Below are 114,548 nucleotides of genomic sequence, written 5' to 3' on the forward strand. Positions count from 1 at the left end.
CGCCCACCGATATCTACACTGCTTTTGTCGTCGGCAGCGACTGTTGTTTATAAGCGCCCGGTTATACCCCTACTTATATGTGGAGACGGCCGCGCCGGCTAGCCGTCGCGCCCTGCTCGGGTGGCTGTCTACTTACTTGGGTGAGTACAGCCAGGGGTGCTCGAGGTCGTAGAACGCCGGCGGGCCGGAGGAGAGGCTGTTCATCTCGTCCATTTCCGCCTGCAGCTCCGGCGGCACTTCCTTGCGCTCGCCTTCGCGGGCCTCGGCCTCGCTGGTGAAGTACATCGCCATCGTGTAGTCGCCACCGTCGTACATGGCGACCTCACTGCCGAGGATCTCGGGCCGGAACGCGGCCCACTCGTCGCGGTGCTGACCCATCAGTTCCCGCGCCCGCTCCGGGTTGCTGCCGGCACCCTGCATCACCTGGACGAACCCGGCGCCGTCCGGGTCGCCGTGCGTGTCGAGGACCACGTCCTCCGTGTCGTGGAAGGTGGCTCCGTCGCTGAGCAGCGACGAGAACTCGTGCCACCATTTGTCCTGCTCCGGCTTGTCGCTGTTCCGCCGCGCGGCGTCCGCGGAGTCGAAACGAGCCAGCGCGATGAACTTGCCGTCCGCGGTGACACCGGCCGTGGTCCCCAGCCAGCCGGATGCCTCGGGCGCCAGTTCTTCCATCCACCGATCCATCGCCGTGTGAGCCTGCTCGGCGTCGGTGACCTGCCCCTGAATGACCTGAACGAACATCTGAGAACCTCCCCGTCTCGTGGATCGTTCACTGGCGCTCTCGACGTTACGCCCGGCCTGTACCGGCGTCGACGGCGTCATTCGTGACGATTCGCTGACGCCTCGTGGCGCGCGCCCGGGCGAGCATCAACAGACTCGCGAGGACACCGGTCGCGCCGAGCGTGGTCAGCCGTACGTCGGCATTCGACAGCCCGAAGACGAGCCAGCACGAGAGCTCGCCGAGGACCAGCGCCCAGGTGCCTGACGAGATCCCGGTCGGGCGAGCCGTCCGGTACGCCGTCCACAGCGAAGGCGTCACCTGGACGATCGAGGCGGCGGCGAGCAGCGTCCCCAGCCCGATGCGCCCGCCGACGATCGCGCCGACCGCGAGCAGTCCCGCCCAGCCCGCGATCCAGCCGACGGCGCGTGGGTTCAGCGCGCCACGGCGTACCAGCATCACCGAGAGAGTTCCGGCGAGCGTTGCTGCTGCGGTCGAGGGAAGGCTCGCGGTCCAGTAGCCCGAGGCCAGGAAGTATCCGAACCAGGCCGCGTTGTTGATGCTCGTCAGTGTCGCCCAGGACCAGGAGACGCCGGCCGTGTCACCGGTCCGGCGCAGCTTGAGGATCTGCGGAAGGTACTGCGGGATGCCGAAGCAGGCTGCGGCGATGGGTAGGAGGTCGAGCATGGCGCAAGATTACTGCCGAAACGCCGACGGATTCGTGCGACTTTGTGCTGCCTGAGGGCTGCTGGAGATAAGATCCTTGCTGTGGATGCCATTGATCGCAATATCCTTGCTGTGCTCCAGGAGGACGGCCGGCTGACCGTCACCGAGCTCGCGCAGCGGGTGGGGCTGAGTGCTGCGCCGTGTCATCGGCGGTTGCGGGAGCTCGAGCGGGCCGGGGTGATCCGTGGGTACCGCGCGGTCGTCGACGGGGCCGCGGTCGGGCACGGGTTCGAGGTGCTGCTCGCGATCACGATGGACCGGGAGGAATCGGTCGCCGGCTTCGAGGCCGGGCTCGCCGAGATCGCCGAGGTGGTGCAGGCCGAGAGGCTGTTCGGGGAGCCGGACTACTTCGTCAGAGTCGTCACCGCGGACATCGCCGCGTTCCAGAAACTCCGCGACGAGCGGCTGGCGCGACTGCCCGGTGTGCAGCGGCTGACATCCACGATCGTGATGAAGAAAGTCGTGGACAACCGGGCGCTGCCGACGTGAACGATGTGGAAACGGCCTCGCTCAAACCTGACTTATCCACAGATTCGAGCGAGTTTCGGGCGCTTTCGGTGGAGAAATGCCACCCGACCTGGGGATAACTCACCAGAATCGGTGTGCACAACTGGGGATACGCGTGTGGATAACTCCAGCGACGGGTGGGGTGTTGTGGGGACGAATACCCACCCGAATCGGGCAGTAGCCCTCCCCAGTCCTGGTGAAAAGTCTCCCCAAACCGGTTTGGGGCGGTCGCGATCACCGACCTGTGCGTGAACTGGGGAGCCGTACTGCCCGTTTCGGGAGGGCAGGGCTCCCCAAACTGGTTTGGGGAGGAGCGCTGTGGCAAGAGGGGGGGCCGGTTTGGGCAGCCGACGGTGTTCGCGGGTGTCGGCCGGGGCGCGGTGTTGGTCGACGGGAAGGTTGGGTAACTATCGTCACTGAGCGACGATTTCTTTCCCCGCGGGGTTTGGTGCGATCAGCTGGTTGAGGTCTGTGGAGGAGGTTGGTCAGACCCACTGGGTGGAGACGACGAAGCCGACGGCGATCAGGCCCATGCCGATCAGGAGGTTCCAGTTGTTCAGGTCCTTCATCACCGGGATGTCCTGGCCGGCCACGTAGAAGACGACCAGCCAGGCGAGGCCGAGCAGCCAGCACGCCAGCATCAGCGGCGCGACCCACACGCGGCTGGTGGTACGTGGCTTCTTCGGGGTCTTCTCGGCCTTGACCTTCTCGGTCTTCTTCTTGTTGCGACTGCTCGACTCGGGCACGACTGAACTCCTTGTAAGGACGGACGCATAAGCTGACCGCGAGGACCTGGTACGGGTCCGGTCCGGGTTAGCGTAGTGCAGAGAGCAATGTGGAGATCACGGGTGCGTAGGTTGAGGCGGATTTCGCTGTGGCGTGCGGGTGCGCCGCTGGCGCTGCTGTGCGCCGGTCTGCTGTTCGCGACCAGCGCGACGAACGCCCGCGGTACCGACCTCCGGCCCAGCCGTAACACTACGCTCGCGGGCCTTGTGGAGGAACAGAGCCGGCGCAGCGCCAGCCTGGTCCGGCAGCACGCGGCGCTCACCCAGGACATCGAGAAACTGCAGGCGCAGCAGGGGTCGATCGACCCGGCGCTGGCCAAGCAGCTCAAGGACCTGTCCGACGCGGTCGGCACCACGCCGGTCACCGGGCCGGGGCTGACCGTGACGCTGAAGGACGCGCCGTCCGAGGTCGTCAGGGACAACCCGGACGTCGACGCCGACTGGCTGGTGATCCACCAGCAGGACATCCAGGCGGTGGTGAACGCGCTCTGGGCCGGCGGCGCGGACGCGATCTCGATCCAGAACCACCGGGTCATCTCCACCACCGGGATCAAGTGCGTGGGCAACTCCGTCGTACTGCACGGCGTCCCGTACCTCCCGCCGTACAAGATCACCGCGATCGGGGACCGGCGGAAGTTGCAGCAGGCGCTCGACGACTCGCAGTACATCGAGAACCTGCAGGACTACGTGGTGAAGTTCCAGCTCGGGTACGACGTGAAGAACGAGTCGTCGATCTCGATGCCGGCGTACGAGGGCACCCTGGACCTGCAGAGCGCGACTGTTCCGGGCTTCGAACGGACTCCCTCGGTGAGTCCTACCGTCAGCGGGCGATAATGGTCCGCATGCCGCGGATCCTTGTCGTCGACAACTACGACTCCTTCGTCTACAACCTGGTGCAGTACCTGCAGCAACTGCAGGCCGACACCACGGTGCTGCGCAACGACGAGGTCACCCCCGACCAGGCCGGTGAGTACGACGGGGTGCTGCTCTCCCCCGGTCCGGGTACGCCGGAAGAGGCCGGCGCCTGCGTCGACATCGTGAAGGAGAAGGGCCGCGACGTCCCGATCTTCGGCGTCTGCCTCGGCCTGCAGGCGATCGGCGTCGCGTACGGCGGGGTTGTCGGCCGCGCGGACGAGCTGCTGCACGGGAAGACCAGCCAGGTGTTCCACGAGGGCGCCGGCGTACTGTCCGGGCTCCCGTCGCCGTTCACCGCGACCCGGTACCATTCGCTGGCGATTGCGCAGGACAGCGTGCCGGACGAGCTCCGGGTGACCGCGCGGACCGAGGCCGGCGTGATCATGGCGGCCCGGCACCGCGACTACCCGGTCGAGGGCGTGCAGTTCCACCCGGAGTCGGTGCTGACCGAGGGCGGCCACCGGATGCTTGCGAACTGGCTGCAGATCTGCGGCGATCCCGACGCCGTCGCCCGCTCCGTCGGCCTGGCCCCGGTCGTCGGCTAGTCCGTAGAACTGAAGAACCCCCGGAGCAGCAGCCGCTCCGGGGGTTCTGTGGTCTCAGCCGCCAGGGATCGTGATGGCCGGTGTCGTCGGTGTCGACGGCGGTGGCGTGTCGGTCGGCGTGCTCGACGGCGGGCTGGTGGGCTGCAGCTTGTTCACCGTCAGCGTGATCAGCGTGCCCTTCGGCGCCTTGGTGTTGGCCTTGATCGACTGATCGAGGACGGTGCCCTCGGCCTGGTTCTGATCGTTGCCGAACGTCTGCCCGACCCGGAAGCCGGCCTGCTCCAGCGTCAGCTTCGCGTCGTCGAACGTCTGGGTGACGACATTCGGTACGTCGATGTTGGTCTTGCCGCTGGAGATCGTGAGGGTGAACTCGGTGCCGGCTGCGTAGGAGCCGTTCGGGTCCGGGCTGACCGCGAGTACGGTGCCCTTCTTCTCCTCGCTGTCCTGCTCGATCGACTTGTCCTTGACCTTGAACTGGCCCTTCGCGTCCTCGAGCGCGCTGCGCGCCTTCGACTCCGTCATCCCGATCACGTTGGGCACCGGGAAGGCCGACTGTCCGGCGGACACGACGACGTTCACCGTCGAGCCCTGCTGCGCGTCCGTGCCGCCGTCCGGCGTCTGCCGGATGATCAGGCCCTTGCCGACCGTGTCGCTCTTCTCGGAGGTGGACTGGACCTTCAGGCCCTTGTCGGCGAGCAGTTGGGTCGCGGTGGCCAGCGACTTGAGCGTGACGTCGGGGACCTGGACCGTGGCGGGCGGGGTCGCGGACGTCCCACCGCCACCGGCGTTGTTGTCCTTGTTCAGGTTCGAGAACAGCGCGTACGCGCCGACCGCGACCGCGACGATCGCGAGGCCGAGCAGGAAGTAGGCCAGGCCGCGGTTGCGGCGTGACCGCCCGTCCTGCTCCTCGTCCAGGTCGTCGCCGCCCGGGGGCAGCAGGTCGTTCGCCGAGGTCTGGTGGTACTGCTGGGTCGCGGCCGCCGCCACCGCGGTCGGCGCCATCGACCGGGTCTCGGCGACCGCCGCCATCGGCGCGGTCACCTGCTGCCCGGCCAGCACGCGGTGGATGTCGGCGCGCATCTCGGACGCGCTCTGGTACCGCTCCTCGCGGCTCTTCGCCAGCGCCTTCAGGACGACCGCGTCGACCTCCGGCGGGATGTCCGGGTCGAACGAGGACGGCGGCAGCGGCTGCTCCCGGACATGCTGGTACGCCACCGAGACCGGCGACTCACCGACGAAGGGCGGGCGGCCGGTGAGCAGTTCGTACAGCAGGCAGCCGGTCGAGTACAGGTCGGAGCGGGCGTCCACGGTCTCGCCGCGGGCCTGCTCCGGGGACAGGTACTGCGCGGTGCCGATCACGGCCGCGGTCTGGGTCATCGTGGAGGACGTGTCGGCGACCGCGCGGGCGATGCCGAAGTCCATCACCTTGACCTGGCCCTGCGGGGTCAGCATCACGTTTCCGGGCTTGATGTCGCGGTGCACGATGCCGGCCCGGTGGCTGTAGTCGAGCGCCTCGAGGACACCGGAGGTGATCTCCAGCGCGCGCTCCGGCATGATCTTGCGGCCTTCGCGGATCAGGTCCCGCAGCGTCTTGCCGGTCACCAGCTCCATCACGATGTACGGAATGGTGACGCCGGAGCCGTTCGGGTCCGGCTCCTCGCCGGTGTCGTAGACCGACACGATGGTCGGGTGGTTCAGCGACGCGGCCGACTGGGCCTCGCGCCGGAACCGCGCCTGGAAGGTGGCGTCACTCGCGAGGTCGACGCGCAGCCGTTTGATCGCGACGCTCCGGCCGAGCCGGTTGTCGAGACCCCGGCGGACCTCCGCCATGCCGCCGCGGCCGAGCGGTTCGCCTTCTTCGTACCGGCCGCCGACGAGACGTGCCTGCGATGTCATGACTCAGCCTTCCAACCTGTCTGCACTAGACCCAAAACACTCAACTTGCCCACGGTAGCGGCCGCCACACGTGGATCCCCGTTGGAAAGACGCGCTGTCATCGCATCATTCCGTATGGTGCTCATCGGCTGTTCATTGGCCCAGCACCGCCTCCATGACCTTCTTGGCGATCGGGGCCGCCAAGGTGCCGCCGGCCACGTCGGTGCGCGGGACGTTCGCATCCTCGATCAGCACCGCCACGGCCACCTTCGGGTCGTCGGCCGGCGCGAACGCGGTGAACCACGCGAACGGCGGGCGCTCCTTCGTGGTCTGCGCCGTACCCGTCTTGCCGGCTACCTGGACGCCGGAGATCCGTCCCGGCTTGCCGGTGCCGTTGTTGACGACGTCGACCATCATCGCGGTCAGCTGCGCCGCGACCTGCGGGGTGACCGCCTGGTGCAGCGACTCCGGCTTGGTCTCCGACACCGTCTTCAGGTCCGGGGTCTTCACGTTCTGGACCAGGTACGGCTTCATCACCTCGCCCTTGTTCGCGATCCCGGCCGCCACCATCGCCATCTGCAGCGGCGTGGCGCGGACGTCGAACTGGCCGATCGCGGACTGCGCGGTCTGCGGCTCGTTCGGGTCGCCGGGGAACTGGCTGGTGGCCACGCCCGGCAGCTCGGTCAGCGGCTTCGAGCCGAAGCCGAACTTCGCGGCCTGCTCGTTCAGCGCGTTCGCGCCGAGTGCCATGCCGACGGTGCCGAACGCGGTGTTGCAGGAGTAGCGCAGCGCGATCGTCAGCGTCGCGCTGTTGCTGCCGCCGCAGTTCTTGCCGTCCTCGTTCACCAGCGGGACCGTGGTCTGCGGGAGCGGCAGCTCGGCCGGCGAGTTCACCTTGCTCTCCGGCGTGAACTTGCCGCTGGACAGCGCGGCCGCCGCGGTGACCAGCTTGAAGGTCGACCCCGGCGGGTACAGCTCCTGCACCGCGCGGTTCGACAGCGGCTTGTTCTTGTCGGCGTTCAGGCTCTTCCAGGTCGCGCCGACCTTGTCGATGTCGTGCACGGCGAGCTGGTTCGGGTCGTACGACGGCCGGCTGGCCATCGCCAGGATCCGTCCGGTCTTCGGCTCGATCGCGACCACCGCACCGGTCTTCCCGGCCAGGCCGTCGTACGCCGCCTGCTGGGCCGCCGCGTTCAGCGTCAGGGTCACGCTGCCGCCCTGCTGCGGCCGGTTGCTGATCACGTCGATGATCCGGCGGAACGCCATCGACGGATCCGAACCGTTCAGCTCGGCGTTCATCGTCAGCTCGACGCCGCCGCGGCCGTACAGGTACGAGTAGAACCCGGTCACCGGCGCGTACACCTGGCCGTTGGCGTACGTCCGCTGGTACTTGAACCGGTCGTTGGACGGCTTGCTCTGCGCGACCGGCGTGCTGCCGATCAGGATCGGGCCGCGGTTCACCGAGAACTGCGAGTCGCGGACCCGGTTGTTGTCGTTGCGGCCGTTGATCTCGTTCGCCCGGAAGGCCTGCAGGTACGTCGAGTTCGCCATCAGCGCGAGCATCAGGACCATCGCCGCCATGGCCAGTCGCCGGATCGCCGAGTTCATGCCTTCTGCACCGCCATCGCGATCGTTTCGTCGGAAACCGGAGCGGCCGGGGTCTGCGGCCGCCGGGCCTGGTCACTGATCCGCAGCAGCAGCGCGATGATCGCCCAGTTGGCGACCAGCGACGTACCGCCCAGGGCCATGAACGGGGTGGCCAGACCGGTCAGCGGGATCAGCCCGGTGACACCGCCGACGATCACGAACACCTGCAGCGCGAACGACATCGCCAGACCGGTCGCGATCAGCTTGCCGAAGATGTCCCGGCAGCCGAGCGCGGTCCGCAGGCCGCGCTCGATGATGAGGGTGTAGATCAGGATGATCGCGATCAGCCCGGTCAGGCCGAGCTCCTCGGCCATCGAGGAGATGATCATGTCGCTGTTCGCGTACAGCGTGGCTTCCGGGTGGCCCTGGCCGAGGCCGCGGCCGAGGATGCCGCCCCAGGCCTGACCCATCAGCCCGAGCTTCACCTGGCCGCCGTCGATCGCCCACGGGTCCAGCCAGTCGGTGACGCGGCGGTGCACATGACCGAACGCCATGTAGGCGAAGTACGCCCCGCCCGCGAACAGCAGGCCACCGATGATCAGCCAGCCGGCCCGCTCGGTGGACACGTAGAGCAGGAACAGGAACAGGCCGAAGAACAACAGCGACGAGCCCAGGTCGCTCTCGAAGACCAGCACGCCCAGACTGGCGAGCCAGGCGATCAGGATCGGCCCGAGGTCGCGGGCACGCGGCAGGTCGAGGCCGAGGAACCGGCGTCCGGCGAGTGTCAGTACGTCGCGCTTCACCACCAGGTAGCCGGCGAAGAAGATCACCAGACACACCTTGGCGAACTCGCCGGGCTGGAACGACATCCCGGCGACGCGGATCCAGATCGGCGCGCCGTTGACGTTCGCGCCCAGGCCGGGAACCAGCGGCAGCACGAGCAGCACCAGACCGGCCAGGCCGAGGCTGTAGGTGAACGCCTGCAGCCGGCGGTGGTCGCGGACCACGATGATCACCGCGAGGAACCCCACGACGCCGACCGCGGTCCAGGTGATCTGCTGCGGCGCGAACGGAACCCCCTTGGTCCGGCCGATCGCTGTCAGCCCGAGGTCGACGCGGTGGATCATCGCGACGCCCAGCCCGTTCAGCAGGACGGCGCACGGGAGGATGACCGGGTCCGCGTAGGGCGCCCGGAACCGCAGCGCGAGATGCGCGATCAGGGCGAGGAGAGCGATGCCGGCGGCGTAGAACCCGGTGCTGGCCGGGACCTGGTTCTGGACGGTGACGCCGATGTTCACGTACGCCGCGACCGAGACACCGACCGCGATCACGAGCAGCAGCAACTCCACCCCGCGCCGGGTACGCGGAATGATCTGGATGACGGACGTCGACGCGATGCTCATCGGACCCCGTCGCAGTCGTCGGGGTCGACCGGTGTGCTCGGCGACGCCGTACCGGTCGGGGCCGTCGACGCAGGCGGCAAGGAAACCGGCGGCTTCGAAACGGGCGCTGTCGTGACCGGCGGTTTGGAGACCGGCGGTTTGGAGACGGGCGTCGATGGTTTGGGTGTCGGGGTCGGCTTGGCGGCGCAGGCGGTGGCGGTGTGCTGCAGCTCGGCGACGATCGAGCGGGCGCCGGCCAGGTTGTCCGCCTGGATGTTGCCCTCGACCTGCTCCCGGCTGTACGTCGGCAACTTGTCGACCTGCAGCGTCTGCCGCTCGAACACCGTCGACAGGGACAACCCGGGGAGATCCGCCTCGACGCCCTTGAAGATCGCCACGTAGTCGCCGTCCGTGCCGACGTAGTACTGCTTCTGGGTCCAGCTGTACGCGAACCAGCCGCCGCCGCCGATCAGGCCGAGAACGACGACCAGTACGGCGATCCGCCGCAGCCACGCGAACCGCCTCGGCGGCCGCGGCGCGTACCGCAGCTCCTCCGGGTCGAGCCCGCCGCCGTGACCACCGCCGCCGTGACCGTCACCGCCGCCTGCACGGACCACGACCGTCGGCTCGCCGCGCCCGGTGCTGCCTTGCGCCAGCTCGGCGGCGGCACCGACCAGCTGCGGCTGCACGCCACTCGCGGGCTCGGTCTCGACGACGTCCGCGACGAGGACGGTGACGTTGTCGTTCGAGCCCGCCTCGAGCGCGTGCGTGATCAGGTCCACGACGACCGAGTCCGGCGTACCGGAGGCCATCGAGGCCGCGATCACCTCGTCGCTCACGTAGTCGGGCAGGCCGTCGCTGCACAGCATCAGCCGGTCGCCGGCCTGGACGTCGAGCATCTCCAGGTCCGGGTCGGAGTCCGGGCGGCCGTCGAGGACGCGCAGGATCAGGTTCCGGTGCGGGTGGGTAAAGGCCTCCTCCTGGGAGATCCGGCCCTCGTCGACCAGCGACTGCACGAAGGTGTGGTCGTGGCTCAGCTGGTGCAGCTGACCGTCCCGCAGCCGGTACGCGCGGGAGTCGCCCAGGTGCGCGAGGCCGAGCCGCTTGCCGTCGAACATCAGCGCGGTGACCGTCGAGCCCATGCCCTCGCGCTCGGGGTCCTCCTCGACCAGCTCGGACAGCCGCTCGTTGGCCCGGTGCACCGCACCGGCCAGCGCCTCGATCATGTCGTCGCCGCTGATCTCCGCGGTGTCCAGTCGCCGGATCACCTGGACCGCCGCCGCGCTGGCCACCTCACCGGCTGCCGCACCGCCCATCCCGTCGGCGAGCAGCAGCAGGTGTGGACCGGCGTACGCCGAGTCCTCGTTGTTGCGGCGTACCCGTCCGACGTCGGAGAGGGTTGCGTAGTCGAGCGACAGGGTCATCGAGGCAGGCCTACTTCGCGATGTTCAGCGTCGTCCGGCCGATCCGGATCGAACCGCCGATCTCGGCCGGGACCGGGCGGGTGACCCGCTGGCCGTCAAGGTACGTGCCGTTGGTGGAGCCGAGATCCTCGACCCACCACTGGCCCTCGGACTGGAAGACCCGGGCGTGCCGGGTGGAGGAGTAGTCGTCGTCGAGCCGGATCTGGCAGTCCGAGCCGCGGCCGATGATCACCGGCTCCTCGGCCAGCGACGCACCGACCCCGGCCTGCGGGCCGTCCGCGATCGTCACCGACCCGGGCAGGCCCTTGCGCTTCTTGGCCGGCTTCGCGGGCTTCGGCGTACGGGAGTTCTGCGGGACGGCGGCAGCCGCGGCCCGGCTGTCCACCTTCGCGCCGAACAGGTCGGACCTGATCACGGACAGCACCGCGAGGACGAACATCCACAACAGGGCCAGGAACCCCAGTTTGATCAGGGTCAGGGTCAGTTCCGACATGGAAGGTCAGTCACCACCCGCTGCTCGGCGGCTGGGCCATCGGCTCGTCCGCGAGACGCAGCGTCATGGTGGTGTTGCCGATCCGGACCGTCGAGCCGTCCACCAGCTCGGCCTCGGTGGTCCGGCGGCCGTTCACCAGCGTGCCGTTGGTGGATCCGAGGTCGACCATCACCACGCGGATACCGCCCGGGCCTTCCGGCATCAGGCGGATCTCGGCGTGCCGGCGGGAGACGCCCGGGTCGTTGATCTGGATGTCCGCGTCGGTGCCGCGGCCGAGCACTACGCCGGGCGGGTTCACCGGGCGGCGGCGGCCGTTCACCTCGAGCATCACCTGCGGGTGCCCACGGCGCGCCTGCGGCGGCTGTGCTGGCGGCTGCGGTTGCTGGTACTGCGGGACAACCGGCGGCGGGTTCGGCGGCACGTAGGGCTCCTGCTGGTAGGGCTGGGGCTCGGGCTGCTGGTACGGCTCCGGGCGCCGCTGGGGCGTCCCGAGCGTCTCGCTGACCACCCGGAACTTACCTGTCGGCAGCTCATCCTGCTGGACCAGCTCGATGTCGATCGGTCCGGAGAACGTGTACCGCTGGATGTCGGCGTGGTCCCGCAGCTCGTTGGCGAGCTCGTGGTTCAGGGTCCGGCCGTACGCGTTCAGCCGCTCGAAGTCGTCCGGTCCGAGTTCGATCGTGAAGTGGTTCGGCACCAGCCGGCGGTCCCGGGAGAGGATCCGCGCGGTGTTGTCGATCTCACGCTTGAGGGCGGCGGCCAGTTCGATCGGCTCCACGTCACCCTTGAAAGCGCGCGCGAAGACACCGCTCACAATGCCTTCCAGGCGTCGCTCGAAGCGCTGTAGCGGTCGCACGCCTCCTCCTCCACGGTCGGTACGCCATCAGTTGTCCCACCGGTCAGGCGGACACACCGGGTACGACGATCGATCGTATCGGGAGGTTCGACCGAACCCGCAATGTGAAGCACCGGCAGAACCCGTGCTACTGTTCCTTCTCGTCGCCAAGAGCTGTATCAGGCGGCTGCGCGCGGGTGGCGGAATAGGCAGACGCGCACGGTTCAGGTCCGTGTGCCCGAAAGGGCGTGGGGGTTCAACTCCCCCCTCGCGCACAACGAAGTCCCGGTCGAATCGACCGGGACTTTTGCGTTACCCAGGAAACTTTTCGTCCTTTCGGATGATCCTGTCCGCAGACCACGAATACGGAGCACCGTCTCGGCTACCGGATCGCTGACGACGGAATCCACGTCATCGCCTGCCGCTACCACTACGGCCCCTGACAGGTCCTCACCTGGGGCCGGTCAGCCGATCAGTTGATGGGGTGGGTCAGCCGTCAGGGTGACGCGGGAGGGTGGGGGGTCGTGGCAGGGTTCCTCGCATGGAGCAAGCGTTGGAGCTCGAGGGGCTGAGCAAGCTTTTCGGTGATCAGCGGGCGGTGGACGAGCTCAGCCTGACGGTACCGGCCGGGTCGTTCTTCGGGGTGCTGGGGCCGAACGGGGCCGGGAAGACGACGTCGTTGTCGATGGCGGTCGGGCTGTTGCGTCCGGACGGCGGTACGGCGCGGATCTTCGGGGTGGACGTCTGGCGGGAGCCGGCGCAGGCTAAGGCGCTCGTCGGGGTGCTGCCGGACGGGCTCGGGATGCCGGAGCGGCTCACGGGGCGCGAGGTGCTGACGTACCTCGGTCTGTTGCGTGGACTGCCCGAGGACGAGGTCGCGCGGCGGGCAGCCGAGTTGCTGGAGGTGCTCGAGCTCGATCACGAGGACGACAAGCAGGTGATCGGCTACTCGACCGGGATGCGGAAGAAGCTCGGGCTCGCGGTCGCGCTGCTGCACGCGCCGCGGTTGCTGGTGCTGGACGAGCCGTTCGAGGCGGTCGACCCGGTGTCGGCAGCCACCATCCGGACCATCCTGCACCGGTTCATCGCCGGCGGTGGTTCGGTGGTGATGTCGAGCCACGTGATGGCGCTGGTCGAGCAGTTGTGTGATCGCGTGGCGGTGGTCGCGGACGGGAAGGTCGTTGCCGCGGGCACCGTGGCGGAGGTGCAGGCCGGCGGCAGTCTGGAGGACGCGTTCGTGTCGCTGGTGGGTGCGTCGAACCGTGGCGCGGAGGGGCTGACGTGGCTCTCGCACTGACGTACGGGACGTCGCGCACGCTGGTCCGGATGCGGCTGGCCGCGTTCCGGCATGCGCTCGAGGACCAGTTCCGGCGGTCGTGGATCGTCACGGGTGGCTTCGTCGGCCTGGCTCTCGCGGGCGGGACGCTCTGGGTCGCGGCGCGGGGCGATCACGACGTACTGGTCGTCGTACTCGCGGTTTGGATGCTGGGCTGGGTGGTCGGGCCGCTGTTCGCGGGTGGTGGCGACGAGACGCTGAAGCCCGAGTACTTCACGATGATGCCGCTGTCGCCGCGCACGCTCTCCACCGGTCTGCTGCTGGCTGCACTCGCTGGCGTGGCACCTGTCATCAGCCTGATCGCATTGCTCAGCCTGGTCGTTGTGAGCGGGGGCGTCACCGCAGCGCTCGTCGCGGTGCCCGCACTGTTGCTGCAGCTGATCTGCTTCATCCTGGCGTCCCGGCTCGCTGTCGCGGTGTACGGCGTACTGCTGCAGGTGCGCGCCGGTGCGGTGATCGCAGCGTTGGTCAACGCGTTCATCCTGGCCTTCACCGCACAGGGGTGGGCGTTGATCGTCGCGTTCGTGTCCACCGACGTACAGGGCACTGTCGCGAAGGCGGCGCGCATTGCCCCGTCCGGTTGGGGTCTGGTGGCTGTGGAGGCTGCTGGACGTGGCGACTGGCTCAAAGTGCTTGCTGCGCTCGCAGGGCTTGTGGTGCTCGCTGGAGTGATGCTCTTGGCCTGGAGTGCTTTGTTGGTGCGGCGCACCACGGGTAGTCGGACCGGTGGGACGGTCAGACGGCAATTGTCTGCGAGGAGCGGGACGGGTGCTGCGGCGGCCAAGGAGCTCCGGTCGTGGACACGCGACCTGCTCTACGGTCACCGAGCTGTGTTCGCCGTCGCCTACGGGCTGTTCTTCTGCATGATGCCGTTGGCGATCGGGGTGAAGTCGATGCTGCCCTGGGCCGGTCCGGCCGCTGTGGTGATGGCGGGCTCGATGGCCGCCAACCTGTACGGCGCGGACGGTACGGCGTTCTGGACCACGCTGATGACGCCCGGTTCGAGCCGGGCGGACGTGCGGGCGCGGCAGCGGGCGTTCCTGCTCGTCTTCGGTCCGTCGACGCTCCTGATCACCCTGCTGCTCACCTGGTGGTCCGGCGACACCAAGGCCTGGCCGCTGGTGCTGAGCGTGCTGCCTGCGCTGCTCGGTGGTGCAGCGGGTCTGGTAGTGGCCTGCTCGGTGTACGCCGCCGTACCGACGACCGATGCGCACAAGCGGTCCGGTAACCCGCTCAACTCGGGTGAGAACGAGGGCGAGACGATGGGCATCGTCTACGTGATGCTCGTGCTGGTCGCGACGACCTGTGCCCCGGCGCTGATCATGGCGCTCTACACGGGCTGGTGGGGCGTGCCGGTCGGAGTCCTGTCCGGCGTACTGGCCTGGTGGTACTTCGGGCGCGTGGCGGCCCGGCGTCTCGACGTAAAGGGTCCTGAGCTGCTCACTCTGCTCAGGCACGGGCGATCGCCCGCGGAGCAGGCCAAGAAGACCGCGGGGTTCGATGCGCTTCCCAAGTGGCGGCGTACGCTGGCCGGCTTCTGCCTCGGGTTCGGGGCGATCCCGTTGTTCCCGCAGGCCGTCGTACCGGCGATCTTCAAGCTCACCGGCAATCACGACACCAAGTCATGGTTCCTGGCCCTCTACCAGGACGGCCCGTGGCAGTGGGTCGTGATCGTGCTGATGGCCGCGTTGGGGTTGTCGATGTATGCCTTCGGCGGGCTTACCTACTACCGCGCGAGGAAGCGCGCTCCGGATGGGTCGGTCGCGGTAGTCGCAGGGTAGGCGAGCCGCGATGTCTCGCGGCCCGGGCGCTGGGCGCGACGGTGCGGTGGTTGCGCAGCATCCAGATCGCCACGGCGGCCGCGGCGATCAGGCCGGCGACGCCGGCGTAGTCGGTCAAGCTCATCATTGCGTCTCTTCTCCAGGGCGGTGGTGCTGGGCGGCTGGCGAGTTCCGCTGGCTTCTGACCGGAAGTGACGGACTCTCAGCGCCCGCGTGATGACACAGATGAGTCAAGGCTCATCAGTGCCAATAGGAAAGCGCTCGCTTCCGGATCGTGAACCCTGGTTAGGTGGTGACCGGAGGTGGGGCCGATGCCGGACGGTCCGTTGCTGGACGAACGGGAAGAGCACGCCTACCGGCTGCTCGTCGGACTGTCGGCTGCCAAGTCTGGTGACCTGGCCGAGGTCGCCAGGTTGCCGCAGCCGGAGGCCGACGAAGTGCTGCAGCGGTTGCAGGCCAAGGGCCTGGTGACGGCGCAGCCGGCCGACGATCCGGTGTTCCGGCCGGTGCCGCCGGACGTCGCCTTCGGTACGACGCTGTTGCGCCGCCAGGAGTCGCTCGAGGCGGCCCGCAAGACGGTGAGCGCGCTGAGCGAGGAGTTCCGGGCCAGCGTGAGTCGCCGCGACGCGCACCACCTGGTCGAGGTGATCGTCGGCGCCACCACACTCCGCGAACGGCTGCGCGACCTGCAGAACTCGGCCCGCGAGGAGATCCTCTGGTTCTGCCGCGCGAACCCGCTCGCGATGCAGGGCGCCGAGAACACCGAGGAGTACGGCGCTTTGTCCCGCGGCGTCCGGTACCGCGCGATCTACGAGCGTGCACTGATCGAGACACCCGGTGAGCTGGACTCGATCGCTGAAGGTGTCAGCTGGGGCGAGGAGGCGCGGGTGGTGCCGACGCTGCCGGTCCGGATCGCGATCGTGGACCGGTCGACGGCGATCTGCCCCTTGGTCCGTGACGACGAGCAGAGCATCGGAGAGCCGTCCGCGGCAATCATCAGCCGCGGCCAGCTCCTGGACGCGTTGCTGGCGCTCTTCGAGAGCTACTGGGAGTTGGGGACACCAGTGCGCCTACAGGCCGAGCAGAAACACGAAGACGAGGGCCTCGACGACTCCGAGCGGCTCCTGCTCTCCCTGCTCGTAGGCGGCGTACCGGACAAGTCGATCGCCAACCAGCTAGGCATCAGCCGCCGCACAGTCCAACGCCGCCTCGACCGCCTGATGGCGCTAGCCGGCGTAGACACCCGAACCGGCCTGGCCTACCAAGCCGCAAAACGCGACTGGCTCTAACCCGTTGCGTCCGAAGAACTCGAGGGACCTCCCTCCAGTTCTTCGGACGCAATGAGTGGGGCTACTTGACGCCGTACGCGCGGATGACCGTCTGGGTGATCTTTGCGCCGTTCGGGCCTGTGGCCTGCACCTTCAGGGACACCGTGTCGTGGGCGTTCGGGACCACGGCCAGGTAGTGGCCGGCGGCACCGAGTACTACGAGGCGCTGCCAGGTGGTGCCCTCGTCGAAGGACGCCCACGCCTGCAGGGACGACGCCCGGGGTGACTCGAATCCGACCACGTGCGTCCGGGCACTCACCCGGCCGGTCAGGTCGACCGGGACCTTGTAGTCGACCTGCTGCAGCGCAAGCGGTGTCGCCTTGTCGTCCGCCTGCTTGGCCGAGTGGAACTCCCAGGAGGTCTGCGTACGCGTCCCCCAGTTCCACTCGCCTTCCGTGTCGATGCGCTCGGCGGACAGGTCGAGCTTGTACGCCGCGTTATCGCTGGAGGTGATCACGTCCTCCCACGCGTCCGGAAGCTCGGCCACGACCTGACCGTCGCGGGACAGGGTCGCCGACGACTTCGTGGTCTCACCGACCGTGTAGTGCCCAGCCGCGTCCACGAACGACGGGATGCGCAGCGAGAGCCGGTCACCGGTGCGCGTGGACTGGATGCCGGGCGCAGCCGCGGGACGTACGACCGGACCGAACCACGTCTCGTCCGACTGACCGGCCCGGTAGCTGCGCGGTACGGACGTCAGACCGCCGGCCAGCGGGTTCATGGTGTCCCACGTGTAGAGGTGGTGCACCCGGTGCTGCCAGAGCGAGTCACCCGACGTCACCCACTCCTCCCGCACCTTCGGCGTCTCGACGAACCGCTGGGAGTCGTTCCACGCGTACTCCTGCCACGGACGCCACCCGAAGCGCTGCTCCTTGGCCCAGTTGAACCCGCCGTTGTCGGCGTACCGCGTGGTGATGCGGGCGCTGTTCGCCGGCGTCACCTTGTAGACGATCTGCGCCGGGATGAACCCGGTCGAGACCTGCTGTACGTCGTACAGGTACGGGCTGGACGTGGTGAGCGTGAGGTCGATCGTCGCGTGGCCTTGCCGCGCCCGTGCGAGCAGCTTCTGACCGTCCTTGAAGGTCGTCACCATGGCCGGGATCGGCTCGCGGTCGCCGACCGGACTCCAGACCGTCCAAGCGGACCAGTCGGCCGGCCGGACCAGGATCACCGCAGCGGCGCCGGCCTTGGCGGCCGCCGCGATCTGGTCCTGCTCGCTGCCGTTGCCCCAGCCGTCCTCGCTGGAGTCCAGCACTGCGAGCGCACCTCGTACGCCCTTCAACGTCGAGTCCGCGTACACCAGCGGGAAGCGCTTCTTTCCTTCGTACGACGGCGACTGGTGCAGCAGGTTGATGTCGAGCGGACCGGGGACTCCGGGGATCGATGCCTGCACCAGCGGCGCGACCAGCTGCCAGCGGGACGAGAACTCGAAGGTGCCGTCCTTGACCGGCTTGGTCGGTGTCACGTTGACCTGCTTGACCGTGCTGAAGTGCATGACCCCGTGGCTGATCGAACGCCCGTTGGCGTACTCACGGTGTACGTAATAGCTCAGCACCGCCTGCTGCTCCGACGGCTTCGGCGTCTCGATCTTGATCGGGACCGCCTTCCGCGCGTCGATGACGATCTCGGTGTCCTTGCTGACCACGATGTTCGGGTCGGTGTACAGACTCACCTGCTCGTCCTGCGGGTCGTAGTTCTCCACCAGCGAGTGCAGGAGGTAGGTGCCCTCCTCGACCTCGGCGGTGTACGTCGCACCGTTCGGGATCCACGCCAGTACGTCGGAGCGCGAGTTGTCGCCGAACAGCGAGATCACCGGGACACCGGTGGGCTGACCGTCCAGCCCGACCGCCCGGAGCGTTACCTTGTGCTTCGGACCGGACCGGAGCGCGCCGACCGCGGTGTGGGTGACGACACCGTCGGGGCCGGTGGCAACGATCCAGCCGCTGTACTGGCCGCGACCGAGCTTGGCCGGGTCCAGCGTGAGCGGTACGTCGGCGGTGCCGTTCGCCGGGACCGTGACGGTCGCCGGCAGACCGAAACCGTCGGTCTCCGGCTGCTTGTCGTCGAGGTTCGTGACCTGGATGGACAGGTTCAGCGTGACCGCGCTGCCCGAGTCGTTGCGGTAGGTGATAGTTCGCGTGCCCGCCTCCGCGGTCTGTACGCCGAAGTCCGCAACACCGCTGGCGGTCACCTTCTGCGCGACGGCCCGGGTCAGGTCGACCCGACCGGCGCCCTGGGCGTATACGGTCTGGTCCGGCTGGGTCTTCGCGGTGCTGACCAGCGCGTTCTTCAGCTGGTCCGCCTTCCAATCCGGGTGCTGCTGCGCGAGCAGGACCGCCGCGCCGGCGACATGCGGCGTCGCCATCGACGTACCGGACGCGGCTGTGTACAAGTTGTCCACAGGCTGGCCCATGGCCGTGCCGGCCGCCCGGGCGGCGATGATGTCCACACCCGGAGCGGTGATCTCCGGCTTCAGGCCCGCGTCACCGAGCCGCGGTCCACGACTGGAGAAGTCGGCGAGCTTGTCCGCACGGTCCACGGCTCCGACCGTCAGCGCGGACGCCGCGGCGCCCGGCGTACCGACCGTCTCGTCCTGGCCCTCGTTGCCGGCCGCAACGACGAACAGGGTGCCGGTCTGCGCGGTGATGTCGTTGACCGCCTGGCTGAGCGGGTCGGTGCCGTCGGTGGCCTCGCCGCCGAGGCTCATGTTGACGACCTTCGCGCCCTCGGACGCGGCCCATTCCATCCCGGCGATGATCCAGGAGTCGTAGCCGTACCCGTCGTCGCCGAGCACCTTTCCGACCAGCAGGTCGGCCTTCGGCGCGACGCCCTTCCGGGTGCCGCCCGCGCCCGCGCCGGTCCCGGCGATGGTCGCGGCGACGTGCGTGCCGTGACCGAAGTGGTCCTCGGTGCCGCTCGGGCTGCCGGAGAAGTCCTGGCTCTCCTTGACCTTGCCGTCCAGATCCGGGTGCGTCGCGTCGACGCCGGTGTCCAGTACGGCGACCTCGACGCCGGAACCCTCGTACCCGGCCTTCCAGGCGTCCGGTGCGCCGATCTGCGGGACGCTCTTGTCGAGCACCGGACGGACCTTGCCGTCCAGCCAGATCTTCGTGACACCGTTGTTCAGCGAGCGGGTGCCGATGCCGGGCTTCAGGGATTTCCACAGCTCCGGCAGCTGGTCCTTCGACGCGGTCAGCGCGCGACCGCCGATCGACGGGAGTTGCCGCGTCGTCGTCGTACCGGCGAGGTTCTGTGCGGCCCGGACGCCGGGGGTGTCCTTGACGATGAGCGGGAGGCTCGTGGCCTCGCCGTACCCGTCGGCGATCAGTTCGTCGACATCGAACAGGTCCACGTCCAGGACACCGCTCGACACGTACGGTACGGCGTCGCTCGGCAGCACGCGGAGGCCGCCGTCGGCCTCGATCGTGTGGAACGAGACGCCTTCGCGGCCGGCCGCCGGGCGGACCGTGGCGGCCTTCTTGCCGGAGCCGGCGTCGGTCAGTTCGACGACGTCACCGGTGATCAGGGTGACGGAGGACGTCTTGATCGCTGTGGATCCCGTGGGAGGGGCGGCGGCGGACGGGATCACCGTCGCCGCGCCGAGAGCAAGCACCGCCGCTGTGGTGAGCGCGGCAGCGCGTCGGGGGGAGGACATAGGCGGAATTCTCCTTCGAGAGGTTTGGGGCAGGCACACCTCTTCTTAGGTCTGAGTTTGCAATCACGTCACAGCAATCCGCCCTGTCCATCACTGCCGTCCCTGCGACATGGCGCAACCACGCCAGGCCCGGCACCATCTGAGACATGAGCGCCAAGGCGGTACGCAGGTGGGGATGGGTCGGGACGTTCCTGATCGGAGGCGGGCTGTATCTCGCGGTCCTGGCCGTGCTGACCGACACCGGGAACCCGAATCTGTTCCCGACGATGATCCTGCTCGGCGCGCTCGTCGTACCGCTGACGTTCGTGACGTTCGCGGCCGGCCGGTCCGGGCGCTGGCTGATCGACGGGCCGACGCTCGGCGGCTGCCTGCTGTTCGGCGGCGTGGTCGGCGTCGTCGTCGCGGGCCTCCTCGAGTACGACGCGATGCGCCGGCTCGGGACGCTGCCGATGGTCGGGGTGGGGCTGATCGAGGAGGCGGCCAAGCTCGTCGTACCGGCGATCCTCGTGGTGTTCTTCGGGCACCGGTACCGGACGTCGATCGGCGGCGGGATCGTCATCGGGGTCGCGGTCGGCACCGGGTTCGCCGTCCTGGAGACGATGGGCTACGCGTTCGTCGCGCTGCTGCAGTCCAACGGGAACATCGGCGCGGCCGAGCAGACGCTGTTCATCCGCGGGCTGCTCTCTCCGGCCGGTCACGCGGCCTGGACCGGCCTGGCCTGCTGGGGCCTGTGGCGGTTCGTGCTCGCGCCGACCGGCAAGCACTTCGCCGGCTTCCTCGGCATGTACGCGCTGGCCGTCGCGCTGCACTCCACCTGGGACGGTCTCGGCGGCCGCATCACGTACGCCGTCGTCGGCGCGATCTCGATCGGCCTCCTGCTCTACGGCCTCAGGCGCGCGCAGCGGACGGACGCAGTCGCCGTACCGGCCTGATCAGGCCCTGGTCCAGGTTGGGCCGTCCGCGGTGTCGGTGACCTGAACGCCCAGCTCGGTCAGCTCAGCACGCAGGGCGTCGGCGCGGGCCCAGTCCCGAGCGGACCGAGCAGCCTCGCGGTCCGCGACCAACTGCTCGACCGCGGCCTCGTCCAGCTCCGGTAGATCAGTCGCCTGCTCGAGGTCAGCCGGGGTGAGCTCGCCGAACGGCAGCCCGAGTACGGCGGCGCTCGCAGCCACGATCGCCCGCAGACCCGGCTCGGACAGCGCCTGATCACGCAGCGAGTCCTGCAGCAACGCGAGGACGCGCGGTGTGTTGAGGTCCGAGCTGATCGCGTCGTCGAGCTGGTCGATCACCGCGGCGGCCGCGGCGTCGTCGCCGGCTGCCGCGCGCGCCTCGTCCGCTGTCGTCACGGACGGCAGCTCGCCGAGTGACGACGTACGGCGGACCAACCGGCGCAGTGTGGACTGGGCGCTGTCGAGTCCCGCGAGGGTGAACTCGAGCTGGGCGCGGTAGTGACCGCCCAGCAGGAACAGCCGGTACGCGAGCGGATGGAATCCCTGCTCGGCCAGGTCGCTGACGGTCAGGATGTGACCGGCCGACTTCGAGATCTTCGCCGAGCCGAGCTGCAGGAACTCGTTGTGCAGCCAGTACTTGACCCACGGCTGCCCGTCGCCGAGGTACGCCTCGCTCTGGGCGATCTCGTTGACGTGGTGCAACTGCCTGTGGTCCACGCCGCCGGTGTGGATGTCGAAATGCTCACCGAGCAGCAGCATGCTCATCACCGAGCACTCCAGATGCCAACCGGGCGCGCCCCAACCCCACGGCGAGTTCCACCGCATCGCCCGCAGCTGCCCCGGAGCCTCCGCGCGCCACAACGCGAAATCGGTCTTCGCCCTCCGGCCGGGAACCTCCTCCACGCGGGCGCCCTCGAGCTGACCGCTCACGTCGATCAGGCCGAGCTGCCCGTACGTCGGATCCTTCGACGTGTCGAAGTACAGCCCGGACTCGATCTCGTAGGTGAAGCCGCGCTCCACCAGGCGCTCCGCGAACGCGATCATCTGCTCGACGTACTGCGTGGCGCGCGGATAGTGGTGTGCGGGCAGGATGTTCAACGCGGCCAGGTCGGCGAAGAACGCCTCGGTGTACATCGCCGCGATCTCCTCGACCGACCGGCGTTCCCGGGCGGCCGCGACCTCGAGCTTGTCCTCGCCGAGCTCGGCCTCCGCGACTGCGTGGCCGACGTCGGTGATGTTGATGACGTGCTCGACCTGCAGCCCCTTCCAGAGCAGCGCCCGGCGCAGGGTGTCCGCGAACGTGTAGGCGCGCAGGTTGCCGATGTGCGCGTAGCTGTAGACCGTCGGCCCACAGCTGTACAGCCGCACGATGCCGTCTACGCCCGGAGTGAAGTCCTCGACGCGGCGTCCGAGGGAATTGAAGAGCCGCAAAGTCACCCGCTGGATGCTACCGGTCGGAGAGTGAGATGGCGCACGTGAGCCATGGACAACGCGTGCTGGAGTGAGTACGGTCCGTAAACGGCGTCCGCACCACGCCGACCTCGACGGTGAGGTGCCGCCCGCCAGTGGCGCCTCGCTGGTGTGTGGGCGAGCAGGCTGCGGCTGTGCGTCTCGGCCTGATGGGGGCCCATTCACCCAGGTGGGGTGGTGAACGGCACTCACTCGTTCATCGCCCCACCGGTTCAACTCTTCACCTGCAGTTTGTTAGGTGGCCCTCGAAGCTGGGCAGACTGACCTGCGTTCGGTCCCCAACCGCCCCTGGGAGTAGCCGTGTCCCGTTTCATGCGTCCGGCGCTGCTCGTCACCGCCGTACTTGCCCTCCTCGGCTTCGGCATCACGCCGTCGAATGCCGCCACCTCGATCACGGTCGCGACCGCGATCGGCCGCCAGGACAACTCCACGGCGTCCGTCACCGGGTACGTGGTCGGTCAGCCGACCGCCACCAGCACCGTTGTCCGCAGCAACTTCCCGAACGACTACGCGCTGGCGCTCGCCGACTCGGCGTCCCAGACCAGTACGTCGTCGATGCTCTACGTTCAGATCCCGACCGCGTTCCGCGCGTCGTACGGACTGCAGAGCAACCCGAGCCTGCTCGGACAGCAGATCACCGTCACCGGCACGCTGGCGGCGTACTTCTCGCACCCCGGACTGAAGAACGCGACCGCGTTCACCGGCGGTGGCGGCTCCGACCCGGGCCCGGATCCGGGTGACTACTACGCCGGCGCCGAGGGCAAGACCGGAGCGGCGCTGAAGTCCGCGCTGCACACGATCATCTCGAGCCAGACCAAGCTCACCTACGACCAGGTCTGGGACGCGCTGAAGGTCACCGACCAGGACCCGAACAACAGCAGCAACGTCATCGAGATCTACTCCGGCCGCTCGATCAGCAAGACCCTCAACGGCGGCAACGCCGACGACTGGAACCGCGAGCACGTCTGGGCCAAGTCCCACGGCGACTTCGGGACCGCGACCGGCCCGGGTACCGACATCCACCACCTCCGCCCGGAGGACGTGACGGTGAACTCGGCCCGCGGCAACCTCGACTTCGACAACGGCGGTACGTCGGTGGCCCAGTGCACCGGCTGTACGGCGGACTCGGACTCGTTCGCGCCGCGTGCGGCTGTCCGGGGTGACGTCGCCCGGATGATCTTCTACATGGCCGTGCGGTACGAGGGCGACGACGGGTTCGCGAACCTCGAGCTGAACGACTCGGTCAGCAACGGCACCGCGCCGTACATCGGCAAGGTCTCGGTGCTGAAGGCCTGGGCCGCCGCCGACCCGCCGGACGCGTTCGAGAAGAACCGCAACGAGGTCATCTACAGCCAGTTCCAGCACAACCGGAACCCGTTCATCGACCACCCGGAGTGGGTCAGCTCGATCTGGCCGTAAGGGTCAGCGGTTCTGCTGCACGTCGTGCTTGGTGCCGAGGGCGGGCCGGTGGTCTACGGTCCGCCCTCCGGTCGTCGTGAGCTGCGCCTGGGACCTGCCCGGCGCGGCGATGCCGGACAGCGCAGTGGACGTGCCGAGCCGGGTCTGGACCCAATCCTGGAAGCCTGGATCGGTGACGTGGATCTGGTGCCCGGAGCGGGTCAGCAGGCCGCGTGAGATCAGCGTCTTGGACGCGTTGTCGAGGTCCCAGCGATCCGCGGTCGCGGTCCGGGACGGGATCGGTACGCCGTGGGACCCGTGCGCGGCGGTCTTCGCGAGCAACGCCATCTCATGGTTCGAGCAGTTCGACCAGGCGGCGGCGTACAGCGCCCGGGATCGCGTGTTCAGCCGGGCGGCCGCGGTCACGGCGATCTCGGTGGTGATGGTGTTCTCGCCGGGCTGAACGAGCTCGAGAGCCGCGCCGGCCAGCGTCCGCAACCTGCTCGGATGACCCTTTGCGTCCTGCACCAGTTTGTCCACAGCACTCGGCTCGCAGCGGTAACCCGACTTCGCCAGCGGCTCGACGAGTGCCTTGCGCATCTCGTCGGCGTTCAGCGGCATCAGTTCGCGGACGTCGAGCTTCAGCTCGGTCTCCGTCCCGGAGCGGCCACCTGATGCCGACAGCAGCCGGGACTCCATCTGGTTGCCGCCCGCCGCGATCAGGAACGCCGGCAGCCGGTTCTCGTGCAGGGTGGCCGACAGCCCGGTCAGGGCGACCAGATCGCGGGCCGACGCGGCGTCCAAGTTGTCGACCAGCAGCACGATCGGCTCGCGGCGCGGCCCGGCCATCTTGCCGAGATGTTCACCGAGCTCGCTCAAGGTGCGGCCGACCGAGTCCTTCGTGACGCCTTCCCAGGCCCGGTGGACGCCGATCTTCGGTCCGGGCGAGAGGCCGGCCCGGAGCTGCGCGGTGCTCATCGAGTTCTTGGTCCGGACGGCCATCCGGTTCAGGATCTCTTTCAGCTCCTTCACCTGGTCGGCCGGGTACCGCTTCTTGAAGGTGTCCAGCTCGTCCTGGACGGCGCGGATGATCCTGGCCTCCACCGACTCACGCCGGGAGGCGCTGAAGCGGATCGCGATCCACCCCTCCTGGTCGGCCTGGGCCTTGGTCCGGGTCAGCTCCTGGCTTGTGCCGATGCCGGGCGGCCCGGTGAACAGCACCGTGGTTCCGATCGGATCTCGCTGTTCCAGCGAGATCGGCCGGCCGTTCTTGTCCAAGCGGTCGATCTGCTCGACGAGCTGATCGGCCGCACCGAACACCTTGGTGACCGCAGCCCGGTCCCCGGCCAGGTGCACCGGTTCCAGGTTGGCCGCGGGCCGGCCGGTCTCGGGTCCGCGGACCGGCCCGGGTGTCTGATCGAGGTGTGTGTTGAGCCAGTCCCGGAATCCTTTGTCGGGGATCGTCACGAGCTGGCCGTCGTGCTCGCGGAGCATTCCGCGCGCGACCAGTTCCTGGCGCGCCTTGTCGACCTGCTGCCACTCGTCCGACAGGTCCGGACGGGTCTGCGGCGGCATGTACAGACCGTTCGTTCCCTGCGCCGCGACGGCGGCGAGGAGATCCTTCTGGGCGTGCGTGGTCTCCGGCTGGTTCCACCGGCTCTGGTAGCTGTGTTCGGAGTCCGTCCAGACCCTGGTGGTCGCTGCTTCCGCGGTCGCCGCCGTGATCCCGTGCTCCGGGTCCCGCATCGCGACAGCGGCCAGGGCGAACTTCCGCAACTGGCTCGGGTTGCCGTTGGCGGCGCGGACCAGTACGTCGATGCCGTCGTCGTCGTACGGGATCTGCTCCCGGTCGAGCGGTTCGGTCAGGGACAGCGCCAGGTCCGCGTCGGACAGCGGCTCGAGCTCGCGGACACTGAACTGGTTGGTGATCGTGGTCGCGATGCCGGACATCCGGCGGGACGCGTGCATCAGCGAACTCGTCGACTTCGTGCCGCCGGCGATCACCAGCCAGACGGGGCGATCCATTTCCTCGAGGTGGATCGCCAGGTCGTTGACGCCCGCCTGGTCGAGCTCCGACGCCGCATCGATCTTGTCGATCAGCAGCAGGATCGGCTCGTTCTCGTGGCCGGCGATCCGGCCGAGCTCGTCGGCGAAGTCGTTCAGCGTGGTGCCGAGCTTGCTGTGCGCGCTGGTGTCCTTCTCGTGCTTACCGACGAACTCGAGCGGGACGGGGCCGCCACCGACCCGGAACTCGAACCCCAGCCGGGTGTTGCGGCCGCTGTCGGTCAGGTCCCGGACCGTCTTGCTGAGGTCGCGTACCCGGCGCCGGCCGAACTCGTCCCGCAGGTCGTCGAGCTTGTTCCGGAAGGCGGTGGTCAGGTGGTGCTCGAGCGGGATGTCCTCGGACGCGGTCACCCTGATGGTGGTCCAGCCGTGGATCTCGGCCAGATCCTCCGCCCGGTTCAGCTCGGTGGTCTTGCCCATGCCGGGCGGACCCTGGAACAGGATCGCCTTGCTCTCCGGCAGCTCGCCGGTCAACGAGAGCGGTGCCCCGAGCTGGTCCCGGCGCGCGATGAACTTCGCCGGGTGCCCGTCCGCTCCGAAGACCTGGCTCATTGGAACAGCGTGCGGACCGTAGCGGTACCCGACACGGTCGGTGAGTTACCTACCGGTTAACACTCGCCTCCTGGAAGTTGAATCACGGGCTCGCGGCAACCGGTCTACCCCTACCGACCCGATCGCGCAGACCTGAGCCGAAATCCTTGGAAGCGCCCTGTGCCGCTGTCACGCTCGGTGCATGAGAATCGGACGAGTGCTCGGTGCACTGCTCGCGGCACCGTTGGTGCTGGCCGTCTTCCCGGTCGGGGCGCAGGCCGCTCCCGACCCCGACCTCAAGATCGACTCGATCACGCTGAACAAGACCAGCGTCGCCGTCAGCGGCCTCAACACCGCACCGGTCACGGTGACGGTGACGGGCACGTACGGCGCCGACGCCAAGACGCCGGTGAACGTGATCCTCGAGCGCACCGGCGGCTCCGGCCAGGAGCGGACGCTGTTCTCCACGAACCTGCCGCGGCTCGCGAACGGCACCTGGAGCGGGCCACTGCAGGTCCCGTCGACGGCGAACGGCACGTTCAAGGTGACCGGCGTACTGACCGGCCCGTTCTTCCCGGGCAGCGGCAGCATGACGGACCCGACGCCGTACGCCGGTCCGTCGCTCGCGGTCACCGGGACGCACCAGCCGAAGATCACCGCGTCGGTGTCCCCGAAGGTGGTGCCGTTCGGCTCCGGCTTCTCGATCAAGTGGGCGGTCACCGACGCGCAGACCGGCAAGCCGTACGGCAGCAAGGTCCGCGTCGTCCTCGGGACCGACAACATCTGCGCCGAGTACTCCGGCCCGGGCTACACGCACCTCACCGGCACCAACGGCGTGGTGACCAAGGCGTACACGGCCAACGACGCCGAATGGGTGAACTGCCTGCTGCTGCCCGGTAACCCGGCGTCTGTCGGCGGGCAGGGACTCGTCGTGGCGCGGCCCGGCGTCGTGTCCGCGTCACCGTCGAAGACCAGCGCACCGGTCGGCACGATCGTCCCGGTCAACGGATCGGTGATGGGCGCGCCGTCCGCCTGCAAGGTGCAGTTGCAGCGGCTGTACGGCGCCTCGCAGTGGCGGACCGTCGGCACCGGCGCGATCCGTTCCAGCGGACGGTTCACGCTGAACGCACAGCCGGCGTACAAGGGCTTGATCCCGTACCGCGTGTACTTCCCGAAGTGCTACAACTTCCAGGCCGGCGTCAGCAGGGCCTTCTCCATCCGCGGAACCTGACCTGTTGGGCGGGGTGAGTTAGGCTGGCCTAACTTATCCCGCCCGAGAGGACCGTGGTCGCGTGACCAGCCCCGCACCCCGCCGTAACCGCGTCTGCAAGCGCGCCGTCGTCCTGCGGACCGAGCGGATCACTCCGCACATGATCCGCGTCGTCCTGACGTCCGACGACTTCGCCGACAACGGCTTCACCGACCACTACGTGAAGCTGCTGTTCTGCAAGGACGGCGTCGAGTACCCCGAGCCGCTGGACCTGGGCGTGGTGCGGGAGACGTACCCGGCCGAGCACTGGCCGACCATGCGGACCTACACCGTCCGGAACTGGGACGAGGCGACGCGGGAGCTGACCATCGACTTCGTCCACCACGGCGACGAGGGTGTCGCGGGTCCGTGGGCGGCGTCGGCGCAGTCGGGTGACGTGGTGTGGTTCAACGGCCCGGGCGGTGCGTACGCGCCGGACGAGGCGGCCGACTGGCACCTGCTCGTGGGTGACGAGAGCGCCCTGCCGGCCATCGGTGCCGCGGTCGAGCAGCTGCCGCCGGGTGCTCGTGCGACCGTTCTGCTCGAGGTGGCGGACGAGACCGAGGAGCAGAAGTTCGGCGGCGCGGGCGACGCTGATGTGCGGTGGTTCCATCGTGCGACCGCCGACGGTGAGCGTGGCGACGGGCTGGTCGCGGCCGTCGAGGCCCTCGACTTCCCGGAAGGTACGCCGCACGTGTTCGTGCACGGCGAGGCCGGGTTCGTGTTCCGGATCCGCAAGAACCTGTTCCAGGACCGCGGACTCAGCCGGGACCGCGTCTCGCTGTCCGGCTACTGGCGGCTCGGCAAGAACGAGGACGGCTGGCAGGCGGAGAAGGCCGAGACCTCCCGCCAGCAGTCTTCCTAGACCTCAACTGCCCCGGCGCGCGGTGAGTACGTCGATCAAGGTGGTGGCCTGGTTCGTCGGGAGGACCCAGTCCTCGCCGTTCGCCTGCAGAATCACGGCCGGGCCCTGGCTCGCGACCGCATGGGTCACGGCGATCGGGAACCGCAGCCGCTCCGCGCCGGAGAGCGAGAACTCGTAGGTGCCGGTGATCGCGGTCAGCGGATAGGTGCGGAGCTGGTGGTCGGCGCGCGGGATCGGGTGCGCCTGGACAGTGACCGAATCCGCGCCGACGAGAACGGCGGCGAGCGGGATGCCACGGAGCCGGAAGACCAGCTCGTACGGCGTACCCGCCAACTCGGGGACGAACGGGACCAGCAGCGCGCGGTCGGCCGCGCGCGCCAGAGCCAGCCCGCCGACGATCCCGAGGATCAGGCCGGGCAACGCGAGGATCGCCGGCCACCAGACCCCGACCGCCAACGGGAACAGGGTCACCATCAGACCGGTCAGACCACCGAACAATCCGGCGACCCCGAGCCACCATCGCGGCTGGTACCGATGCCGCCGCCGCAGCACGAACCCGACCCCCAGCATCACGACCGGCACAACAAGCCCGATCCACGCCGCCGCCGTACCCGTCGACGCAATCACCGCGACGACCACCAGCAGCACCACCGGGATCCCCAGATAGATAACCGCCACGATCCGCCGCACCCGCCGAAGCCTGCTCTCCACGCCAAGACCCAACCACATCCCGCCCGAACCACCTACTCGCGGCCCAGATCGCCTCAGCTACGAAAATCCAGGCGGAGCGGCCTCGAATCACCTACTGTGCCGAGGGTGATCGAGATTCCCGCGAAGCTCGTCCGGAACCACAGTGAGAAGGCGTCCGACTGGTTGGCGGGGCTGCCCGGGGCGGTCGAACGGTACGTCGACGAGTGGCAGCTGACCGTGTCCGGCGACCCGTTGAGCGGCGAGGCGTCGCTCATCCTCCCCGTCGTACGGCGGGACGGGACCGCGGCGATGCTCAAGCTGCAGAGCGTCAACGAGGAGTCCGAGAGCGAGGCGCTCGCGCTGCGGACGTGGAGCCACGACGATGTCGTCGAGGTGTTCGAGGACGATCCGGAGACGTCGACGCTGCTGCTCGAACGCCTCGAGCCGCGGACCCTCGACGACCTGCCGGACGACGTCGAGGCGACCCGGATCCTCGCCGAGCTCCTGAACCACCTGAGCGCCGTACCCGCCCCGCCCGGCATCCGCCATCTCTCGGACATCGCCGCCGGGATGATCGAGGACGCACCGCGGCTGATCCCTCGCCTTTCCGATGCGGCAGACCAGCAACTGGTACGGCGGTTCGTCGCGCAGGTCACCGAGCTGCTGCCGGAACCCGGTGACCGCCTGCTGCACTGGGACCTGCACTACTACAACGTGATGGCTGCGCAGCGGCAGCCGTGGCTGGTGATCGACCCGAAGCCGCTCGCAGGTGACCCGGCGTTCGAGCTGTTCCCGGTGCTGTGGAACCGGTGGGAGGACCTGGTCGCGACCGGCGACGTGGCGCAGGCGATCCGGGACCGGTTCGACCTGATGCTCGAGGTCACCGGGATCGACCGCGACCGGGGACTGGCCTGGACAGCGGGGCGGATCCTGCAGAACGTGCTGTGGTTCACCGCCGACGGCGACACCCGGATCGAGGCGGAACTGAAGGCGGTCTCGGATGCCCTGTTCGTGTGATTACATAATTACGTGACTACTCCGACGCTGTACGAGTGGGCCGGCGGGCACGAGGCGCTGCGCCGGCTGACCGACGTGTTCTACGACCAGGTGCTCGAGGACCCGATCCTCGCACCGGTCTTCGCGCACATGAGCGAGAACCACCGCGAGCACGTGGCGATCTGGCTCGGCGAGGTGTTCCGCGGCCACAGCCGCTACACCGACGAGCTCGGTGGCTACCCGGCGATGCTGTCGCACCACCTGAACCTCGGGCTGACCGAGGAGCAGCGGTCGCGCTGGGCCGCCCTGATCGCGAGCAGCGCCGACCCGGCCGGGCTCCCGAAGGATCCGGAGTTCCGCTCGGCGTTCGTCGCGTACGTCGAATGGGGCACCCGGATCGCGCTCGCGAACTCCCAGCCCGGCGCGACCCCACCGCCGAAGGCCCCCGTCCCGCACTGGGGCTGGGGCGAGGCCCCGCCGTACCAGCCCTGACAGGCGTCGGGGGTCTCGTCGTTGGGTAGAGTCCCGGTTCACGTTGTGTCTGCCAGCGGGGATGCGAGGGTTTACCTGTGACCGCTCAGCTCGAGTACCCCGACATCCAGGAATCCGACGCCTTGCTGTCCGTCCAGAACCTGTGGAAAGTGTTCGGGCCGAAGGCCCAGCGGATTCCGCGCCGGCCGGAGCTGGCGGCGCTCGACCGGGCGGACCTGTACGCGAGGACCGGCTGTACGGCGGCCGTTCGCGACCTGAGCTTCGACGTCGCACCTGGTGAGGTGTTCGTCGTGATGGGGCTGTCCGGTTCGGGCAAGTCCACGCTGGTCCGGTGCCTGACCCGGCTGATCGAGCCGACCGCCGGGCGGCTGGTCTTCGAGGGCGAGGACCTGCGCGCAGCCGACGAGAAGCGGCTGCGCGCACTGCGGCGGAGCAAGTTCTCGATGGTGTTCCAGCACTTCGGGCTGCTCCCGCACCGCAAGGTGATCGACAACGTCTCGTACGGCCTGGAGATCCGCGGCGAGAGCAAGCCGGACCGGCGGCGTCGTGCGCAGGAGGTCATCGACCTGGTCGGCCTGTCCGGCAACGAGCACATGTACCCCGAGCAGCTGTCCGGAGGCATGCAGCAGCGGGTCGGCCTGGCGCGGGCGCTCGCGAACGATCCCGACGTACTGCTGTTCGACGAGCCGTTCTCCGCGCTCGACCCGCTGATCCGGCGCGAGATGCAGACCGAGGTCGTCCGGCTGCACCGCGAGGTCGGCAAGACGATGGTGTTCGTCACCCACGACCTGTCCGAGGCCTTGAAGCTGGGCGACCGGATCCTGTTGATGCGCGACGGCGCCGCGGTCCAGCTCGGCACCGGCGACGAGTTGGTCGGGGCGCCGGCCGACGACTACGTGCGCGAGTTCGTCCGCGACGTACCGCGGGCCGACGTACTCACGCTGCGCTGGATCGTTCGTGACCCGCGTCCGGACGAGCCGCTCGACGGCCCGGAGCTCGGGCCCGATGTACTGGTCCGGGAGGCGACGCGGCTCGTGCTCGAGTCCGATCGCCCGGTGAAGGTCGTGGACGGCGGCACGCTGCTCGGGGTGATCTGCGACGAGGAGATTCTCGCCGTCGTGGCGCCGCCGAACGACAAGACCGCCTGATGGCTGCCATCACGAGCGACATCGAGGTCGAGGTACGCCGGCCGCGGCGCAGTGTGATCGTCGGCGTGCTGCTCGTCGTCTGGGTCGCGGCGTACTTCGTCCTGCGCGGCATCGACACGCTCGTCCTCGGCGGGCAGGAGACCACCCCGCTGCATCGCTGGCTGACCGATCACCGCGACGACGTCGGCCAGGGCAACGTGTTCTTCGACGCGATCCGGATCGTCGTCGACCACTTCGTCGTACTGCTGCAGAACGTCATCTCGCAGCCGTCGTACGACCGGCCGGTCCCGGTGATCGGGTGGCTCGGGGTGGTCGCGATCTCGGCGTACTGCGCGTGGGCGTTCGGCAACTGGACGGTCGCCGTACTGACTGCGTTGGGCCTCGGGTTCGTCGGGCTGCAGGGGTTGTGGCAGGAGAGCATGGACACGCTCGCGCTGACCATCGCCGCGGTGCTGCTGTCGTTGCTGGTCGCGATTCCGCTCGGGATCTGGGCCGGGTTGTCGGACCGTGCGTTCAAGGTCGCCACGCTGGTGCTCGACCTGATGCAGACGCTGCCGACGTTCGTGTACCTCGCGCCGCTGACGCTGTTCTTCGCGATCGGGCCGGCCGCGGCGACGATCGCCACCTTGATCTACGCGGCGCCGCCCGCGGTCCGGCTGACCGCGCACGCGATCCGCTCGGTGCCGCCGGAGAGCGTCGAGGCGGCGCGCTCGCTCGGCTCGACCCGTGGTCAGACCTTGCTGACGGTTCTGCTGCCGATGTCGCGGTCGACCGTTGTCGTCGGCATCAACCAGACCATCATGGCGGCGCTTTCGATGGTGACCGTGGCCGCGCTGATCGACGCACCGGGCCTCGGCCAGACCGTGCTGAAGGCGCTGCAGACACTCGATGTCGGCGTCGCGTTCAACGCCGGGCTGGCGATCGTGGTAATCGCGATCGTCCTCGACCGGGTGACGACGGCGGCGGGCGACCGGCCCTGGCGTACGGCGAGTGTGCGGCGGAAGGTCCTACTCGGCGCGGGCGCCGTCGCGGTGCTTGTCGCGGTCTGGTTCTCCCGCACCTACGTATGGGCGGCCGAGTTCCCGTCGGACGTCAACGTGGGCTCGCGGATCGCGATCGTCGCGTCCGATGTGACTGTATGGGTGCAGGACGTCTTCGGCGGGTTCACGTACGGCGTCCGGGACGCGGTCACCATCGGTCTCCTCAACCCGCTCGAAGCGCTCCTGACCGGGTCGCCGTGGTGGCTCGTGACCGTGGTCGTCGTCGCGCTGGCCTTTCTGCTCGGTGGCTGGCGAGGTGCCGTGCCGGCGGCGGTGTGCCTCGTGTTGCTGGTGGCGACGGGCGTGTGGCAGGACAGCATGGTCACGCTGGCGTCGACGCTGCTCGCGACGGTCGTGGTCGTGGCCGTCGGGCTCGCGCTTGGCGTGTGGGCCGGGCGGAATCATCGGGTCGACACCTGGATCCGGCCGGTGCTGGACGCGGGCCAGACGATGCCGCCGTTCGTGTACCTGGTGCCGTTCCTGGCGTTGTTCGGGACCAGCCGGTTCACCGCGATCGCGGCCGCGGTGGTGTTCGCCGTACCGGTGACCACCAAGATCGTTGCGGACGGCATCAAGGCGGTGCCGGTCGCGACCGTCGAGGCGGCGAACTCGGTCGGGTCGAGCTCCTGGCAGGTGATCAGCAAGGTGCAGCTGCCGGTGGCCCGGCGGGCGATCACACTTGCGGTCAACCAGGGCCTGATCTACGTGCTCTCGATGGTCGTGGTCGGTGGGCTGGTCGGCGCGGGCGCCCTCGGGTACGACGTGGCGGCGGGCTTCGCGCAGAGCGAGTTGTACGGCAAGGGGCTGGCCGCGGGGCTGGCGATCGTCCTGCTGGGCGTGATGCTCGACCGGATCACGCAGGCGGCGGCCCGCCGTACCCAGAACTTCCAAGGCGCTACTCAATTCAAAAGCAGGGGAGACAAGCGGTGAAGAAACTCCGGTACGCCGGTGTGCTGACGGCGGTCGCGCTCGCGCTGGCCGGGTGCGGTGGGGAGAAGGTCGGCGCGGACAAGCCGGCCGCCGGGGGAAAGGACTGCGGCACGTTCAACCTGACCGTGAGCCCGTGGGTCGGGTACGAGGCGAACGCCGCCGTGGTGGCGTACGTCGCGACCAAGGACCTCGGCTGCACGGTGGTGAAGAAGAACCTCAAGGAAGAGATCGCCTGGCAGGGCTTCGCCACCGGCGAGGTGGACGTGAACCTGGAGAACTGGGGCCACGAGGACCTGAAGAAGAAGTACATCACCACCGACAAGGTCGCGGTCGAAGCCGGCTCCACCGGGGTCAAAGGCGTGATCGGCTGGTACGTGCCGCCGTGGATGGCCGCCAAGTACCCGGACATCACGGACTGGAAGAACCTCGACAAGTACGCCGCCCTGTTCAAGACGTCGGAGTCCGGCGGCAAGGGACAGCTGCTCGACGGCGACCCGTCGTACGTGACGTACGACGAGGCGCTGGTGACGAACCTGTCGCTGAACTACAAGGTGGTGCAGAGCGGCAGCGAGACCGCGCTGATCCAGGCGTTCCGGGACGCGGAGAAGAACAAGAAGCCGCTGCTCGCGTACTTCTACGAGCCGCAGTGGTTCTTCAACGAGGTCAAGCTGGTGAAGATCAACCTGCCGACATACAAGACGGGCTGCGACGCGGTTCCGGCGAAGGTCGCCTGCGACTACCCGCCGTACGACCTCGACAAGATCGTCTCGAAGAAGTTCGCCGACTCCGGCAGCCCGGCGTACGACCTGGTCAAGAACTTCCAGTGGACCAACGAAGACCAGAACGCCGTCGCCCGGATGATCGCCGTCGACAAACTGACCCCCGACCAGGCCGCCGAAAAATGGGTCAAAACCAATCAGCCCAAGGTCAACACCTGGCTCGGCAAGTAATTCGGTCTACGTCGAAGCGTTCGGCTGGTGGGAGCGGGGCGCCGGTTTGGTGGCGTAAGGCTGCTGCTTCGGTGAGTAGGGCTAGGGCGCGGGCGGGGTTCTCGGTCGCGCCGGCCAGGCCTTCGAGGGCGAGGGCGATCGCGCGCTGGTCGCCGATCTCCTGGGCGAGCCGGAGGCCGCGCTCGTGCAGGGTACGGGCCGTTGCGTAGTCGCCGCGTTGTTCGGCGATGAAGCCGAGCTGGTTGCTGATGAACGCGATACCGGGGGTGCCGCCGACCTGGGTCAGCCAGTCGAGCCACTTGGTGAAGTGCCGCTCGGCGTCGTCGAGGCGGCCCTGGCGGCGGGCGGTGAGGCCGAGACCGACCTCGGCGTACTCCTCGGCCGACTTGTTGGACTGCTCGATCGCCAGCAGCCGGGCCCGCTCGTGCAGTTCGTCGGCTCGCGCGTAGTCGCCGGTCAGCAGCGCGATCCGGCCCAGGCCCGCGGTGCGGAACGAGACCTCTGCCCACAGCCCGAGATCCTCCGCGTGCCGGATCGCCTCCTCCAGGTACGCCGTAGCGGTCGGGTAGTCACCGCTGATCTCGGCGGCCACGATCAGCGTGTACGTCGCCTGCAGCCGGCCCCAGTCGTCGTCGAGCGCGTCGAACAGCTCGAGGCTACGCAGGCTGTCCCGGCGCATCGCGCCCAGATCCGCGCGCACGATGTTCAGCTGCGCGCGCGTGCTCAGCGCCGCCGCGAGACCCCAGCGGTCGCCGCGCTCGGTGAACGCCTCGATCGCCCGGTCGATCCGCGTGAACAGCACCTCCGCGTCGCCGTACGCCCAGCGGGTCATCGTCAGGAACCAGAGCGCGTGCGGGTCGTCGCCGACGGCTCGCAGCGCTTCCTCACCGGCTTCTGCAGCATCGGTGCCCTGGGCGTCGGTCGCCGCCATGCCCGCCAGCCAGACCATGGCCTGCGCACGGAGCGCTGGCTCCTGGTCGGGCAAGGCGAGAGCGGCGGTGAGGGTACGACGTGCTTCGCCGAGCCGGCCGCGCAAGTACCGGTACCACGCGAGCGCCGTCGCGAGCTCGAGTGACGGCGGAGCGGCCCGGAAGTTCGCTGCCTCCTGGTCGAGCCGCCGAAGCCACTCCCGCTGGCCAGGCCCGTGCAGGTCGGCCTGGCGTGCGAGCGCGAGGTAGTAGGCCGCGTGCCGACCACGGACGGCTGTCTCCTCGCCGGCCTCGCTCAGCCGTTCCAGACTGTAGGCAGCGACAGACTCAAGCAATCGGTACCGACCGCCGCTAGCGACCACCAGCGACTTGTCGACCAGTGCCAGCAGGAGGTGCTCGGGCAGATCGCTCACTTCGGCCGCCGCCTCCAGTGAGAACGTGTCGGCCTGGACCGCGAGTCTCCGGAGCATCTGGCGCTCCTCCTCGTCCAGCAGGTCCCAGCTCCAGTCGATGGTGGCTCGCAGCGTGCGCTGGCGTTCCGGACCACCCTTGCCGCCGGTCAGCAACCGGAAGCGGTCGCCCAGCCGCTCGGCGAGTCCTTGGACGCCCAGTGCGCGCACACGGGTCGCGGCCAGCTCCAGCGCGAGCGGAATGCCGTCGAGCCGTGCGCAGATCGCGGTCACGTCGTCGGTGACACCGGCCCGGGCCCGGAACAGCTCTCTAGCGGCTGCTGCTGTCAGGGGCGGTACGTCGAGCACTCGCTCACCAGTCAGGCCGAGAGGCTCGCGGCTGGTCGCGAGTACGCGTAGACCGGGAGCTGCTGCGAGCAAACGCCGTACCAGGTCTGCCAGGTTCAGGTGCTCGCAGTTGTCCAGGATGAGCAGGAGCTGCCGGTTGCTGAGTGAATCGAGCAGCCGCGGGAAGAGGTCGGTTGACTCGTCGCGGAGACCCAGTGCGGTGGCCAGCGCTTCCAGTACGTCGTCCTGCTGCAGCGGAGCGAGCTCGACCAGACGCGCATTGCTCGCGCTGCGGCCGAGCTCCAGCGCCAGACGCGTCTTCCCGACTCCACCGGGACCGACCAGCGTCAGCAACCGGTTTGCTGCCAGCAGGTGTTGTGCGTCGGCCAGCGTCTCGTCGCGGCCGATCAAATCGTTGAGCGGCTCCGGGAGCGAGGACGGGCGGCGGAGCTCGTGGCGCAGGATCGCCTGGTGCAGCTCCTTCAGTTCCGGCCCGGGGTCAGCGCCGAGCTCTTCGGCCAGTGCCTTGCGGAGCTCGGCGTACTGGTCGAGCGCCTCGTGCTGGCGCCCGGCCCGGTAGAGCGCCTTGAGGTGTACGGCGTGCAGCCGCTCGTCGAGCGGGCGCTGCTGGACCAGGGCGGTCGTCTGCTGCAGTACGTCGTCACCGCGGTCGGACAGCTGCTCGAGCGCGGTCAGGTACAGGTCCTCCAGGTGCTCGCGGGTCGCCCGGGCGAACTCGTGGTCGGCGTACGGCTGTCCACGCCACAGAGCTAGCGCCTCCTGCAGCCGGCCCGTCCGCACGTGCTGCTCGAAGATGTTGCTGTCGACAACGTCTGCGGTGAGCGTGTAGCCGGCGGGGCCGTGCTGGACGAGGCTGCGCGCGCCCGGCTCAGCACGGTCCAGTGCGCTGCGCAGTTGGGAGACGCGGGCCTGCAGCGTGCCCGTCGCGTTGCGCGGCGGCATGGCGCCCCACAGGTCGTCGATCAGCCGGTCCGCGCTGACCGGGCGGCCCTGGTTCGCCAGCAGGTCGAGGAGTAGCGTCCGGACCTTCGTGTCGGGTACGGCGACCGGTTCGCCGGCGTCCGTCCGCACGAGCAGCGGACCGAGCACCCCGAAGTACATACCCGTAGTAAACCCGTAGCGCGTTCTTCGAGCATCGGGTGCATGAGTTCACGTGAAGCAGTAACAGTGATCGGGCTCGGTGCGATGGGGTCCACGATGGCCAGGACGTTCGTCGCGACCGGCCATCCGACCACCGTCTGGAACCGGACGCCCGGCAAGGCGGACGGTCTGGGAGCGGTACCGGCGGCGACCGCGGCCGAGGCGGTGGCCGCGAGCAAGGTCGTCGTGATCAGTCAGGTCGACTCCGGCGCGATGTTCGAGTCGCTGGCCGAGGCGGACCTGCGCGGGCGGGTGCTGTTCAACCTCAGCTCGGACAGCCCGGAGCGGTTGCGGAGGGCGGCCGAATGGGTGGCCGAGCGCGGCGGGACGCTGGTGACCGGCGGCATCATGGTGCCGCCAGCGGGGATCGGGCAGCCCGGTTCGTACGTGTTCTACGCCGGACCCGCGGAAGCGGTCGCCGCACACCAGGAGACGCTGGAGGTGCTCGGCCGGGTCGACCACGTCGGCACCGACCCCGGGCAGGCAATGCGTTACTACCAGGCCATGCTGAACATCTTCTGGACCACGTTGATCAGCTACTTCTACTCGGCGAGCCTGGTCGGCAGCGCGGAGAAACTCCGCCCGTACGCCGCGACGATGCTCACCGATCTGACCGCGGACGGTCCGATGGGCTTCCTCCGCATCCTGACCGGCGCGATCGACTCCGGCACACACGACGGCGGTGACAGCAACCTCCACATGCAGGCCGTCGGAGCCGAGCACGCCGTACAGGCATTCACCGAGGCAGGCCTCGACGTGACCGTGCCGGGTGCGGTAGCCGCACTGTTCGCCCGCGCAGACGCCGCCGGGTACGGCGCCGACGGCCTGAGCGCACTGGTCGAACTGGTCAAGAAGGGCGACTAGTCAACGTGCACTGCCCGTCGGCGCAGTCGCGTTGAAGTTTGCCGCGGGACAACCGCGCTGCAGGTGCCGAGTAGCAGGACCGTGACGGCCGCCGCGACGATGATCCAGGTCATGAGGTGCTCCTTCGTCGGGGTGCGATTTCGGGAGTAAGAGGCACCGGCCGGGCGAAAGGATTCAGGCTGAAGCGGGCTTGAGCTTGTACACACGGGCCAGGGGCAACTATCACGATGTGCGGGAGCAACGCCGACGACACGCCGATTTTCGGACAAAACCGGGTAAGTTCTCTCCCATGATCATCGTGACAGCTGCACTGAAGGGCGGGGTCGGGAAGACAACCACGTCGGTGTACTTGGCCGCGCTGGCATCTTCCAACCGTCGCACAGCCACTCTGATCGACGCCGATCCGCAGGGTAGCGCCGCGGACTGGATCGCAGAGTCCGAGGACGAGCACCTGAACCGGATCGAGATCGCGGAGGCACCGACCGAGCGGCTGCTGAGCAAGGCGGTGGACAAGGTTCCGCCCGAGGGTATCGGCATCGTCGACATGCCGCCGTCCCACGAGCGGATGCTCAACAAGGCGCTCGAACGGGCCCGGATCGTGATCCTGCCGACGCGGGTCGGCGGGGTCGAGACCCCCCGGGTCAAGGCGGTGCTGGAACTGGTTCCCGATCACATCCCGGTCGGCCTGGTGATCTGCTCGGCGCGGACCTACACGCGTTCGTACCAGGAAGCCATGCAGCAGTACGCGGAGGAGAACATCCCGGTCTGGGGCACCATCCCGGAGCGCGTCTCGATCACCGCCGGCCCCACCGGCCCACTCGCGGCCGACGGCCTCGAGTCCTACAAGAAGGTCTGGCGCAAAATCCTCGCCGCCGCCCGCAGTTGAAACTCGAGGGGATATCCGGCTCTTGTGACTGGTGTGTGGGTGGTCGACGGGTTCCGGGGCGGTGCCGGGCTTGGTGTGATGTGCACGCTCGACAGGACATGTCCAGTGAACAGGTAGTGCACCTGAGCGTGAACGTGTCCGTGCGTACACCGTCTCGCCGGTGCACTACCTGTCGAGCGTGCACATCAACCCGCCACGAGCCGCCGTCCCGCCACCAACTCCATCACCCGCCTACCCGTCCGGCAGCCACCCGTCCGGCACAAGAACGGATATCCCCTGGCGTTGTGGGTTCTCCCCTCTAACACCAACGGAGAAGCCACAACACCATCGGATATCCCCTCCTGTGCGGAGGGCTCTCGTCGCGCCCGACCTCGGCGCCGGCCGACGGGATGGACCGGGCGGTGGTGCGGTGCGGGTGGTGCGTGGGGTGGTGCGGTGCGGGCCAGCGGTGGTGTGGTGCGGGCGGTGCGTGCGGGCGGTGCGTGGGGTGGTGTGGTGTGGGCGGTTGTGCGGGCGGGCGGTGGGACTGGAGACAGGGGCTGGTGGGGGGAGACAGGGAATGTCGGGTTGCAGGTCTCCATGGCCTGTTGCGAGTCTCCGGATGCCGCCACCGACGCCCACATCTGACCGGAGCGCCGGATGTCCGCTCGTGCGGTCAGCGTTGGAGGGGTGGTTCGCCGCGGACGTACGAGCGGATGACGGTGGCGGCGGCGCCGCGGGCCCAGTCGTCGAAGGTGTGTGAGCGGAGCATCAGCCGGCAGTCCCCGGCCGCGCCGAACGCGTGCTCCGCGAACGCGCGCCGCATCCGTTGCTCGTACAGGTCGTACTCCGCGACGCCCTCGCCGGCGATGATCACCAGCTCCGGCCCGACCAGGTTCACCATCGCGGCCAGCGCGGAGCCGATCACCTCACCGGCCCGGTCGAACGCCTCGCGCGCCTGCTCGTTGCCCTCGTGCGCCAACTTGATCGCACCGGGCAGATCCAGGTCCGCCCGCCCGGTGGTCTCCCGCGTCCGCGTCAGGATCGCGTCCGACGACGCCACGGTCTCCACGCAACCGCGCCGGCCGCAGGTACACACCAGGTCGCCCGGCGCGAGTGGCAGGTGGCCGAGCTCGCCCGATACGCCGTACGCGCCAGAGACCACTTCGCCGTTGATGTAGAGCCCGCACCCGATGCCGGAGCCGATCGTCACGACGGCGAACGAGTCCGCGTTCACCCCGGCGCCGAACCAGTGCTCGGCCACGGTCAGCGCGCGGACGTCGTTCGATACCACGATCGGTACGCGGACCCGTTTGCCGAGCAGCTCTGCGACCGGGACACTGCGCCAGCCCATCAGCGGCGAGTCGCGCACCACGCCGTGGGTCGCGTCGACATCGCCCGATACCGCGATCCCGATCCCGGCGAGCGGACCCGCTGCAGCCGTACCGGACTTCAGTGCGGCGATCAGCGCCTTCACGTGCCCGGCGACCTGCTCGATCACCGCCTCCGGGTCGGTGCTGTCCAGCTCCTCGTGCCGCACGTTGAGGATGCCGGCGGTGAAGTCGGTGGTGACGCCGATCAGGCTCGTCGGCGTGACCTTGACGCCGATCACCGAGACGCTGCTCGGTACGACGGTCACCGGGCTCACCGGCCGTCCGATCCCGAGCTGGCTGTCGCCGTCCGCCGGCGCCGTCTGGTCGGTGACGAACCCGGTCTCGATCAGCGGCGCGACCGCCTTCGTCACGGCCGCCTGGGACAGCCCGGTCCGGCGCGCGATCTCCACCCGCGGGATCGGCCCCTGGGTCAGGATCTTGGTCAGTACCTCGACTCCCGCCGGAGTGGCCAACGGGAGGGGACGATGAGGACGCAGCGGCACGAGAACAACCTACCGGCGCGTCACGCCCCAGCGCCGGTTTCTGCCACAGTTGGAGAGGCCAGTGTCGGTGAGGCGAGGGCCCAGCGGATGGTTCGGGTGAGTCCGTCGCCTGCCGCCCGTACGACGGTCCGCTCGGCCAGCGGGAGGTACGGGAGCCGCAGCGGCAGCCTGGTCCACCACGGCAGCAGCCCGACCGCAGCAGCCGTCAGTACGCCGTACGCGGGCCGCACGGCCCACGGCACCGGCGGGTGCACCAGCATGAAGCGGGCGGCCTGGCGCGCTTCCGTCGTACCGCGGAGCTCAGGCTGGTACTGCTTCAGCAGGTCGTGCAGCTCGGCCACCGTGGTCGGTGGGTCGATCACCCCGAGTTTGCCCGCCACGAGCGCCGCATCCTCGACGTACTGATCCTGCTCCGTCGCGTTGAGCGGATGCGCGCCGTAGCGCTGGTGTGCCGCGAGGAAGCTGTCCACCTCGGCCACATGCACCCACTTGAGCAGGTGCGGGTCAGACGCCCGGTACTTCACCCCGTCCGGGCTGGTCCCGCGGACGCGCTCATGCACGGACCTGACATGTGCGATCGCCTCCTCGGCGTCCGGGACAGCGCCGTACGTCGTGATCGCCAGGAAGTAGCTGGTACGCCGCAGACGTCCCCACGGATCGCCCCGGTACCCGGAGTGCGCCGCCACGGCAGCCATCGCCAGCGGGTGCAACGACTGCAGCAGCAACGCCCGCAGTCCCCCGGCGAACATCGACGCGTCCCCGTGCACCCGCCGGATCGGGCTCTCGGGCGCGAACCAGCGCGGACCGGGCGTCTTGTGCACCCGGTCGCGCTCGGCGCGCGGATCCGGCCCCGCGACCTTCGTCAGAATCATCCGCGCGAGCTCGTCCCGGAGCGGGTTCAGTTGGCTGACCACCACACCACAACTAGACCACGTCGACGAAAATCGGGTTGGTGTAGAGCCAGATGCCGGGCCCGCTCCGCGCGTCAAGGTTGCGGGTGGCTCGCGGGTGCATGTTCGGCTTCAAGCAGGGAGTACAGCAGGGAATCGCGCCAGGCGCCGTTGGTGAAGACGTGGTCGCGGAGATGGCCCTCGTAGGTGAAGCCGATGCGCTTGACGACCGCGATCGACGCCTCGTTCTCGGGGCCGATCGCGGCCGTGACCCGGTGCCGGCCGAGAGCGCCGAACGCGAAGCCCAGCAGCACCCGGGCCGCGTCCGTGGCGTACCCCTGGCCCCAGTGGTCCGCGCCGATCGCGTACCCGAGCTTGGCGGCCCACGGCCCGCTCGGCGCGATCCGGCCGAACCCGATCACATGATCGTCGTCCGGCCGGGTCACGGCGAGCATGTAGTCGGGACGGTTCTCCTGCGCGGACCGCGCCACGATGCCGGCCAGGTTCTGCTCGGCCTTGGCGCGGTCGTAGCTGTCGAACGCCATCCAGGTGGTGACCCGGTCGTCACCGGCGATGGCCAGGTAGTCGTCGAGATCGGTTGTCCGGAATTCCCGCAGTACTGTCAGCCGTCCGCTGAGCTCCTCCATCCGCGCAGGCTACCGGGGGTAGGTCTGCATCGGGGTCCGGGTGAAGGTCTCGATCTCCTCCTGCAGCTCGCGGGCGTCGTCGGCCCGACCGGACTGCCGCAGGGCCTGGTGGACCCGGCGGGCCGAGTGCACCACGCCGTTGATCCGGCGCTCGGTCGGCAGCGTCAGCACCGGAGCCAGTGCGTCCGCCGCACCGTCCAGCTCGCCGCTCGCGATCCGGGTGATCGCCATCGCGGCGTGGCTGCCGGCGGCGTCGCCGAAGGCCCACTCCGGGTGGTTCTGGTCGGTGTACGCGTCGACGGCCTGGCTCGAGTACCTCTGCGCCTGCTCGACCTCACCGGGAAGCTGAGCGAGCGCGTCGGCGGCGTAGTACAGCTGACGGTTGCGGCCAAACGTGCACAGGCCGCCCATGTCGTCCAGGTCGTCGTTGTGGACCGAGTTCCACGCCTCTTCGGCGCGCTCCAGGGCGGCCCGGGTGGCCTCCGGGTTGCCGAGCGCGGCCCACGCACGGGCCTCGCTGACCGGGAGCCAGACGCTGGTGGTGCTGTTGGCCTGCTCCGCGTACCCGGCGCCGAGCTGCGCGTACCGCACCGAGTCGTGCGGGTTGCCGGCCCAGTAGGAGACCAGCGACTGCAGTCCGCGCACCCAGGCGCGCAGGCCGTGGTGGTCAGCGTTGTCGGCGCACATGAACGCGGTCCGCGCCTGGGTCAGTGCGGCGTGCGGGTTGCCGAGGTCGTGGGAAGCCTTGGCGAGCAGACCGCCGGTGACGCCGGCCAGGAAGTACAGCTGGCGGTGGTGCTCCGGGCGCTGGCGGCTCTCCAGCAGGCCGAACACCAGGTCCTGCGTCTCGACCAGCTGGCCGAGGATCTCCGGGAGTGGACGCTGCGGGTACGCCTGGGCGGCGTGGCGTACGTCGTCGTACACCTGTTCCATGGCCTCGCTTCCGAGACCGGACTGGGCCGCGAGGGCAAATGCCCTCGCGCGGCTGGCAGCCATGTCGAGAACCTCCATCTCATTACCTGTCGTGATCCGTCCACTCGCGGCAGGTGCCGGCACCACCTGGGCGGCCTGTTCCGGCACGTACGGCGCGAGGAGTTCCTCGACCGGCTTGCCGAACAGACGTTGCAGGGTGCGCCGGGTCTGAGGAGTGGTCCCTGCGCGCTCGCCCGATGCGAGGCGACGCAGGTGCCGCTCGGTGATGGTTCCACCCAGCTCGACGAACTCGGCGACGATCTCGGAGTAGGTCTGGTTCCGGCGCTGGATCAGGTACGCCAGGACCGTCTTTGGCGCATACCTACTCGCCATCGTTCCTCCCGTTCACGTCAGTCAGACGTTGTCTCGACTTGTGCCCCACGACAAGGTGCTGTCCCCCAGATGTCCGCGAGAGGACCGGAAGAGGTCCGGCAAAGGTCCGGTCCAGGTCCTAGAGCGGTCACGTTGGGCTCGTGCACCATTACTGCCATGACAACCAGTAAGTCCAACTGGTTGCAAGGGCTGAGAGTTACGGGGTGAGAGGTTGTGACCATCGCGGAAATGACGTCGAGACAGCACCGGCGCCGAGTCCGGGTCTGGTTCGGCGAGCACGTGATCGCGCAGTACGTCGCGGAAGCGCCGCTGGCGGCCCGCTACGAACAGGCGATGCGGCGCCGTTTCGCCGGTCTCAAGGTCACGAACGACCTGCTCGGCCCGCTCGACCCGATCGACTGAAAACCGCAGATTTCCGGGTCCTCCTCAGACCCGGTCTGCTGACCCTGGAGTCTCCTCACGTTCAGGGTCGGCGCTTGGAAGGTCCGTGGCACTCCTCAGTCCCGGACGAAACCCAAGGTGCGGTCCGGAGCACTCCTCAGCTCCGGACCGCACCGCCCACCTGACCCGGCTGGGCTTGGCGGCTGAGTTCCCTGTATCGCCGCCGCCCAGCCGTTCCAACCCACCTCCTGGCCGACACCTCGGGCCAGGCAGGGCCGAGTGTCCTGGGCGGTAGGACACCGGAGGCTCCCGACACCTCACCGGGAACCTCCCCCTTGAGGTGGCCGGCTCCGAGTGTGAGCGCCGCGCCTGGGCGGTCACACTCGGAGCCTTCAGTCGTTCTCACGCCAGGTTGGTCCACACCCACCGCCGCACCCACTTCGCCGCCGCAATGGCCAACTGGCTCCCCGAAGACCAAGCCACGTTCGCCGCCCTCCTGACCCGCTTCGTGACCGCCCTGGACCGCTAAATGTCCGCCCCAGGTCCGGTGCACAGGAACCGGGGCCAGGACACAGGAAATAACCTGTTCAACGCCACCGCGGGGTGATTACCGGGTGCTGATGTACACGGGCGTCTGGCTGTACGGCGGGTCCGCCGCAGTCGCGGACCGGGTACGCGAGGAGTGGCCAAGCTAGCGGAGTGGGCGTTCGGTGATGCGGTTGGGCATGAAGAGGACGGCTACGACGAGGAGGAGGGCGGCTGCGGCGGCGCCGTAGTAGACGTCGTGGATCGCGGGAGCCAGGACCCCGGCCGGTACCTTCTCCAGGTCCGCGTGGTCGTCCCCGAGACGGGCGGCGACGACGCCGTTCGCCACTGCGCCGAAGACGGCAACCCCGACCGCACTGCCGACCGAGCGGGCGAACATGTTCGCGCCGGTCACCACACCGCGCGTCTGCCATTCGACCGACGACTGCGCCGCCACGACCGACGGCGACGCCGAGAACCCGAGCCCGATGCCGATGATGAAGCAGGCCGCGGCGAGGTGCAGTACGGCGCTCGTGGCGTTGACCGTGAGCAGCACGCCGGATCCGATGACGACGATCAGGGCGCCCATCGACATCGTCGTACGGAAGCCGACGCGCAGGTAGATCCGCCCCGCGAGCGACGCCGCGATCGGCCAGCCGAGGGTCATCGCGGCGAGCGTGAACCCGGCGACGAGGGCCGACGTACCGAGGACGCTCTGGGCGAACAGCGGCACGTACGTCGACAGGCCGATCATCAGCAACCCGATCAGCAACGCGGCCGAGTTCGCCGAGTTGAGCACGCGCTTGCCGAGCACCCACAGCGGCAGGATCGGCTCGGCCGCGCGCCGCTCGACCAGCACGAACGCGATCAGCAGTACGACGGCCGCGGCCAGGATCACGATGCTCGTCGGCGAGTCCCAGGCCCACATCACGCCGCCCTCGAGCAACCCGAGCAGCAGCAGCGAACCGCCGACCGCGAGCAGGATCGCGCCGGCGTAGTCGATCCGGTGGCTGGTCTTCTCCATCACCTTCTCGTCGAACCGGCGGACGAGCACCCACGCGGCGGCCATCCCGAGCGGGATGTTCACGAAGAAGATCCACCGCCAGGAGAGGTAGTCGGAGAACACACCGCCCAGCGTCGGGCCGACGAACGACGCGATCCCCCAGACGCTGGCGATGTAGCCCTGCACCTTGGCCCGCTCCGCGACCGTGTAGATGTCGCCGACGATCGTCATCCCGATCGGCTGGATCGCGCCCGCGCCGAGCCCCTGGATGAGCCGGAACGCGATCAGCGCGGGCATGCTCCAGGCGAACCCGCACAGCACCGACCCGAGCAGGAACAGCCCGACGCCGAGCAGCATGATCGGCTTCCGCCCGCGCTGGTCGGCGAGCTTGCCGTAGATCGGCACCGATACGGCCTGCGCGAGCAGGTAGATCGAGAACAGCCAGGGGAACTGGGTGAACCCGCCGAGGTCGGCGACGACGGACGGTACGGCGGTGGCGAGGATCGTGGCGTCGATCGCGACCAGCCCGATGCTCAGCATCACCGCGAGCAGGATCGGCCCTCGCTCCGACCGAAGCCCCACACCCGTCCGGTCGATCCGCTCCGTAGTCATATCACCAACCAATGTATGTGAACCGACAACTATTCCCCTACCCGCAGCCCGCCTACTGGACGTCCCGGGTGTACGACGAAGCAGGACGGTCGTGGTGACTGTGTCGCTCGCGCTGGTGCTGCTGCCGATCGCGATCAACGTCGGCACCGGCGGCACCGCGCCGACCTTCCTCGAGCCGTACGTCACCGAATGCACACCGGACGAACTAGCGGCAAAGGTCGACCGCCGCATCGCGGAACGAGCAGCCCGCACTTACGCCGGTTCGTTCAGGGCATAGCCGATCAGTCTGCTGTTTCGGCGCGCCTTCGGTCACACACCAGGGTCGCGGAGGGCCTGATCGAGGATTCGGCTCCACTGACGTACGACGCCGCGCCGCCTCGCGCTGTCGTCGCTCAGCAGGTCAGCCAGCCCCAGACCGCGTGCCATGTCCAGCACGCCCTGCACGGTCTCCCGCACACCAGGAGTCCGCTCATTGATGTCCAGCACCTCCAGCAGGGCCCGGTGCGCCTGCCGACCCACGTGTGACTCCAGCCGCACGATCTGCTGCCGCAACGCCTCCTCTGTCGACGCCGCCACCCACAGGTGCAGTGCGGCGCGGAACAGCGGACCGGTGTACACGTCCGCCAGCATCCCGACGATCGCCTCGGTGCGCCCCGCCCCGCTCGGCAACGCGGCAGCCTGCGCGCGGATCTCCGCCAGCCGCACCTCGGTCATGTACTCGACCGCCGCCGCGAACAGGTCCGCCCGCGTCGGGAAGTGATGCTGCGCCGCACCCCGCGACACCCCGGCCCGCGCCGCGACGACCGACACCGTCGTCGCGGCGTACCCGACCTCGGCCAGCGACTCGACCGCGGCCTCCAGCAACCGCTGCCGCGTCGCCCGCGACCGGTCCTGCTGAGGCGCCTTGAGAACTTCACTCACGGGCAGCCTCGCGAGCCCGCAACTCCCGCCGCAGGATCTTCCCCGACGCTGCCTTCGGTACGGCGTCGATGAACTCCACCTGCCGGATCTTCTTGTACGGCGCCACCCGCGCAGCGACGTACTCTATGACGTCCTCCGGCGTCAGCGCAACGCCCGGCATCGGCACCACGAACGCCTTCGGTACTTCGTTGCCGTCCGCATCGACCCCGATGACGGCCGCGTCCGCGATCCGGTCGTCGGTGAGCAGCACGGCCTCCAGTTCCGCGGGCGGCACCTGGTACCCGTGGTACTTGATCAGCTCCTTCACCCGGTCCACGACGTACAGGTATCCGCGCGCGTCCACCCGCCCGATGTCGCCGGTGTGCAGCCAGCCGTCCGGGTCGACCGTCGCGTCCGTCTCCGCCTGCCGCCCGAGGTACCCCTTCATCACCTGCGGCCCGCGGATCCAGATCTCGCCCTCGCCCGCATCGTTCCCGTCGGCCCCGACCAGCCGCATCTCGGTCGACGGGAACAGCTTGCCGACCGCACCGGGCGGCGGGTCCAGGTCGTCCTGCGGTACGGCGTGCGTGCCCGGCGACAACTCGGTCATCCCGTAGGCCTGCAGTACGGCGTGCAACCCGAGCCGCTTCGCGCACGCCTCGGCCAGCTCGCCGTCCAACGGCGCCGCCGCGGACGTGACGTGCTTCAGAGCCGACAGGTCGACGCCGTCCACGGCCGGATGTTTCGCCAACGCCAGGACGATCGGCGGCGCGACGAACGCCCGCGTGATCCGCTGCTCGTCGAGCGTGGTCAGGAACTGCTGCAGCTCGAACTTCGGCAGGACGACGACGGTCGCGCCGAGCCGCAGCGGCAGGTTCATCAACACCGACAGCCCGTAGATGTGGAAGAACGGCAGGATCGCGATGATCCGCTCCTCCTCGGCGAGCGTGATCATCACCTCCGCCTGCGAGATGTTCGTCGCGATGTTCCGGTGCGTCAGCATCACGCCCTTCGCGGCGCCGGTCGTGCCGCTCGAGTACGGAAGCACCGCGACATCCACGGCCGGATCGATCGTCACCACCGGTTCCGGACCCGTGGACGCGAACAGCTCCTGCACCGAGCGGTACCCCTCGGCCTGGTCGCAGACGAAGATCTCCGAGACGTCCGTACCCTCGATCGCCGCGGTCGCGACCGGCAGGAACAGCGAAATCGTCACCAGCAACTTCGCCTTCGAGTCGGTCAGCTGCTTGTGCAGCTCGTCCGCGGTGTACAGCGCGTTCACCGTGGTCACGGTCGCGCCGGCCCGAGTGGCGCCGTAGAACACCACCGGGTACAGGATCGTGTTCGGGCTGTAGAGCGCGATTACGTCACCGTGCCGGATGCCGAGCTCGGCCAGCCCGGCCGCGACCCGCCGGGTCAGGTGGTCCAGCTGGGCGTAGCTGAGCTCCTTCCCGGTGACGCCGTCGACCATCGCCGGGCGGTCGCCGTACTCCTGGGCTCTGCCGAGTACGGCGTCGTGGATCGGTACGTCGAGCACCTCGACCGGCGGGAACTGACTCGTGATGATCATTGCCCCACTCCTTCTAGTACGACTTGGGCAGTCCGAGGCTGTGCTGTGCGACGAAGTTCAGGATCATCTCCCGGCTCACCGGTGCGATCCGCGTCGCGCGAGCGGCGGCGACCAGCGAGGCGACGCCGTACTCGACCGTCATACCGTTCCCGCCGAGCGACTGCACGGCCTGATCGGTCGCGCGTACGGCGACCTCGCCGGCGGCGTACTTCGCCATGTTCGCTGCCTCACCCGCCGCGAGATCGTCGCCCGCGTCGTACAGTGCTGCGGCCTTCTGCATCATCAGGCGGGCCAACTCGAGCTCGATCTTGATCTGCGCGAGCGGGTGCGCGAGACCCTGGTGCGCACCGATCGGAGCCTTCCAGACCTGTCGCTCCTTGACGTACGCCGTTGCCTTGCCGAGGGCGTGCCGCGCGATGCCGATCGCGAACGCGGACGCCATGATCCGCTCCGGGTTCAGGCCGGCGAACAGCTGCATCAGCGCCGCGTCCTCGGACCCGACGAGCGCCTCGCGGGGCAGTTGTACGTCGTCCAGGAACAACGCGTACTGCTTGTCCGGGCTGATCAGGTCCATCTCGATCTGCCGGAACTCCACGCCCGGCGCGTCGATCGGGACGATGAAGAGCGCCGGCTTGAGGTTCCCGGTGCGGGCGTCCTCGGTGCGCCCGACGACCAGGATCGCCTTCGCGACGTCGAGTCCGGAGATGAACACCTTGCGCCCGGTCAGCGACCAGCCGTTCTCGGTACGGCGGGCCGTGGTGGTGATCTGGTGTGAGTTCGAGCCGGCGTCCGGTTCGGTGATCGCGAACGCCATGATCGTCGTACCGTCGGCGAGACCGGGGAGCCACTGCTGTTTCTGCTCGTCGGTGCCGAAACGCGAGATCACCGTGCCGCAGATCGACGGTGACACGACCATCATCAGCAGCGGGCAGCCGGCCGCGCCGAGCTCCTCGAGGACGATGGACAGGTCGGCCATGCCGCCGCCTCCGCCGCCGTACTGCTCGGGGAGGTTCACACCGAGGTACCCGAGCTTGCCGGCCTCCAGCCACAGCTCGGTGGTGTGACCGCCGGTGCGAGCCTGCCGGTTGAACCACTCGTACCCGTACTTCTTGCCCAGCTCGCCGACGACCTTCCGCAGCTCCGAGCGCTCTTCCGATTCGACGAAACTCATGCGTTCTCCCCAACCACTGCCAGTACGGCGCCGACCTCGACCTGTTGTCCTGCTTCCACCTTCAACTCACCGACGACCCCGTCCGCCGGGGCGGCGATCGTATGCTCCATCTTCATCGCCTCCAGCCACAGCAGCGGCTGCCCTTGTTTCACCGCGTCACCGACCGCAACACCGACCCGGATCACGGTTCCCGGCATTGGCGCCACCAACGATCCGGCCGCGACCTGATCAGCCGGATCCACGAACCGCTCCACCGGAACGAGACGCACGCTTCCGAGCGACGAGTCCACACACACGAGCCCGTCGCGCGAGGTCCCGCCGCCGTACGCCGCCACGTCGAAGGATCGTCGTACACCGTCGACCTCCAGCACCACCCGCTCCGGCGTGCTGTCCAGAAGCGTGATGTTGCCGTCAACAACCAAGCCGACACGGGTGTGTCGATAGGTGACCTCATGCACCACGTCGCCCACGCGGTAGCTCTTGCGCTGCGGCTGCGACGCCAGATTCCGCCACCCGCTCGGCACCCGCACCGGGGCGCTCGCGGGACGCCCCGCCGCATCCGCCAGCGCGGCCGCGAGCGCCGACACCCGCACCACCGCTTCGTCGACCCCGGGCCCCACCCCGTGCTTCTCGAAGAACGCGGTGTCGGTGTCGCCCGCTAGGAACGCCGGGTGCCGGAGGATCCACGCGAGCAGCTCGCGGTTCGTCCCGACCCCGTGGATCGTCGCGCGTTCCAACGCCCCGGCCAGGCGCCGCGCCACCGCGGTGCGATCGGACCCGTAGGCGATGACCTTCGCGAGCATCGGGTCGTAGTACGGCGAAACCTCCGAGCCATCCTCCACCCCGGAATCCACGCGCAGCCCGCTTTCCGGAACATTTCTGCCACCAGCTGACGAATTTGTTCCGGAAAGGTGGCCGACCTGGAAGCGGTGCAGCCGACCGGTCTGCGGCTGCCAGTCCTTCAACGGATCCTCGGCGTACAAGCGGACCTCGATCGCATGCCCGACCGTGGGCGGAGGATCCGCCGGCAGTCGCTCACCCGCCGCGACAGCGAACTGCAGTTCGACGAGATCCAGGCCCGTCGTCTCCTCCGTCACCGGGTGCTCCACCTGGAGACGCGTATTCATCTCGAGGAAGTAGAACGCGCCCTCCTCGTCCGCGAGGAACTCGACCGTCCCAGCGCCCACGTAGTTGATCGCCGCGGCCGCCTTCCGCGCCGCGTCGAACAGTTCCGCGCGCATCGACGGGATGCGTTCGACGAGAGGCGACGGGGCCTCCTCGACCACCTTCTGGTGGCGGCGCTGGATCGAGCATTCGCGTTCGCCGACCGCCCAGATCGTGCCGTGCTGGTCGGCCATGACCTGTACCTCGATGTGCCGCCCGGTCGCCAGGTACCGCTCGCAGAACACGGTCCCGTCACCGAAGGCCGACAACGCCTCCGCCGACGCCGCATCGATCTCCGCGGCGAGGTCCTCCAACCGCGACACCACCCGCATCCCACGCCCGCCACCGCCCGCCGACGCCTTCACCAGCACGGGCAGATCGGATGCCGAAACCTCGGCCGGAGTGAGCTCGGCGAGGACCGGGACCCCGGCCGCCGCCATCAACTTCTTCGCCTCGATCTTCGACCCCATCGACGAGATCGCATCCACCGGCGGCCCGATCCAGGTCAGTCCCGCGTCGATCACCGCCTGCGCGAACGCGGCGTTCTCCGACAGGAACCCGTACCCCGGATGTACGGCGTCCGCGCCCGCCCGCCGGGCCGCGTCGACGATCAACTCGGCCCGCAGATAGGTGTCACCCGGGGCGTTGCCAGGAAGGTGTACGGCGGCATCCGCCTCGTCGACGTACGGCATCCGCGCATCGGCCGTCGAGTACACCGCAACGGTCGACAGGCCGAGAGACCGAGCGGTCCGGAAGATCCGCCGAGCGATCTCGCCGCGGTTGGCGACGAGTACGGAAGAAATCATCTGCATCACATCCTGAAGACGCCGAAGGACGACGTACCTTCGACGGGGGCGGAGTGGATGGCGGACAGGCAGATACCGAGGACGGTTCGGGTGTCGCGGGGGTCGATGACGCCGTCGTCGTACAGGCGTCCGGACAGGAACATCGGCAGCGATTCCGCCTCGATCTGTCCCTCGACGTACGCCCGCATTTGCTTGTCGGCCTGTTCGTCGTACGGCTGCCCTTTCGCTTCGGCCGCCGCCCGCGCGACGATCGACAGCACGCCGGCGAGCTGCTGCGGGCCCATCACCGCGGACTTCGCCGACGGCCACGCGAACAGGAATCGCGGATCGAACGCCCGCCCGCACATCCCGTAGTGCCCGGCGCCGTACGACGCCCCCATCAGGACCGAGATATGCGGCACGCGAGAGTTGGAGACCGCGTTGATCATCTGCGCGCCGTGCTTGATGATCCCGCCCTGCTCATACTCCTGCCCGACCATGTAGCCGGTCGTGTTGTGCAGGAAGATCATCGGCGTATCGGAACGGTTGGCCAGCTGGATGAACTGCGCCGCCTTCTGCGACTCCTCGCTGAACAGCACCCCGCGCGCGTTCGCGAGGATCCCCACCGGGTACCCGTGCACCGACGCCCACCCGGTCGCCAGCGACGACCCGTACAGCGGCTTGAACTCGTCGAACACCGACCCGTCCACCACGCGAGCGATCACGTCCCGCGGATCGAACGGGATCTTCAGGTCCCCCGGCACGATGTCCAGCAGGTCGTCGGGGTCGAGGAGAGGCTCGTCGTACGACGGCTTGGGGGCGGGGCCCTGTTTGCGCCAGTTCAGCCGCGACACGATCTGCCGCCCGAGCCGGATCGCGTCCGGCTCGTCGACCGCGAAGTAGTCGGCCAGACCGGACTTGCGGGCGTGCATCGACGCGCCGCCGAGCGACTCGTCGTCCGCGTCCTCACCGGTCGCCATCTTCACCAGCGGCGGCCCGGCCAGGAACACCTTCGCGCCGCCGTCGACCATCACCACGTAGTCGCTCATGCCGGGGATGTACGCACCGCCGGCGGTCGAGTTGCCGAACACCAGCGCGATCGTCGGGATCCCTTCGGCCGACAACCGGGTCAGGTTCCGGAACATCGCGCCGCCGGGGATGAAGATCTCCTTCTGCGTCGGCAGATCCGCGCCGCCGGACTCGACCAGGCTGATCACCGGCAGCCGGTTCGCGCGGGCGATCTCGTCGGCCCGCAACGCCTTCTTCAAGGTCCACGGATTGCTGGCGCCACCCTTGACCGTCGGGTCGTTGGCCGTGATCAGGCATTCGACGCCTTCGACGACCCCGATCCCGGTCACCAGGCTCGCGCCGACCGTGAAGTCCGAACCCCAGCCCGCGAGTGGCGACAGCTCGAGGAACGGTGTGTCGGGGTCGAGCAGCAACTCGATCCGCTCCCGCGCCAGCAACTTCCCGCGCTTGTGGTGCCGTTCGACGTACTTCTCGCCACCGCCGGCGAGCGCCTTGGCATGCTCGACCTCCAGCGCGGCAAGCTTCTCCAGCATCACCTGACGGTTACTCATGCAGTGAACCCCAGTCGTTTGGAGGCAAGGCCGGTCAGGATCTCGGTGGTGCCGCCGCCGATGGCGAGGATCTTCTGGTCGCGGTACTGGCGTTCCACCTCGGCCTCCCGCATGTACCCGAGACCGCCGTGCAACTGCAGCGCCTGGTCGCACACCCACTGCCCGGCCTCGACGGCGGTGTTCTTCGCGAAGCAGGTCTCGGCGATCACGTTCTCACCCGCATCAGCCCGCCGCGCCACCTCACGCACATAAACCCGCGCCACCGACACCCGCCGCGCCATCTCGGTCAACGTGTGCTGCACGCTCTGCCGCGAGATCAACGGCCGCCCGAACGTCTCCCGATCGCGACACCAGGCCACCGTGAGGTCAAGCGCCCGCTGAGCCCCGGCATACGCCTGCACAGCCAGGGTGAGCCTCTCGGCCACGAAGTTCACCGCCAGCTGGACGAAACCAGAGCCCTGCGCCCCGACGAGGTTGTGCACCGGAACCCGCACGTCGGTGAAGGACAGCTCAGCGGTGTCGGAGCAGAGCCACCCCATCTTCTCCAGCTTCCGCGACACCTCGAACCCCTGCTCGATCACCAGCAGACTGATCCCGTGCGCACCAGGACCGTCCGTGCGGACCGCTGTGGTCACGAAATCCGCACGGCACCCTGAGGTGATGAACGTCTTCGCACCGTTCACCACGAACACGTCGCCTTCACGCCGCGCCGTCGTACGGATCGCCGCCACATCCGACCCACCACCTGGTTCGGTGATCGCCAGCGCGCCGATCAGCTGCCCGTCCAGCGTTGGTCTCACCCACCGCTCGATCTGCTCCTGATTGCCCGCAGCAACGATGTGCGGAAGCGCGATCCCGCACGTGAGCAGCGATGCGACCAGCCCGCCGGATCCGCCGCTGTAGTGCATCTCCTCGACGACTGCGATCGCGTCGAGGAGCGAACCGCCGCCACCACCGACCGCCTCCGGGAAGCCGACGCCGAGCAGGCCGATCGCGCCCGCCTTCTTGTGCAGGTCCCGCGGCAGCTCGCCGTCCCGCTCCCACTGATCCAAATGCGGCAACACCTCAGCCGCCATGAACCGTCGTACCGACTCCCGGAAGTCACTCACAACAGCACCTCCGGTACGTCGACGTACCGCGAGCGCAGCCACTCACCGAGGGCCTTCGCCTGCGGATCGAACCGGGCCTGCGCCGCGACGCCCTCACCCAGCAGGTCCTCGACGACGAAGTTCACTGCCCACAGGTTCGGCAGCAGGTACCGCGTGACGATCAGCGGCTGCGTCTCCGGGAGGAGCGTCTGGAAGAGCTCGACCGTGAGGGTGTGCGCGAGCCAGCGCCACGCCTTCTCGTCGCGTACCCACACGCCGACGTTCGCGTCGCCGCCCTTGTCGCCCGACCGCGCGCCGGCGATCCGGCCCAGCGGGACCTCGCGGGTCCGCGGCGGTCCACTCGAGAGCTGCAACAACGGCATCGGCGCCTCGATGTCGTCGACGGGTTGCAGCGGTTGAGTTTCCCGAGCAGGTTCGATGACTTGCCGCGAGCCGTCCGGCAGTACGACGACGTGCTCCGCCTCATGAATGTCGACGTACCCAGCGCGGAAAACGCCGTACGGCGAACTGTCGCCAGGCGGCGCGGTGACATGGAATCCCGGGTAGCTCGCGAGCGCCAGCTCAACAGCCGCGTTGCTGAACGCGCGGCCGACGACCTTCGGATCCGGATCCTTCGCCGCGCACCGGAGGAAGACGCTCGCCTCCTCCTCGGTCTCGGCGTTCGGCTTCTCGGTCCAGGCCAGCGTCCACTTCAGCTCGGCCGGCCGCTTCGGCAACGCCTGCTCGAGCTGCCGCTGCACCAGCTCGGCCTTCTGCTCCAGTTGCAGCCCGGTGAGCACGAAGTCGACCTCGTTGCGGAACCCGCCGACGCTGTTCAGCGAGACCTTGTACGTCGGCGGCGGGGCTTCACCGCGGACGCCGGTGATCCTGACGCGGTCGGGACCGTCGTCGTCGAGCTCGATCGAATCGAGGCGCGTGGTGACATCCGGACCGGCGTACCGGGCGCCGCTGATCTCGTACAGTAGCTGCGCCTTGACCGTGTCGATCGTGACCGCACCACCGGTGTTGTCGTGCTTGGTGATCACGCTGCTGCCGTCCGCGTGGATCTCCGCGATCGGGAACCCGGGGCGCCCGAAGTCCCGGATCTCGGTGAAGAACGCGTAGTTCCCGCCGGTCGCCTGGCAACCGCACTCGATCACATGCCCCGCGACGACGGCCCCGGCGAGTTCGTCGTACTGCGTCCGCTTCCAGCCGTGATGTGCCGCGGCCGGTCCGACGATCACGGATGCATCGGTGACACGTCCCGTCACCACAACATCCGCCCCGGCCTGCAGTGCCTCCGCGATACCCCAGGCACCGAGATACGCGTTGGCCGTCAACGGCGTGCCGAGCCCCAGCTCCTCGCTTCGATCCAACAGGTCGTCGCCCTCGACATACGCGATCTTCGGATGCAGCCCCAGCTTGTCGGCGAGGTCCGTGATCGCCTGGGCGAGACCGAACGGGTTGAGTCCGCCGGCGTTGCTGACGATCTTCACGCCCCGATCCAGCGCCTCGCCCAGCCCGCTCTCCAGCTGCTTGAGAAACGTCCGCGCGTACCCCAGTGCCGGGTCCTTCATCCGGTCCCGACCGAGAATGAGCATCGTCAGCTCAGCCAGGTAATCCCCCGTCAGCACATCGAGAGGCCCACCGGTCAGCATCTCCTGCACTGCGCTGAACCGGTCCCCGTAGAAGCCGGACGCGTTGCCGATGCGGATCGGTTCAGTCATGTTGTCCTGCCTGACGACCCTTCCCGGGCAGGCCGGCGAAGGCCTGGATGATTCCCATCCACTCCTCGGCGTCCGCGCCCTCGGCCCGTACGGCCAGGTCGTCCCGGTGCCGGCGTTGCGTGGCGAGCAGACAGAAGTCGAGCGCCGGCGCACTCACCCGCTGGGCGGCATCCTCCGGACCCCAGGTCCACGCGTCACCGTCCGGCCCGGTCAGCTCGACGCGGAACTGCTCGCTCGGCGGCTTGCGGTTGTTGAGCAGGTACGCGAAGTCGCGGGTGCGGACCGCGAGGTGGGCGACGTGCCGCAGACGGTTGCTCGGCTGCCGTCGTACGCCGAGTGCATCGAACACGTCCTGCCCGTGCGCCCAGGTCTCCATCAGCCGCGCGGTCGCCATCGACGTCGGGCTCATCGGCGGTCCGTACCACAGCACCTTCTCCCCGGCCGGCACCTTCTTCAGCGCCTCGGCGACCTCGGCCCGGGTCTCCCGCCAGTACGTGAGCAGCTGGTCCGGCGGCAGCGCGGCAGTCTCCTTCGCACCGTCATCGACGTACGTCGTCGGACTCGCGGCCGCTGTCTGCAGGGACTCCTTGAACGCCTCGGGATCGGTCGCGGCCAGGTACGTCGCCTCGTCGGTCCAGGCCAGGTGGGCGATCTGGTGCGCGATCGTCCAGCCCTCGGCCGGCGTCGGCGTCGCCCACTCCCCGGCCGCCAACCCACCGACCAGCCGATCCAGCTCCGCGCTCTCGGCCCACAGATCCGCCAGCACTTCGTCCAGTTGCACGCTGCACTCCCTCGCGAGGGGCTCGTCCAGCCGAGCGTCCCACGCCCGACAAAAAGAATCAAGCGTGCTTGTTTTTGGGGAGCGGGACCGCCACGCAGGCACAAGTGCCCATTTGATCGCGAAACCAGGTGTCCAGGCGACTTATGCCTGCGTGGCGGTCCGCGCCGGCATGTTCAACGGTCATGGAAAGGCTTTTTCGGAGTGTGCGTCGGTGTTACCCAGGAGCAATGCATGGTTCGCTGCCCGGGAAGGCCGCCGAGATTCGGGCGCTGTTGCTGAATCTGATCGACACGTTGCCGGAGGGGGCAGCGCTGCCCGCGGAGCGCGAACTGGCGGCGCGCTGGAACGTCGCGCGGATGACGTTGCGTCGCGCGGTCGACGAGCTCGTGATCGCGGAACTGCTGGTACGCCGGCACGGGAGCGGCACGTACACGAGCCGGCCGAAGGTGGCGCGCCGGCTCGAACTGGTCGGGTTCTCCGAGGACATCCGCCGGCGCGGGATGCGGCCGGGCAGCACGATGCTGGACTTCCGGCACCAGAAGGCCGAGCGGACCGCGGCGCGGCGGCTGCGGATCCCGGTCGGCGATCCGATCATCGCGTTCACCCGGCTGCGCCTGGCCGACAACCTTCCGATGGTGGTCGAACGCACAACGCTGCCGGCGGCGTACGTCCCCGGTCTGGAGGCCACCGATCTGGACGGGTCGCTCTACGACCTGCTCATGAGCCGCTACGACATCGAGGTCGCCAGCGGTACGTCGCGACTCGAACCGGTCATGCCCGACGCGCGGACGGCGGGCTGGCTGGACATCCCGACCACGCAGCCCTGCCTCGCGTTGCACGGCATCAGCTTCGACGGGCGCGACCGGGTCGTCGAGTTCACGTCCGCGGTCTATCGCGGCGACCGCTACGCCTTCACCACTGCCCTGCGCACCAGCCGGGGTAGCTGACTCGTCACGGTGATTACTGGCGTAGCCGGGTGATCACTAGGGTCGGGTCATGGATCTGAACAGCCCGATCAGCACGGTCGTGCCGTCGTTGGACGGACCGGTGCTGCTGGTGCTGGCCCAGGCCGAAGACGGCTTGTCGGGACGGCAGATCCACAAGCTCGCGGGCTCCGGGAGCGTCGCGGGTGTGCGGCTCGTACTGCAGCGGCTCGCAGCGACCGGGCTGGTTCATGTGGACGATCTCGGCAACTCGTTGCTCTATCGCCTCAACCGCAAGCACCTCGTCGCGCCGATCGTCGAGCAGCTCGCGAACCTCCGCAGTACGTTGATCGCCCGGCTCGCCGACGAGATCAGCAGCTGGCGGATCCCGCCGGTGCACACCAGCGTGTACGGCGCGGTCGCCCGAGGTGACGGTGATCTCGACAGCGACGTCGACCTGCTGCTGATCCGTCCGGACCGGCACGAGTTCGAAGACGTGCTGTGGGAGGACCAGGTCGGCCGGCTGATGCAGACCGTCGTCGACCTCACCGGCAACCCGGCCCATGTCTTCGAGCTGAGCCAGACCGAGTTCTCGGATCACCTGACCACCGAGGACCCGATCCTCAACGACTGGATGCAGCCGAGCATCCAGCTCACGGGCGTCCCGCTGACGGTGCTCCTGAACGAGCTCGAGGCAGCCCTTCCTCGGTAACCGGAGCCTGTGGGTACGCTGCCTTTCATCATTGTCAGGACTATCCACCCGGGGACCACCCACATGACCCGCATCGCCATCGACGGCGGCCAGTCGGCTCTTCGTCTTCGTGTCCTCCCGTCCCGACGTACCGGTAACGGCCCGGGCTACACACACGGACCGGACGCCGTCTCCACCCTGCTCGAGGCGATTCGCGCTGCCGCGTTCGAGGCCGAGCTGACCGGCCCGGTCGAGGTCGTTGCGCTCGGCCTCACCGGCTACCCACAGGCGCACGGCGCCGCGGAACGGTTTGCGGCCGAGGTCGGCGAGGTGCTGAACGCCGACGAGGTACGCCTCACCCAGGACATGGTCACGGCGCACGCCGGCGCGTTGCCGGACGGGTACGGCGTCGTAGTTGCCGCGGGCACTGGGCTCGTCTGTCTCGCGGTGGATCGCGACGGCACGTGGCGCAAGCTCGACGGGCACGGGTACCTGTTCGGTGATGCCGGTAGCGCGTTCGCGATCGGCCGCGCCGGGCTGGTCGCCGTACAGCGTGCTCGGGATGGTCGTGGTCCGGTGACGAAGCTCGCGGACACCGCGCTCGATCCGGTCGCGTTGTACCGGTCGTCCACACTGGTCGATGACGTGGCCCGCTTTGCTCCCGAAGTACTGCGTTGTGCGGCCGAAGGCGATCCGGTCGCGCTCGATCTCCTGGTCCGTGCGGCCGGCGACATCGCCGAGACGATCGGCGCCGCGGTCGCCCAACTGGCCGGCGAAGGGCCCGTCCCGGTCGCGTGTGTCGGCGGCCTCTTCGACGGCGCCGGTGAGCAATTGCTGACACCTGTCCGCGAGGCGCTGCCGTCGCGGGCCAAGCTGACGCCGTCGGCAGGCAACTCGCTCGACGGCGCGGAACGCCTCGCCACCGGACCAGCCGGAACGTACGCCGATCTGATCATCACGCACCGTCGAGCGCGACCTCGATAATTACGGTGTAGGCCGTTATCTTGGCAAGCATCGTCCGATCAGTGCCGGTACGACAGCTGGAGACTTCACGTGAACGAACTTCTCCTGGCCGCGACATCCCTCGACGTCACCCCTCCGCCCGGCCATCGGCTCGACGGGTACGCCGCCCGCGCCGGGCTCTCGACCGGTGCCGCGGACCCGCTCCGCGCCACCCTGATCTGGTTGTCCACCGAGGACGATCCGGGCGTGCTGTGGCTCACGCTGGACGCGATCGCGGCCGGGAGCACGCTCTCATCGGAGCTCGCGGCCGCAGCCGGAGCCGCCGCCGGCATCCCGCCGTCGCACGTCGTCGTGTCCGCGTCGCACACCCACTCCGGCCCGTCCGGATGGACCGGAGAGATCCATCCCGTTATTCCGGCCGAGCGGGAACGGTCGCTGGTCGACTCGCTGGTCGGAGCCGTACGGGCGACTGCGCTCGAGCGGCAGCCGGTGACGGCGAGCTGGCACTCGATCGAGGTGATCGGCGTCGGTACGAACCGGCACCGCAAGAACGGTCCGCACGACAACACCGCCGGCATCCTCGCGCTGCATGGCGTCGACGGTTCCCTCGAAGCGGTGCTGCTGGACTTCGCGTGCCACCCGACGACGTACGGACCGGAGAACCTGCAGTACTCGGCCGACTGGCCCGGAGCCGCGCGCGCTGCTCTCGCACCCGCCGTGGTCGGGTTCCTGCAAGGGGCTGCGGGTGACGTCAGCCCTCGCTTCACTCGCCAGGGTCGCGGTGCCGCCGAGGTCGCGCGGCTGGGCGGTCTGCTGGCTTCACGGGTCCGTGAGGCGCTGGCCACGCCCGGCCTGGAGCTACCTCAGTCTGCGCCGAGCATCCGTCGTACCACTCTGACTCTGCCGGTCCGGTCGATCCCACCCGTCGACGAGTCCGAGAAACTCGCGTCCGTCGTGGAGAGCCGCGTCGACGCCGAGTCGCGCACAAACGGAGCCGGTGACCCGTCGGGCCGCATCTCTCAAACCCGTCTGGAGGGCGCCCGCGGCCAGGCCCTGATGGCCGCGGCCGACCTCCCACCGGCGCTAGACCTCCCGGTCAGCACCGTGACGATGGGCGACGTGTGCTGGATCAACCTCCCGGTAGAACTCTTCGCCATGCACGGCGCCTGCCTACAGGCCGACAGCACCCACCCCATCACCCGCGTCATCGGCTACACCGACGGCTACTACGGCTACGTAGTAGACCCGTCCGCCGCCGAAGCCGGCACCTACGAAGCCCTCATCACCTTCTTCGACCAACCCACAACCAACACCCTCCTCAAAGAAACCGCCACCTTCGCCAACAGCTAAAGGTGAGGTGAAACGGGCGACTGTGGTCAGCCCCCGCGTGCTACGCAGCCGCTCCCTCGTCGCTCCGCTCCTCATCGCGCCCGCTACGCGCGCTCCCACCCGCCCCCCGCTTAGCGCGCAGCATTCGCTTCCGGCTATCGCCGGGTGTTGCCGGCTGGCGCCGACGAGTTGCGGGCTGCCGCCCGCGATCGACCACCCGTGGCGGCGCGACCGCAGCCGACAAGACGTGATGCCGCGCCTGGGCAGCGAAACCAATGAGTCCTCGGCCACCGCCGATGCGCCTGACCCACCCGAGTGCCTAGACTGCCGCAGGCACTGGTCGTAATGCAGGCGCTACTGTTCGTCAGATTGCCGCGGCTTGAGTTGCTTGGGTGGGAGCTGAGATGTCCGAGCTTCGAGGCCGTCGTGACCGTGGAGACAACGGTGACGATGCGGGCGAGAGCCGTTCGCGTGCTGGCGATCCTGTCGGTGGTGGGGACGCAGAGCCTGGGCGTGATGACGGCGATCGACATCGACGACTGTCGGATCGAGTGGATGGGCCCACGCACGGCCGGCACGACAGTGTCGAGAGCGAGGCACCGCGGTCGTCGGATGCCCGCGAGCGGCTGGCTGGGCGCCTCGATGAGATGTACTGGCCGGGATACTCGGCTCAGTCGCCGGCCGAGCGGCAGGCCGCGCCGCCGGGACGCGGTGACTCGCCAACTGGCCACGATCCGATCCGAAGCACGAGGGCGGCGACCCGCGGGCGTCCCGCGACCTCGACATCGCGGAACGGGATGCCGAGGACGATTCGCTGAGACCCACAGATGATCGCTCGGAGCAGGCCGACCCTTTTGCGTCCTACCCGCCGGACCTTAGGGCCCACATGCACCACGACGACACCCTTGCTCGGCTGCAGTACGTGAATACGTCGACCGAGGACCCAACCACAACGTCGCAAACCCCGGACCGGGGCGCGCCTGCAGACGCCGGCAATCACGGGTCCAACTCGGATACGCGTGACGATCCCGGACAGGAGTCAACGCTCGCTGACGGCCGTGTCGTGCCGTCGTCTCTGCCCGCCAACGAGCAGGCCGTTCAGCCGGAGGTCTCCGAAGACCAGTCTGGCGGCGACGACACGTCATCCGCGCCACTCGGCCAAGCAGTCGACCAGGTCGACCGCCAGGCCACCGGCAATGCCACCGACGATCTCGCCCGCGGCCGAGCGCGAGCGACCGGATGATTCGAACGCCTCTAAGGATGCCGAGCCGGCTGTCGAATCGCCGGTCGCTTCGAGCGAGGCCACGATCGATACGGACGCAGCGATCGTCGCCAACGTAGATGACAGCCCTCAGCCGGCCGCGGCGTCCCGTTTCGCGGAGCTCGTCATCGAGCACGACAAGAATTGGAACACCACAGAAGCCGCCCTTCCGCCGGGTGCGCTTCCTGAATCCGCCGAGACTCTTGGCCCCGAAGTTGTCGGGGCGCGGGACCCCGACGTACGACGGGTCCTTGAGTACCAGGGTGCCAGCGAATACATCGGCACCAACAAGGATGACCGCCCCTGGCTCGAACCGGCCGCCGACGCCTCACCGCCGGTGCAACGCATCTTCGTCGCCATCGACCAAGGCAACGGCCACGCCCACATCCGCCACGGTCCTATGGGAGGAGATCAGCTTTACTCCGACCGCGTCACCCGCCTCGAAGACCCAGCCCAGACCGACCCTGAGCTGAGAGCCAAGAGTGTTGACGGACTCGTTCCGAACGTCGTCCACTACTGCGCACAGGAGTCGACCCGAATCAGCGATGTGGAAGCGTTCGTCGCTGCATTCGCCGGCGCCATCAAGCATCCAGAGGTCAGGCGAACACTCGACTCGCAGTGGATCAGCAAAGACGTGCCCGATCAGGTCGAGATTCCGATCTCCGAGTTACTGGGGCCGGACGGCCACGAGTCGTGTTCGGGTTACCGCCTCGCAGGCGATTGGCCTGACGCGAAGAAGGCCAGGAAGCTGTGGGTCAAGGCTCGCGCCGACGGGCAGGACCTGAGCGGCATTCCACAGCCGAAGGCCGAACGGATAGCTACATTCGAGGGTGGCGACATCATCGTTGTCTTCGCCAACAATTCTGCTGAACAGCGGTACGAGGTCGGAAGTCTGTATCCTAGGCCGCGCGCGCAGAAGGCGCCGGAGTCGTGAGCGGCCGGAAAGGTCTGCAATGTCTGACATGTATTGGCTGAAGGACAAAACAGTTCCGTTCGCCACGTTCTTGAACGTCGTGCAGGCCTACTACCACCCCGAGGTTCGCCACACCAACTACCAGTTGCTCGTCGAGCGTGCCCGGGAAGCTCGTCCGGACGACGTCAAGATGGCAACCTTCAAGAAAGATCTGACGCAGTTACTGCGAGGAGACCGATCGGGTCTGCGAGCCGGGGCGATCGACGTCGCGGCCGCGTACGACGACTGGGACACCGACGACGAGTTTCTGGTCTGGCTATGGCATGAGCTCTATCCGGATGAGCCCCCACCAACGCCGCAGGCCGGCGCCCGCGAACAGGCCTCGGATTAGCAGCCGTCGCGGGGAATAATCGATGCGGACCGCGGGTGGTTTGCTATATGTCCACTCGAACCATTCGCTTGGGCAATCCACTCGTCCGGTTCTCGTCGTGCCGTGCAAAGTCTGGCGCGAGGCATCCCGTTGGCCGGAGCTGCACGAGTCGGCCTTCCCCGAATGGATCCCGCCCTGAGCTCCCGTACTCGCGCATCCCGTCCTCCGGGACCACCTCCGACCTCAGCACGTACGCCTCGAACGGCAGCCGCCTACAACACCAGTTCGGGTTGGAGTTTTTTGGCGGGCCAGACGCGTTGTTTGCGGGCGGCGAGGGTGGAGGCGGCGAGGGCTACTGCGAACCAGGCTGCTAGGGCGAGGAGGTCTCGGCCTAGGGAGGCGCCGGGGCCGCCGTACATGAGGTGCCGTACGCCGTCGATGGCGTAGCTCATGGGGAGGGCGTGGTGGAAGAAGTACAGGGGTTGGGGGATGGTCTGCCACGGGAACGTGCCGCCGGCGCTGACCAGTTGGACGACCATCAGGACCAGGCCGAGGAACTTGCCCACGGCGCCGAGCCATGCGGACAGTGCGTGCAGGATCGCGACGAAGGTGAACGACGTCAGGATCAGGAAGCCGACGGTCAGCCATGGGTGGGCGGCGTGGATACCGAGGCCGAGGACGACGGCGACGAAGACGAGCGTGGCCTGGATCGCGCCGAAGAGCGCCGGCGGCAACCAACCGCCGAGCGCGACCCGGAACGGCGACTGCAGTGCGGCGAGCGCCCGCGGTGACAGCGGCCGTACCAGCAGGAAGAGGACGTACGCCCCGATCCAGCACGCCAGGCTGAGGAAGAACGGGGCCAGGCCGGCGCCGTAGCTGTCGGCCGTGGCCTGCGAGACGTTCTGCAGCGTGACAGGTGCGCCCAGTGTCTCGGCGACCGCCTTGCGCTGGTCGGCCGACGGGTTCGGGATCTGCTTCACACCGTTCTGTAGACCGGTGTTCAGCTGCGTCGCTCCGGTCTTCAGCTGACCCACACCGGTCGCCAGGCTGTTCACACCGGTCAGCAACTGCCCCTGCCCAGTGACGGCCTGCTTCTCGCCCGCAGCAAGCTTCTGCGCACCGGTCTGCAGCGTGCCCAGCCCGGTCCTCAGCTGCGTAGCACCTGTGCTGAGCTGATGCGCCCCACTGGACGCAGTGCTGATTCCACTCGTCAGAGCCGGTGTCGCCTTGGCCAGCGCGGACGCGCCGTTCGACACCTTCCGTGCACCGGTCGCGAGCTGGTTGAGCTGCTTGGACGTCGACTGGATCTTCGTGTTCGCCTGTACGACGGGAGCACGCAACTTCGCCGTCTCGAGCAGAATCACCCTGATCTGGTGCTGGCTCAGCCCCTGCTGCTTCAACCGCGCAGCCAGTTGCGCGTCGAACGTCTTCAGGTCCTTCACCAACGTGCTGGACGCAGTAGCGACCTGGCGTCCGGTACTAGCGATCTTCTCGTTGCCGTCAGCGACCTGATCCGCTCCGGCTGCCAGCTGCTTCGTCTGCTTCGGCAGCGTCGCAGTCTTCTCCTTCAACGTTCCCAGACCGCTGTCGAGCTGCGCAGCGCCAGTCGCCAACGACGACGCGCCCTGCGACGCCTGTGCGGTACCTGTGGCCAGCTGTGTCGCTCCTGCAGACAGCTGCTTCTGCGCGGTGTTGAGCTGCGTAGCACCGGACTGCAGCTTCGTGACTCCGGTTGCGGCGGACGTCAGCCCGGTCTGCAGCTGGGCCGCACCGGCAGCTGCAGAACTGACCTGCTTGTGGATGGTGTTGTACCCGGCCAACAGCTGCGACGCGGCGGTCTCACTCACCTGCGACGCGACAGTCTTCGTCACCTGCGCCACGACCTGGTTGGCGATCGTGTGTGCGATGTAGTTGTTGGCGTCGTTCGTCAGGAGCTCCAGCTCCGCCTGCCGCGGCGTGAAGTCCGCACTCGACGCCAGGTCGGACGAGAACGACTTCGGCAGCACCAGTGCGAACTCGTACTTCCCGTCGGACACACCCTTCGTCGCGTCCGCGCGGTTCACCTGATGCCAGTCGAAGCTCTTCGACTTCACCAGTTCGTCCGCGACCTGCGGTCCGACGTTGAGCTTCTCGCCGGTCGCAAGCGTCGTACCCGCGTCCTCGACGACGACCGCGGTCGGGATCTTGTTCAACCGCCCGTACGGGTCGTGGTTCGCGTAGAGGTACAGGCCGCCGTACAGCACCGGCACCAGCAGCAGCGCTACCACGGCCAGCTTGGGCAGCCGCCCGGCTGTCAGGCGCCGCAACTCACTCAGGGCCATCCGCAGCGCGGTCACGCCTCTGTCTCCTCTTCATCTTCGATGGGGGTAACTGGCTCTACAGGAGCCACCGGAGTGACCTGCACCGGGTCGGGCTGGTCTGTCTCACCCATTCGAGCGGCCTTGACGTCCAGCAGCCGCGCTGACGCATCAGCACACGTGATGATCACGCCGTACCCCTGCGCAGCCAGCCCGCGCCCCAGCTCGTACCAGCCGTGCGGATCGCCACCATGTCGATCCGGCATGGTCAGAATGACCACCTGTACGTCGGGACGCGCCACAGTGAGCTCGGCGAGCAGCCTGGTCCGTACAGCGACCGGCAGGTGCTCGAACCGCTTGTCGGCGTGCTCTGCGGCGTCATGCTCGTTCAGCCACTCCAGCACGGCCTTACGCCCCGCTTTGCGGCCGGCGATCGCCAGCTCCTCGCCCACCACCGTCTGAACCGGCAGCGCGTCGTCCGGCTCGGTGATGCCGGGTGCGTCGACCACGGCGACCCGTCGTCGCAGCAGGGCCGGGTCGGTCTTGCCGTCGAGGCGGACTCGCCCGGTGTCGGGCTTAAGCCGCCCGGACAGGCCCAGCGCCGCGGCGACGTGCCCTGCGCCCGGGTACCCGGTCAGGAGCACCACCTGGTGATCCGCGACCGATACCGACGTGGCGTGCAGCATCGGTGCGTGCGGACCACGCACACTGATCCCGGCGGCCTCGAGCTCCATCCTGCATCCCCGTTCAATACGGTTGTGTATTCAATACAGAACTGTATCCTACTCTTATGGAACCGCCCAAGCGCCGCCGCTCCAACACCCGGGCCCGCCTTCTCGAAGGGGCACTGGAGGTGTTCGCCGAGCGCGGGTTCCACGGCGCGTCGGTGGAGGACATCTGCGAGCGGGCCGGATTCACCCGCGGCGCCTTCTACTCGAACTTCGGCTCCAAGGACGAGCTGGTCCTCGCCCTGTTCCAGGCCACGACCGACCGGCTCCTCGAGCAGATCGAGGCGCTGCTCCCCGACCTGGCGAATCAGCCCGGCACGCTTCTGGACGCCGTACTGGGACTGCTCGACGAGACCGCGCCGGACCAGCGGCAATGGCATCTGATCTCGGCCGAGTTCACGCTGCACGCGTTGCGCGATCCGGACGCGGCGGAGGCGCTGAACAAGCAGCGGGCGATGTTCCGCGAGAGCCTGACCCGGCTGGTCGAGCAGATCGCCGAGGCGGGCGGGCTGGAGCTCACCGTGCCGGCAGAGCAGTTCGTGCGGATGGTGATGGCGCTGCACGAGGGCGCGCGTTCGCAAAGCCTGCTCGAGCCACGGGAGGTTCCGGCCGGTTCGCTCGAGCACACGTTCCTGCCGATGGTGCTGGAAGCGGTCAGCCGACCTTCACGCTGATCGTGTGCAGGCCGGTCGACCCGTTCGGAGCGGGCGGCGCCGAGGACTCGACCTGTGGATTCCCCGCCGCGTCGAACGCCCGTACCTGCAAGACATGCGTGCCCCGCGGCGCGTCCCACGTCCAGTGCCACTGCCGCCAGGTGTCGATCGACGGGTCCGTGGCCAGCGTGGTTTGTTGCCAAGGGCCCCCATCGACGCGGACCTCGACCTTCGACACCCCGACATGCTGGTCCCAGGCCACACCGGCGACGGTCACGCGTCCCGGTTCGACCTTCTTCCCCAGTGGGGTGTCGATCCGCGACGACAGCTTGATCGGGCCGAGCGCCGACCAGCCGCGCGGCGTCCAGTACGCCTCGAACCGGTCGAACCGGGTTACCTCGATGTCCACCAGCCACTTCGTCGCCGACACGTAGCCGTACAGCCCGGGTACGACGATGCGCACCGGGAACCCGTGCTCCACCGGCAACGGCTCCCCGTTCATCGCGAACGCGAGCATCGCCTGCCGGTCGTCGAGCAGCGTCGGAAGCGGCGTACCGGCGGTGAACCCGTCCTTCGACGTCGACTGGATCGCGTCGGCGTCCTGTGCGGGACCGGCCTCCTCGAGGAGGTCCTTCAGCAGGACGCCGGACCACAACGCGTTCCCGATCAGGTCGCCGCCGACCTCGTTGCTCACACAGGTGAGCGTGACCCACTTGTGGACGACCTGGCGTTTCAGCAGATCGTCGAACGACAGGTTGATCTCGCGGTCGACCATGCCGTGGACGCGGAGATTCCAGTCCGCGGGCACGATCTGCGGCACCGAGAGCGCGGTGTCGATGCGGTAGAAGTCGTCGTTCGCGGTGGCCCACGGTACGGCGCCTTCGGCCTGGACGCCGGCGGGCGGGTCGAGGGTCGGCGGCTGCGGAAGCTTGAGCTGTTTGCGCGCATCCGCCACCGCGGCGCGGTTGCCGCCGACGACCCTGCCCAGCGCACCGATCGCCGCCGAGCCGAGGGCGACGCCAGCCGACAACTGCAGGAAGCCGCGGCGGCTGACGCCGTCGTCCGGGAAGTCGAGTAGGGGTTCGAGGCGACGGCTGAACAGTCTCAAGATGAGGAGCGCGGTGATCCCCGCGAGCGCCGACGGGAGGAACCCGGTTTGTCCCGAGTCGGCGCGTGTGAGGGCGGCGGCGACGGCTACACCGGCCAAGGCGATCGTGATCAGGGCGCCGGCCCAATAGCGTCGTACGGCGAGAACGCCGCCGATCGCGGCGAGGGCCATGACGACGAGCAGGATGCCGGTTCGGAGCGCGGTCTTGTCGTGGGTGCCGAACCAGGAGATCGCCAGGTCTTTCAGCCACGGGGGGACGCGGTCGATGAACGCGGATCCGATCGCGACCACCGGTGTCTGCCGTGTACCGAGGATGCCAGCAGCGACACTGCCGACTGCTAGTCCGGCGAGGGCGGCGAGTACACCACCGGCTGCCGCGCGCCAGCGGATCGCCCGACGCGCAGGTCCACGCGGCGACTCCATAATCCCCGATCCATCCCCCACCCCACCAGGGCCGGGGGTGTTGGGGCGGGTGTTGCCGGGGCGTAGCTGGTCCGAGGGTTGCTTCACTTCTCAACCATTGCGCGATGGGGCGCCCGACACCAGTCGGGCGCCCCATCCGTTAGTCGCGGGTAATGCTCTTGTGTAGTTGTGAGGTTGGTCAGATCCGGTCGGGAGTGATGGGCCCGAGCCCCGGGCGGCCGTTCGGCCAGCGGCGGGCGTTGTCCCGCACTCGACGGAGCTTGCCGAGTACGACGTCCTGCTCGTCGGCCAACTGGGACATCCAGAGGCTGTCGATCTCGAGGAGGTGGTCCGGCAGTGCTTCGCGCAACCGCCGCTTTCCCTCCTCGGTCAGGACCGCGAACGAGCCGCGGGCGTCGTCGGGACAAGGCTCCCGGCGGACCAGTCCGAGATTCTCGGCACGGTCGACCAGCCGGGTGATGCCGCCGGTGGTGACGGTCAACTCCCGGGCGAGGGAGGTAAGACGCTGCTTCTCCCCGTTGCTGCGGGCCAGCCGCAGCAACAGTTCGAACATTGCCATTTGCAGTCCACTGCGCTTCAGGGAATGTCGCATCAGGTGATCCAGCTCGGCTGCTGCTTCTCGCAGCAGGCCGTAGGCCGTCAGCACGTTGCTTTCCCAGGGTTCGGCAGCGCGAGTGGGTTCTGCATCGGCGAGCGCTAGGGGCGAGCAAAGCGAAGGCGCGATGGTCATGCGCGGACTCTATTAGCTGACTAGGTCACTTCGCTACACGGGGTGACCTTTCGGCTACAGATCGACCCAGAACTGCAAGGCCCTGAGCGTAACTCGCCGACCTACGACAGATCCGGTCTAGAACGGTGAAGTTCAGACTGGGGCAATACCGGGTCAGCCCCGGGAACTGCCTCACCAGTTGCCGCTGGGACCCGCGTGCTCCGAGACGCGCTCCTGCTGCGCAGAGCCTGGGCCGCTGCTCGGACGTGACTTGGACGGACCAGACCGTGATCCGGAGGCACCGCCGGACGTCCTGCGGAACGATGTCGTGGGGGTGGGGGAGCCGCCGGCCGCCTCGCCCGCCGAGTGCGCGGCCGCTCCGGCGACGCCGCCCGCGGCTTTTCGTGCTCCGTTCACCATGGCCCCGGCGGCAGCGACCCCGATGCCCACCGGACCAGCAGCCGCCGCTCCGGATGCACCCGCTCCCGAGGCACCAGCACCTGACGCGCCAGCACCTGACGCGCCAGCTCCCGAGGCGCCCCCGCCCGAGGTCGAGCCGCGGAATCCGCCGGACCGCCCGACGTTCACCGCGCCGGTGGCCAAGCCGCCCGGGTCAGCGGACGCGGCGCCCATCCCTGAGCTCCCGCCCGCGACCGCAGCGGTCAGGGGGACCATGAATCGGAGTAGTGCCGGCAGCGCGAAAATCGCCATCAGCAGCATCATCAGGCCGGTGGCCGTCTTCACGAACAGGTTGCCGCCAGAGTTGACGCCCTCCTCGTTCATCTTCATCGCTGTTGCATAGATGAGCGCGGCAGCGGGCTTGTACGCGATGAACGCGAGCGACCAACCGCAGTACTTGCGGAACCAGGTCTTGCCGATCTCGGTGTTGGTCGCGGCGGCCGCGAGCGGGAAGGTACCCGCAAGCAGAATCAGCAGGGCTGTCCGCACCACCATCAGAACGACCTGGACCAGGCCGGCGAGCAACACGATGATCCCGGCGAACATCAGCATGATCATCATCCCGTTGTTGCCGGCCATTCCTTGCAGGATCATGGCCCCGAGCGCGGTCCCTAGAGACGACTGGTCAGGATGCACCTGGTGGATGATCCACACGGCGAGGGAGTCGGAGTAGGAGATCAGCAGCTGCAGCGTCGCCGTACCGCCGGCACTCACCGTCACGAAAGTCAACATTGCTTTCAGCAACGACTTGAGTGGTTCTCCACGCTGTTCCCAGACCGTCCGGATGGCCGCGATCAGGATCGCGAGGGTGAACACCGCCGCCGTGACCTCGTGCAGGTTCCCCTGCAGGAAATCGACGACCTCGGTGTTCTTCGGATGCTCGGTGTCTGCGCCGATCGAGACGGGCAGCGTTTTGGGTTTGACCCAGAACGTCGCTACCGCGTTCATCGCCTCCATCGCACTGTCACCGATCCACCCGACGAGCTTGCCGAAGGTGTTGTTCAGGACGTGCTCGACGCCCTCGCCCACATGACAGGTCAGATCGGTCGGTCCACACATCAGACACCACTCCAAGCCACGAAATCGTTGAGGTTGCGGAGCTGGGAAAACGGAGCACCGACAGGGTTGCCCGGCTGCGGCGGTCGTACCTTCCAGTCGCCGGCCTGCCAGACCAGCGTGAAGGTGGCGCTCATGTACTCCGACTCGACCGGAAGCGCGAGCATGATCGTCGCGCGGTCGTGATCGGCGTCGAGGATCCTGAAGCCGGCCACCTGGCTGGCCGCCGAACCGGTGGACGGGGGTTGCCGGCGAAGCTCCTCGATGAGGGCGTCGGTGCTGGCGCCGGGGATCATCAGCTTCTTGACTGTCGGGATCGCCTGTCCCTGGTCGGCCAGCGCGGCGACGGTGTTGTACGCCGCGTAGAGCGCACCCGTCGGAGAGTGTGCGAAGCACCTGCGGAACCCGTCGGCGTCGGTCTTCGCCGGACCGAACGCGGCTGAGCGCGGTACGACGACCTTCCGGCTGACGTCCCAGCCGTCGACAGTGGGGGCCTTGCTGGGCACGCCCTGATCTCCGTCCCTCAAGCCGCACGAACTCGCACCGCGTCCCGTGCCTGGCGCGGGGGTCGCGACACCGTCGGGTTGTGCCGCGCCGACGGGTTGTGTAGCCGAGTCCGCGCCGTCCTGACCGTCCGATGCCGCACCCTCGATTGCCGCGGGCGCGGTACTGGTGCTGCCTGCAGCGGAGCGGCTCGAGCCGCCTCCGGTCACGATCATGGCGATGCCACAGACGAGAACTGCCCCGACGACGACGCACGACGCGATGAACCCTGGTCCGTAGGGCGACTTGTCTTCGCTCTCACTCATCCCAATCCCCGATCTCTCTGCCAGAACCTCGCACCACAAGGTTGGCAAAAATCGGCCGATCACCGCAGAAGTTATCCACAGGCCTGTGACAGCATGCGCCGGTGGATCGGATTGCGTTGATTTCGGATGTGCACGGGAACCTGACGGCGTTGGAGGCGGTGCTCGCGGATATCGCGGGACGTGGGATCGAGCGGGTGTTCAATCTCGGCGACTACGTGGGAAAGGGGCCGCGAGGGCAGGCGGTGGTGGACCGTTGCCGTGAGGTGTGCGAGGTGAACATCCTCGGGAACTGGGACGACTTCCTCCCCGATCCCGAGCGATCCGAGGACAGCGAGGGCTTGCGGTGGTGGAAGAACGAGCTCCGCGAGGACCAGTGGGCGTGGTTGCGAGGGCTGCCGTTCTGCCACGACTTCCTGTTGAGCGGCCGGCAGGTGCGGCTGTTCCATGCCTCGTCGACGAGTGTTCATCACCGGATCGTTTTCGATCACGACGAAGCGCAGTACGCAAGCTTCTTCGAGAACACCCCGGCGACCGGGGACGGGCCGGTGCCGACGATCGTCGGGTACGCCGACATTCATGACCCGTTCTACGAGGAGGACCGCGGGCGGACGCTCTTCAACACCGGCTCGGTCGGCAACAGCCTCGGTGATCCCACGCCGGGGTACGTGATCCTCGAAGGGGTCATGGACTCACCCGATCCGGCGCCGTACTCGATCCAGTTCGTCCGTGTTCCGTGCGACGCGCACGCAGAACTGGCGATCGCCCGCGAGCTCGGGATGCCGGAGCTCGACGGGTACGAGGCCGAGATCATCCGCGGCGTCTACCGCACGACCTTCTACGCCGGGCGGGATCCGCGGTACCACCGGCGTACGGCCTGAGCCCGGTTGTCCCCAGGGTTTTCCACAGTTGTGCATTGGGGCTTTCAGCAACAATCTGCTGGGCGTTCACCTGTTCGTCACTTGATCAGCAGGGCCTCGGATCCGACTGGTTTGTAGCCGACGGCGAGGAATGTACGCAGTGAAGCCGCGTTCCCTGGCGTGACCTGTGCCCAGATCGAGGTGTCCGGTGGGATCAACGCCCGCGCCGCCAACGCCAGCCGGCGCCCGTTTCCTTGACCGCGGGCGTCCGGTGGTACCTCGATCGCACATTCCAGCCGCCCGGCCAGGCCACGGCCGATCACCACGAGCCCGCCGTACGCGTCGCCGTACACCCGAACTTCGTCGCGGTACCGCAACGCGCGATCGACCCGCGGATGGTTGTGGTCGATGAGTTCGGTCAGGCCTTCAAGCGGCGCCGGGTCGGTGAGGGCCGGGGCGAGCAGCATTGCGTCGATCGCGTTGACCTGGCGGCCGGTGAACTCCTCGAGCGCGGCGAGGAACGGTGGGTTCGTCGGCGCGGACAGATCGCCCTCCGGCACCCGCTCCGCGACCCAGGCCGGGTCGACGTCCGCGGCGATCACGATGTGGCCGGTGAACGCGACCACGCACGACTCGCGCTCGGACGGCGCGGGTACGACGGTGAGCCCGAGATCCGGGGGCGGGAACACGCCGCGCTCGACGCCCCGCAGAATGGCAGCAAGAGATGTCATCACGAGCATTCTCGCGGAGACCCCGTGCCATGCTCGACGAGGAGGCAGCACGATGCGCGAACCGCAGCTGGTGAAGGCCGACGGACTGCCCGACCGGGTCACGATCTACGAGGTCGGGCCCCGCGACGGGCTGCAGAACGAGTCGGCGATCGTCGATGTCGCGGTCAAGGCCGAGTTCATCCGGCGACTGCTCGACGCGGGTCTGACGACGGTCGAGACGACGAGTTTCGTGCACCCGAAATGGGTTCCGCAGCTGGCGGATGCGGCCGAGCTGCTCGACCAGCTCGAGCTGCCCGACGGCGTACGTGCTCCGGTCCTGGTCCCGAACGAGCGCGGTCTCGACCGTGCGCTCGCGGCCGGTGTCGATGAGATCGCGATCTTCGCGAGCGCGACCGAGACGTTCGCGGCGAAGAACCTCAACTCCACCCTCGACGACCAGTTCGCGATGTTCACGCCGACGATCCAGCGGGCGCTGGCCGAGGGCTTGTCGGTGCGCGGGTACGTGTCGATGTGTTACGGCGACCCGTGGGAGGGCGACGTACCGATCGATCAGGTGGTCAAGGTCGGCGCGCGGCTGGTCGACCTCGGGTGCCACGAGCTCTCGCTCGGCGACACGATCGGTGTCGCGACGCCCGGCCAGGTGGATGCGCTGGTCGCAGCCTTCGGTGCGGCCGGCGTGGGTGTGGACAAGCTGGCGGTGCATTTCCACGACACCTACGGGCAGGCGCTCGCCAACACACTCACTGCGCTGCGCGACGGCGTGACCACGGTCGACAGCTCCGCCGGCGGGCTCGGCGGCTGTCCGTACGCCGAGAGCGCGACCGGCAACCTCGCCACCGAAGACCTCCTCTGGCAACTCAACGGCCTCGGCATCGAGACCGGCGTCGACCTGGAGAAACTCGTTACCACCAGCACCTGGATGGCCGAACAACTCGGCAAACCCTCTGCAAGCCGAGTGGTTCAGGCCCTCGCCGGCTGAAACTGTCGGTACTGCCTGGCACGCTGGTGGGGTGAGTGCGCAGCGAGCTGAACTTGGCGAGTTCTTGAAGGCTCGGAGGGCCCGGGTGGCGCCGGAGGACGTTGGCTTGCCTGCAGGTGGGAGGCGGCGGACGCCAGGGTTGCGGCGTGAGGAGCTGGCGCTGCTCGCCGGTGTCGGCGTCACCTGGTACACGTGGCTCGAGCAGGGGCGGCCGATCAACGCCAGCGGACAGGTGCTGGACGCGGTCGCGACGACGCTCAAGCTGAGCCCGGTCGAGCGTGAACATCTCTACCGCCTGGCTGAAGCAACCCCGATGCGCTTGCCGCGTACGACGGATTGCGCGAGCGAGGCCGTGTTCGACGAGATCGTGGCGGCGCTCGACCCGCTGCCCGCGGTGATCACGAACACCCGCTTCGACATCATCCGCGCGAACCAGGCGTACCACGACCTGTTCCACGACTGGCACCAACTGCCCTGCATCCACAAGAACCTGCTCTGGTGCATCATCACCGAGCCTGCAGCCCGCGCGCAGTTGCTGAACTACGACACCGAGGTCCCGTATCTGGTCGGCCGCCTGCGCTCGGCGTACGGCGAACATGTCGGCGACCCGGACTGGGAGACGGACCTCGAGCGGTTGCAGTCGATCTGCCCCGAGTTCGCCCAGCTGTGGTCACGCCACGAGGTGGCTGCCTGTACGCCGCGCGTCCGCCGGATCCTCAATCCGATCGTCGGCGAACTGCGCCTCACCGTCACCGAGCTGGCAGTGTCGGCGCACCCCGACCTGGTCCTGTACGTCGAGACGCCCGCGGACGAGGACTCGCGCGCCAAACTCCAGCTGACCCGCAGGGAGGCTACTGCTCGATAGGCCGGCGGATGCGCCGTACCAGGCTCTTGTCCGCGAACTGCCCGACGCGGTACGTCGTCCAGCCGTCGACGCCGGCGCCCACGGCACCCCCGAGCAGCGGGATCCGGCGGGTGAAGGTGACCGCCATCCGCTTGCCGCTGATCCGCCCGATCAGCTCCGCGACGACCTCGCCCGAGACCTGGCGATCCAGCTCCGGGTCGAACACCGGCGCCGTGGCGATCGCGAGCGGAGACGAGACCAGGCTGGACTTCCGGAGCCGCGCCGTCACACCGTCCTCACCGAGCAGGCAGGTGATCACCGCCGTACGGACCCGTGGATCGTCGAGGTCGTACCCGCGCAGGTGCGCGATCGCCGCGACCATCCGGCACTGGACGACCGCGAGACCGGCCAGATTGGCCGGCAGCGCGACGGGCAGGGTGACGAGACCGCCGATGCTGGTGACGAACCCCTGCACGCCGGCGAGCCGGATGTGCTGGTCGATCACTGCCTCGATCGCGACCGTGATGTCGCCGCCGCACCGCTCGAGCTTGTTGTCCGCGATCCGCTCCGCGCCCGGGAACCGCTGGTACCCGTCGATCGCGATCTCGAGGATCTGGCGCAACATGCCGCCCGCTGCCGTCGGGGCGAACCGCTGGGCAGCGGGCGCGAGACTACTGGCGACGAACCTGGCTACTCCGGCCACGGTGCTCCTTCCCGCCCGGCCCCACGCGTAAGAACCCGGACGTGCTTCAACTGTACGTGGCTCCCCGGCCCCCGGCACTCGGGAGAAACCCTTGGTGTGCCCTGGGTGGACCGCCACGCATGCACAAGTGCCGTTTCGCCGTGGTTCGCCCCTTGCTAGGCGGGGTTCTGCCTGCGTGGCGGTCCGGATGGTCCAGGATGGTGATGTGCCGATCGAACCTCCCCCGTCCCATTGGGACTTCCCGCCGGTTGGTGTCGCCGGGGCGAGTGATGTGGTCGCGGGCGGTGCGGACCTGGCGCCGGGGACGGTACTGGCGGCGTACCGGCGGGGGCTGTTCCCGATGCCGGATCATCGCGGTTCGGTGCTGTGGTGGTCGCCGGTCGACCGCGGCGTGATCGAGGTCGGCGGGTACCAGCCGAGCCGGTCGCTGCGGCGGGCGCGCGGGAAGTTCGAGATCCGCGTCGACACCGCGTTCGACCAGGTCATCCGCGCGTGTGCGGACCCGCGCCGCCCGGGTTCGTGGATCGACTCCGAGATCATCGCGTCGTACACCGAACTGCACCGGCTCGGCTGGGTGCACTCGGTCGAGGCGTGGGACGGCGACGAGCTGGCGGGCGGGCTGTACGGCGTCGCGATCGGCGGACTGTTCGCGGGCGAGTCGATGTTCCACCACAAGACCGACGGCTCGAAGGCGGCCGTCGCCGGCGCGATCGAGCTGCTGAACGACGAGTACGCCGCCGACCGGGTCTTCGACATCCAGTGGGTCACCGACCATCTGGCCACGCTCGGCGCGGTCTCGATCCCGCGGGAGACCTACGTACGCCGGGTCTCGAAAGCGCTCGCCGTCCCGCTGCCGAAGGCGTTCAGCTGAGCCCGACGAACGCCGCCATCTGCCGCGACGCGGACGTGAAGAACTCGTCCGCCGGATCCATCGACCCAACCAGCTGTCCGAACAGTTCGAAGCTGAGCATCCCGAACAACTGTGTCCACACGATCATGGTCCGGAGCAGCACGGCCGGTGGGACCTCGGGCGCCAGCTCGACCAGCACCTCCGTCTGCTGAGCCAGCACGCCGGACGGTGACGGCGCGTCCGGCGGCGGCACGAGTCGCCCCGACACCTGAGCGCGCTGCAACAACCCCAGCAACAGCAGCGGGACCCGCACCGCCGATTGAACCGTGGTTTGCGGGGCCTTGTAGCCGCTGATCGGGGAGCCGTAGATGAGTGCGTACTCCTGTGGATTCGCCCGCGCCCAGGAACGCACCGCTGCGTAGATCGCGACCCATTCCTCGACCAGATCGTCGCCCCCGGCCGCCGCCTCGGCCGCCTCGCCCAGAGCGTCGTACGCGTCGATGATCAGCGCGGTTAGGAGCTCGTCGCGGCTCGCGAAGTACCGGTACAGCGCCGACGACACCATCCCGAGTTCGCGGGAGATCGCTCGCAGCGACAGCGCCTCGGCGCCGACGGTCGCGAGCTGCTGCCGGGCAGCCGTCTTGATCTCGTCGGTCAGCTCGGCCCGGGCTCGTTCACGGGCGGTACGTCCGGCGTTCATGGAGCCAGTGTGCCACAGAAACGAGAGCAGTGCTCTTGACAGTGAGCGGCGATCTGATGTTCACTGATCACAACAGAGAGCACCGCTCTCGCAGAACAGTGAGGGACGCACCGTGACCGAGTACCAGCAGACCTACGACAGCAAGCGCGTGATCACCGCCAACGAGGGCAGCATGCGGGTCTTCAACAAGATCGTCGCGCGGCTCACGAAGCTCGGTCTCAGCCTGATGGGCAGCCGGGTGCTCTCGGTCCAGGGCCGCAAGTCCGGCGAATGGCGCAGTACGCCGGTGAACCTGCTGGTGATCGACGGTCAGCGCTACCTGGTCGCGCCGCGCGGCCACACGCAGTGGGTGAAGAACCTCCGGGCGAGCGGCGAGGGCCGGCTGCAGCTCGGCGGCAAGGTCGAGACGTTCCATGCCGAGGAGCTCGCCGACGCCGACAAGCTCCCCGCGCTCCGGCTGTACCTGAAGAAGTGGGCCTGGGAGGTCGGCGCGTTCTTCGGCGGCGACGTTTCGAAGAACTCCCCCGACGAGGTCCTCCACCACATCGCCCCCGGCGTACCAGTCTTCAAGATCAACTAGTGGTAGGCGGCCGCCTGGATCCGGTACAGGTCCGCGTAGTGACCGTCGAGTGCCATCAGCTCCTCGTGCGTCCCGGTCTCGACGACGTGAGCGCCGTCCAGTACGACGATCAGGTCGGCCATCCGCACCGTCGAGAACCGATGTGAGACCAGGATCGTGATCCGTCCGTCAGAACTGTCCCTCGCGGCGGCGGCGTACCGCTCGAAGAGTGCGTGCTCGGTCTCGGCGTCCAAGGCGGCGGTCGGCTCGTCGAGCACCAGCAGCAGCGGCCGGTCCCGCATGAACCCGCGGGCCAGCGCGAGCTTCTGCCACTGCCCGAAGCTGATCTCCGCACCGTCCGGCCAGGTCGACCCGAGCTGGGTGTCCAAACCCGACTCGAGCCGCTCCAGTACATCCTCCGCACCAGCCCGTCCGACAGCGGTGGTGACAGCCGGTACGTCGTCCAGTCGCGGCAGGTCGCCGAGTCCGACGCTGTGCGCCGCGCGGAACTCGAACCGGAAGAAGTCCTGGAACGCACCCGCGATCTTCGAGCGCCACGCCTCGGCCGGAATCCGGTCCAACGGCCGATCGTCCAGCAGCACCCGCCCGCTACTCGGTTCGTACAGCTTGCAGATCAGCTTCACCAACGTGGACTTGCCCGCACCGTTCTCACCGACCACCGCGATCACCTTGCCGGCCGGCAGCGAGAGGTCGACGTCCTCCAGCGCGGGACGCGACGCTCCGGCGTACGAGAAGGAGACCTTCTCCAGGCGGATGCCGTCGACGAGCCGTTCGGGCGCACGTAGATCCGCGGTGCTGGCGAACGAGGCCGCGTAGTTCTCCAGCCAGACCAGCCGCCGCGACCCGTCCAGCCAGATCCCGCGCAGGAACCCGATCTCGCCGACCGTCGCTCCGATGTACGACGACAGCCGCGCACCGGCCGCCAAGATGAGTAACACGTCACCGACCGAACCGTGCAGCCCCGAGGCGACGAACAGCACCGCGCCGACGTACGCCGCGCCGAAGATCGCCCACGCGATCGCATGCCACACCGCGCTGGTCCAGCGGGCGGCGGCGATCGGTCCGTACCACTGCTCCCACTCGCGGCGCCGCCCCGCGACGAGGTCAGGTCCGATGCCGATGACCCGAACCTCCTTGCCCGGAGCGGGAGTGGTCGCGGTCGTGAACAGGTGATCGGCCAGCCGGCTGTGCGGGGCCTGTTGCTCCTCCACCTCCCGCTCGACGCCAGGTCGCCAGCTGGAACTCAGGACTGTTGGCAGTGCGAAGACCAGCAGGAGCGCGAGAGCCGGATGGATCGACATGAGCAGGGCGACCGTGACTCCGAGCCGCAGGATCCAGCCGCAGGTGGAGAACAGCGACATGTACATGTGGTCGAGCACGAAGACCTGTTTGCGCAGTACGGACAGCCGGTCCAGGTAGTCGCGGCGTTCGTGGTGGTCGATCGTGGCGACCGACGCCTGCAGGCGGGCGACATGCGCCTCCAGCATGATCGTCACGCGATCCCGGAACCGGCGTGAGATCCGCGTCGACAACGTCCGCAGGAACCAGGTCGCCGTCACCGACAGCGCCAAGCCGCCTGCCGCTAGCAGGGCGGTCCGCCGATCGCCGTCCAATACGCCGTCGGCGAGGATCTTGAGCCACAGCGCGAGCAACGCGTCGGGCACCGCGGCCAGCAGCGTCATCAGGAACGCGGCGACGAGCAGCCAGGGCTCATGCTGGTACCCGAGCTTGCACAGGCGCCACATCGCCGGCAGCGCGCGCGGTAGGTCGTCAGAGCGTGTCATAGCTGAGCCCCTCCTCGTCGACCTCGGCCGTGAAGCGCTGCGCCTGCAGATCGAACATCGTCCGGTACCGCCCGCCCAGCGCCATCAGTTCGTCGTGACTGCCGAGCTCGACGACCCGGCCGTGCTCCAGGACGCAGATCCGATCCGCGTGCCGGACCGTGGAGAACCGGTGCGAGATGAGGATCGTGGTGACGTCGCGGGTCGCGGTCAGGATCCGGTCGAAGATCGCCGCCTCACCGCGGACATCCAGCTGGGCGGTCGGTTCATCGAGCAGTACGAGGCCCGCGCCCTGCCGGACCGCGCACAGTGCCCGCGCCAGCGCGACGCGTTGCCACTGTCCCCCCGAGAGATCGGTGCCGTCGCCGTACCCCGTCGCCAACCGCGTATCGAGATCCGCCAGGTCGTCGGCGCCTGCGTCCACCAGTGCGGCGCGGATGTCCGCCTCGGGCGCACCGGCCGGTGCGACGTTGTCCCGCAACGACAGCTCGAGCTTGAGGAAGTCCTGGAAGACGGCCGCGACCCGCGTCCGCCAGGCGTCGACATCGAGCTCCCGCAGGTTGTTGCCGTCTACTCGGATCGTGCCCGACGAGGGGTCGTACAGCCGGCACAGCAACTTGGCCAGCGTCGTCTTGCCCGCGCCGTTCTGACCGACGACCGCGAGCGACGACCCGGCCGGGATCGTCAGATCCAACCCGTCGAACACCTGGCGATCAGCCTGTGGATAACTGAATCTCAGCCCTCGAAGCTCGATCGCGACAGCACCCCGGCCGGCCGAACCGTGCCCGACGCTCAACGCGCCGGCCGGTGCCATCGCAGGCTCCAATCGCTGTACGGCGGCGACCGGGGCGGCTGCTCCGTCCAACGCCCAGTTCAGCCCGCCGAACGCGATCATGCCGACCCCGATCGCGACCTGTGCGAACACCACCAGCCGGTCGAGCGGCAGCCGTCCATCGATCGCCGCGGACCCGAGCGCCCAGAACACGAGACCGTTGGCGACCACCACGATCAGCAGACTCCAGATCATCGGGCGTTCCCGCAGGCGCGTGGCGGCGTTTTGCAGCTCGAACAGGCGTCGGCGTCGGTCCGTAAAGCGCCGTACCGTCCAGTCGGCGAGGCCGAACAGGCGTAGCTCCTTCGCCGCGTCCGGCTCGACCGCCAACTCGTACGCGTAGTGCGCATGCCGCTGCGCAGACCGGACCTCGGCCGTGTTCCGGTCCTTCCACACGCCACTCTCCCGGAGCAGCCAATGCGTCGCGGACCAGGCGGCGACGAGCACCAGCGGCGCCCACCAGGTGAATCCGAACAGCACCACCGCCGACGCGATCCCGCCGACCAGCTCGACCAGACTCCCCGCGACGAAGTCGACGTTCAGGTACATCGGCGGCCCGGTCTGGCCGTGGTCGAACTCCCGCGCCACCGTCAGATCCTCACTCAGCTTCGGATCCTCGAGATGCCCGATCCCCGGCGGCCCGACACAAGCCTTCGCGAGCGCGTCATTCAGGTACGCCGACACGCGACTCCCCAGGTTGGCGCTGACGGCCTGATGTACCGGAGTCAGCACCTGCAGCAGCACAAACGTCGTACCCATCAAACCCAACGGCGCCGCCAGCGACCCTCCACGCTGCACCGCCCCGACCAGCCATCCCATCGCAATCGCAAACACCGCCGGCAACGCGCCACGCGCCACCAGAAGCACCCACCAGGCGGCAGCCAGCCCCCGATCCGCCCGGGGCAACACCCCGAAGAACCGCCACTCAGCCCGCTCACCCAGTCGCTCCACCATCCCCTCACGATGGCACCCCGCACCGACACAAGTCTTGAACGTTTGCCGGATCAGTCCTCGGTGAGTTCAGCCTCCAGTTCAGCGACGCTCGGTAGCGCGGACCGGAACTCCTCAGGGAGTGAACTGTTGATCGCGTCCGTCCACTCCGCCACCCCGATCGGCGCCTTGAACCCCTTCAGCGCGTACTCCGCGACGACCTGCTTCTTGTTCCGGCAGAGCAAGAGGCCGATGGTTGGCTTGTCGCCGTCCTTCGCGAGTACGTCGTCGACCACCGCCATGTAGAGGCCGAGCTGCCCAAGGAACGCCGCGTTGAACTTCACCGCCTTCAGCTCGACGACCACGTAGCAGCGCAGCTGGAGATGGTAGAAGAGCAGATCGCAGAAGAAGTCTTCGCCGTCCAACTCGAGTCGGACCTGCTGCCCGACGAACGCGAATCCCTGGCCGAGTTCGAGCAGGAACTTCCCGACGTGCTCGACCAGTTGCTGTTCCAGTTCACGCTCGTGCCAGCCGTCGGTCGTACCGAGGAAGTCGAACAGGTACGGATCGCGCGTCGCCTGCTGAGCAAGATCGGACCGCTCCGGTGGCATCGCGGCGGCGAAGTTCGTCACCGCCTTTCCGGCACGCTCGTGGAACCGGCCGTCGATGTGCAACGCGAGCACGTCCCGGCTCCACCCACGCTCGACCGCGGCCGCGGCGTACCAGAGCCGAAGCTCGGCATCGTCCAGCTTCTCGAGCAACGCCACGTGATGACGCCAGGGCATTTGTGCAACGGTGCGTTGCACAAATGCCGGATCAGGCCAAGCGGCGGCGAAGGCTCGCATGTACTTGAGGTTGCGGGGTGAGTATCCGGTCGCGCCGGGGAAGCGGGATTTGAGGTCGGTGGAGAGCCGGTCGATGACCTTGCTGCCCCACCCCTCCTCGTGCTGGCGGTTCAGGATCTCCTGACCGATCGACCAGTAACTCGCGAGCATCTCCCGGTTCGCGGCAGTGACAGCACGCCGGTGGCCGGTGGCGACGTGGGTAGAGATGCGGTCGAGCAGGTCGGGGTACCAGTCGGGAAGGGAGGATCGGACTGGGGCGCTCTCGAAGCGCGGCTTGTCGTTCATGTAGTCAGGTTTGTTGACGCGGCGCGCGCGACACGAAGGCCTTTCCGGGGCATCCCGGGGCAGATGGGGGCGGATTTGGGGGGTGGCTGGGAAGATGGCGGCATGATCAGTCCGGAGCAGATGACGGCGGCGCCGAAGGTCTTGTTGCACGACCATCTGGATGGCGGGTTGCGGCCTGGGACGGTGGTCGAGCTGGCGGGGGAGGTCGGGCATGTGCTGCCGCGGACCGATGCGGCCGAGCTGGGGACCTGGTTCGTGGAGTCGGCGGATTCGGGGTCGCTGGAGCGGTATCTGGAGACCTTTGATCACACGGTCGCGGTGATGCAGACGGCCGAGGCGATCAAGCGGGTGGCGAGTGAGTGTGTGCAGGATCTCGCGGCGGACGGGGTGGTGTACGCCGAGGTCCGCTACGCGCCGGAGCAGCACCTGAACAAGGGCCTCACGCTCGAGCAGGTCGTCGATGCGGTCCGGGAAGGGTTCGAGCACGGGATGGCGGTTGCCGAGCGGCCGATCGTGGCGCGGCAGTTGCTGACCGCGATGCGGCACAAGGCGCGTTCGATGGAGATCGCCGAGCTGGCGGTCGCGTACCGGGACGCGGGCGTCGTCGGGTTCGACATCGCCGGTGCCGAGGCGGGCTACCCACCCACCCGGCACCTGGACGCGTTCGAGTACCTGCAACGCGAGAACGCGCACTTCACGATCCACGCCGGCGAGGCGTTCGGGCTGCCGTCGATCTGGCAGGCGATCCAGTGGTGCGGCGCGGACCGGCTCGGTCACGGCGTACGGATCATCGACGACATCACGTACGACGACGCAGGCGAGAAGGCCGAGCTCGGGCGGCTCGCGGCGTACGTCCGGGACCGCCGGATCCCGCTGGAGATGTGCCCGAGCTCCAACCTGCAGACCGGCGCCGCCGACTCGATCGCGAACCACCCGATCGGCCTGCTCGCCAAGCTCCGCTTCCGGGTCACCGTCAACACCGACAACCGGTTGATGAGCGGTACGTCGATGAGCCGCGAGCTCGCCCTGCTCTCGGAGGCCTTCGGCTACGGCCTCCCCGACCTGCGCTGGTTCGCGATCAACGCGATGAAGTCCGCCTTCATCCCCTTCGACGAACGCCTCGCGCTGATCGACGGCGTCATCAAGCCCTGGTACTCCTCACACTGAGCGCTGGTAGGTGCGGAAGGCTCGGGTGGAGAGCCAGCCGACGATCAGGGTGAACGCCAGTAGGTAGGCGCAGTGTCGCCACACCGATGACCAGTCCGGGTCGGCGGCGAGGGCTTGGCGGGCGGCGATCGTGGCCCAGTCGACCGGGTTGTAGCGGGCCGCGACGTTCACCCAGTGGGGTGCGACCGACGGGTCGATCATGATCGACGACATGAACGTCAACGGCAGCGACACGAACTGCGAGATCCCGATCAACGCCTCCTGCTGCCGTGTGAGCAGCGCGACCGCGTTCGAGAGCGACCCGAACGCCGTACCGACGAGCATCGACGCGACGACCGTGACCAGGTAGCCGAGGATTCCGCCGTCGTACCGTGCGCCCGCGGCGATCCCGATCGCGAACACGAGGATCGTCTGGATCAACGTGGTCGTCGCGTTGCTGAGCAACTGTCCCGCCATCAGCCCGCCGCGGCTGACCGGTGACGCGAGCATCCGGTCCATCACGCCGCGTTCCATGTCCTGCACGAACGACGTACCGCTCCAGCCGCTCGTCATCAGTGCCGTCATCATCACGATCCCGGGCGTCAGGAACGCGATGTACGACGAGTCGCCGAACCCCGGGATCCGTACGACGCCCTGGAACAGCTGCCCGAACAACAGCAGCCAGATCGCCGGCTGCACCAACGTGAACGCGATCAACGCCGGCTGCCGGTACGACGCCCGCATCCACCGCCCGAAGATCAGACCCGTGTGCGCGATCATGCCGCCTCCTCCGCAACACGGAACGAACGACCGGTGTGCTGCAGGTACACGTCGTCCAGCGACGGCCGCGACACGGTGACCGCAACCACCGGAATCGCCTTGTCCTCAAGGGCTCCCAGCACAGCCGGTACGGCGGTTGCGCCGCGATCGACCCGTGCGCGCAGAGTGTTGCCTTCGACAACGATCTCGCCGATACCGGGCAATTGCCCGAGCAGCGAGCGGACCGTACCGTCGGTGTCCGGATCGACGAGCTCGACATGTACCGAGTCGCCACGCAACGAGGCCTTAAGAGCCTCAGGTGTGCCTTCGGCAACGATCCGGCCGTGGTCGACGATCGCGAGCTGCCCGGCCAGCCGGTCGGCCTCTTCCAGGTAATGCGTGGTCAGCACCACGGTCAGACCCTCTTGGCCGGACAGTCGCACTACTTCGTTCCACAGGTCGGCGCGGGCCTCGGGGTCGAGCCCGGTCGTGGGTTCGTCAAGGAACAGCACCTTCGGCCGGTGGACCAGGCCGAGCGCGACATCCAGCTTGCGCTGCATGCCCCCGGAGTACGTCTTCACCGGACGACCGCCGTGCTCGGCCAGCCCGAACCTTTCCAGCAGCTCACCAGCACGCTGCAACGACTCCTGGCGGGACAGACCGAAGATGCGTCCGCTCAGCACGAGGTTCTCGAGACCGGTAGCCATCGGGTCGGAGCTGGACTTCTGCGGTACATAGCCGATCGAGCGACGTACCTGATCCGGTGCACGATTCACGTCGTACCCGGCGACCAGGGCGCGGCCGGAGTCGGCCCGGGACAAGGTGGTGAGGATCTTGACGGTGGTGGATTTGCCCGCGCCGTTCGGCCCGAGCAGGCCGAGTACGACGCCCTCTCCGACGCTGACGGTCAGGCCGTCGAGCGCGCGCAGCGGTGGGTTCTTGCGGCCGGCCGGATACGTCTTGACCAGATCGACCGCTTCGACGGCATGCGTAGCCATCACATGACTCCCTAAGGGATTGGGAGCCGGTCCATGCTGGCTATCCTGATGGTTGTGCCCTTGGGTGCCAGGTCTTCGGACCGACTCGAGGTCTGCGGTCCTCGACCCTGGTGTTGCCGCACCTTGGGTCGAGGGCCGTTTCTTTACTGGGCTTCCGGCGGTATCGCCTGCATCCAGGCGAACTCCTGCCCGAAGTACTTCACGGGATCCTTCAGTTGCTCGGCCGGACTGATGCCCTCCTCCAGGTAGAGCTTCCACGCCTGACGCCAGAACTCGGAGCCGCTGAGCGTGTCCGTGCGGATCTCCTCCGCGAGCCGGTGAACGTACGCCGACTCCGCCTGCAGCAGCGCGAGCCGGAACTCCGACTCGACCCAGAAGATCCGCGGGAACCCCACCGACGCCATGTGGTCGTGCGCCGCGCTGATCTCCGTGATCTCCGTGTCGACTGCCTTGAGCCGCTGCTCGAGCAGCTCGACGGCGCGGTCCGGTGGCAGACCAGGCAGGTAGGCGAGACCGGCCTCCAGTGGATGGAACTCGCGCGCCGGCGTACCGACGAGCTCGCTCAGCCAGTCGCCGAACTCCGCGGACCCGGTCTCGGTGATGCGGTAGACGGTCCGCTCCGGCCGGTTGCCCTCCCGGACCGTCTCCAGCGCCTCGATGAAGCCGTGCTTCTCCAGCGCCGCGACGATCGAGTAGAGCGAGCCGTAGTTCACCTTGATGCTCTGGTCCTTGCCACGGGCCCGGAGCATCGTCGAGATCTCGTACGGGTGCATCGGCCGCTCGGTCAGACTCCCGAGCACCGCGAACGCCAGCGGATTGGCCACCTTGCGCCGCGCCATGCGCCCTCCTCGATCTCGATTACTCGAAATCGAGTATTGGGTCGTGAGTATCCGATGTCAAGTAGTCAGCCAGGCGAACGCGCGGGCCCCGAGGCCGCGGACCCGGAGGTTGGCGAGAGCGCGGTACGCCGGCTCCTCGACGTACTTCGTGAGCAGCCAGGCGAGCGCGATCACGCCGATCACCGCACCCGCGATCTGGGTGAGCCGACCTGCGCCGAGCTCCATCAGGCGGTACGCGATCAGGTACCCGACCACCTGGTTGAGCAGGTACAGCCCGAACGAGATGCGCGCGAGGAACTGGATCGGCCGCCGGAAGCGGGCGAGCACCGTCCAGTCCGGACCGCGCGCGGCGAGCGCGACGAACACCAGCAGCACCCCGATGCCCAGCGACGACGGCAGGTCCGAGGTGTGTGCGTGCTGCGCGAAGACGGTCGCCACGAGCAGAGCGGCGAGATGCCCCACGCCGATTCGTCGCTGCGCCCAGAGCCAGATCGCGATGCCGATCGCGAACAGCTGCAGGCGATGCAGTCCGAGACCGTTCCACGCCTGCTGCACCCAGAACGGGCTGTGGCCGATGCGGTCGTTCCACTGCAGCACGACCGGCGCGATGATCATGATCCAGAGCAGCGTGGTGATCCGCTGCCCGAGGCCGCGCGGCCAGAGCAGTGCTGCGGCGCCGAACGCCATCAGCTGGAGCGGGAGCGTCCAGTACGAGCCGTCAATGAGCTGGACGCTCGGGTCGAACGAGGCGGCCAGCGTCAGGTTGCTCCACAGGTCGCGCTGTGTCGGCAGGACCCAGTTGCTGGGCCCGAACCGCACCACCACCAGGTAGGTGAACACGACAGCGATCAGGTACGGCGGGAGCACGCGGCACACGCGCCGCCACAACCACCGGTACGTCGAGCCCTTCCGGACCGTCACGCAGACGAGGTACGCGCTGATCACCAGCAGGATGCTCGCGCCGACCTGGAACGGGTACGGCCCGAGCGGTGCGCCGAGCTCAGGGTGCAGGAACGGACCCATGTACGTCGTGTGCGTGAACATCACTGCCAGTACCGCCAGGACACGCACCACGTCCCAGCTCAGCCGGCGGTCCGGCTTCGTCACAACCACTCCATCTACATCGCTGTTACCCCCTCGTGACCTTAGCCAGAGCGAGGGGTAGCGATGCAAATCCGCTGGGTGATGCCTTCCTCACATCGCGGTCTGGAAGGTGCGGCGGTAATCCTGTGGTGGCACGCCCACCACCCTGCGGAAGTGGTGCCGGAGCAGCGCGGCCGTCCCGAATCCTGATTCGGTGGCGATCTGCTCGATGCCCATCCGGGTCTGCTCCAGCAGCGTGCGGGCGCGCAGGACGCGCTGGGTGGTGACCCACTTGAGTGGCGTCGTACCGGTCTCTGCGACGAAGCGGCGGGCGAAGGTGCGCTCCGACATCTGCGCGCGCCGGGCCAGTGCGGGCACGGTGTGCTCGATGGTCAGGTTGTCGACCATCCAGTCGAGGACCAGTTGCAGGCTCTCCCCGGACGACTCCGGCACCGGTACCTCGACGTACTGCCGCTGGCCGCCGTCGCGCTGCGGCGGGACCACCATCCGGCGGGCGATCCGGGTTGCGACCGCGCTGCCGAGTTCACGGCGTACCAAGTGCAGGGCCGCGTCGATCCCGGCTGCGGTGCCGGCGCTCGTGATGATGTTGCCGTCGTCGACGAACAGCACGTCCGGGTCGAGTTTCGCGGCCGGGAACTGGTCGTGGAACTTGTCGATGTAGCGCCAGTGCGTGGTGCAGGCCCGGCCCTCGAGCAGGCCGGCGGCACCGAGCACGAACGCGCCCGAGCAGACCGTCAGCAGGATCGCGCCACGCGCCTCGGCCCGCCGGAGCGAGTCCAGGATCCGCTCGTCGTACGCGTGCCGCCAGGTGGTGGCCGGGATGCCGATCAGGTCGGCGTCCTCGAGCTCCTCGAGCCCGTACGGCGCGACCACCTGGGAGTGGCTGCTCGTCTCCATCGGCACGCCCGGCGTGGTCGAGCACACCTTGAAGTCGAACGGCGGCACACCGTCGTCGGTGCGGTCGATTCCGAAGACCTCGGCCAGTACGCCGAACTCGAACAGGGCGACGTCCTCCATCAGGACGACGGCGATCTTCTGCAGCATGCCGCCAGTATGGCAGTAATTTGTCGGACTATGTCAATAGTGCCACTAGTGGCAGGATCTGATTCATAGCATTATTACTGCCATGACCGGATACATCGTTCTCGTAGTCATCGTGCTGGCCGTGATCGCGGCTCTGGAGATCAGCAACAGGCGCAACTCGACCGGCCCGGCTGCCGGACCGCGGGGCGCCTGGATCGCCGACGATCGTGACGTGGCCCGGACCAAGCTCGACCTGCTCGCCCTCGGCGCAGCGGCCAAGCCCTTCACCCACAAGCCTGCTTCGACCACCGGATCCGTGCACACCATCCGCACGGCCCGCCTGCACCACGGCCGTCACGCGGCCTGAAGCCGCCAACTGGGGGCGGTCGCGTTGGTGACTGCCCGCAGCACGCCCTCGACCGGGCCGTAGCGGAAGCTGCTGAGCCAGACATGGCTCAGCAGCACCTGCAAGACGAAGATGCCGACCGCCAGGCCCACCGTCTCCAGTGGAGACACCTGGCCCACCAGTCCGAAGCCGACACCGGTGAAGATCAGCATGGTGGCCACTGACTGCCCCAGGTAGTTCGACAAGGCCATCTGGCCGGCGGGCGCCAGTAGGTGGCGGATGTCCTGCCCGCGGTCGGAGTGCATGAACCTGAGCAGCGTTGCGACGTACGCGGCCGTCAAGAACGGTGCGGTGAGCACGCTGATCAGTACGGCGCCGGTGTCGCCGTTGCCACCGACGGAGGCGTAGTACGCGCCACCAGAGATGCCGACGGTGAAGCCGACCAGCTGGATGAGTCGCAGAACCGCCTCGTCCCCTGTGAGGTTCTTGAGCAGCCGGCGGCGCCCAACCACCATGCCGACCAGGAACGCGGCCAGGGTGGTAGGGCCCTGCACCGTCAGCAGCGACAGGCCGTACGTCGGGAGCGCGCGGAGGTGCTCGCCGATGACGTCGCTGAACGACCCCGCCAGGTTCGCAGTCGTCTGCTGTGCGGCTGCTACTGCCGTGGTGGGGTCGAGGAACTGGGTGCTGTCCACGAAGAGCGCAGCGACCGCCAGGGTTAGGAAGAGGTACGCGTAGATGCCTCCGGCGACCAGGAGCGCCGTACGGTCCTTCACTCGACGCATGGCGAGCAGGACGAGTCCGATGATCGCGTAGACGCTCAGGATGTCGCCGGTGATCAGGAAGACGCCGTGCAATGCGCCGAGTACGAACAGGCCGCCGAGGCGCCGCAGCATGCGCGGTCTGAACGCTGTACCGGCCCGCTGCGCCGCCTCCAGTTGCAACTGGAAGCTGTACCCGAACAGGAACGAGAACAGCAGGTAGAACTTCATGTCCACGAACGTCGACGACACCCAGTGCACCGAGTGGTCGAGCCAGGAGCCGTACGCCGGATCCTGCGCCAGGTGGATCGGGAAGCCGGAGGCGGCGAAGGTGATGTTCACGACCAAGATGCCCAGGAGGGCGAAACCCCGCAGCGCGTCGATGTCCTGAATACGCGTTCGATCGAGTACCTGGCTCATACACCCCAGCACATCAGGGCAACCCTGAGTGCACAGTCACGCTGAATCCTCCTCGAGGGTGGACCTACCTCTACCCTCGATCGAGTGAGCGACTACCGCGAAGTGAACCGGGCCAATTGGGACGAGCGGGTGCCGGCGCACGTGGCGTCGCCCAGCTACCACGTGGACGACTTCCTGTCCGACCCGTCGTACCTCAGTGAAGTGGTGCGGTTCGACCGGCCGCGGCTCGGTGACGTCAATGGGCTGCGCGGCGTACACCTGCAGTGCCACATCGGCACCGACACGGTGTCCCTCGCTCGGCTCGGGGCGCGGATGAGTGGGCTGGACTTCTCGGAGCCGGCCATCGAGCAGGGCCGGTCGCTGGCGGCGCGGCTCGGGTTGTCGGTGGACTTCCACGTCGCCGATGCGTACGACGCGGTGCGGGTGCTGGGCGCGTCGGCGTACGACTTCGTCTACACCGGGATCGGGGCGCTGTGCTGGCTGCCGGACATCAACAGGTGGGCGCAGGTCGCTGCCGGGTTGCTGAAGCCGGGCGGGCGGCTGTTCGTCCGCGAGGGCCATCCGATGCTGTGGGCGCTGGACGCCGGACCGGAGGTCCCCGAGGTGCGGTTCCCGTACTTCGAGACCGCGGAGCCGATCGTGTGGGAAGAGGGCGGGACCTACGTGCAGACCGAGGTCGAGTTCGCCACCACTGTCACGCACGAGTGGAACCACGGCCTCGGCGAGACCATCACTGCTGTCCAGAAGGCCGGTCTGGTATTTGACTCATTGACCGACCACGACAGCGCACCGTGGAACGCCCTCCCCGGTCTGATGACCGAGGACGCCGAGGGCGAGTGGCGGCTGACGGCGAGTCCGCGCCACCTGGCCGCCACCTACACCCTGCAGGCGCACAAGCCCACTCAGTGAGCCCGGCGCTGCTGCACCTTCTGAACCGCCTGCTTGATCTTCTGCTGGTTCTCCGGCTTGCTCAACTCGCGCTGCGCGACCTGCACCAGCTTCGCCACCACAGCACCCTTGAGCATCGTCTTCACAAACCCCATCAGGGCCTCCCGATTCCGTTGCCCCCGAAACTACCGCCCCCCACAACCATCCTCCATGGGTAATCCACCGGAACTGTCCCTGGCGTCAGGCACACTAGGAGGGTGCCTGAGTTGCCGGAGGTTGAGTCGCTGGCCGTGTTTTTGCGGGAGCGGGCGGTGGGGCATGCCTTCGTGCGGGCCGACATCACGGCGATCAGTGCGCTGAAGACCTACGACCCGCCGATCTCGGCGATGGTGGGGTTGCTGATCGACGACGTGCAGCGGCACGGGAAGTTCCTGGACATCTCCGCCCAGGGCGTGCATCTGGTGATCCACCTGGCGCGGGCGGGCTGGCTGCGGTGGAAGGACGAGCAGAACACCGGCCTGGTGCGCCCGGGCAAGGGGCCGATCGCGCTCCGGACCGTCCTCGACGACGGCTCCGGGTTCGACCTGACCGAGGCCGGGACCCAGAAGAAACTCGCGGTGTACGTCGTGCGCGACGTCGCCGACGTCCCCGGGATCGCGCGGCTCGGGCCCGACCCGTTCACGCTGTCGCTGGAGGACTTCGGCGAGATCCTGAAACGCCAGGGCCGGGTGCAGCTCAAGGGCGTCCTGCGGAGCCAGTCCGTGATCGCCGGCATCGGCAACGCGTACTCCGACGAGATCCTGCACGTCGCGAAGATGAGCCCGTTCAAACCCGCGTCGAACCTGTCCGACGACGAGCTCAAGACGCTGTACGACGCGATGCGCGAAACCCTCAAGGACGCGGTCGACCGCTCCGCCGGCCTCGCCGTACAGGACCTGAAGTCGGAGAAGAAGTCCGGGCTGCGCGTGCACGGCCGTACGGGCCAGAAGTGCCCGGTGTGCGGCGACATCGTCCGCGAGGTGAGCTTCGCGGACTCCTCCCTGCAGTACTGCGCGACCTGTCAGACCGGCGGCAAACCGCTGGCCGATCGAAGGTTGTCGAAGCTGCTCAAGTAGGTTCCCGCCCATGCGCAAGATCTACGTGGCAGCACACGTCTACATGATTCTCGGGCTGATCAGCGGGTTGTTCTACCGCGAGTTCACCAAGCTGAACGACTTCACCGGCGACTCGCAGCTCAGCGTCGTCCACACGCACATCCTTGCGTTGGGCATGCTGTTCTTCCTGATCGTGCTCGCCCTCGAGAAGCTCTTCACCCTGACCGCGGGCAACCTGTTCACCGCGTTCTTCTGGGTCTACAACGCGGGCCTCGCGCTCACCATCGGGATGATGGTTCTCCGCGGCATGATGACGGTGCTCGGCCACGAGCCCGGCGCCGCCCTCGACGGCATCTCCGGCCTCGGCCACATCACCATCACCCTCGGCCTGATCTTCTTCTTCATCAACCTCGGCAAGTGCCTGCCCGCCAAGGAGGAGGCGTCCAGCTCAGAGGTGCACGACGTACGGCGATGACGCCGACCGGCGGCCCGCTTCCAGCTGCACCCGCAGCTCGTGCGCACCTGCCGGACCCGCGATCCGTGTCACCCAGCCGACCGATCGGCCCGGGTCGAGGCCGTCGAACGCCCAGGCCTGCTCGCTCGCGGACCAGCCCGACGGCAGGGGCAGTTCGACCTCGCCGCGCGCCGGGATCCGGCCGAAGTTCGTCACGACCACGGTGATCTCGTCGCGGCCGGGATGAATCGAGGCCAGCACGGTGCCGACCGGTGCGACGAGCACCCGCCGTACGCCGGTCGGCACCGTCAGCGGAACGACGCGTCGTTCCGGCATCGGGAACGGACCGATGGTGGTCCGGGTCAGCTCGTGGCCGGTCACGCCGTACCTGCGACCCTCCAAACGGATCTGGTGCTGGCTGTCGGGCTCGACGAGGCCGATGAACCGTACGGAGACATCGGTGGCGCGGCGGGCGACGAGGTGTGCCGGCGTACCGGTCGGAGTTAGATCCCAGACGCCGTCCGCGTTCGCGGTCACGGTGTCCGGCGGGACGATCCGCAGCTTTCCCTGCAGCGCGACCCGGACCACCGGCGGCTCACCGACCTCCGGCAGGCGGACGACCAGGTCGTCACCGTCGCGGCGCCAGGTGAGCGCCTTGCCGGTGTGGTCCTCGACGACGTGCCGTGGCGTGGTGGCGAGGCCCGGCAGACGTACCTCGTGGTCCGGCGGGCGGCACGCGATCCGGAGCAGCAGGAGCTCACGAGTCCGCAGGATCGCCTCACCCCAGGGTTGCGGCTCGAACTCCCCCGGGATCCCCTGAATCAGTGCCACCGCAGCCTCCTTCGAGCCACGGTCCGAAATCCGGCGCCCGGTGTCAACGTGTTATCCGGACTCCGGGCAACCGTGTACCCCGGGGTCTGACATGCTTGGGGCATGTTCCGGAACCAGGAGATTCCCTCGGTCGTGGTGGCTGAGCTCGACGACGACCTGCTGGCGGAGGCGTTCGTGCTCGACGTGCGGGAGCCGGACGAGTGGGACCGTGGGCATATCGAGGGCGCCACGCACATCCCGCTCGGCGAGTTGCAGGAGCGGGTCGGCGAGGTGCCGCTGGACCAGAAGGTGCTCTGCGTGTGCGCGGTCGGCGGACGTTCCGGCATGGCCACCCAGTTCCTGAACCAGCTCGGCCGCGAGGCGATCAACCTCGACGGCGGCATGCACGCCTGGCAGACCTCCGGCCGCCCGGTCAGCACCAACTGACCACGAGCTGAAGCCGCGCCGGCCCGACCGACGGGGTCATCGGCGACGACCCCAGGAGCGTCTGCGATCGCTGCCGGGCATCGTTGCCTCGACTAGCCAACCGCCGGCAACCGGCCCGGCGACCAGCTGACCGCCCAGCTCCTGTACGCGTTCCCGCAGCCCTGCCAGCCCGCGCCCCGTGCCGGACAGCAGAGGTTGCCGCTGGACTGCATCGCCGTTCTCCACTCGAACGGTGAGATCCCGTCCGGCGCCGGTCACCACAACGCGAACCGCAGCGCCGGGTGCGTACCGGAGCGCGTTCGTCAGGCTCTCCTGCACGACTCGGAACGCCGCGTGCGCCACCGGCGCCGACACCCCGTCGCGCGAGCCCTCGAACCGGCACGACACGTCCAGCCCGCTCCGCGCCGCCCGGGTCACCACTTCCTCGATCAGCGACAGGTCCGGACCGCCGACCTCCATCCCGCCGAGGAGCTCGACCAGTCGCCGCAGGTCCTCGTGCCCCTGCCGCGCCGACTCCGCGAGCCCGGCGAACACCTGCGACGTCCCGACCGGATCCCGGTCGACCAGCCGCTGCCCGGCCGCCGCCTGAATCACCATCACGCTGATCGCATGCCCGACGATGTCGTGCAGCTCCGACGCGATCCGCGCCCGCTCATGCCGTACGGCGAGCTCCGCGAACAGCTCGCGCTCTTCCTCGAGTTCACGCCCGCGCCGCGCGAGCGCCTCGGCCGACTCCCAGTGCAACCGCAGTACCGTGCCGGCCAGGAAACTCGGCACGCTGAACATGACCAACGGAACCTCGATGCTGCCGCCGAGGACCACCCAAAGGGTCGCCAGGTACGCCGCGAGCACGCCCGCGACCACCCACGCGGCCCGTCCGGACCAGCCGAGCGCTGCGACCAGCGTGAGCAAGGCGAGGATCGCGAACGCGGTGTCCGGGAACCAGCCGTAGGTGTTGAGCACGACCGGCACGAGCATGAGTGCACCGCCCAGGACAGCGACCAGCCGAGGACGGCTCCGCCACCACAGCAGCGTGAGCCCGCTCGCGATCAGTCCCGCGGTGAAGAGGTTCCCACCGATGGACGTGGGCCAGCCGTGGATCGCTGTCGGCAGGGCGATGACCGCGAGGATCAGCACCACGATCCCCACTCGTTCGAGCCCGCGTCCGGCGTTCATGTCACTCAGCCGACCACCGGCAGCTGCGCGACGGCGCCCGCCCGCCCCTTGGTGACCTTCACCTCGACCGAGCCGCCCAGCAACTTCGCCCGTTCCTTGGCACGGGCCACGGCTGCCTTCAGAGCGGCCGCCTCACCCACTTGCCCGTTCACCCGGATCTCGAGCGCGTCGGCCTCGAACCGTACCGTCACCACGATCGGCGCGTCAGCCTGATCAGCCAGCGCGGTCACCAGGTGCTCGACGATCCGGTACGCCGAAAGCTCCACCGTCGCAGGCAGTGCCCGCGGGTCACCCGTCACGACCAGCTGCGAATGCGCCGTACGGAGTCGTGCGAGCAACGTGTCGAGGTGGGCCACCGTCGGCGTCGGCGCGAACGCGACGTCGTCCGCGCGCAGCAGCCCGACGATCTGCCGCATGTCGTCCAACGTCCGGCGGCTGCCCGACTCGATCGACTCCAGCACCGCCTTCGCCTCCGCGGCCGGCAGACCGTCCGCGGACTCGGCCGCGGTGGTCAGGTCGGCGAGCCGCTCCTGCAGCAACCCGTCGAGCTGCCGCGAGAGCCGGGCCCGGTCGTCCGCGACCTCGAGCGCCGCCCGTTCGTCCCGCAAGTGCCGCAGCTCCGCTTCGCGCTCCGCAAGCTCCCGGTTCAGCGCCGTACGCCGACGAGCCGCCAGCCCGACTCCGAACACGATGCACACGATCGGCAACGCCAGGACGACCGCACCCGGGCCGGTCGTCGCGTCGATCACCAGCACGAGCACGGTCAGTACGACGCTGAGCCCGCCCACGATCCACGCAGTCGTCCGCTTGGCGGCCTGCGCCCCGAGGAACGCGAGCACGAACGCGAGCGGGAGACCCGCACCGCAGCGGGTCACCCACCCGAACAGCAGGTCGTGCAAGCCCATCACCACCACAGAGACCGTGGCGACGGCGAGAATGCCTCGCCGCCACCACAGCACCGGAATGGTCGCCGCTGCGAAGACCGGGATCATCCAGAGCGAGTGCGAGCTCTGTGCGTGCACCATCGATCCCTCCGCGATGGCGTTGCGCACCTGGGCGCCGGACATCTGGACGTTCTCCAGCATCAGCAGGACGCCGAGCAGGGTGAGGCCGCCCGCGATCCCCCCGTCGCGGAGCTTGATCCCTGTGAAGATCATGGCCCGCTCCCTACTCCAGCGATCCCGCTCAGGCGGCCGTGTGCTCGTGCACCGGTGCGATCCCCCCGGACCGCTTGGTGACTCGATTCTGCACGAGTACGCCGATCCCGTAGAAGAGCGCGACGCCCGGGAGCGCGATCGCCAGCGCACCCGCGACCGTGTCGATCGACGAGTCGCGGAACAGCATCACGAGCTGGGTGACCACGATGCCCACCAGACCGATCGCCTGGTTGCGCCAGGAGCCGGCGAACCGCGCGACGGCGTACGCCAGCGCGAAGCCCAGCGGAATGACGACGCCGCACCGAGTCAGCCAGCCGAACGCGATCACGTGGGCCAGCGTGGTGAGCGCCGTGATGCCAACGACCGCGAGGACGTTGCGGCGCCGCCACAGGATCGGCAGCGTGACCAGCAGGAACGCCGGCACGATCGCCCAGGTCGTCGTCGACAGCGGGTGCGGCAGGCTCGAGTCCAGAGATGCGGTGTTCTCGTACATGAGCGCCACACCCCCGGCCGTCATCAGGCCGGCCAGTACGTAGTCGAGGGGCCGGATCCCCTTGAAGATCTCGTTCATCGGTTTGTCCTCTCACTCCGGGTCCGTCTGACCCCATGTCGTGAAGGTAGGTTCGGCCGCTGTCGCCCGCGTCTGGCGCAAGGACGATTGTCCGGAGGTGCCGTCGTCCGTGCGGATGACCCGCGTCCGCCGCACGGATGACCGAAGTGCGGGCACAATCAGCCTGTGGCTGACAAGATCCGCGTGCTGGTGGCCGACGACCAGACCCTCGTCCGCACCGGGTTCCGCGTGATCCTGGAGGCCGAGGGCGATATCGAGGTGGTCGCCGAGGCCGACACCGGTACGGCGGCCATCCGGCAGGCCCAGCTGGCCGCGCCGGACGTGATCCTGATGGACATCCGGATGCCCGAGCTGGACGGCCTGTCCGCGACCGAGCAGATCCGCCGGCAGCCGGATCCGCCGACGATCATCGTGCTCACCACGTTCGACCAGAACGAGTACGTCTACCGCGCGCTGCGGGCGGGCGCGGCCGGATTCCTGCTCAAGGACTCGCCGTCGACCCGGCTGATCGCCGCCGTCCGCGCGGCCGCGACCGGTGACTCGCTGATCGAACCGGCGATCACCCGGCGGCTGGTCGAGCGCTTCGTCGAGCCGGTCGCAGCCCACGGCGTGCCGACGGAACTGCAGGCGCTGACCGAGCGCGAACTCGACGTACTGCGGTTGATCGCCCGCGGACTGTCCAACGCGGAGATCGCGGCCGAGCTCGTGGTGGCCGAGACGACGGTGAAGACGCACGTCGCCCGGTTGCTCACCAAGCTCGGGGTCCGGGACCGGGTGCAGGCCGTCGTGGTGGCGTACGAGACCGGATTCGCCAACCGCCGCTGAACAGTAGGTGAAAGACCTTCCGATTCGGACCGTGAGACGTTAGTTTGTCACAGCTGTCCGTCCGTTGGGGAGGCTCCTGTGTCGATCGTCCGTGCTTTGACCACAGCGGTAGGCGCCGGTGGCCTGCTCGCAGGAGTACTCGTCAATCCGGCCCTCGGACAGACCACAGGGATCCCGGACGCCGCGATCGCCGAGACCGGCGTACTGACGTCGCGTGACGACAGCCCGGTGGCGCCCGGCGTGAACTACACGTCGTTCGAGCGGCTGGACGCGAAGGGCTGGCAGCGCGGCGACATCCTCGACACCGACCTGGACAAGCACGGCGTGACCGTCGACCTGGTCAACAACGGCGGAAAGGTGTCCGGCGGTCAGCCGCTCAGCCAGCAGCTCGCCCGCAAGGGCGCGATCGCCGGCGTGAACGGCGACTTCTTCGACATCAACGACACCACCGCGCCACTCGGTGTCGGCGTCGAGCAGAGCGGCAAGCTGCTCAACGCGCCCGCCGCCGGCCACAACGACACCGCGGTGATCGGCAAGGACGGCCTCGGCAAGATCGCCCAGCTGTTCCTCCAAGGGACGGCTGTTGACGGTGCGACGAAGCTTGAGCTGACCAACCTCAACTCGCCGACCGTCAATGCCGGCGGTATCGGCCTCTACACCCCGGAGTGGGGCGACGCGGCCCGGACCCGGACCGTGGACGGCCTGCCGACCGTGCGCGAGGTGATCCTTCGCGACGGTGTGGTCGTCTCGTCGGCCGCCACTCCGGCCGCCGCCCCGTTGGCTGCTGGGGAGCAGGCGCTGATCGGCCGCGAGGCCGGCGCCGACGCGCTCGCCGCGTTTCAGGTGGGCGACAAGGTCGCCGTCGAGTACGGCCTGCGCCAGGACGCTGGCCAGGTGGCGGCCGCGGTCAGCGGCAACTACCAGCTCGCGACGGACGGCAAGGTCCCGGACACGGTGCCGGACGCCGACCTCGCGCCGCGTACCGCGATCGGGTTCGACGCTGCCGGCAGCCGGATGATCCTGCTCACCGTCGACGGCCGGGCCACCGGTTCGCGGGGCCTGTCGCTGAAGGAAATGGGCCAGCTGATGATCAGCCTCGGTGCTGACGACGCGCTCAACCTGGACGGCGGCGGCTCCTCGACGATGCTCGCCCGGACCCCGGGCAAGGCCGCGCCGGAGGTTGTGAACGACCCGTCCGACGGCGGCGAACGGCTGATCCCGAACGGACTCGGCCTGGTCCCGGTCAAGGGATCGGGTGTTTTGAAGGGCTTCCGCGTCGAGGCGACCGGGACCTCCGAGGCCGACCAGGATGCCGACCTCTCCCGCAGCTCCCGCGTGCTCACCGGACTCAGCCGGGTCCTCAGCGCCACGGGCTACGACGAGACCTACGCGCCCGCGACCGGTACGCCGTTCTGGTACGCCGGCAGCAACGTCCGCGTCGACCAGAACGGTGTGGTCATCGGCCGCCGCGCCGGCGACGCGATCGTCACCGCGACCCGTGGCGCGGCGAACGGAAGGTTCCCGATGACAGTCCTCGGTACGCCGACCCGCCTCGCCCCCTCGACCCGCCAGGTATCGCTCGCCGACTCCACCACGAAGGGGTTCTTCGAGGTCGACGGGTACGACGCCGACGGCTTCTCCACCTGGATCGAGCCGCGCGACGTCAAGCTCAGCTACGATCCGGCGCTCGTGAAGATCGTTGCTGCACGCAATGGATTCGAAGTCAATGCCCTGAGCAACGATGCGGTGTCGGCGGTGGTGACTGCGACAGTTGGTGGGTTGAGCACGCAGCTCAGCATCACCTCCGGTCTGGCCAGCACAGTGGTCGACGAGCTCGACGACCTCACCAAGTGGGCGGCGAACGCCGTACCGGCCGGCAAGGCGACCGCGTCCCTGTCGGCTGCGGAAGGGCATGACGGCGGGCAGGCGATCGCGCTCGACTACTCGCTGACGGGCAGCACTGCCACGCGAGCGGCGTACCTCTCGCAGACGCCGCAGCAGACACTGCCGGGACAGCCGCAGAAACTCGGCGCCTGGGTGTACGGCGACGGCAAGGGCGCGTGGCTGCGCGCCAACGCGTACGACGCGGCAGGTGGTACGGCGCAGACGCTCAACCTGGCCCCGACGGTCGACTGGACCGGGTGGAAGTACGTCGAGGCGGACATCCCGCCCGGGCTGACGATGCCGCTGCGCTTCTGGCGGATCTACGTCGTCGAGACCTCGCCGACCCGGCAGTACTCGGGCCGGATCGTCGTCGACGACCTGACCCTCCGCAGCGCGCCGCCGGTCACTCTCCAGCCGACGCCCAAGGTGATCGACCCGATGGTCGTCACCGACGGGACCGTCACCACGAGCGGCCGCTGGCGGTTCGCGGTGATGTCGGACGCGCAGTTCACCTCCGACGACCCGAACTCGGACTACGTGAAGCAGGCCCGCCGGACGATCCGCGAGGCGCTCGCGCAGCAGCCCGATTTCCTGGTGATCAACGGCGACTTCGTGGACCGCGCGTTCGGTCCGGACATCGCGCTGGCCAAGCAGATCATCGACGAGGAGGTGGCCGGCAAGGTGCCGGTGCATTACGTGCCGGGCAACCACGAGACCTACGGACCGGGCGACCTGTCCGAGTGGAAGAAGGTCTTCGGCACCGCGACCAGCACGTTCGACCACCTGGGCACCCGGTTCGTACTGCGGGACTCGTCGCTCGGATCGCTGCGGGCCGGAGGATTCGACCAGATCCTCGACCTGCGCAAGCAGCTCGACTCCGCGGCGCAGGATCGCTCGATCAAGAACGTCGTGGTGATGGCACACCACCCGATCGACGACCCGTCGCCGACGCAGAACTCGCAGCTCGGTGACCGCAAGGAAGCTGCGATGATCGTGAAGTGGCTGGCCGACTTCCGCGCCGCGACCGGCAAGGGTGCGGCCTACATGGCGGCGCACGCGGGCACGTTCGCCGCGACCCGTACCGACGGCGTACTGCTCCCGCTCACCGGTAACTCCGGCAAGAGCCCCGCCGCGGCACCGGACGCCGGCGGCTTCACCGGGTGGGCGCTGGTCGGCATCGCCGCGCGCCCGTCGGCGCAGCCGTGGTTCCAGGTGGAGCTCCGCCCCCACGTCGACTCCCTCGAACTGGCTGCTCCTGAGAGCCTCCAGCGAGGCCAGTCGGCTCCTGCGTCTGCCACGGTCGTCCAGGACAGCCGCCGCGTGCCGGTGGCGTTCCCGGTGTCGGCTGACTGGTGGGGCTCGTCCACGCTGCACATCGGCCCTGCGAAGACCGCGCCGTTCTGGGCAGTCGCGTCCTACGACCCGTCGACCGGCCTACTGAGCGCACTCCGCCCCGGCACGGCCCAGTTGGGCGTAACGGTGAACGGGGTCTCCAAGAGCGCGACGGTGCAGGTCGGTTGGTAGCGTCGGCCCGGTGACTGACGTGGTGGTGCCGCAGCGGCTGCGGAGCGGGGACCGGGTTGCTGTGGTGGCGCCGTCGGGGCGGGTGGATGCTTCGCGGCTCGACGCCGGCGTGGCCCACCTCAGGTCCTGGGGACTCGACGTGGACGTGATGCCGTCGGTGCTGGCCGGGCACGAGCGGTTCAAGTACCTGGCGGCCGACGACAAGGCACGTGCCGAGGACCTGCGGAACGCCTGGCTCGATCCGCGGTACGCCGCGGTGTTCTGCGCCCGTGGCGGGTACGGCGTGCAGCGGATGCTCGACTACGTCGACGTGGACGAGCTGGTCGCCGTACCGAAGTGGTTCGTCGGGTTCAGTGACATCACCGCGCTGCACGAGCCGCTGAACGCACGTGGTCTCGTGACCGTCCACGGGCCGATGGCTGCTGCTGTGGAGCAGCTGGAGACGGATGCGGGGCGTGAGCGGTTGCGGGCGCTCCTGTTCGAGCCGGAGACCGTCACTGATCTGCTGGCACCAGTTGGGGCGCGGACTGTGGTCGATGGCGTCGCCGAGGGCCCACTGCGTGGCGGCAACCTGGCGTTGCTGGCGGCAAGCATCAGTACGCCGACGTACGCGCCGCCAGTGGGTGTCGTCGTACTCGAAGAGGTCAACGAGGAGGCGTACCAGGCGGACCGGCTGCTCACTCAGCTGCTGCGCGCCGGGTGGTTCGAGCAGGTGACCGGTCTGGTCGTCGGTGACTTCAGCAACGGCGGCGAGGGGCTCGACGACACCATCCGCGAGCGGCTCGAGCCACTCGGCGTACCGATGGTGGAGGGTGCGGCGATCGGGCATGAGGCGCTGAACCTCGCCGTACCGCTGGGACTGCCGGTACGGCTCGACGCGACCGCAGCAGTGCTCACCCCAGGTGGTCTCGCAGGAAGCTGAACGCCTGCGGGTACGCGTCCAGGCGGTTCGTGAGCTTGGCCAGACCGTGGCCCTCGTCCGGGTACACCAGCAGCTGGCACGGTACGCCGCGCTGCGTCAGAGCGGCCGTGATCTGCTCTGCCTCCGACAACGGGACCCGTGGGTCGTTGGCGCCGTGGATGACGAACAGCGGCGCCCGGATGTCGTCGACGCGGCTGAGCGGACTCGCCGACTCCAGGAACTCCCGGTCCGTCGCCAGGTACCCGTACTCGCGCTCCCGCATCGACCGCCGGTAGTCCGAGGTGTTCTCCAGGAACGTCACCAGCGAAGCGATTCCGACGATGTCCACGCCGGCCGCCCACAGGTCCGGCTGGAACGCGACACCGGCCAGCACCATGTACCCGCCGTACGAACCGCCCCAGAGCGCGGCGCGCTTCGGGTCGCCGTCGATCGTCGGCAGCCACGCGTTGATCGCGGCCAGGTCCTTCACCGAGTCCAGTCGCAACTGGCGGTCGTCCAGCGAGTACCAGCGCTTGCCGTAGCCGGCCGAGCCGCGGACGTTCGGTACGACGACTGTGTGTCCCTCACCGGCCAGTGCCGAGATGATCGGGCTCCAGATCCGCATCGCGGCGCCTTCCGGGCCACCGTGCACGTGGACCACCGTGGACCCCAGGCTCTGACCAGTCGGCCGGAACACGAACACCGGCACCTGTTCTCCGTCGAACGACGGAACGCGGAGGCTCTCCGGGTGCTCCAGCTCGGCCGGAACCTCCACCGGGCGCAGCGCCGTCAGCTCACCGCCCGGCACGAACCGGTACACGGTCGGCGGGACGACCGGGGAGTTGTAGGTGATCGCCGCGAACGAGCCGTCCGGCGACCAGATCGGATCCGGTGTGGCGTACAACAGTCCTGCGCAACCACCGGCGGGCAGGCCGAGCGGAGCAATCGCCGACCCGTCCTCCAACCGGTGTAGCGCCAGAGTGACCTCCCCGTCCTCCAGTACGCCGACCAACAGGTGCTCGCCGTCCGGTGAGGGCCACCCCGCGAGATCGCGCGCGTCGTCCACCAGTAGATCGCTCCACGCCGCATCGCCCACGTCGTACCGCCGGATGGCCATCCGGTCGCGGTCGGCGTTGCTGGACACCAGGAAGGCTGACGAATCGGGCAGCCAGGCGACTGGGCCCTGGTCGTTGTGGGCGTCCTCCGCCGTGAGCTCGGTGACGGACCGGCTCGACGTGTCGAGCAGCAGCAACTGCATCGAGTTCGCCGGGCTGCTCGCCTTGGACAGCACGACCCACTTGTCGTCCGGCGACGGGTTGACGCCCATCACCCAGCCGCCGCCGTCGTACAGGACGGTCTCACGGCCGGTGGCCAGGTCGTGGGTGACCAGGTCGAAGTCGACGCCGTTGCGGCGGTTCGTCGTGTAGAGAACACTGCCGGCGCGGGCTGCGACCAGGTGGTGGATGTACTCGGCGTCGTGGACGAGTGGGGTCAGTGCAGGCAGACCCTCTTCGTCGAGGTCGAGCAGCGAGAGCTGACCGCGCTCGTCGCCGCCGGTGTCGTGTTCGACGACCACGCGGTTGCTGCCCGGAACGAACCGGGCCCCGCGGCAGGTGTCGTCGAGATCGGTGAGTGCGCGCCAGGTCCCGTCCGGGTCGACCTCGTTGACCTGGCGAGTGCCGGTGCCGTCGTACAGGACCAGCATGCGGCCCTCGTCGTCGACGTCCAAGGCCATGGCGGTGGGCAGAGAGAACAACGTTGTCAGCAGCACCACGTCATCCTCCCACCCACCCCAGGTCGCTAACGTCCGAAGAACCGTGGTCTATCGCCCTCGGATCTTCGGACGTAAGGGGTTAGCGGTCGCCGTGCCAGGAGTGCCAGAGCGCGGCGTACGCGCCCTGGGCGTCGACCAGTTCGTCGTGGCCGCCCAGCTCGACGATCTTGCCGTCCTCGACGACGGCGATCACGTCGGCGTCGTGCGCGGTGTGCAGCCGGTGTGCGATCGCCACGACGGTCCGGCCCTCCAGCACGGTCGCCAGCGACCGCTCCAGGTGCCGGGCCGCCCGCGGGTCCATCAACGAGGTCGCCTCGTCCAGCACCAGCGTGTGCGGGTCAGCAAGGACCAGACGCGCCAGCGCGACCTGCTGCGCCTGGGCCGGCGTCAACGAGACCCCACCGGAGCCCACCTCGGTGTCCAGCCCGTCGTCGAACCCGGCCACCCAGCCGTCGGCATCCACCGACCGCAGCGCCGCCCACAGGTCCGCGTCCGACGCGCCCTGCTTGGCCAGCCGCAGGTTGTCCCGCACGCTGCCCACGAACACGTGGTGCTCCTGGTTGACCAGGGCAACATGGCTACGGACCTGCTCGGCAGACATCCGGTCCAGCGCCGCACCACCCAAGGTGATGTCACCGACGCGTGGCGAGTAGATGCCGGCCAGCAAACGACCCAGCGTCGACTTACCTGCACCGGACGGACCCACCAGAGCCACTCGGGCACCTGGCTCGACCGTCAGCGTGACCCCGTGCAGTACGTCGCGACCCTCCAGGTACCCGAACCGTACGTCGTCGGCCAGCACGGTCCGCCCGTCCGGCTCGTCCTCGCTCGTCGTCGCGGCGGTCTCGACCTCACGGACACCGACCAAACGCGCCAACGACACCTGCGCCACCTGCAACTCGTCGTACCAGCGGATCATCATGTTGACCGGCTCGACGAGCATCTGGATGTACAGCGCACCTGTGGTCAGCGCACCGACCGTGAGCCAGCCCTGGATCGCGAAACCGCCACCGATCACCAGTACGGCGGCCAACGCGACCGTGTGGGTCATGTTGATCACCGGGAACAGGATCATCCGCAGGTACAACGTGTACCGCTCCCAGGCGACCCACTGGCCGATCCGGGTGTCGCCGAGGTCGATGCGGCGGCCACCGAGCCGGTGCGACTCGACGGTCCGGCCGGCGTCGACCGTCTCGGCCAGCGCCGAGGCGACCGCGGCGTACCCGGCTGCTTCCGACCTGTACCCCGCTGGCGCGCGGCGGAAGTACCACCGGCCACCGATGATCAGGATCGGCGCCGCGATCACCACTGCCACGGCCAGCGCCGGCGCGGTCACGATCAGCGCGCCGATCAGCAGCGCCGCCCAGATGATCGCGATCGTCAGCTGCGGTACGGCGTCCCGCATCGCGTGCGACAGCCGGTCGATGTCCGTGGTGATCCGGGACAGCAGGTCACCGGTCCCGGCGCGCTCCAGCACGCCCGGCGGCAGCCCGACCGCGCGGACCAGGAAGTCCTCACGCAGATCCGCGAGCATCTCCTCGCCGAGCACTGCCCCGCGCAGGCGCGTGAGCCGCACGAACACGGTCTGCACCGCGAGGGCGATGACGAAGCCGATCACGACGTACGGCAGGTCGACGTCGGTGTGGCCCTCGGACAGCTTCTGCACGATGTTGCCGAGCAGCCACGGACCGACCATGCCGCTCAGCGCCGCCGCAGCGTTCACCAGCGTCAGCCACAGGAACTGGCGCCGGTGCCGGCGGAACAGCTCCTTGATGTAGGCACGGACGGTCGCGCCACTTGCCACTGGCAGCCGCACTACTTCCTGCGGGGCCGCCGGGTCGTACTCCGGGCGCTTCACGCTGACTCCTCGAACGTCGGTTCTTCTTCACGGGTTACGACAGCGCGGTACCGCGCGTTGGTGTGCAGCAGCTCGTGGTGGGTGCCGACCGCATCGACACGTCCGTCCGGCACGAACACGACCCGCTCCGCCCGGTCGAGCATCAGCGGACTGGACGTGAACACCACCGTGGTCCGGCCGGCGCGCAGCAACTGCAGACCGTCCGCGATCCGCGCCTCGGTGTGCGCGTCGACCGCACTGGTCGGCTCGTCGAGCACCAGCACCTGCGGGTCGACGTACAGCGAGCGTGCCAACGCCACCCGCTGCCGCTGGCCACCGGACAGGGACCTGCCGCGCTCGGTCAGCAGCGCGTTCATCGCGTCGGACTCGCCAGCAGGCAGCGTCTGCCGCAGTACGTCGAGAATGTCCTCGCACTGCGCCGCATCCAGCGCAGTCTCGGGTGAGACCGCACCACTGGCCGGTACGTCGAACAGCTCGCGCACCGTCCCCGACAGCAGTACCGGGTCCTTGTCTTGCACGAGTACGACGGTGCGCGCCGACTCCAGCGGGATGTCGTCCAGTGCGACGCCGCCGAGCAGAACAGAGGCCTCGTCGGTAGCTGACGGGCTGTGGCCACCCAGCCGGTCGGCCAGCAGACCGCCTTCGTCCGGGTTGCCGCAGACGACCGCGGTGAAGCTTCCGGCCGGGACCTGCAGCCCGGTGACCGGGTCGAGCACGTCGCCCTCCGGCAGCTGGGCCGCAGCGGTCCCCTTGGTCTCGTCGGTCCGCTGCAACGACAGCACGCGCGCGGCCCGGCGCGCCGACACCTTCGAGAAGATGAACGCGCTCGCGGTCTCCTCGAACGTGTGCAGCGGCACCAGCATGAACGTGATGAAGCCGTACGTCGTGACCAGCTCGCCGACCGAGATGTGGCCGGACGTCACCAGCCGGACGCCCATCCAGACGACGAGCACCAAGAACAGCCCGAACAGCAGCACCTGCAGAGCCGCGATCAGCGACCACATCCGGGCGCTGCGGACCGCACTGCTCCGGTACTGCTGTGAGGCGTCGCGGTACCGCTCGAGGAACAGCTGCTCACCACCGATACCGCGCAGCACGCGCAGACCGGCGACGGTGTCAGCGGCCAGCTCGGTCGCCCGGCCGCCCTTGGCCCGCTGCTCGTCCGCGCGGCGCTCCGCGGGACCCATCAGCGGGACGATCGAGAACGCGAGCACCGGTACGGCGATCGCGACCACCACACCGAGCTGCGGCTCGTAGAACAGCAGGCCGATGACGACCGCGAAGCAGGTCAGCAGCGCGGCCACGAACCGGCCGAGGACCTCGACGAACCAGCCGATCTTCTCGACGTCGCCGCTGCTCACGGCGACCACCTCGCCGGCGGCGATCCGGCGCGTCAGCAGCGAGCCCAGCTCCGCGGCCTTGCGGAAGAGCAGCTGCTGCAGGCGCGACGCCGTACTGATCCAGTTGGTCACCACGGCCTTGTGGAAGTACGAGTCGGCGCCGGCCTTGGCTGCGCCGAAGGCCAGCAGGAGGGCACCGGCCAGCATCAGCTTGGGCCAGGACAGGTCGATCGCTGCCTGGACGGCGAGACCGACGGCGACCGGGGCGGCTGCGATACCGCCGAAATAGACGAGTCCCCAGAACACCGCGAGGGCTTGCCCACGCAGTTGCTGGTGCTCCAGCCAGAGGATGAGTCGGAGGCCGGATCGGGTGTCCGGCACACCCGGATCGGCGAACGGGACAAGGCGCAAAGACATGACGTCTCACAAGGAGGCATAGAGGGGTGGAAAGAAGGCACCTGACCAGGCGAATAGATCAAGCCTAGGCGGCCCCGCCGACAGTCCGTCAAACCCTTTTCCCCGGACAGCCGGGAACCGTCTCCAGACTGGGTAGTACAGTATTCAACGGATGGAGGGAGCCGCGTGGAGGAGCTGACGCGGGGGCGGCGGCTGCTGGTGCTGGCGATCTGTTGCTCCAGCCTCTTCATCGTCGGGCTGGACACGACGATCGTGAACCTGGCGCTGCCGGCGATCCGGTCCGAGTTCGGGGCCTCGGTCGCCAAGCTGCAGTGGACGATCGACGCCTACACGCTGGTGCTGGCGAGTCTGCTGATGGTCTCCGGGTCGACGGCGGATCGCGTCGGGCGGCGACGGACGTTCCAGGTCGGGCTGGTGCTTTTCGGGATCGGGTCGTTGCTGTGCGGGTTCGCGTCGACCGTCGACCTGCTGATCGCGTTCCGGGTCCTGCAGGCCGTCGGCGGGTCGATGCTGAACCCGGTGGCGATGTCGATCATCACGAACACGTTCACGGACCCGCGTGAGCGTGCGCAGGCGATCGGTGTGTGGGGCGGCGTGGTCGGGCTGAGCCTGGCGGTCGGTCCGGTCGTCGGCGGGTCCCTCGTGGACGCGGCCGGGTGGCGGTTCATCTTCTGGATCAACGTGCCGGTCGCGGTGGCCGCCGTACTCATGACTGCCTTCTTCGTGCCCGAGTCGCGCGCCGCCGTAGCGCGGCGGATGGATCCGGTCGGGCAGGTGCTCGTCGTACTGCTGCTGGGCGGTCTGACGTACGGGATCATCGAGGGCCGGTCCGCCGGGTGGGGGTCGCCGCTGATCATCGGGTGCTTCGTCCTGTGCGTGGTGGCACTGGTGTCGCTTGTGTACTACGAACGCCGCCGCGAGCAGCCGCTACTGGAGCCGCGGTTCTTCCGGAGCGCACCGTTCTCAGGAGCCACGCTGATCGCGGTGTGCGGCTTCTCGGCGCTGTCAGCGTTCCTGTTCCTCAACTCGCTCTACCTGCAGTCGGTACGCGGGTTCACTGCACTACACGCCGGTCTACTCACCCTGCCCATGGCTGCAATGACCGTGGTGTTCGCACCGGTGTCCGGCTGGCTGGTCGGCCACCGAGGACCACGAGTGCCGCTGATCGTCGCTGGAACCATGCTGACCGCATCCGGCCTGATCCTGTCGCGGTTGACGACCTCGACACCCACTGTGCAGTTGCTGATCGGCTACCTGATCTTCGGACTCGGCTTCGGCGTGCTGAACGCACCAATCACCAACGCAGCGGTCTCCGGGATGCCGCGTGCCCAGGCTGGTGTCGCTGCTGCGATCGCGTCCACCAGCCGCCAGGTGGGCATCTCACTGGGCGTTGCTGTCGCCGGCACCGTCCTCACTGCGCGCCTGGTCGGCTCCCTCGAGACCGGCTTCGTCGACGCGGCGACACCGTGCTGGTACATCATCGCGGGCAGCGGGGCATTGGTCCTGGTACTCGGCCTGATCACAACCAGCGCCTGGGCACGTCGTACCGCGGAGTCCGTCGCAGCAGACCTTGTCAAGGATCCGTCATCGGCTCCGACCACCTGACATCAGAGACGGACTTCGAAGGAGCTGACGGTGGACAACAAGATCGTGGTTTCGGTGCAGATGTCCTTGGACGGGCGAGTGGCCACTGCCGACGGCGTGCTCGACTGGCTGCAGGTGAAGGACGAGTTGCACGCCCACGTCGTCGAGCTGCATCGCTCCGCAGGCCTGTTCATGTACGGGCGGAACACGTACGAGGGGATGGCGGCGTACCGGCCGACGGCGGACCAGGAACAGGACGCCAACCTGGTCGCCTACAGCAAGATCTGGAAGGCGATGCCGAAGCTCGTGTTCTCCCGGACGCTGGAGGCGGCCGACTGGAACACCACCGTGGTCCGTGACCTCGACATGCTCCCGGAGTACCGACGGACTGCGGCCGGCGACCTGTATCTGCTCGGCAGCCCACAGCTGATCACCGCCCTGGCCGAGCAGGATCTGGTGGACGTCTACGAGATCTACGTGCACCCCGTCGCCTTGGGCGATGGGCAGTCGATCCTCGACGGCCTGCCGTCGCGTCAGGGCCTGACGCTGACCGATGCGCAGACCTTCGACGGGAACGTGGTGAAGCTCGAGTACAGCCGCTAGTCCCCGACCAACCCGGCGCGGACCAGGGCTTTCAGGCGGCCGCGGAGGATCTTTTGGCGGCGTTCCTCGTCTGGGAAGAGGTCTAGGTACGCGGGGCCCTTCGCGGCGAGCAGGTCGTCGTCCAGGCGTCGTACTGTGCCGGCCGGGGCCCGGTGGGTCATTGCTGCCTGGACTGCTTCGCTGTCGATGCCTGTGAGGAGTTCGGTGAGCTGCTCCTCCGTGGTGATGCCTAGGCGGTGCAGTACGCCGAGGATCCAGGCGTAGTGCGTGGTCTTCGCGTGCGGTGCATCCGGGTAGCGGCGGGTCAGGTACGTCGTCAGCGTGGCCGTGGTCAGGTCCAACGGCGCCTTGTCCGACGCGGTCGCGGCCAGCTCGCGGTACAGCCGGTCGATCTCGGTGAACTCGTTGTCGGCGAGCTCCATCAACGCAGCAGCCAGCAGGAACCGCCGGTCGAACTCGGGCTTTCGCGCCGGTGGGATGTCCAGCTTGTACCGGATGTCGTGCTCGAACTCGGCCCACGCGTGCTGGACCGCCGTACGGACCTGGATCTCCATCACCAGGTTCTTCAGTACGGCGTACTCCGGCAGCTCACGGCGGTGATCGTTCAGCCGCACCAGGTAGTGCTTGCTGGCGTACCCGAAGACGCCCTGCGCCCGGGTGTGCGCGCCCATGTCGGTGTGCTCGACGATCTCGAACTCTTCCTCGATCACCTCGCAGACCCGGTCCACCGCCTCGACCAGGAAGGTGATGACGCGGGCCGCGACCAGGTCGGTGATCTGGTTCAGCGGGTCGTCGTACTTCGGTCTACTGGGGTCGTCGGGATGCGGCTTCGACGCCTTCGCCAGGAACGACTCGGGGTCCTTGGCTCGCGCGGTGGCGGTCAGGTAGTTGATGCCTTCCTCTTCGCCGATCAGCTCGTTGATCAGCGCCTCGAGCTTCCGCGCGCCGCCGACGTACTGCTGGTGCACCCGTTCGTACAACGCACCCGCTTGCGGAACCCACTCCACCATGGGCGGAACCCTAGTGGTCTTGAGGTCGCTCGTGGTGTCTATCGGTTTCTAGTGATTTCGCTAGACAGTTGTAGAGACCTGTCGCGACACGCTCTGGTCCTTGATCGGTCAATCTACGGAAAACGCTAGACGGCCTCATACAGTGAAAGCATGGATCCGATCCGGAATCCCTATGCGCCCGGCGCCGGTCAGCGGCCGCCTGAGCTGGCCGGACGCGACACCGAGGTGCGGCAGTTCGAGGTGGTGCTCGAACGGGTCGCGGCAGGCCGCCCGGAGCGGAGCCTGGTGCTCAGCGGTCTCCGGGGCGTCGGTAAGACGGTGCTGCTCAACACGCTGCGTTCGCAGGCGATCAAGCGAGCGTGGGGCACCGGGAAGATCGAGGCGCGACCGGACCAGAGCATCCGGCTGCCGATCGCGCAGGCGCTGCACACCGCGATGCGGGAGCTGGGACACCGGCATCGCGACGACGAGAAGGTCGACCAGTTCAGCGCCGTACTGAAGGCCTTCGCGTTGCGGACGGCGGCGAACGATCGGAAGGGCATCCGCTGGCATCCGCCGGTGGACGTGGCCGCGGCGAAGGGTCGTGCCGACTCCGGTGACCTGGAGATGGATCTGATCGAGCTGTTCGCCGACGCGGCGGATCTGGCCGGTGACCTGACCGTCGGGGTCGGGCTGTTCATCGACGAGATGCAAGACATCAGCACGGACGACCTGTCCGCACTGTGCGCCGCCTGCCACGAGATCTCGCAGCAGAGCGCGCCGCTGGTCGTCGTCGGCGCGGGCCTGCCGCATCTGCCCGCCGTACTGTCCGCCAGCAAGTCCTACTCCGAGCGGCTGTTCCGCTACATCCGTGTGGACCGCCTGGCGCGGGAGGCGTGCGACCGGGCGCTGATGGTGCCGGCGGAGAGCGAAGGCGTGCAGTACGACGAGGAGGCGCTGGACGAGCTGTACGCGCAGACCGACGGGTACCCGTACTTCGTGCAGGCCTTCGCCCACTCGACCTGGGACCACGCGCCGACCTCTCCTATCACCATCAAGGACGTCGCCGTCGCAGGCCCCGAGGCGTCCGCCGAGCTGACCGTCGGCTTCTTCGGCTCCCGCTACGAACGCGCCACCCCCGCGGAACGCGAGTACATGCGCGCCATGGCCGAACTGGGCATCGGCGTCGACGACGGCTCCGTCCCCACCGCCGAAGTAGCCAGCACCCTCAACCGCAAACCCCAGTCCCTCTCCCCGGCCCGCGACGGCCTCATCAAAAAAGGCCTGGTCTTCTCCGCCGAACGGGGCACCGTAGCCTTCACCGTCCCCCACTTCGGAAAATTTCTGCGGACGCGGACGGCTTAACGTAACTGGGGTTTCGTGCTCTGGCAGGTATCGGTAGGGTCACGTGTTATGACCACCCGGCGGAGCGGCCAGCGCGGACACGCGTCTGGGCGGCGGGGTGGGCGGCACAGTCGGCGGAAGTCGTACAAGGGGCAGTGGCTTGTGGTGACTGCGTTGGCGGTGCTGGCGACTGTGGTGGTGGCGAATCCGGATGTGGCGCACCGGAGCAGCTTGGCGGCGCAGGCGGTTGCGGGGGTCGACGAGGTTGCTCAGGAAGCGCCGGTGGCTTCGGTGACGCCCAAGGCGACGCCGGTTCCGATCGCGACGCCGACGCAGAAGTTCACCACTCCGTTGCGGCCGGCACCGACTCTGACGCGTAAGCCGAAGGGTGCGAAGCCGAACGTGCTGGTGTCGACCGGGAAGCTTGCCGTGGTGCCTGGGTTCAACAAGGCGACCGGTGTGCGCGACAAGCTGACGTACCGCGTGGAGATCGAGCAAGGGGTGTCGGTGAACGGTGCCGCGGTCGCGGCGGCCGTCCACAAGACGCTGACGGACCCGCGCGGCTGGCAGGCGGTGCACCCGGTGAGTTTCGAGCGGACGGACCGTGTCGACGCCGACCTCCGCATCATCCTGGCCACGCCGTCCCTGACCGACAAGCTCTGTCTGCCGCTCGACACGGGCGGTGAGGTCTCTTGCCGCGTCGAGGACCGCGTCGTACTCAACGCGAAGCGGTGGCTCTACGCGATCCCGGCGTACAACGGGAATGTCGCCCTGTACCGCAGCTACCTGGTCAACCACGAGGTCGGGCACGCGCTCGGTCACGGGCACTCGACCTGCACGACTCCGAAGACCCCCGCGCCGGTGATGATGCAGCAGACCAAGGGTCTGGCCGGCTGCCTGCCGAACGCCTGGCCGACGATCAAGGCCACCTGAGAAGCTGGGCCTGAGAAGCTAGGTACGACGGGAGGGAGCAAGCAATGTCGTCACAGGACTTCCCGACGTACGGCAGGGACGAGCGGCCCGAGCAGCAAGGGCCTGGCGAGGAGCACCACTTCGCTCCGCCCACGCCGTACGGCGGCGGCACGTACGGTGCCGGCCACGCGCCCCAGCCCGATCAGTTCCCGTACGCGCCGCCCCAGCCCTACGGCACGCAGCCACCGGCGCAGGGCAACCCGGCGTACCACCAGCCCCCCACCTACCGCCCCGGTGCACCGTACGGCGCTCCCGCGAGCCCGGAGCCGCATGAGCTCCCGACGTACGGCCGCGAGGAGTACTCGCGCGACCCGCGGGCTGCACGTGTCGTCGGCCTCGCCGCGTTCATCGCCGCGATCTACGGGCTGCTGGTTGTCTCTGTCCAGCGCGTCGCGCTCCGGGAGATCTCGCAGGCGCCGGGCTCGCCACTGAACCACCCGCTCCGCACCGACGTGCTCGACGCGATCGGCCAGCTGCTGCTAGTGGTGGTCGGCACCGCCGCTCTGGTGATGTGGGTCCGCGACGTGCTGGCCCGCCGCAAGGCCGGTCGCCGGCCCGACCTCGCCGAGCTGGCCGGTCTGCTCCTGGTGGCGGTCTCCATCATCCCGATCCTGGTCTGGTTGCTCATGGTGCTGTCCACAGGTCTCGGTGCCAGCGACGACTCGGTCCACCGGCTGCCCACGGCGTACGGCTGGGGCGGTTTCGGGCTCCTGCTCCTCGCTGTCGGCCTCTTCCTCGGGTACCGCGAGCTGAAGCCCGACGTACCGAACCCGGTCGTCAAGGGCGCCCCGGCCAAGGCTCCGTGGGAGTGAACGCACCTGTCGTCCTCGTGCCCGGCCTGGGCCTCGGTCCGGAGTCGTACGCGCGGACGGTCGAGCACCTCGTCACGCCGTACCACGTGGTCACTCTTCCCGGGTACGGCGAGCCGGCGGGCACCCGTGAGGACCTGCACCCCCGTGCCCTCGCGGTAGCACTGGCCGGGAAGATCCGCGAGCGGTCCGTGCTGGTCGGTCACTCGGCGAGCTGCCAGATCGTCGTCGAGCTGGCGATCCGCTACCCCGAGCTCGCCCACGCGCTCGTGCTCGCCGCACCGACCGGCGACGTCCGGCTGTCGAGCTGGGTCGACCGCGCGGTGCGGCTCGTCGGCTCCGCCATCCCGGACGTGCCGAAGCTGGTCCGGATCAGTCCGCAATACGCCCGTACGACGCTGCCCACGATCGCCCGCGCCGGTGAGGCGTCGCGGCACCACGACCTGGCCGCGGTCATGCCGCAGGTCAAGGTGCCGGTCGTCCTGGTCCGCGGCAGGTACGACCTGATGTGTACGGCGGAATGGGTCGAGCGGCTCGCCGAACTCAGCCACGGCGAGGCCCGCACGCTCAACTCCGGGGCCCACATGCCGGTCGTCACGAACGGCCCGGAGCTGGCCGCTCTCATAGAACGAGCCGCCGCTCTTCCGCAAAGTAGCTGACGAGTTAAACTCTCAGCAGCAGTACAACCTTTGCGGGAGCTCGCACCGAGAATGCGCGGGCTGAGAGGGCGACAGCTGGGTCGCCGACCGCCTGAACCTGACCGGGTAATGCCGGCGTAGGGAGTGGGGTCACTCATGACCGATACAGCTGTTCGTCCGCCTGACCGGGTCGAGGCGCCGCTGGTCCTCACCACCGATACTCCGCGCACGCTGGGGTTCCTGCCTCAGTTCACTCTG

General features: G+C 68.5%; 101 protein-coding genes, 1 tRNA gene, 1 pseudogene and 1 riboswitch (1 of these 104 running past the window's edge). Of the genes and pseudogenes, 49 read left to right on the top strand and 54 right to left on the bottom strand.

The window, feature by feature from the left end:
* Window positions 1–132: 132 nt before the first annotated feature.
* Both ACWF0M_RS28795 and ACWF0M_RS28800 read right to left on the bottom strand, forming a co-directional pair.
* Window positions 133–741, bottom strand: a complete 609-nt coding sequence (locus tag ACWF0M_RS28795; RefSeq protein ID WP_452238849.1) for a hypothetical protein — start codon at window positions 739–741, stop codon at window positions 133–135.
* A 46-nt stretch (window positions 742–787) separates the two neighbouring features.
* A complete protein-coding gene (locus ACWF0M_RS28800) occupies window positions 788–1,405 on the bottom strand; it encodes a PQ-loop domain-containing transporter (protein ID WP_452238850.1) in 618 nt (205 codons plus the stop codon).
* Window positions 1,406–1,486: 81 nt separating this feature from the next.
* Here ACWF0M_RS28800 and ACWF0M_RS28805 point away from each other — a divergent pair, with 81 nt between their 5' ends.
* Window positions 1,487–1,933 carry an Lrp/AsnC family transcriptional regulator gene (locus tag ACWF0M_RS28805; protein WP_452238851.1) on the top strand — a complete coding sequence of 149 codons (447 nt, stop codon included), beginning with the start codon at window positions 1,487–1,489 and terminating at the stop codon, window positions 1,931–1,933.
* A 503-nt stretch (window positions 1,934–2,436) separates the two neighbouring features.
* On the opposite strand, the gene ACWF0M_RS28810 is transcribed toward ACWF0M_RS28805, so the two are convergent.
* On the bottom strand, window positions 2,437–2,697 hold the full coding sequence (locus ACWF0M_RS28810) for a cell division protein CrgA (RefSeq protein WP_452238852.1): 261 nt from the start codon (window positions 2,695–2,697) through the stop codon (window positions 2,437–2,439).
* Window positions 2,698–2,799: 102 nt separating this feature from the next.
* Here ACWF0M_RS28810 and ACWF0M_RS28815 point away from each other — a divergent pair, with 102 nt between their 5' ends.
* Together ACWF0M_RS28815 and ACWF0M_RS28820 are read left to right on the top strand one after the other, a co-directional pair.
* Window positions 2,800–3,570 (top strand): DUF881 domain-containing protein, encoded by a 771-nt coding sequence (locus ACWF0M_RS28815; RefSeq protein WP_452238853.1) that lies wholly within the window; start codon window positions 2,800–2,802, stop codon window positions 3,568–3,570.
* An 8-nt stretch (window positions 3,571–3,578) separates the two neighbouring features.
* Entirely contained in the window at window positions 3,579–4,196 is a 618-nt protein-coding gene (locus ACWF0M_RS28820; RefSeq protein ID WP_452238854.1) for an aminodeoxychorismate/anthranilate synthase component II, read from the top strand.
* A 54-nt stretch (window positions 4,197–4,250) separates the two neighbouring features.
* Here the strand turns inward: ACWF0M_RS28820 and pknB are convergent, their stop codons facing one another.
* From pknB to ACWF0M_RS28850, 6 genes are all read right to left on the bottom strand, one after another.
* Window positions 4,251–6,092 carry a Stk1 family PASTA domain-containing Ser/Thr kinase gene (pknB, locus tag ACWF0M_RS28825; protein ID WP_452238855.1) on the bottom strand — a complete coding sequence of 614 codons (1,842 nt, stop codon included), beginning with the start codon at window positions 6,090–6,092 and terminating at the stop codon, window positions 4,251–4,253.
* 132 nt (window positions 6,093–6,224) lie between these two features.
* The gene (locus ACWF0M_RS28830; RefSeq protein WP_452238856.1) at window positions 6,225–7,679 is read right to left on the bottom strand and encodes a peptidoglycan D,D-transpeptidase FtsI family protein; all 1,455 of its coding nucleotides are present in this window, start codon (window positions 7,677–7,679) and stop codon (window positions 6,225–6,227) included.
* A complete protein-coding gene (locus tag ACWF0M_RS28835) occupies window positions 7,676–9,061 on the bottom strand; it encodes an FtsW/RodA/SpoVE family cell cycle protein (protein WP_452238857.1) in 1,386 nt (461 codons plus the stop codon). Before ACWF0M_RS28835 ends, ACWF0M_RS28830 begins: the two co-directional genes overlap by 4 nt.
* Entirely contained in the window at window positions 9,058–10,464 is a 1,407-nt protein-coding gene (locus ACWF0M_RS28840) for a PP2C family protein-serine/threonine phosphatase (protein WP_452238858.1), read from the bottom strand. The genes ACWF0M_RS28835 and ACWF0M_RS28840 overlap by 4 nt, the downstream gene beginning before the upstream one ends.
* Window positions 10,465–10,474: 10 nt before the next feature.
* On the bottom strand, window positions 10,475–10,957 hold the full coding sequence (locus ACWF0M_RS28845; RefSeq protein ID WP_452238859.1) for an FHA domain-containing protein FhaB/FipA: 483 nt from the start codon (window positions 10,955–10,957) through the stop codon (window positions 10,475–10,477).
* A 10-nt stretch (window positions 10,958–10,967) separates the two neighbouring features.
* Complete coding sequence (locus ACWF0M_RS28850; RefSeq protein WP_452238860.1) at window positions 10,968–11,813, bottom strand: FhaA domain-containing protein; 846 nt, start codon at window positions 11,811–11,813, stop codon at window positions 10,968–10,970.
* Between the two features lie 170 nt (window positions 11,814–11,983).
* Between ACWF0M_RS28850 and ACWF0M_RS28855 the strand changes: the two genes are divergently transcribed.
* The 5 genes and pseudogenes from ACWF0M_RS28855 to ACWF0M_RS28875 all read left to right on the top strand — a co-directional run bounded on the left by ACWF0M_RS28855 (window position 11,984) and on the right by ACWF0M_RS28875 (window position 16,198).
* Window positions 11,984–12,067: transfer RNA gene (locus ACWF0M_RS28855), tRNA-Leu, on the top strand.
* A 96-nt stretch (window positions 12,068–12,163) separates the two neighbouring features.
* Window positions 12,164–12,235, top strand: a pseudogene (locus ACWF0M_RS28860) (Txe/YoeB family addiction module toxin); the annotation flags it as partial.
* Window positions 12,236–12,333: 98 nt separating this feature from the next.
* Window positions 12,334–13,089, top strand: coding sequence for an ABC transporter ATP-binding protein (locus ACWF0M_RS28865; protein WP_452238861.1), 756 nt, complete (start codon window positions 12,334–12,336; stop codon window positions 13,087–13,089).
* Entirely contained in the window at window positions 13,074–14,909 is a 1,836-nt protein-coding gene (locus tag ACWF0M_RS28870; RefSeq protein ID WP_452238862.1) for a hypothetical protein, read from the top strand. The genes ACWF0M_RS28865 and ACWF0M_RS28870 overlap by 16 nt, the downstream gene beginning before the upstream one ends.
* 311 nt (window positions 14,910–15,220) lie before the next feature.
* Complete coding sequence (locus ACWF0M_RS28875) at window positions 15,221–16,198, top strand: helix-turn-helix domain-containing protein (RefSeq protein ID WP_452238863.1); 978 nt, start codon at window positions 15,221–15,223, stop codon at window positions 16,196–16,198.
* 61 nt (window positions 16,199–16,259) lie between these two features.
* Here ACWF0M_RS28875 and ACWF0M_RS28880 read toward each other — a convergent pair whose 3' ends face one another.
* Window positions 16,260–19,892 (bottom strand): S8 family serine peptidase, encoded by a 3,633-nt coding sequence (locus tag ACWF0M_RS28880; RefSeq protein WP_452238864.1) that lies wholly within the window; start codon window positions 19,890–19,892, stop codon window positions 16,260–16,262.
* A gap of 146 nt (window positions 19,893–20,038) precedes the next feature.
* Here ACWF0M_RS28880 and ACWF0M_RS28885 point away from each other — a divergent pair, with 146 nt between their 5' ends.
* Window positions 20,039–20,824, top strand: coding sequence for a PrsW family intramembrane metalloprotease (locus ACWF0M_RS28885; RefSeq protein ID WP_452238865.1), 786 nt, complete (start codon window positions 20,039–20,041; stop codon window positions 20,822–20,824).
* On the opposite strand, the gene cysS is transcribed toward ACWF0M_RS28885, so the two are convergent.
* Window positions 20,825–22,279, bottom strand: coding sequence for a cysteine--tRNA ligase (gene cysS, locus ACWF0M_RS28890; protein WP_452238866.1), 1,455 nt, complete (start codon window positions 22,277–22,279; stop codon window positions 20,825–20,827).
* A 333-nt stretch (window positions 22,280–22,612) separates the two neighbouring features.
* Here cysS and ACWF0M_RS28895 point away from each other — a divergent pair, with 333 nt between their 5' ends.
* Complete coding sequence (locus ACWF0M_RS28895) at window positions 22,613–23,731, top strand: endonuclease (protein ID WP_452238867.1); 1,119 nt, start codon at window positions 22,613–22,615, stop codon at window positions 23,729–23,731.
* Between the two features lie 3 nt (window positions 23,732–23,734).
* Here the strand turns inward: ACWF0M_RS28895 and ACWF0M_RS28900 are convergent, their stop codons facing one another.
* Window positions 23,735–26,326 carry an ATP-binding protein gene (locus tag ACWF0M_RS28900; protein WP_452238868.1) on the bottom strand — a complete coding sequence of 864 codons (2,592 nt, stop codon included), beginning with the start codon at window positions 26,324–26,326 and terminating at the stop codon, window positions 23,735–23,737.
* Between the two features lie 181 nt (window positions 26,327–26,507).
* Between ACWF0M_RS28900 and ACWF0M_RS28905 the strand changes: the two genes are divergently transcribed.
* Window positions 26,508–27,536 carry a hypothetical protein gene (locus ACWF0M_RS28905; RefSeq protein ID WP_452238869.1) on the top strand — a complete coding sequence of 343 codons (1,029 nt, stop codon included), beginning with the start codon at window positions 26,508–26,510 and terminating at the stop codon, window positions 27,534–27,536.
* 61 nt (window positions 27,537–27,597) lie between these two features.
* Window positions 27,598–28,419: a siderophore-interacting protein gene (locus ACWF0M_RS28910; RefSeq protein WP_452238870.1), complete on the top strand. Its 822-nt coding sequence runs from the start codon at window positions 27,598–27,600 to the stop codon at window positions 28,417–28,419.
* A 3-nt stretch (window positions 28,420–28,422) separates the two neighbouring features.
* Here ACWF0M_RS28910 and ACWF0M_RS28915 read toward each other — a convergent pair whose 3' ends face one another.
* Window positions 28,423–29,130 carry a hypothetical protein gene (locus tag ACWF0M_RS28915; RefSeq protein WP_452238871.1) on the bottom strand — a complete coding sequence of 236 codons (708 nt, stop codon included), beginning with the start codon at window positions 29,128–29,130 and terminating at the stop codon, window positions 28,423–28,425.
* 96 nt (window positions 29,131–29,226) lie between these two features.
* Here ACWF0M_RS28915 and ACWF0M_RS28920 point away from each other — a divergent pair, with 96 nt between their 5' ends.
* The 5 genes from ACWF0M_RS28920 (at window position 29,227) to ACWF0M_RS28940 (ending at window position 34,665) form a co-directional block, all read left to right on the top strand.
* The gene (locus ACWF0M_RS28920) at window positions 29,227–30,126 is read left to right on the top strand and encodes an aminoglycoside phosphotransferase family protein (protein WP_452238872.1); all 900 of its coding nucleotides are present in this window, start codon (window positions 29,227–29,229) and stop codon (window positions 30,124–30,126) included.
* A 12-nt stretch (window positions 30,127–30,138) separates the two neighbouring features.
* The gene (locus ACWF0M_RS28925) at window positions 30,139–30,597 is read left to right on the top strand and encodes a group II truncated hemoglobin (RefSeq protein ID WP_452238873.1); all 459 of its coding nucleotides are present in this window, start codon (window positions 30,139–30,141) and stop codon (window positions 30,595–30,597) included.
* Between the two features lie 77 nt (window positions 30,598–30,674).
* Window positions 30,675–31,745, top strand: a complete 1,071-nt coding sequence (locus tag ACWF0M_RS28930) for a quaternary amine ABC transporter ATP-binding protein (protein ID WP_452238874.1) — start codon at window positions 30,675–30,677, stop codon at window positions 31,743–31,745.
* Window positions 31,745–33,715 carry an ABC transporter permease gene (locus ACWF0M_RS28935; RefSeq protein WP_452238875.1) on the top strand — a complete coding sequence of 657 codons (1,971 nt, stop codon included), beginning with the start codon at window positions 31,745–31,747 and terminating at the stop codon, window positions 33,713–33,715. The genes ACWF0M_RS28930 and ACWF0M_RS28935 overlap by 1 nt, the downstream gene beginning before the upstream one ends.
* Complete coding sequence (locus tag ACWF0M_RS28940; RefSeq protein WP_452238876.1) at window positions 33,712–34,665, top strand: ABC transporter substrate-binding protein; 954 nt, start codon at window positions 33,712–33,714, stop codon at window positions 34,663–34,665. The genes ACWF0M_RS28935 and ACWF0M_RS28940 overlap by 4 nt, the downstream gene beginning before the upstream one ends.
* Here ACWF0M_RS28940 and ACWF0M_RS28945 read toward each other — a convergent pair.
* Window positions 34,643–37,453 (bottom strand): BTAD domain-containing putative transcriptional regulator, encoded by a 2,811-nt coding sequence (locus ACWF0M_RS28945; RefSeq protein WP_452238877.1) that lies wholly within the window; start codon window positions 37,451–37,453, stop codon window positions 34,643–34,645. The two genes, ACWF0M_RS28940 and ACWF0M_RS28945, sit on opposite strands and share 23 nt — an antisense overlap.
* 42 nt (window positions 37,454–37,495) lie before the next feature.
* Between ACWF0M_RS28945 and ACWF0M_RS28950 the strand changes: the two genes are divergently transcribed.
* Entirely contained in the window at window positions 37,496–38,356 is an 861-nt protein-coding gene (locus ACWF0M_RS28950) for an NAD(P)-dependent oxidoreductase (protein WP_452238878.1), read from the top strand.
* Window positions 38,357–38,645: 289 nt separating this feature from the next.
* On the top strand, window positions 38,646–39,242 hold the full coding sequence (locus ACWF0M_RS28955) for a ParA family protein (RefSeq protein WP_452238879.1): 597 nt from the start codon (window positions 38,646–38,648) through the stop codon (window positions 39,240–39,242).
* A 655-nt stretch (window positions 39,243–39,897) separates the two neighbouring features.
* Here ACWF0M_RS28955 and ACWF0M_RS28960 read toward each other — a convergent pair.
* The 4 genes from ACWF0M_RS28960 to ACWF0M_RS28975 form a co-directional block, all read right to left on the bottom strand.
* Entirely contained in the window at window positions 39,898–41,097 is a 1,200-nt protein-coding gene (locus ACWF0M_RS28960) for an ROK family transcriptional regulator (protein ID WP_452238880.1), read from the bottom strand.
* Between the two features lie 20 nt (window positions 41,098–41,117).
* Complete coding sequence (locus ACWF0M_RS28965) at window positions 41,118–42,014, bottom strand: oxygenase MpaB family protein (RefSeq protein ID WP_452238881.1); 897 nt, start codon at window positions 42,012–42,014, stop codon at window positions 41,118–41,120.
* Between the two features lie 68 nt (window positions 42,015–42,082).
* Window positions 42,083–42,634: a GNAT family N-acetyltransferase gene (locus ACWF0M_RS28970; RefSeq protein ID WP_452238882.1), complete on the bottom strand. Its 552-nt coding sequence runs from the start codon at window positions 42,632–42,634 to the stop codon at window positions 42,083–42,085.
* A 9-nt stretch (window positions 42,635–42,643) separates the two neighbouring features.
* Window positions 42,644–43,939, bottom strand: a complete 1,296-nt coding sequence (locus tag ACWF0M_RS28975) for an XRE family transcriptional regulator (protein WP_452238883.1) — start codon at window positions 43,937–43,939, stop codon at window positions 42,644–42,646.
* Between the two features lie 228 nt (window positions 43,940–44,167).
* Here ACWF0M_RS28975 and ACWF0M_RS28980 point away from each other — a divergent pair, with 228 nt between their 5' ends.
* A complete protein-coding gene (locus ACWF0M_RS28980; RefSeq protein ID WP_452238884.1) occupies window positions 44,168–44,341 on the top strand; it encodes a hypothetical protein in 174 nt (57 codons plus the stop codon).
* Window positions 44,342–45,011: 670 nt separating this feature from the next.
* On the opposite strand, the gene ACWF0M_RS28985 is transcribed toward ACWF0M_RS28980, so the two are convergent.
* A complete protein-coding gene (locus tag ACWF0M_RS28985) occupies window positions 45,012–46,460 on the bottom strand; it encodes an MDR family MFS transporter (protein ID WP_452238885.1) in 1,449 nt (482 codons plus the stop codon).
* 91 nt (window positions 46,461–46,551) lie between these two features.
* On the opposite strand from ACWF0M_RS28985, the gene ACWF0M_RS28990 reads away from it, so the two are divergent.
* A complete protein-coding gene (locus ACWF0M_RS28990) occupies window positions 46,552–46,737 on the top strand; it encodes a hypothetical protein (protein ID WP_452238886.1) in 186 nt (61 codons plus the stop codon).
* Window positions 46,738–46,769: 32 nt separating this feature from the next.
* Here ACWF0M_RS28990 and ACWF0M_RS28995 read toward each other — a convergent pair whose 3' ends face one another.
* Genes ACWF0M_RS28995 through ACWF0M_RS29030 form a run of 8 tightly spaced genes read right to left on the bottom strand, consistent with a single transcriptional unit; the run spans window position 46,770 to window position 57,226 of the window.
* A complete protein-coding gene (locus tag ACWF0M_RS28995) occupies window positions 46,770–47,381 on the bottom strand; it encodes a TetR/AcrR family transcriptional regulator (protein WP_452238887.1) in 612 nt (203 codons plus the stop codon).
* Entirely contained in the window at window positions 47,374–48,930 is a 1,557-nt protein-coding gene (locus ACWF0M_RS29000; RefSeq protein ID WP_452238888.1) for an AMP-binding protein, read from the bottom strand. The genes ACWF0M_RS28995 and ACWF0M_RS29000 overlap by 8 nt, the downstream gene beginning before the upstream one ends.
* A gap of 13 nt (window positions 48,931–48,943) precedes the next feature.
* Window positions 48,944–50,101: an acyl-CoA dehydrogenase family protein gene (locus ACWF0M_RS29005; RefSeq protein ID WP_452238889.1), complete on the bottom strand. Its 1,158-nt coding sequence runs from the start codon at window positions 50,099–50,101 to the stop codon at window positions 48,944–48,946.
* Complete coding sequence (locus ACWF0M_RS29010) at window positions 50,098–52,071, bottom strand: ATP-binding protein (RefSeq protein ID WP_452238890.1); 1,974 nt, start codon at window positions 52,069–52,071, stop codon at window positions 50,098–50,100. Before ACWF0M_RS29010 ends, ACWF0M_RS29005 begins: the two co-directional genes overlap by 4 nt.
* Before the next feature lie 5 nt (window positions 52,072–52,076).
* Window positions 52,077–53,630 (bottom strand): acyl-CoA carboxylase subunit beta, encoded by a 1,554-nt coding sequence (locus ACWF0M_RS29015; protein ID WP_452238891.1) that lies wholly within the window; start codon window positions 53,628–53,630, stop codon window positions 52,077–52,079.
* Window positions 53,627–54,739 (bottom strand): acyl-CoA dehydrogenase family protein, encoded by a 1,113-nt coding sequence (locus ACWF0M_RS29020; RefSeq protein ID WP_452238892.1) that lies wholly within the window; start codon window positions 54,737–54,739, stop codon window positions 53,627–53,629. The genes ACWF0M_RS29015 and ACWF0M_RS29020 overlap by 4 nt, the downstream gene beginning before the upstream one ends.
* Entirely contained in the window at window positions 54,736–56,445 is a 1,710-nt protein-coding gene (locus tag ACWF0M_RS29025) for an acyclic terpene utilization AtuA family protein (protein WP_452238893.1), read from the bottom strand. The genes ACWF0M_RS29020 and ACWF0M_RS29025 overlap by 4 nt, the downstream gene beginning before the upstream one ends.
* Window positions 56,438–57,226 carry a TIGR03084 family metal-binding protein gene (locus ACWF0M_RS29030; protein WP_452238894.1) on the bottom strand — a complete coding sequence of 263 codons (789 nt, stop codon included), beginning with the start codon at window positions 57,224–57,226 and terminating at the stop codon, window positions 56,438–56,440. The genes ACWF0M_RS29025 and ACWF0M_RS29030 overlap by 8 nt, the downstream gene beginning before the upstream one ends.
* A 227-nt stretch (window positions 57,227–57,453) precedes the next feature.
* Between ACWF0M_RS29030 and ACWF0M_RS29035 the strand changes: the two genes are divergently transcribed.
* The 6 genes from ACWF0M_RS29035 (at window position 57,454) to ACWF0M_RS29060 (ending at window position 63,697) form a co-directional block, all read left to right on the top strand.
* Window positions 57,454–58,173 (top strand): GntR family transcriptional regulator, encoded by a 720-nt coding sequence (locus tag ACWF0M_RS29035; RefSeq protein ID WP_452238895.1) that lies wholly within the window; start codon window positions 57,454–57,456, stop codon window positions 58,171–58,173.
* Window positions 58,174–58,222: 49 nt separating this feature from the next.
* Window positions 58,223–58,861, top strand: a complete 639-nt coding sequence (locus ACWF0M_RS29040; protein ID WP_452238896.1) for a hypothetical protein — start codon at window positions 58,223–58,225, stop codon at window positions 58,859–58,861.
* A 63-nt stretch (window positions 58,862–58,924) separates the two neighbouring features.
* A complete protein-coding gene (locus ACWF0M_RS29045; RefSeq protein WP_452238897.1) occupies window positions 58,925–59,824 on the top strand; it encodes an N-acetylglucosamine kinase in 900 nt (299 codons plus the stop codon).
* 69 nt (window positions 59,825–59,893) lie between these two features.
* A complete protein-coding gene (locus ACWF0M_RS29050; RefSeq protein WP_452238898.1) occupies window positions 59,894–61,153 on the top strand; it encodes a hypothetical protein in 1,260 nt (419 codons plus the stop codon).
* 1,175 nt (window positions 61,154–62,328) lie between these two features.
* Complete coding sequence (locus ACWF0M_RS29055) at window positions 62,329–63,327, top strand: hypothetical protein (protein ID WP_452238899.1); 999 nt, start codon at window positions 62,329–62,331, stop codon at window positions 63,325–63,327.
* Between the two features lie 19 nt (window positions 63,328–63,346).
* On the top strand, window positions 63,347–63,697 hold the full coding sequence (locus ACWF0M_RS29060) for a hypothetical protein (RefSeq protein WP_452238900.1): 351 nt from the start codon (window positions 63,347–63,349) through the stop codon (window positions 63,695–63,697).
* A 251-nt stretch (window positions 63,698–63,948) separates the two neighbouring features.
* On the opposite strand, the gene ACWF0M_RS29065 is transcribed toward ACWF0M_RS29060, so the two are convergent.
* The gene (locus ACWF0M_RS29065) at window positions 63,949–66,012 is read right to left on the bottom strand and encodes a YhgE/Pip family protein (RefSeq protein WP_452238901.1); all 2,064 of its coding nucleotides are present in this window, start codon (window positions 66,010–66,012) and stop codon (window positions 63,949–63,951) included.
* Window positions 66,009–66,707: a hypothetical protein gene (locus tag ACWF0M_RS29070; RefSeq protein WP_452238902.1), complete on the bottom strand. Its 699-nt coding sequence runs from the start codon at window positions 66,705–66,707 to the stop codon at window positions 66,009–66,011. The genes ACWF0M_RS29065 and ACWF0M_RS29070 overlap by 4 nt, the downstream gene beginning before the upstream one ends.
* A gap of 56 nt (window positions 66,708–66,763) precedes the next feature.
* Between ACWF0M_RS29070 and ACWF0M_RS29075 the strand changes: the two genes are divergently transcribed.
* Entirely contained in the window at window positions 66,764–67,375 is a 612-nt protein-coding gene (locus ACWF0M_RS29075; protein WP_452238903.1) for a TetR/AcrR family transcriptional regulator, read from the top strand.
* On the opposite strand, the gene ACWF0M_RS29080 is transcribed toward ACWF0M_RS29075, so the two are convergent.
* From ACWF0M_RS29080 to ACWF0M_RS29095, 4 genes are all read right to left on the bottom strand, one after another.
* Window positions 67,356–68,885 (bottom strand): molybdopterin-dependent oxidoreductase, encoded by a 1,530-nt coding sequence (locus ACWF0M_RS29080; RefSeq protein WP_452238904.1) that lies wholly within the window; start codon window positions 68,883–68,885, stop codon window positions 67,356–67,358. The genes ACWF0M_RS29075 and ACWF0M_RS29080 overlap by 20 nt on opposite strands.
* 178 nt (window positions 68,886–69,063) lie before the next feature.
* Entirely contained in the window at window positions 69,064–69,615 is a 552-nt protein-coding gene (locus ACWF0M_RS29085) for a MarR family winged helix-turn-helix transcriptional regulator (protein ID WP_238154918.1), read from the bottom strand.
* A 171-nt stretch (window positions 69,616–69,786) separates the two neighbouring features.
* Complete coding sequence (locus tag ACWF0M_RS29090) at window positions 69,787–71,112, bottom strand: hypothetical protein (RefSeq protein WP_452238905.1); 1,326 nt, start codon at window positions 71,110–71,112, stop codon at window positions 69,787–69,789.
* A complete protein-coding gene (locus ACWF0M_RS29095) occupies window positions 71,112–71,918 on the bottom strand; it encodes a hypothetical protein (RefSeq protein WP_452238906.1) in 807 nt (268 codons plus the stop codon). Before ACWF0M_RS29095 ends, ACWF0M_RS29090 begins: the two co-directional genes overlap by 1 nt.
* 101 nt (window positions 71,919–72,019) lie before the next feature.
* Between ACWF0M_RS29095 and ACWF0M_RS29100 the strand changes: the two genes are divergently transcribed.
* Window positions 72,020–72,796, top strand: coding sequence for a metallophosphoesterase family protein (locus ACWF0M_RS29100; protein WP_452238907.1), 777 nt, complete (start codon window positions 72,020–72,022; stop codon window positions 72,794–72,796).
* A gap of 77 nt (window positions 72,797–72,873) precedes the next feature.
* Here the strand turns inward: ACWF0M_RS29100 and ACWF0M_RS29105 are convergent, their stop codons facing one another.
* Complete coding sequence (locus ACWF0M_RS29105) at window positions 72,874–73,506, bottom strand: GNAT family N-acetyltransferase (RefSeq protein ID WP_452238908.1); 633 nt, start codon at window positions 73,504–73,506, stop codon at window positions 72,874–72,876.
* A 52-nt stretch (window positions 73,507–73,558) separates the two neighbouring features.
* Between ACWF0M_RS29105 and ACWF0M_RS29110 the strand changes: the two genes are divergently transcribed.
* Window positions 73,559–74,485: a hydroxymethylglutaryl-CoA lyase gene (locus ACWF0M_RS29110; protein WP_452238909.1), complete on the top strand. Its 927-nt coding sequence runs from the start codon at window positions 73,559–73,561 to the stop codon at window positions 74,483–74,485.
* A gap of 31 nt (window positions 74,486–74,516) precedes the next feature.
* Window positions 74,517–75,350 (top strand): helix-turn-helix transcriptional regulator, encoded by an 834-nt coding sequence (locus ACWF0M_RS29115; protein WP_452238910.1) that lies wholly within the window; start codon window positions 74,517–74,519, stop codon window positions 75,348–75,350.
* On the opposite strand, the gene ACWF0M_RS29120 is transcribed toward ACWF0M_RS29115, so the two are convergent.
* Window positions 75,337–76,032 (bottom strand): EcsC family protein, encoded by a 696-nt coding sequence (locus tag ACWF0M_RS29120; protein WP_452238911.1) that lies wholly within the window; start codon window positions 76,030–76,032, stop codon window positions 75,337–75,339. The genes ACWF0M_RS29115 and ACWF0M_RS29120 overlap by 14 nt on opposite strands.
* A gap of 205 nt (window positions 76,033–76,237) precedes the next feature.
* On the opposite strand from ACWF0M_RS29120, the gene aat reads away from it, so the two are divergent.
* The gene (aat, locus tag ACWF0M_RS29125) at window positions 76,238–76,903 is read left to right on the top strand and encodes a leucyl/phenylalanyl-tRNA--protein transferase (RefSeq protein ID WP_452238912.1); all 666 of its coding nucleotides are present in this window, start codon (window positions 76,238–76,240) and stop codon (window positions 76,901–76,903) included.
* Here the strand turns inward: aat and ACWF0M_RS29130 are convergent.
* Window positions 76,896–77,582 carry a TetR/AcrR family transcriptional regulator gene (locus tag ACWF0M_RS29130; RefSeq protein ID WP_452238913.1) on the bottom strand — a complete coding sequence of 229 codons (687 nt, stop codon included), beginning with the start codon at window positions 77,580–77,582 and terminating at the stop codon, window positions 76,896–76,898. The two genes, aat and ACWF0M_RS29130, sit on opposite strands and share 8 nt — an antisense overlap.
* A gap of 112 nt (window positions 77,583–77,694) precedes the next feature.
* Here ACWF0M_RS29130 and ACWF0M_RS29135 point away from each other — a divergent pair, with 112 nt between their 5' ends.
* Window positions 77,695–78,162 (top strand): nitroreductase family deazaflavin-dependent oxidoreductase, encoded by a 468-nt coding sequence (locus ACWF0M_RS29135; RefSeq protein WP_452238914.1) that lies wholly within the window; start codon window positions 77,695–77,697, stop codon window positions 78,160–78,162.
* Here ACWF0M_RS29135 and ACWF0M_RS29140 read toward each other — a convergent pair.
* Genes ACWF0M_RS29140 through ACWF0M_RS29150 form a run of 3 tightly spaced genes read right to left on the bottom strand, consistent with a single transcriptional unit; the run spans window position 78,159 to window position 82,835 of the window.
* Window positions 78,159–79,946, bottom strand: a complete 1,788-nt coding sequence (locus ACWF0M_RS29140; RefSeq protein WP_452238915.1) for an ABC transporter ATP-binding protein — start codon at window positions 79,944–79,946, stop codon at window positions 78,159–78,161. The two genes, ACWF0M_RS29135 and ACWF0M_RS29140, sit on opposite strands and share 4 nt — an antisense overlap.
* Window positions 79,933–81,729 (bottom strand): ABC transporter ATP-binding protein, encoded by a 1,797-nt coding sequence (locus tag ACWF0M_RS29145; RefSeq protein ID WP_452238916.1) that lies wholly within the window; start codon window positions 81,727–81,729, stop codon window positions 79,933–79,935. The genes ACWF0M_RS29140 and ACWF0M_RS29145 overlap by 14 nt, the downstream gene beginning before the upstream one ends.
* Window positions 81,730–81,779: 50 nt before the next feature.
* Window positions 81,780–82,835, bottom strand: coding sequence for a PDDEXK nuclease domain-containing protein (locus tag ACWF0M_RS29150; RefSeq protein ID WP_452238917.1), 1,056 nt, complete (start codon window positions 82,833–82,835; stop codon window positions 81,780–81,782).
* A gap of 102 nt (window positions 82,836–82,937) precedes the next feature.
* Here ACWF0M_RS29150 and ACWF0M_RS29155 point away from each other — a divergent pair, with 102 nt between their 5' ends.
* Window positions 82,938–84,002, top strand: a complete 1,065-nt coding sequence (locus ACWF0M_RS29155; RefSeq protein ID WP_452238918.1) for an adenosine deaminase — start codon at window positions 82,938–82,940, stop codon at window positions 84,000–84,002.
* On the opposite strand, the gene ACWF0M_RS29160 is transcribed toward ACWF0M_RS29155, so the two are convergent.
* From ACWF0M_RS29160 to ACWF0M_RS29180, 5 genes are all read right to left on the bottom strand, one after another.
* A complete protein-coding gene (locus tag ACWF0M_RS29160; RefSeq protein ID WP_452238919.1) occupies window positions 83,994–84,761 on the bottom strand; it encodes an ABC transporter permease in 768 nt (255 codons plus the stop codon). The two genes, ACWF0M_RS29155 and ACWF0M_RS29160, sit on opposite strands and share 9 nt — an antisense overlap.
* The gene (locus ACWF0M_RS29165) at window positions 84,758–85,738 is read right to left on the bottom strand and encodes an ATP-binding cassette domain-containing protein (RefSeq protein ID WP_452238920.1); all 981 of its coding nucleotides are present in this window, start codon (window positions 85,736–85,738) and stop codon (window positions 84,758–84,760) included. The genes ACWF0M_RS29160 and ACWF0M_RS29165 overlap by 4 nt, the downstream gene beginning before the upstream one ends.
* A 143-nt stretch (window positions 85,739–85,881) precedes the next feature.
* Window positions 85,882–86,577, bottom strand: a complete 696-nt coding sequence (locus ACWF0M_RS29170; protein WP_452238921.1) for a PadR family transcriptional regulator — start codon at window positions 86,575–86,577, stop codon at window positions 85,882–85,884.
* Between the two features lie 57 nt (window positions 86,578–86,634).
* The gene (locus tag ACWF0M_RS29175; protein ID WP_452238922.1) at window positions 86,635–87,684 is read right to left on the bottom strand and encodes an acyltransferase family protein; all 1,050 of its coding nucleotides are present in this window, start codon (window positions 87,682–87,684) and stop codon (window positions 86,635–86,637) included.
* 87 nt (window positions 87,685–87,771) lie between these two features.
* Complete coding sequence (locus ACWF0M_RS29180; protein ID WP_452238923.1) at window positions 87,772–88,725, bottom strand: GlxA family transcriptional regulator; 954 nt, start codon at window positions 88,723–88,725, stop codon at window positions 87,772–87,774.
* An 82-nt stretch (window positions 88,726–88,807) separates the two neighbouring features.
* On the opposite strand from ACWF0M_RS29180, the gene ACWF0M_RS29185 reads away from it, so the two are divergent.
* Window positions 88,808–89,071 (top strand): hypothetical protein, encoded by a 264-nt coding sequence (locus ACWF0M_RS29185; protein WP_452238924.1) that lies wholly within the window; start codon window positions 88,808–88,810, stop codon window positions 89,069–89,071.
* On the opposite strand, the gene ACWF0M_RS29190 is transcribed toward ACWF0M_RS29185, so the two are convergent.
* Window positions 89,059–90,231, bottom strand: coding sequence for a DUF418 domain-containing protein (locus ACWF0M_RS29190; RefSeq protein ID WP_452238925.1), 1,173 nt, complete (start codon window positions 90,229–90,231; stop codon window positions 89,059–89,061). The two genes, ACWF0M_RS29185 and ACWF0M_RS29190, sit on opposite strands and share 13 nt — an antisense overlap.
* Window positions 90,232–90,315: 84 nt before the next feature.
* Here ACWF0M_RS29190 and ACWF0M_RS29195 point away from each other — a divergent pair, with 84 nt between their 5' ends.
* Entirely contained in the window at window positions 90,316–91,140 is an 825-nt protein-coding gene (locus tag ACWF0M_RS29195) for a class I SAM-dependent methyltransferase (protein ID WP_452238926.1), read from the top strand.
* On the opposite strand, the gene ACWF0M_RS29200 is transcribed toward ACWF0M_RS29195, so the two are convergent.
* Window positions 91,134–91,274 (bottom strand): hypothetical protein, encoded by a 141-nt coding sequence (locus ACWF0M_RS29200; protein ID WP_165546414.1) that lies wholly within the window; start codon window positions 91,272–91,274, stop codon window positions 91,134–91,136. The two genes, ACWF0M_RS29195 and ACWF0M_RS29200, sit on opposite strands and share 7 nt — an antisense overlap.
* A gap of 102 nt (window positions 91,275–91,376) precedes the next feature.
* Between ACWF0M_RS29200 and ACWF0M_RS29205 the strand changes: the two genes are divergently transcribed.
* Together ACWF0M_RS29205 and ACWF0M_RS29210 are read left to right on the top strand one after the other, a co-directional pair.
* Entirely contained in the window at window positions 91,377–92,234 is an 858-nt protein-coding gene (locus tag ACWF0M_RS29205) for a DNA-formamidopyrimidine glycosylase family protein (protein ID WP_452238927.1), read from the top strand.
* 10 nt (window positions 92,235–92,244) lie between these two features.
* The gene (locus ACWF0M_RS29210) at window positions 92,245–92,688 is read left to right on the top strand and encodes a DUF2871 domain-containing protein (protein WP_452238928.1); all 444 of its coding nucleotides are present in this window, start codon (window positions 92,245–92,247) and stop codon (window positions 92,686–92,688) included.
* On the opposite strand, the gene ACWF0M_RS29215 is transcribed toward ACWF0M_RS29210, so the two are convergent.
* Window positions 92,662–93,498, bottom strand: coding sequence for a hypothetical protein (locus ACWF0M_RS29215; RefSeq protein ID WP_452238929.1), 837 nt, complete (start codon window positions 93,496–93,498; stop codon window positions 92,662–92,664). The genes ACWF0M_RS29210 and ACWF0M_RS29215 overlap by 27 nt on opposite strands.
* Before the next feature lie 102 nt (window positions 93,499–93,600).
* Here ACWF0M_RS29215 and ACWF0M_RS29220 point away from each other — a divergent pair, with 102 nt between their 5' ends.
* Complete coding sequence (locus ACWF0M_RS29220; protein ID WP_133783548.1) at window positions 93,601–93,924, top strand: rhodanese-like domain-containing protein; 324 nt, start codon at window positions 93,601–93,603, stop codon at window positions 93,922–93,924.
* Between the two features lie 36 nt (window positions 93,925–93,960).
* On the opposite strand, the gene ACWF0M_RS29225 is transcribed toward ACWF0M_RS29220, so the two are convergent.
* From ACWF0M_RS29225 to ACWF0M_RS29235, 3 genes are read right to left on the bottom strand one after another with little or no spacing between them, the layout of a single operon-like run.
* On the bottom strand, window positions 93,961–95,100 hold the full coding sequence (locus ACWF0M_RS29225; RefSeq protein WP_452238930.1) for a sensor histidine kinase: 1,140 nt from the start codon (window positions 95,098–95,100) through the stop codon (window positions 93,961–93,963).
* A 5-nt stretch (window positions 95,101–95,105) separates the two neighbouring features.
* Window positions 95,106–96,257: a sensor histidine kinase gene (locus ACWF0M_RS29230; RefSeq protein WP_452238931.1), complete on the bottom strand. Its 1,152-nt coding sequence runs from the start codon at window positions 96,255–96,257 to the stop codon at window positions 95,106–95,108.
* A gap of 28 nt (window positions 96,258–96,285) precedes the next feature.
* Window positions 96,286–96,828: a hypothetical protein gene (locus ACWF0M_RS29235; protein WP_452238932.1), complete on the bottom strand. Its 543-nt coding sequence runs from the start codon at window positions 96,826–96,828 to the stop codon at window positions 96,286–96,288.
* Between the two features lie 165 nt (window positions 96,829–96,993).
* On the opposite strand from ACWF0M_RS29235, the gene ACWF0M_RS29240 reads away from it, so the two are divergent.
* The 3 genes from ACWF0M_RS29240 to ACWF0M_RS29250 all read left to right on the top strand — a co-directional run bounded on the left by ACWF0M_RS29240 (window position 96,994) and on the right by ACWF0M_RS29250 (window position 101,983).
* Window positions 96,994–97,653 carry a response regulator gene (locus ACWF0M_RS29240; RefSeq protein WP_452238933.1) on the top strand — a complete coding sequence of 220 codons (660 nt, stop codon included), beginning with the start codon at window positions 96,994–96,996 and terminating at the stop codon, window positions 97,651–97,653.
* A gap of 96 nt (window positions 97,654–97,749) precedes the next feature.
* Window positions 97,750–101,061: a phosphodiester glycosidase family protein gene (locus ACWF0M_RS29245; RefSeq protein ID WP_452238934.1), complete on the top strand. Its 3,312-nt coding sequence runs from the start codon at window positions 97,750–97,752 to the stop codon at window positions 101,059–101,061.
* A gap of 10 nt (window positions 101,062–101,071) precedes the next feature.
* Complete coding sequence (locus tag ACWF0M_RS29250) at window positions 101,072–101,983, top strand: S66 peptidase family protein (protein ID WP_452238935.1); 912 nt, start codon at window positions 101,072–101,074, stop codon at window positions 101,981–101,983.
* Here the strand turns inward: ACWF0M_RS29250 and ACWF0M_RS29255 are convergent.
* From ACWF0M_RS29255 to ACWF0M_RS29265, 3 genes are all read right to left on the bottom strand, one after another.
* Window positions 101,955–103,736, bottom strand: a complete 1,782-nt coding sequence (locus tag ACWF0M_RS29255; RefSeq protein WP_452238936.1) for a S9 family peptidase — start codon at window positions 103,734–103,736, stop codon at window positions 101,955–101,957. The genes ACWF0M_RS29250 and ACWF0M_RS29255 overlap by 29 nt on opposite strands.
* A gap of 79 nt (window positions 103,737–103,815) precedes the next feature.
* A complete protein-coding gene (locus ACWF0M_RS29260; RefSeq protein ID WP_452238937.1) occupies window positions 103,816–105,594 on the bottom strand; it encodes an ABC transporter ATP-binding protein in 1,779 nt (592 codons plus the stop codon).
* On the bottom strand, window positions 105,591–107,351 hold the full coding sequence (locus ACWF0M_RS29265) for an ABC transporter transmembrane domain-containing protein (protein WP_452238938.1): 1,761 nt from the start codon (window positions 107,349–107,351) through the stop codon (window positions 105,591–105,593). Before ACWF0M_RS29265 ends, ACWF0M_RS29260 begins: the two co-directional genes overlap by 4 nt.
* A gap of 165 nt (window positions 107,352–107,516) precedes the next feature.
* Here ACWF0M_RS29265 and ACWF0M_RS29270 point away from each other — a divergent pair, with 165 nt between their 5' ends.
* Window positions 107,517–108,956, top strand: coding sequence for an MFS transporter (locus tag ACWF0M_RS29270; protein WP_452238939.1), 1,440 nt, complete (start codon window positions 107,517–107,519; stop codon window positions 108,954–108,956).
* A gap of 30 nt (window positions 108,957–108,986) precedes the next feature.
* Window positions 108,987–109,538 (top strand): dihydrofolate reductase family protein, encoded by a 552-nt coding sequence (locus tag ACWF0M_RS29275; protein WP_452238940.1) that lies wholly within the window; start codon window positions 108,987–108,989, stop codon window positions 109,536–109,538.
* Here the strand turns inward: ACWF0M_RS29275 and ACWF0M_RS29280 are convergent.
* Window positions 109,535–110,548, bottom strand: a complete 1,014-nt coding sequence (locus ACWF0M_RS29280) for a GTP pyrophosphokinase (RefSeq protein ID WP_452238941.1) — start codon at window positions 110,546–110,548, stop codon at window positions 109,535–109,537. The two genes, ACWF0M_RS29275 and ACWF0M_RS29280, sit on opposite strands and share 4 nt — an antisense overlap.
* Window positions 110,549–110,698: 150 nt before the next feature.
* Between ACWF0M_RS29280 and ACWF0M_RS29285 the strand changes: the two genes are divergently transcribed.
* The 5 genes from ACWF0M_RS29285 to ACWF0M_RS29305 form a co-directional block, all read left to right on the top strand.
* Window positions 110,699–111,892: an ATP-binding protein gene (locus tag ACWF0M_RS29285; RefSeq protein WP_452238942.1), complete on the top strand. Its 1,194-nt coding sequence runs from the start codon at window positions 110,699–110,701 to the stop codon at window positions 111,890–111,892.
* Between the two features lie 48 nt (window positions 111,893–111,940).
* Complete coding sequence (locus tag ACWF0M_RS29290) at window positions 111,941–112,804, top strand: DUF3152 domain-containing protein (RefSeq protein WP_452238943.1); 864 nt, start codon at window positions 111,941–111,943, stop codon at window positions 112,802–112,804.
* Window positions 112,805–112,848: 44 nt separating this feature from the next.
* Window positions 112,849–113,655: a hypothetical protein gene (locus ACWF0M_RS29295; protein ID WP_452238944.1), complete on the top strand. Its 807-nt coding sequence runs from the start codon at window positions 112,849–112,851 to the stop codon at window positions 113,653–113,655.
* Window positions 113,652–114,311 (top strand): alpha/beta fold hydrolase, encoded by a 660-nt coding sequence (locus ACWF0M_RS29300; protein WP_452238945.1) that lies wholly within the window; start codon window positions 113,652–113,654, stop codon window positions 114,309–114,311. Before ACWF0M_RS29295 ends, ACWF0M_RS29300 begins: the two co-directional genes overlap by 4 nt.
* 22 nt (window positions 114,312–114,333) lie before the next feature.
* Window positions 114,334–114,451, top strand: a riboswitch (TPP riboswitch).
* Window positions 114,447–114,548 carry the 5' portion of a purine-cytosine permease family protein gene (locus tag ACWF0M_RS29305; RefSeq protein ID WP_452238946.1) on the top strand. Its footprint extends 1,224 nt past the window's final position, so only the first 102 of its 1,326 coding nucleotides appear in the window; its start codon is at window positions 114,447–114,449; its stop codon lies off the right edge, out of view. Its footprint overlaps the riboswitch before it by 5 nt.

This window comes from Kribbella sp. NPDC055110, assembly GCF_053607525.1.

What these genes read in the sequence shown, in the direction of transcription:
- ACWF0M_RS28795 (WP_452238849.1), bottom strand. Translation starts at nt 741, where the DNA reads ATGTTCGTTCAGGTCATTCAGGGGCAGGTCACCGACGCCGAGCAGGCT.
- ACWF0M_RS28800 (WP_452238850.1), bottom strand. Translation starts at nt 1,405, where the DNA reads ATGCTCGACCTCCTACCCATCGCCGCAGCCTGCTTCGGCATCCCGCAG.
- ACWF0M_RS28820 (WP_452238854.1), top strand. Translation starts at nt 3,579, where the DNA reads ATGCCGCGGATCCTTGTCGTCGACAACTACGACTCCTTCGTCTACAAC.
- pknB (WP_452238855.1), bottom strand. Translation starts at nt 6,092, where the DNA reads ATGACATCGCAGGCACGTCTCGTCGGCGGCCGGTACGAAGAAGGCGAA.
- ACWF0M_RS28830 (WP_452238856.1), bottom strand. Translation starts at nt 7,679, where the DNA reads ATGAACTCGGCGATCCGGCGACTGGCCATGGCGGCGATGGTCCTGATG.
- ACWF0M_RS28835 (WP_452238857.1), bottom strand. Translation starts at nt 9,061, where the DNA reads ATGAGCATCGCGTCGACGTCCGTCATCCAGATCATTCCGCGTACCCGG.
- ACWF0M_RS28840 (WP_452238858.1), bottom strand. Translation starts at nt 10,464, where the DNA reads ATGACCCTGTCGCTCGACTACGCAACCCTCTCCGACGTCGGACGGGTA.
- ACWF0M_RS28845 (WP_452238859.1), bottom strand. Translation starts at nt 10,957, where the DNA reads ATGTCGGAACTGACCCTGACCCTGATCAAACTGGGGTTCCTGGCCCTG.
- ACWF0M_RS28865 (WP_452238861.1), top strand. Translation starts at nt 12,334, where the DNA reads ATGGAGCAAGCGTTGGAGCTCGAGGGGCTGAGCAAGCTTTTCGGTGAT.
- ACWF0M_RS28875 (WP_452238863.1), top strand. Translation starts at nt 15,221, where the DNA reads ATGCCGGACGGTCCGTTGCTGGACGAACGGGAAGAGCACGCCTACCGG.
- ACWF0M_RS28880 (WP_452238864.1), bottom strand. Translation starts at nt 19,892, where the DNA reads ATGTCCTCCCCCCGACGCGCTGCCGCGCTCACCACAGCGGCGGTGCTT.
- ACWF0M_RS28885 (WP_452238865.1), top strand. Translation starts at nt 20,039, where the DNA reads ATGAGCGCCAAGGCGGTACGCAGGTGGGGATGGGTCGGGACGTTCCTG.
- ACWF0M_RS28900 (WP_452238868.1), bottom strand. Translation starts at nt 26,326, where the DNA reads ATGAGCCAGGTCTTCGGAGCGGACGGGCACCCGGCGAAGTTCATCGCG.
- ACWF0M_RS28905 (WP_452238869.1), top strand. Translation starts at nt 26,508, where the DNA reads ATGAGAATCGGACGAGTGCTCGGTGCACTGCTCGCGGCACCGTTGGTG.
- ACWF0M_RS28935 (WP_452238875.1), top strand. Translation starts at nt 31,745, where the DNA reads ATGGCTGCCATCACGAGCGACATCGAGGTCGAGGTACGCCGGCCGCGG.
- ACWF0M_RS28945 (WP_452238877.1), bottom strand. Translation starts at nt 37,453, where the DNA reads ATGTACTTCGGGGTGCTCGGTCCGCTGCTCGTGCGGACGGACGCCGGC.
- ACWF0M_RS28950 (WP_452238878.1), top strand. Translation starts at nt 37,496, where the DNA reads ATGAGTTCACGTGAAGCAGTAACAGTGATCGGGCTCGGTGCGATGGGG.
- ACWF0M_RS28955 (WP_452238879.1), top strand. Translation starts at nt 38,646, where the DNA reads ATGATCATCGTGACAGCTGCACTGAAGGGCGGGGTCGGGAAGACAACC.
- ACWF0M_RS28970 (WP_452238882.1), bottom strand. Translation starts at nt 42,634, where the DNA reads ATGGAGGAGCTCAGCGGACGGCTGACAGTACTGCGGGAATTCCGGACA.
- ACWF0M_RS28975 (WP_452238883.1), bottom strand. Translation starts at nt 43,939, where the DNA reads ATGGCGAGTAGGTATGCGCCAAAGACGGTCCTGGCGTACCTGATCCAG.
- ACWF0M_RS28980 (WP_452238884.1), top strand. Translation starts at nt 44,168, where the DNA reads ATGACGTCGAGACAGCACCGGCGCCGAGTCCGGGTCTGGTTCGGCGAG.
- ACWF0M_RS28985 (WP_452238885.1), bottom strand. Translation starts at nt 46,460, where the DNA reads ATGACTACGGAGCGGATCGACCGGACGGGTGTGGGGCTTCGGTCGGAG.
- ACWF0M_RS29000 (WP_452238888.1), bottom strand. Translation starts at nt 48,930, where the DNA reads ATGATCATCACGAGTCAGTTCCCGCCGGTCGAGGTGCTCGACGTACCG.
- ACWF0M_RS29005 (WP_452238889.1), bottom strand. Translation starts at nt 50,101, where the DNA reads ATGAGTTTCGTCGAATCGGAAGAGCGCTCGGAGCTGCGGAAGGTCGTC.
- ACWF0M_RS29010 (WP_452238890.1), bottom strand. Translation starts at nt 52,071, where the DNA reads ATGATTTCTTCCGTACTCGTCGCCAACCGCGGCGAGATCGCTCGGCGG.
- ACWF0M_RS29015 (WP_452238891.1), bottom strand. Translation starts at nt 53,630, where the DNA reads ATGAGTAACCGTCAGGTGATGCTGGAGAAGCTTGCCGCGCTGGAGGTC.
- ACWF0M_RS29025 (WP_452238893.1), bottom strand. Translation starts at nt 56,445, where the DNA reads ATGACTGAACCGATCCGCATCGGCAACGCGTCCGGCTTCTACGGGGAC.
- ACWF0M_RS29035 (WP_452238895.1), top strand. Translation starts at nt 57,454, where the DNA reads ATGCATGGTTCGCTGCCCGGGAAGGCCGCCGAGATTCGGGCGCTGTTG.
- ACWF0M_RS29040 (WP_452238896.1), top strand. Translation starts at nt 58,223, where the DNA reads ATGGATCTGAACAGCCCGATCAGCACGGTCGTGCCGTCGTTGGACGGA.
- ACWF0M_RS29045 (WP_452238897.1), top strand. Translation starts at nt 58,925, where the DNA reads ATGACCCGCATCGCCATCGACGGCGGCCAGTCGGCTCTTCGTCTTCGT.
- ACWF0M_RS29055 (WP_452238899.1), top strand. Translation starts at nt 62,329, where the DNA reads ATGCCACCGACGATCTCGCCCGCGGCCGAGCGCGAGCGACCGGATGAT.
- ACWF0M_RS29060 (WP_452238900.1), top strand. Translation starts at nt 63,347, where the DNA reads ATGTCTGACATGTATTGGCTGAAGGACAAAACAGTTCCGTTCGCCACG.
- ACWF0M_RS29070 (WP_452238902.1), bottom strand. Translation starts at nt 66,707, where the DNA reads ATGGAGCTCGAGGCCGCCGGGATCAGTGTGCGTGGTCCGCACGCACCG.
- ACWF0M_RS29075 (WP_452238903.1), top strand. Translation starts at nt 66,764, where the DNA reads ATGGAACCGCCCAAGCGCCGCCGCTCCAACACCCGGGCCCGCCTTCTC.
- ACWF0M_RS29080 (WP_452238904.1), bottom strand. Translation starts at nt 68,885, where the DNA reads ATGGAGTCGCCGCGTGGACCTGCGCGTCGGGCGATCCGCTGGCGCGCG.
- ACWF0M_RS29085 (WP_238154918.1), bottom strand. Translation starts at nt 69,615, where the DNA reads ATGACCATCGCGCCTTCGCTTTGCTCGCCCCTAGCGCTCGCCGATGCA.
- ACWF0M_RS29090 (WP_452238905.1), bottom strand. Translation starts at nt 71,112, where the DNA reads ATGTGTGGACCGACCGATCTGACCTGTCATGTGGGCGAGGGCGTCGAG.
- ACWF0M_RS29095 (WP_452238906.1), bottom strand. Translation starts at nt 71,918, where the DNA reads ATGAGTGAGAGCGAAGACAAGTCGCCCTACGGACCAGGGTTCATCGCG.
- ACWF0M_RS29105 (WP_452238908.1), bottom strand. Translation starts at nt 73,506, where the DNA reads ATGACATCTCTTGCTGCCATTCTGCGGGGCGTCGAGCGCGGCGTGTTC.
- ACWF0M_RS29110 (WP_452238909.1), top strand. Translation starts at nt 73,559, where the DNA reads ATGCGCGAACCGCAGCTGGTGAAGGCCGACGGACTGCCCGACCGGGTC.
- ACWF0M_RS29130 (WP_452238913.1), bottom strand. Translation starts at nt 77,582, where the DNA reads ATGAACGCCGGACGTACCGCCCGTGAACGAGCCCGGGCCGAGCTGACC.
- ACWF0M_RS29140 (WP_452238915.1), bottom strand. Translation starts at nt 79,946, where the DNA reads ATGACACGCTCTGACGACCTACCGCGCGCGCTGCCGGCGATGTGGCGC.
- ACWF0M_RS29145 (WP_452238916.1), bottom strand. Translation starts at nt 81,729, where the DNA reads ATGGTGGAGCGACTGGGTGAGCGGGCTGAGTGGCGGTTCTTCGGGGTG.
- ACWF0M_RS29150 (WP_452238917.1), bottom strand. Translation starts at nt 82,835, where the DNA reads ATGAACGACAAGCCGCGCTTCGAGAGCGCCCCAGTCCGATCCTCCCTT.
- ACWF0M_RS29155 (WP_452238918.1), top strand. Translation starts at nt 82,938, where the DNA reads ATGATCAGTCCGGAGCAGATGACGGCGGCGCCGAAGGTCTTGTTGCAC.
- ACWF0M_RS29160 (WP_452238919.1), bottom strand. Translation starts at nt 84,761, where the DNA reads ATGATCGCGCACACGGGTCTGATCTTCGGGCGGTGGATGCGGGCGTCG.
- ACWF0M_RS29165 (WP_452238920.1), bottom strand. Translation starts at nt 85,738, where the DNA reads ATGGCTACGCATGCCGTCGAAGCGGTCGATCTGGTCAAGACGTATCCG.
- ACWF0M_RS29170 (WP_452238921.1), bottom strand. Translation starts at nt 86,577, where the DNA reads ATGGCGCGGCGCAAGGTGGCCAATCCGCTGGCGTTCGCGGTGCTCGGG.
- ACWF0M_RS29180 (WP_452238923.1), bottom strand. Translation starts at nt 88,725, where the DNA reads ATGCTGCAGAAGATCGCCGTCGTCCTGATGGAGGACGTCGCCCTGTTC.
- ACWF0M_RS29185 (WP_452238924.1), top strand. Translation starts at nt 88,808, where the DNA reads ATGACCGGATACATCGTTCTCGTAGTCATCGTGCTGGCCGTGATCGCG.
- ACWF0M_RS29190 (WP_452238925.1), bottom strand. Translation starts at nt 90,231, where the DNA reads ATGAGCCAGGTACTCGATCGAACGCGTATTCAGGACATCGACGCGCTG.
- ACWF0M_RS29200 (WP_165546414.1), bottom strand. Translation starts at nt 91,274, where the DNA reads ATGGGGTTTGTGAAGACGATGCTCAAGGGTGCTGTGGTGGCGAAGCTG.
- ACWF0M_RS29210 (WP_452238928.1), top strand. Translation starts at nt 92,245, where the DNA reads ATGCGCAAGATCTACGTGGCAGCACACGTCTACATGATTCTCGGGCTG.
- ACWF0M_RS29220 (WP_133783548.1), top strand. Translation starts at nt 93,601, where the DNA reads ATGTTCCGGAACCAGGAGATTCCCTCGGTCGTGGTGGCTGAGCTCGAC.
- ACWF0M_RS29225 (WP_452238930.1), bottom strand. Translation starts at nt 95,100, where the DNA reads ATGAACGCCGGACGCGGGCTCGAACGAGTGGGGATCGTGGTGCTGATC.
- ACWF0M_RS29230 (WP_452238931.1), bottom strand. Translation starts at nt 96,257, where the DNA reads ATGATCTTCACAGGGATCAAGCTCCGCGACGGGGGGATCGCGGGCGGC.
- ACWF0M_RS29235 (WP_452238932.1), bottom strand. Translation starts at nt 96,828, where the DNA reads ATGAACGAGATCTTCAAGGGGATCCGGCCCCTCGACTACGTACTGGCC.
- ACWF0M_RS29265 (WP_452238938.1), bottom strand. Translation starts at nt 107,351, where the DNA reads ATGTCTTTGCGCCTTGTCCCGTTCGCCGATCCGGGTGTGCCGGACACC.
- ACWF0M_RS29280 (WP_452238941.1), bottom strand. Translation starts at nt 110,548, where the DNA reads ATGGTGGAGTGGGTTCCGCAAGCGGGTGCGTTGTACGAACGGGTGCAC.
- ACWF0M_RS29285 (WP_452238942.1), top strand. Translation starts at nt 110,699, where the DNA reads ATGGATCCGATCCGGAATCCCTATGCGCCCGGCGCCGGTCAGCGGCCG.
- ACWF0M_RS29290 (WP_452238943.1), top strand. Translation starts at nt 111,941, where the DNA reads ATGACCACCCGGCGGAGCGGCCAGCGCGGACACGCGTCTGGGCGGCGG.
- ACWF0M_RS29295 (WP_452238944.1), top strand. Translation starts at nt 112,849, where the DNA reads ATGTCGTCACAGGACTTCCCGACGTACGGCAGGGACGAGCGGCCCGAG.